Consider the following 112,327-nt stretch of genomic DNA (forward strand, 5'->3'; position numbering starts at 1 on the left):
CATCGGCGCGGAGAAGAACCACTTGTGGCCGCGCAGCCGGTATTCGCCGCCGCGTCCGCCCGCGCCGACGGCGCTCGCCAGCGTCGTGTTCGCGCGCACGTCGGAGCCGCCCTGTTTCTCGGTCATGCCCATGCCGAACCAGATCGAGCGCTTGTCGGCGACCGGCACGTCGCGCGCGTCGTAGTCATCGCTGTACAGCTTGTCGCGCAGCAGGTCCCACAACGCGGGTTCCTTCTGCAGCACCGGAATCGCGGCCTGCGTCATCGTCGCCGGGCACAGCGTACCGGCCTCGATCTGGCCGTGCAGGTAGAAGCCGGCCGCGGTCGCGGCCCAGCGGCCCGGGCGCGTATCGCGGAACGCGAGCGACACGAAGCCCTCGTTGCGGTACATGCCGAGCAGCGTGTGCCACGCCGGATGGAAGTCGACGCAGTCGATGCGCCGGCCGCGCCGGTCGAACGCGTTCAGCTCCGGCGGGTGGCGGTTTGCTTCGTCGGCGAGCCGCGCGGTGTCGGCGCTGCCGAGCCGCGCGCCGTACGCGTCGAGCTGCGGCACGGCCCAGCCGGCGCCCGCGCGGGCGAGTGCCTCGCGCAGCGCGACGTCGGTGGCGAAGAGGTTATAGTCGACCAGTTCGTCGAACTGGTTCGTGATGGCATGGGTCGATTCGGTCATCGGGCTGTCTCCGGTCTCGTGCTTCGCGGTCTGCCGGTCAAACGCGTTTCCGCTGAATTTCAGAGTAGCAAATATGCCGCCGCGACATGTTCAGGTTCCGGCGCCGCCCGGCCAGCCGGCGGCGCAACCCGCGCCCGCGTTGCGCCGCCGGCCGCGCCAGTCGCGCGCGCAGGCCACGTCCGAGGCGCTCCAGCAGGCCTTCGTTCAGCTTTTGCTCGAGCGCGGCTACGCGAAGGCGACGATCCGCGAGATCGCGGCCGTCGCGGGCGTGAGCGTCGGCACCTTCTACGAATACTTCGGCGACAAGCAGAGCCTCGCCGCGCTGTGCATCCACCGGCGCGTGCTGGCGCTGGCCGACCGGCTGCGCGAAGCGGCGCACGGGCTGCGCGGCGTGCCGCGCGCCGAGCTCGCGGCCGTGCTCGTCGACCTGCAGGTCGATGCGATTGCCGCCGACGCCGCGCCGTGGAGCGCGTTCTTCGCGCTGGAGCGGCAGGTGTCGCCGCTGCCCGCCTACCGCCGCCATTACGACGCGTATGTCGCGCTGTGGCGCGACGCGCTTGCGCAGTGCAGCGATCCGCCGCCGGCCGCGAGGCTCGACGGGGTCGCGCGAATGGCGCATGCAGTCTGCTACGGCGGCGTGTCGCAGGCGCTGCTCACGCTCGGGCCCGCGCTGGACTTCGCCGCGTTGCGCAGCGAGTTGCAGGCCGTCCTGGGCGCCTATCTGGCCGCCGCGGGCGCGTGATGCGCGGCGTGGCCGTGCATCCGCGCGGCCAGCGCAAGCCCGTCGTGAGTGTGGGCGGGCCCTGGGAGGAGATGCCTGATGCGCATGCATTGCCTGGCACACGGCCTTGGCATTGAGCCTTGCACATGGCCAATCATGAGAAAAATGCATGGCCGCCATGACGAACTTTCGGTTGTCCGCCCTTATTGGCTCGGGCTAAATCATGCGTCATGAGCCGGGCCGCGTTCGTCGCGCGGGCCGGCGCGAAGGACAATCGAAGGAGGAGTCATGCGAAGCGCCACCACGCCCCGCTCGAAACTGCCGGACGTCGGGACGACGATCTTCACGGTGATCGGCCAGCTCGCCGCGCAGCACGATGCGCTGAACCTGTCGCAGGGCGCGCCGAATTTCGCGCCCGATCCGGCGCTCGTCGAGAGCGTCGCGCGCGCGATGCGCGACGGCCACAACCAGTACGCGCCGATGGCCGGCATCGTGTCGCTGCGCGAACGCCTCGCGGAGAAGACGGAGGCGCTGTACGGCACGCGCTACGACCCGGACACCGAGATCACGGTGATCGCGAGCGCGAGCGAAGGGCTCTACGCGGCGATCAGCGCGCTCGTGCATCCGGGCGACGAAGTGATCTATTTCGAGCCGTCGTTCGACAGCTATGCGCCGATCGTGCGGTTGCAGGGCGCAACGCCGGTCGCGATCAAGTTGTCGCCCGAGCATTTCCGCGTGAACTGGGACGAAGTGGCCGCGGCGATTACGCCGCGCACGCGCATGATCATCGTCAACACGCCGCACAACCCGACCGCGACGGTGTTCTCCGCCGACGATCTCGAACGGCTCGCGCTGCTCACGCGCAATACCGACATCGTGGTCCTGTCGGACGAGGTCTACGAGCACGTGGTGTTCGACGGCGCGCAACATCAGAGCGTCGCGCGTCACCGTGAGCTCGCCGAGCGCAGCGTGATCGTGTCGTCGTTCGGCAAGTCGTTCCACGTGACGGGCTGGCGGGTCGGCCATTGCGTCGCGCCGGCCGAACTGATGGACGAGATCCGCAAGGTGCACCAGTTCATGGTGTTCTCGGCCGATACGCCGATGCAGGTCGCGTTCGCGGAGATCCTCGCGCGGCCGGAAAGCTATCTCGGCCTGTCGGCGTTCTACCAGGCCAAGCGCGACCTGCTCGCGCGCGAGCTGGCCGGTTCGCGCTTCGAGCTGCTGCCGAGCGAAGGCTCGTTCTTCATGCTCGCGCGGTTCCGGCACTTCTCGGACGAACGCGACAGCGACTTCGTGCTGCGCCTGATCCGCGATGCGCGCGTCGCGACGATTCCGCTGTCGGCGTTCTATACCGACGGCACCGATGCGGGCGTGATCCGGCTCAGTTTCTCGAAGGACGACGCGACGCTGATCGAAGGCGCGCGGCGGTTGCGTTCGCTGTAATCGCGGGCGCGGCCCGCACCCCAAGCAGGCGACGTGTACGTCGCACGGAAAGCCACCGACGGAACCGGAGCACGTGCGAACGCACGGCGCCGGCCGACAAGCCAGGAGATCACGATGAAGCATGCACACACACTCAAGCTCGCGTTCGCACTCGCGTGCGCGCTCGGTTCCGGCGCGGCGCTCGCGGACGGGCAGACGCTGCGTTTCGGCCTCGAGGCGCAATACCCGCCGTTCGAGTCGAAGGCGCCGAACGGCGACCTGCAGGGCTTCGACATCGACGTCGGCAACGCCGTCTGCCAGACCGCGAAGCTGTCGTGCAAGTGGGTCGAGACGTCGTTCGACGGGCTGATTCCGGCGCTGAAGGGCCGCAAGTTCGACGCGATCAACTCGGCGATGAACGCGACCGAGCAGCGGCGCCAGGCGATCGACTTCACGACGATCATCTACCGCGTGCCGACGCAGCTGATCGCGCGCACCGGCAGCGGCCTGCTGCCGACGCCGGAATCGCTGAAGGGCAAGCGCGTCGGCGTGCTGCAGGCATCGATCCAGGAAACCTACGCGAAGGCGCACTGGGAGCCGGCCGGCGTGGCGATCGTTGCATACCAGGATCAGAACCAGGTGTATGCGGATCTCGTGGCGGGCCGTCTCGACGCGACGCTGGTGCTCGCGCCGGCCGGCCAGCGCGGTTTCCTGTCGCGCCCGGACGGCAACGGTTTCGCGTTCGTCGGCCAGCCGGTGCGTGATGACCGGATTCTCGGCAGCGGGATCGCGTTCGGCCTGCGCAAGGGCGACGACGCGCTGAAGGCGAAACTCGATTCCGCGATCGACAAGCTGAAGGCGGACGGCACGGTGAAGTCGCTCGGCCAGAAATACTTCGGCGATATCGACATCTCCACCAAATAACGGACGCACACGATGCAGAGCCTGGATACGGGCGCAGAGGCCGGCGGCCACGGTGCGACGGTGCAGGCGGACGACGCGCTCGAGGCGGCGCTCGTCGCCGGCCTGGGCGACTCGCTGGTCACGCGGGCGGCCGAGATCGATCCGCGCTACTTCACCGCGTACAACGAGCCGGCCGGTGTGCGGCCGCGCGCGCTGGTGCGGCCGCGCAGCGTCGACGATGTGTCGCGCACGCTCGCGCTGTGCACGCGGCTCGGGCAGCCGGTCGTGCCGCAGGGCGGTCTCACCGGGCTCGCCCGCGGCGCGGTCGCGCTGGGCGGCGAGATCGTGCTGTCGATGGAGCGTTTCGCGGGCGTCGAGGCAATCGACGCGGCGGCGGGCACAATGACGGTGCGCGCCGGGACGCTGCTGCAGACGGTGCAGGAAGCCGCGGACGCGGCGGGCTTCACGTTCGGCGTCGATCTCGGCGCGCGCGGTTCGTGCCAGATCGGCGGCATGCTCGCGACCAACGCGGGCGGCACGCGCGCGATTCGCTATGGAATGATGCGCGAGCAGGTGCTCGGACTCGAGGCCGTGCTCGCCGACGGCACCATCGTGTCGTCGATGAACCGGATGCTGAAGAACAACGCGGGCTACGACCTGAAGCAGCTGTTCATCGGCAGCGAGGGCACGCTCGGCATCATCACGCGCGCCGTGCTGCGGCTGCATCCGAAGCTCGCGGCGCCGGCCACCGCGCTCTGCCGCGTGCATGGCTACGACGCCGTCGTCGGGTTGTGGAACCGCCTGCGCGCACTGCCCGAGATCGTCAGTTTCGAAGCGATGTGGCCGGCCTTCTACGACTACGTCGCGGGCCACACGCCCGGCGTCGTTGCGCCGTTCGCGGGCGACGGCGGCTTCGCGGTGCTGATCGAGTGCGCGACGAGCGCGCCGGGCGGCGATGCGCGCCAGGCGCTGGAAACCGGCCTGGCGGATGCGATCGACGCGGGGCTCGTCGACGATGCGGCGCTCGCGACGTCCGAGCGGCAGGCGCGCGACCTGTGGACGTTGCGCGAAGGCCTCGCGATCGATGCGCTGCCGCATCTGGTGAACTTCGACGTGAGCCTGCCGACGGGTGAGCTCGGCCTGTTCGCCTCGCGCTGCGAGGCGGCGTTGCGTGCGGTCTGGCCCGACATCGTTTGCCTGTTCTTCGGCCACGTCGGCGACGGCAACGTGCATATCGGCGTATCGCTCACCGGCATGCGCGACGCGGACGCCGAAGCGATCGATCGCTGCGTGTACGCGGTCGTTCGGGACATGGGCGGCTCGGTGTCGGCGGAGCACGGCATCGGCATGCTCAAGCGCGCCTATCTCGCACACACGCGCAGCGAAGCGGAAATCGGCTTGATGCGGCGCCTGAAGGCCGCGCTCGATCCCGCCGGCGTGCTCAATCCCGGCAAGGTGCTTTGATCGGCACCCGCCGATGGCGGCCGGTCAGCCGTCGACCCAGCGCAGCGCGCCGATTCTCAGATGTTCGACGACGCTGCGCGCCCAGTCGAGTTCCGCGTTGAGCAGCACGAGCGCATGCTCGTTCTGCAACAGGAACAGGCGCGGCACCCGGTCGTTCTGCGCGGCGTTGCGCAGCGACTCGAGACGTTCGCGTTCGGTCTCGAGCGCGGCGATGCGGCGCTCGAGTTGCTGGCGCGCATCGTCGGCGTCCAGCAGCGGCAGGAATGCGAGACCGGCGCCGAACGCTGGGAACTCGCGCGCGGGCTCCGCGAGCAGCATATGCAGCCACGCCTGCCCGGCCGTATGCCCGGCTTCGGTCAGCGTGTACAGCGTGCGTTCGGGAAACGCGCCGTCGCGCTCGGTGTCGTGCACGGCGATCAGCCCGTCGCGCAGCAGCCGGTCGATCGTCTGGTAAAGGCTCGTGCGCTGTCGCACGTTGATGACTTCGTCATAGCCGCGCGCCTTCAACTGCTGGAGCATTCCGTACGGATGCATCGGCGTTTCGGTGAGCGTCGCGAGGACCGCGAGCGCGAGCGGAGACGGGCGGCTTGTTGCCATGAATAGTTCGAATATGTCTAGTAAGAATATAACTAGTATCGACTAGACTATCATATTCCACAAGGGTTTCAGCCGAGATGTGAGCGCTTCGCGGCTGGCGCGACGGTCTCCATCGTCGTGAGACCGTGGACGATTCCGCAGTCCTCGACCGAATGGTCGCCGACGCACTGGCGGCGCAATTCGGTGAGCTGGTTGCGCAGATGCGTCAGTTCGGCGAGGCGCGCGTCGACGTGGCCGATGTGCTCGTCGAGCAGCGCGTTGACCGAATCGCACGGGTCGGCCGGCGTGTCGGTGAGCTGCAGCAGCGCGCGGATTTCGTCGTGCGCCATGTCGAGCGCGCGGCAGTTGCGAATGAAGCGCAGCCGCTCGACGTGCACGTCGGTGTAGTTGCGGTAGTTCGAATCGGTGCGCTCGGCGTCCGGCATCAGCCCTTCCTTCTCGTAGAAGCGGATCGTTTCGGGCGTGCAGCGGGCCGCCTTGGCCAGTTCGCCGATCTTCATGGCTTTCTCCTTTGTAAGGGTTGACCTTGTAGTGGCTTCAGGGTGTTAACTCTACACCGTCAAGCCATAGAGGAGGTTGTCATGACCGACGCCCAGCGTACCCCCGACCCACGACACCGTCATGCCGGCGGCGCCGATGTGTGCTGCGCCGACGCGCACGACACGCAGGTGGCGACCATTGCCGACACGGCGCCGGCGGCCGACGAGCACGCGCATGGCGGCGCGGTGGCGCACCGCGCGCAGCTGCATGTATGCGGTCACGATCATGTCTACGATCACCCATCCGCGTATGGCACGGGGCACGATCATGGCCCCGATGCCGGCCACGCGCACGGCGACGGGCATGAGCATGGAGCGGCGTGCTCGCACGACCACACGGCGCACGATCATGCCGGTCACGACCACAACCACGACCACGACCACGCGGCCGGCGCATGCTGCGCGCCGGCCGCGCTATCGCTTGCGCCGCTGCCGGTCGCGCGGGCGACCGCGTCGGGTCACGTCCGCTCCGCGTTTCGGATCATGCAGATGGACTGCCCGACCGAGGAGACCCTGCTTCGCAAGAAGCTCGGCGGAATGGAGCAGGTGTCCGCGCTCGAATTCAACCTGATGCAGCGGATGCTGACCGTCGAACACGTGCATGGTGCGCAGCCGGCGATCGAAAGCGCGATCCGCACGCTCGGGATGACGCCGGAGGCCGCGTCGGCCGACGCACCGGCAGCATCCGTCGCGCCGCCGCCCGCGAAGCCGTGGTGGCCGCTTGCGTTGGCCGCCGTCGCCGCGATCGCATCCGAGGCGGTGAGCTGGGCCGGCCTGCCGGCGTGGCTGTCGGCGGTGCTGGCGCTCGCGGCGGTGCTCGCATGCGGGCTGACCACGTACAAGAAGGGCTGGATCGCGATCCGCAACGGCAACCTGAACATCAACGCGCTGATGAGCATCGCGGTGACGGGCGCGATGGCGATCGGCCAGTGGCCGGAAGCCGCGATGGTGATGGTGCTGTTCACTATCGCCGAGCTGATCGAGGCGAAGTCGCTCGACCGTGCGCGCAACGCGATCCAGGGCCTGATGCAGCTCGCGCCGGACACCGCGACCGTGCAGGACGCCGACGGCACGTGGCGCACGATCGAGGCCGCGCAGGTCGCGCTCGGCGCGATCGTGCGCGTGAAGCCGGGCGAGCGGATCGGGCTGGACGGCGAGGTCGTCGCGGGCCGCTCGACGGTGAACCAGGCGCCGATCACCGGCGAGAGCCTGCCGGTCGACAAGACGGCAGGCGACGCGGTGTACGCGGGCACGATCAACGAAGCGGGCTCGTTCGACTATCGCGTGACGGCGGTTGCCGCCCACTCGACGCTCGCGCGGATCATCCACGCGGTCGAGCAAGCGCAGGGCGCGAAGGCGCCGACGCAGCGCTTCGTCGACCAGTTCGCGCGCGTCTATACGCCGATCGTGTTCGCGGTCGCGCTGCTGGTCGCGGTGGCGCCGCCGCTCGTCATGGGCGGCGCGTGGCACGACTGGATCTACCGCGCGCTGGTGCTGCTCGTGATCGCGTGCCCGTGCGCGCTGGTGATCTCGACGCCGGTGACGATCGTGTCGGGGCTCGCAGCCGCGGCACGGCGCGGGATCCTCGTGAAGGGCGGCGTCTATCTGGAAGAAGGCCGCAAGCTCGCGTGGCTCGCGCTCGACAAGACCGGCACGATCACGCACGGCAAGCCCGTGCAGACCGATTTCGACCTGCATGCGACGGACGTCGACGCGGCGCGCGTGCGTCACCTCGGCGCGAGCCTCGCGGCGCGCTCCGATCACCCGGTGTCGCAGGCGATCGCCGCCGCGGCCCGCGACACGCAGACGGCTGCGTTCGCCGATGTAGAGGACTTCGAAGCGCTCGTCGGGCGCGGCGTACGCGGCACGATCGACGGTACGCGCTACTGGCTCGGCAACCACCGGCTCGTCGAGGAGCTCGAACGCTGCTCGCCGGCGCTGGAGGCGAAGCTCGACGCGCTCGAGCGGCAGGGCAAGAGCGTCGTGATGCTGGTCGACGACACGCGCGTGCTCGGCATCTTCGCGGTGGCCGACACGATCAAGGACACCAGCCGCGCGGCGATCGCCGAGCTGCACGCGCTCGGCATCCGCACCGCGATGCTGACCGGCGACAACCCGCACACCGCGCAGGCGATTGCGCGTCAGGCCGGCATCGACGATGCGCGCGGCAACCAGTTGCCCGAGGACAAGCTCGCGGCGGTCGAGGAACTGTCGGCGGGCGGTGCGGGCGCGGTCGGGATGGTCGGCGACGGCATCAACGACGCACCGGCGCTCGCGCGCGCCGACATCGGCTTCGCGATGGGCGCGATGGGCACCGACACGGCGATCGAGACGGCCGACGTCGCGCTGATGGACGACGACCTGCGCAAGATCCCCGCGTTCGTGCGGCTGTCGCGCGCGACGCACCGCGTGCTGGTGCAGAACATCGGCTTCGCGCTCGGCGTGAAAATCGTATTCCTCGGCCTCACGGTCGCGGGGCTCGGCACGATGTGGATGGCGGTCTTCGCCGATGCGGGCGCGAGCCTGATCGTCGTCGGCAACGGGCTGCGGCTGCTGTCGAAGACGGGCGTGTTCGACGGCGCGACGGCGAAGCGATGAGGAGCGGGCGATGAGCTTTCTGAAACGCATCCTGGGCGGCCACGGTGGTGGCCACGGCGGAGGTGGCCACGGCAGCGGGCAGGCCGGCGGCCACGGTGGCAGCGGGCATCACGGCGGGCAGCAACGCGACGGTCACGGCGGCCACGATGCGCGCGGCCGCGATCGTTACGGATGGGGCTGGCAGGCGCCGGCCGACAGTCGAAGCGGGCAGGCCGGTGGCAACGTGCCGCTGCGCCAGCTCGCGTGCGCGGGCTGCGGCGCCCTCAATGCGTCGGATGCGCGTTTCTGCGCGCAGTGCGGTGCCGCGCAACGCGGCAAGTCCTGCAGCCGCTGCCATTCCGCGCTGGCGGCCGACGCCCGGTTCTGTCCCGGGTGCGGGACACAGGCTGCGTAAGTGTGTCGGCCATCCGCGCCGGCGACGTCTTAACGCTGGCCGGCGCGCTTCGGTTCAGGGCCGGCGCAGGCACATCCGTCTTTCGATCAGCGCAGCGGCAGGTAAATCTCGGTGCGCAGGTCGGCCGGCGCCGCATCCATCGGCGTGTTGAGGTACAGCTCGAATGGCGGCGCGTCGGCGGCTTCTCGGCCCGAGTGACGCAGCCAGTCGCCGTAGAGCCACTGGTAGGCCGTCTTCAGGTCCGCATACGGCCCCGTATGCAACAGCACCGCATATTCGCCGCCCGCCACTGTCACGCGCTCCACCGGCGGCACGGGGTCGACGTCCGGCGCGCCTTCGGCGGGCACGAAGCAGGCCTTCGCGCGCAACTGCGCTTCGGGCGTGGTGTCCGGATCGTCGTAAAAAATGCCGATCATCTTCGCGCCGGGGCCGATCAACCCGTGCTGCCCGACCCACGCGCCGATCCGCATGAACGCTTCGCTGACCTTCAAGTACGAACCGGTGTGCGCTACCGCATAGCCGTGCAATTCAGGCAGCTGCCGGATTTCGACTTCATGCTTGAACATGTCTTCTTCTCCTCGCTGTAACGGATAGATGGGCCGGTGGCTGCCCGTGCGCCGGTGCTGCACCGGCGGCACGCCGTAAGCGTCGCGAAACGCCCGCGTGAACGCGTGCGTCGAACCGTAGCCCGCGCGCCGTGCGATCTCGTCGATCGGCCGCGCCGTGCAGACGAGATCCTCGGACGCGCGCACGATCCGCATCCGCCGCACCGTCAGCACGATCGACTCGCCATACAGCGCGCGATAGACGCGCTGCCAGTGATACGGCGACAGGCACGCGACTTCGGCAAGCCGGTTCAGGTCGAGCGGGCCGTCGAGGTGCGCGCGAATGTACTCGTGGACGCGCGCCACGCTGGCCGCGTAACGGATCCAGGCGGGCTGGTCGGGTTTCGTTTCGACGGTCATCGGCGTGTCCGGGCGGGAACCGACGTCACGGTAGCACGGGCCGAATTGATAAATCTTGCGGAAATGCGTAGGAGGCCGACAAATCAGGCCCCTTTTTATTGTGACGAAATGGGGTCTTGCCCCCCTGCGATCTGCGACTAAAGTTAAAGACGGTGAAATCGGGTGATCGCGTCATTTTTCTCGGGTAAGTTGCTCGGACGGCAACGCACGGTTTTCGAAGTACGCAGGTAGTTCGTCGATGTTCAATCGCAACGCCACGTTTTTCGGGAGAAGAAGAAATGGATGCTTCCAGCTTCATCACGTCGCTGCAGACCACGCTAGGCGGATACCTGCCCAAGATCGCCGGCGCGATCGGCATCCTGGTGATCGGCTGGCTGATCGCCGTGGCGGTGCGTGCCGGCGCGCTCCGGCTGCTCAACGCGCTGAAGGTCGATCAGCGGATCAGCGAAAGCACCGGCCAGGGCGCGTACGTCGAGCGGATCATCGCCGGCGGCCTGTTCTGGCTCGTGCTGCTCGTCACCGCGGTGGGCATCTTCAACGTGCTCAACCTGTACGCGGTGTCCAATCCGTTTTCGCTGCTCGTCACGCACATCGTCAACTACCTGCCGAACCTGATCGGCGGCGCGGCGCTGACGCTGATCGCGTGGCTGATCGCATCGCTGCTGCGCAGCCTCGCGAACCGAGCGCTGAAGGCGAGCAAGGTCGACGACACGCTGTCCGAAAGCGCAGGCATGCAGCCGATGAGCGGCTATCTCGGCGACGTGCTGTTCTGGCTCGTGATCCTGATGTTCCTGCCTGCGATTCTCGCGTCGTTCGCGCTGTCCGGCCTGCTGTCGCCGGTGCAGGGGATGGTCGACAAGCTGCTCGCGATCGTGCCGAACCTGTTCGCTGCCGCGGCGATCGGCTTCGTCGGCTGGATCGTCGCGCGCGTGTTGCGCGGTCTGGTGACGAACCTGCTCGTCGCCGCCGGCGCCGATCGCCTGACGCAACGCCTCGACAGCCCGACGCCGGTGCGCGTATCGAGCCTGATCGGCACCATCGTCTACGTGTTCGTGTTCGTGCCGACGCTGATCTCCGCGCTCGACGCGCTGAAGATCGACGCGATCTCGATTCCGGCCACCAACATGCTGAACCAGTTCCTCGGCGCGGTGCCGGACATCGTCGCGGCGATCGTGATCGTGCTCGTCACGTTCTACTTCGCGCGCTTCGTCGCGGCGCTCGCGCAGAAGCTGCTGGAAGCCGCCGGCGTCGACGGGCTGCCGGCCGTGCTCGGCGTCGAGCGCGTGTTTTCGGGGATCCTGCAGCCGTCGGTGCTGGTCGCGCGGCTGATCGTGTTCTTCGCGATGCTGTTCGCGTCGGTCGAGGCCGCGAACCGGCTCGGCTTCACGCAGGTGCGCGACGTCGTCACGCTATTCATCGAATTCGGCGGCCACGTCCTGATGGGCGGCGTGATCCTCGTGATCGGCGTGTGGCTCGCGGGCCTCGCGCGCCGCGTGATCGAGCAGGCCGACCGCGAGCACAGCGTGCTGTTCGCGCGGATCGCGCAATTCGCGATCCTCGGCCTGGTATTCGCGATGGGACTGCGTGCGATGGGCATCGCCAACGAGATCGTGCAGCTCGCGTTCGGCCTCGTGCTCGGCGCGATCGCGGTGGCGGTCGCGCTGTCGTTCGGCCTCGGCGGCCGCGAAGCCGCCGGCAAGCTGCTCGACCGCTGGTTCAACCAGCGCAGCGGCGGGCAGTAAGCCTGCCGCGTGCCCGTCCGGCCGCTTCGCGCGGCCGGCGGTGCTGCCCGCAAGGGAGGGCGGTCGGGCGTGCGCGCCCGGCACATCGATGCGCGTCGCATGACCGGCCGGGCCGGCATTTCCGACAGCGAAATGTCAGCCGCGATCTTTGCCGAATTTCGATAACACGTCGTTTAATGACTCTCTAGCATCGATTCTCAGTCGCGCAGGCCGCCAGGCCCGGCGCCTTTGAGGAGAGAATCCGATGAAAGCAGAGTCGAATGGCCGGCCCGCCGCCGGCGCCAAGTCGTCCGGCCAGCCCGCGCTGCAGCAGACGCTCGGGACCTGGCAACTGTGGGGCATCGCGGTCGGCCTCGTGATTTCAGGCGAATACTTCGGCTGGAGCTACGGCTGGGCGAGTGCGGGCACGCTGGGTTTCGTCGTCACCGCGTTGTTCGTCGCGGCGATGTACACCACCTTCATCTTCAGCTTCACCGAACTGACGACGTCGATCCCGCACGCGGGCGGCCCGTTCGCGTATGCACGCCGCGCGTTCGGCCCGGCGGGTGGCTATCTCGCCGGCGCCGCGACGCTCGTCGAGTTCGTGTTCGCGCCGCCCGCGATCGCGCTCGCGATCGGCGCGTACCTGCACGTGCAGTTTCCGGGGCTCGAACCCAAACACGCGGCGATGGGCGCGTATCTCGTGTTCATGGCGCTGAACATCGTCGGCGTGCAGATTGCCGCGACGTTCGAGCTGGTCGTCACGCTGTTCGCGATCTTCGAGCTGCTGGTGTTCATGGGCGTCGTGTCGCCGGGCTTTGCGTGGAGCAATTTCATGAAGGGCGGCTGGTCGGGCGCCGATCATTTCAGCGTCGGCGCATTCCACGGCATGTTCGCGGCGATCCCGTTCGCGATCTGGTTCTTCCTCGCGATCGAAGGCGTCGCGATGGCCGCCGAGGAGGCGAAGAACCCGAAGCGCTCGATCCCGATCGCATACGTGGCCGGCATCCTGACGCTCGTCGCGCTGGCCATCGGCGTGATGGTGTTCGCCGGCGGCGCGGGCGACTGGACCAAGCTCGCGAACATCAACGACCCGCTGCCGCAGGCGATGAAATACATCGTCGGCGCGAACAGCGGCTGGATGCACATGCTCGTGTGGCTTGGGCTGTTCGGGCTCGTCGCGTCGTTCCACGGGATCATCCTCGGCTATTCGCGCCAGATCTTCGCGCTGGCCCGCGAAGGCTACCTGCCGGAGTGGCTCGGCAAGGTGCATCCGCGCTTCAAGACCCCGCATCGCGCGATCCTCGCGGGCGGCGTGGTCGGCATCGCCGCGATCTACAGCGACGAGTTGATCCAGTTCGGCGGCCAGACGCTCACCGCGAACATCGTGACGATGTCGGTGTTCGGCGCGATCGTGATGTATATCGTAAGCATGGCGGCGCTGTTCAAGCTGCGCCGTTCGCAGCCGAACATGGCGCGGCCGTTCCGCGCGCCGCTGTACCCGTTCTTCCCGGCGTTCGCGATCGTTGCGGCCCTGATTTGCCTCGCGACGATGGTGTATTTCAACGGGCTGGTGGCGATGGTGTTCGTCGCGTTCCTCGCGCTCGGCTACGCGTACTTCCTCGCGACCCGTTCGCAGCGTGAGAGCGCGCCGGCCGACGTGCTGCTGGAGGAATGAGGATGGTGGACCCGAACGGCCGTTGATGACGGCATCCGGCGCGCCCCGTCGAACGGGCGCGCCGTCGGCGTTATGCAAGGCAAGGACTGGCAAGGAGATTCGAACGATGTCCTACACGGAGACGATCGGCCCGCGCACATATCGCTTCGCGGACCTGAAGACGCTGCTCGCGAAGGCGAGCCCGCTGCGTTCCGGCGACCAGCTCGCCGGCGTCGCGGCGGCGAGCGAGGAGGAGCGCGTCGCCGCGAAGATCGTGCTCGCGGGCGTGCCGCTGAAGGCGTTCCTGAACGAAGCGGTGATTCCGTACGAAGACGACGAGGTCACGCGCCTGATCGTCGACGATCACGACGCTGCCGCGTTCGCGGAAATCTCTCACCTCACCGTCGGCGACTTCCGCAACTGGCTGCTGTCGCCCGCGGCCGACGGCGCCGCGCTCGAACGGATCGCGCCGGGCCTCACGCCCGAGATGGTCGCGGCCGTGTCGAAGCTGATGCGCAACCAGGACCTGATCGCGGCCGCGCGCAAGCGCCGCGTCGTCACGCGCTTTCGCAACACGGTCGGGCTGGCCGGCCGGATGTCGGTGCGGCTGCAGCCGAACCATCCGACCGACGACGTGAAGGGCATCGCCGCGTCGATGCTCGACGGGCTGATGTACGGCTGCGGCGACGCGATGATCGGCATCAACCCGGCGACCGACAGCCTCGCGGCGATCGTGAAGCTGCTCGCGATGATCGACGGGTTCCGCGAGCGCTACGGTGTGCCGACGCAGTCGTGCGTGCTCACCCACGTGACCAACACGATCGCGGCGATCGAGAAGGGCGCGCCGGTCGACCTGGTGTTCCAGTCGATCGCGGGCACCGAGAAGGCGAACGCGAGCTTCGGGATCTCGCTCGCGCTGCTCGGCGAGGCGCACGAGGCCGCGTTGTCGCTGAAGCGCGGCACCGTCGGCAACAACCTGATGTATTTCGAGACGGGCCAGGGCAGCGCGCTGTCGGCGAACGCGCACTTCGGCGTCGACCAGCAGACCTGCGAGGTGCGTGCCTATGCGGTCGCGCGCAAGTTCGATCCGTTCCTCGTGAACACGGTGGTCGGCTTCATCGGGCCCGAATACCTGTACGACGGCAAGCAGATCATCCGCGCGGGGCTCGAGGATCACTTCTGCGGCAAGCTGCTCGGCGTGCCGATGGGCTGCGACATCTGCTACACGAATCACGCGGAAGCCGACCAGGACGACATGGACACGCTGCTGACGCTGCTGGGCGCGGCCGGCATCAACTTCATCATGGGGATTCCCGGCGCGGACGACGTGATGCTGAACTACCAGAGCACGTCGTTTCACGACCAGCTCTACGTGCGCGAGGTGCTCGGCCTGCGCCGCGCGCCCGAGTTCGAGGAATGGCTGGAGACGATGGAGATCGCCGACGCGCGCGGCGCGCTGCGCGCCGCGAACGCGCGTGTGCCGCTGCTCGCGGGCGCGAACGACTGGATGGGGATTTCGGCATGAGCGACGCCGTCGAAAAGAACCCGTGGGCGCAGCTGAAGGCGTTCACGAACGCGCGGATCGCGCTCGGCCGCGCGGGCAGCAGCCTGCCGACCGCGCCGCTGCTCGCGTTCAACCTGTCGCACGCGCAGGCGCGCGACGCCGTGCACCAGCCGCTCGACGCGGACGCGCTGCGCCGCGAAATCGACGCGGCCGGCTTCGCGACGCTTGGCGTGCAGAGCGCGGCGCCGGACCGTCAGCATTACCTGCGCCGGCCCGATCTCGGCCGCAAGCTGTCCGACGACGGACGCGCGCTGCTGGCCGGCTACGGCGCGGCGCTCGACGATGCGCCGGACGTCGTGTTCGTGGTGGGCGACGGGCTGTCGGCGTTCGCGGCCGCGAAGCAGGCGCTGCCGTTGCTGCAGGCGGTGCGGCCGCGGCTCGACGCGGACGGCTGGCGGGTCGGCCCGGTGGTGGTCGCGACGCAGGCGCGCGTCGCGCTCGGCGACGAGATCGGCGAACTGCTGCGCGCGCAGGTCGTCGCGATGCTGATCGGCGAACGGCCGGGGCTCAGCTCGCCGGACAGCCTCGGCGTGTACCTGACCTGGGCGCCGAAGGTCGGCTGCCACGACGCGCTGCGCAACTGCATCTCGAACGTGCGGCCCGAAGGGCTGCCGCATGCCGCCGCCGCGCACAAGTTGCATTACCTGATGACGCATGCGCGCAGGCTCAAGCTGACGGGCGTCGGCCTGAAGGACGATAGCGATTCGTTGTTGCCGCAGGCGGAAGCGGAGCGGATCGGCGCGGCGTGATGGGGCCGACCGCCTATTTGAACAGCCGCTCGCACAGGAAGTCGACGAACACGCGCAGCTTCGGCGACAACTGCCGGCTCGACGGCCACACGATCGAGAACTGCCCGGGCGCGATCCGGTAGTCGTCGAGCACGGTGACGAGCGCGCCCGTGTCCAGCGCGTCGCGCGCGAGGAAGTCGGGCATGTAGCCGATGCCGAGCCCCGCCATCACCGCGCCGCGCAGCGCTTCCATGTTGTTGCAGGTCATCGCGGTGCGCAGCTTCAGCGGCGTGCCGTCGTCGGCCGCCAGCGCCCAGTCCTGCAGCTTGCCGGTGGTCGGGAAACAGTAGCGCACGCAATCGTGGGTTTCGAGATCGTGTAGCGCCCGCGGCGTGCCGGCCAGCGCGAGATACGCGGGCGTCGCGCACAGCACGAACGCGAACGGGCCGAGCCGCCGCGACATCAGGCTCGAATCCGACAGCGGGCCGCTGCGGATCACCGCGTCGAAGCCGCCTTCGACGACATCGACCATCCGGTCGTTGAAATCCAGATCGAGCTCGACGTCCGGATAGCGCAGCTTGAATTCGGGCAGCACCGGCAGCAGGAACCGGTAGCCGATCACGGGCAGGCTCACGCGCAGCTTGCCGCGCGGGCGCTGCGCGGAGGCCGTCACGGTCGCCTCCGCATCACGAAAATCCTCGAGGATCCGCTGGCAGCGTTCGTAGAAATGGCGCCCTTCGTCGGTCAGCGTGACGCGCCGCGTCGTGCGGTTGAACAGGCGCACGCCGAGCGACTGCTCGAGCCGCGCGATCGTCTTGCCGACGGCGGAGGCCGAGATGCCGAGCGCGCGGCCGGCCGCGACGAAGCTGAGTGCTTCGGCGGTGCGGACGAAGGCGGCGATGCCGTTCAGGTTTTCCATCGACGTTGACGGGCGTGCGGGGCGCGAAGCGTTGAATTGAAGAATTTTAGTCCGTTATATACGGAGCTTTGCATTGTTTTTCGACAATTGAATCGAAATTATCCTTGATCGCACCTGAGGCGCATCCGCGCCGGCTTTTCGAGGAGCGATGATGGATCACCCGTTTTCACCCGCTTCAGCCACGTCGGCGCGTCGGCGCGCGTGGGTGCTGGCCGCCGTCTGCATGGCCGCCGTCGCGCTGCCGCTGTCGTTTTCGGGCGGCGCGGTCGCGACACCCGCGATCGGCCGCGACCTGCACGGCGGCCCGGTCGCGATGAACTGGATCACCAACGCGTTCATGCTCGCGTTCGGCAATTTCCTGATGGCGGCGGGCGCGCTGGCCGACCAGTTCGGCCGCAAGCGCGTGTTCGCGATCGGCGTCGGCGGCTTCACGCTGATGTCGGTGGCGCTTGCGTTCGCGCCGTCGATGCTCGCGGTCGACCTGCTGCGCGCCGCGCAGGGGCTTGCGGCGGCCGCGGCGCTGGCGGGCGGCACGGCCGCGCTCGCGCAGGAGTTCGACGGCGCGGCGCGCACGCGCGCGTTCAGCCTGCTCGGCACGACGTTCGGGATCGGGCTTGCGTTCGGGCCCGTGCTCGCCGGCGGCCTGATCGCGCACTGCGGCTGGCGCGCGATCTTCGTCACGGGCGCGGCGGCAGGCGCGTTGTCGCTCGCGTTCGGGCTGCCGCGCATGCACGAGTCGCGCGATCCGCACGCGACGGGGCTCGACTGGCCCGGCACGGCCGCGTTCACCGCCGCCCTCACGCTGTTCACGTTCGGCGTGATCGAGGCGCCCGCGCGCGGCTGGGCGCATCCGCTCGTCGTCGCGCTGCTGGCGGCTGCGGCGCTCGGCGCGTGCGCGTTCGTCGCGATCGAGACGCGCGTCGCGCGGCCGATGCTCGACCTGTCGCTGTTCCGGATTCCGCGCTTCGTCGGCGTGCAGGTGCTGCCGGTGTCGACCTGCTGCTGCTACATCGTCCTGCTCGTCGTGCTGCCGCTGCGTTTCATCGGCATCGACGGCTTCAGCGAAATCGACGCAGGCTGGCTGATGCTCGCGATTTCCGCGCCGATGCTCGTCGTGCCGCTCGTCGCGGCGACGCTCACGCGCTGGCTGTCGGCCGGCGTGATCTCGGGGCTCGGCCTCCTGCTCGCGGCGGCGGGCCTCGTGTGGCTGGGCGTTGCGCTGCACGGCGGCGCGGGGCCGACGGCGATCGCGCCGATGCTTGCGATCGGCGTCGGGGCCGGCATGCCGTGGGGGCTGATGGACGGGCTGTCGGTCAGCGTCGTGCCGAAGGAGCGCGCGGGGATGGCGACCGGGATCTTCAGCACGACGCGCGTGGCGGGCGAGGGGATCGCGCTCGCGATCGCCGGCGCGGTGCTGGCGACGCTCGCGCATACCGATCTGCGGCGGGCGGCCGGCGCGTCCGACGCAACGTTGCGCGCGGCCGCGCGGCTCGCCACAGGCGATCTCGCCGGCGCGGCGGCCATATTGCCGGGCGTCGAGCGTACGACGCTGCTCGCGAGCTATACGCACGCGTTCGATCGGCTGCTGATCGGGCTCGCGATCGTCACGGTGCTGTGTGCGGTGGTGGTGTTTGCATTTCTCGGTGCGCGACCCGGCGTGACGGAAGCGCGCGGCGACGACGGTGAACACGCGCATCCGGGCGCGCCGGCGCACCGCCCAACCGAACCGGCTTGCGCGGAGGCAAGCGGGCGGTGAGCGGGGCGTCTCAGGGGGCGCGCAGGTCGACGATCGCGGGCAGCGTGCCCGCGCATTCAATGGTGCCGCGCATCACGCCAGCACGAGCGGCGGCAATCCCGCATCGGCCCGTGCCTGCGCGCTTTCCACATCGACGATCACATAACGCAGCGCATCGGGCCACAGATGCGCGCGACTTCCGGCGTCTTCATCGATCGCCGCGCGCCCTTGCACGAGCCACGTCGTCTGCCGGACGAAATCGACGAACAGCAGCGCGATCGCCGGATTCACGAGCAGGTTGCCGATCGTGTTGAACAGGTTGTTGCCCGCGAAATCGGGCAGCACGAGCGTACGACGATCGGGCAGGTCGACGAGCGGGGCGAACGAACCGTCCGCGCGCGGCTGCCGGCCGCGATACGAGCAGTCGCTGTCGCCCGCCGCGTTCGCGGTCGCGACGATCAGGAATGCCTGTTCATGGATGAACGCGACGGCTTCGTCGCCGAGGGGGCCCGGGTTCATGGTTCGGTCGGCGCGTGGCCGGTGCGTGCGGATCCGTGTTCCGCACGCAAGCGACATGCCACGCTGCGAGTGCGGTGCGCGGCGAAGCGCGCGCGGGTGCGCTGTGGAAAATCAGAACACCCGCCGTGCGGGCTGTGCCGTCGCGATGTTCAGAATCGGCACACCCGTTTTTCGTGCGCCGCCGCCGTCCGCGGCGGGCGGCCGGACGCACCGCTCCTGTTCGCTTTTCGGCCGGTTTGGCACGCATGTTGCGTAAACCGTGCAGCGCGATCCAACCGGCGCTGCATTCACACAAGCACGATGAACAGGAGACATGTATGAACCCGTTTGACCTGAAACAACTGGGCCTCGACGTCGAATATCCGTACCGTCAGCAGTACGACAACTACATCGGCGGCAAGTGGGTTCCGCCGGTGAAGGGCGAGTATTTCGAGAACGTGTCGCCGATCAACGGCAAGCCGTTCTGCCGCGTGCCGCGCTCGGGCGCCGACGACATCGAGGTCGCGCTCGATGCCGCGCACGCCGCGCGCCGCAAGTGGGGCAAGACCTCGGTCGCCGAGCGCGCGAACCTGCTGCTCGCCGCCGCCGACCGGATGGAAAAGAACCTGAAGCTGCTCGCTGTGGCCGAGACGATCGACAACGGCAAGCCGCTGCGCGAAACGATGGCGGCCGACCTGCCGCTCGCGATCGACCACTTCCGCTATTTCGCGGGCTGCATCCGCGCGCAGGAAGGCGGCATTTCCGAGATCGACGACAACACCGTCGCATATCACTTCCACGAGCCGCTCGGCGTCGTCGGCCAGATCATCCCGTGGAACTTCCCGCTGCTGATGGCCGCATGGAAGCTCGCGCCGGCGCTCGCGGCCGGTTGCTGCGTCGTGATGAAGCCGGCCGAGCAGACGCCCGCGTCGGTGCTGGTGCTGATGGAACTGATCGGCGACCTGTTCCCGGCCGGCACGATCAACATCGTCAACGGCTTCGGCAAGGAAGCGGGCGAGGCGCTCGCGACCAGCAAGCGGATCGCGAAGATCGCCTTCACGGGCTCGACGCCGGTCGGCAAGCACATCCTGCGCGCCGCGGCCGAAAGCCTGATCCCGTCGACGGTCGAGCTGGGCGGCAAGAGCCCGAACATCTTCTTCGCCGACGTGCTCGCCCAGGACGATGCGTTCCTCGACAAGGCGCTCGAAGGGCTCGCGATGTTCGCGCTGAACCAGGGCGAGGTGTGCACATGCCCGTCGCGGATCCTGATCCAGGAATCGATCTACGACCGCTTCATCGAGAAGGCCGTCGCGCGCGTGGAGCGCATCAAGGCCGGCCACCCGCTCGACCTGCAGACGATGATCGGCGCGCAGGCGTCGCAGCAGCAGCTCGACAAGATCCTGTCGTACATCGACATCGGCCGCGACGAAGGCGCGCAATGCCTGACGGGCGGCGAGCGCACGGCACCGGCCGCCGACCTCGGCACGGGCTACTACGTGAAGCCGACGATGCTGCTCGGCAACAACAAGATGCGCGTGTTCCAGGAAGAGATCTTCGGACCGGTCGCGTCGGTGATGACGTTCAAGGACGAGCAGGAAGCGATCGAACTCGCGAACGACACGTTCTACGGGCTCGGCGCCGGCGTGTGGACGCGCAACGGCACGCGCGCGTACCGGATGGGCCGCGAGATCGAGGCCGGCCGCGTGTGGACCAACTGCTACCACTTGTACCCCGCGCATGCGGCGTTCGGCGGCTACAAGCAGTCGGGCATCGGTCGCGAGACGCACAAGATGGCGCTGTCGAACTACCAGCAGACGAAGTGCCTGCTGGTCAGCTACCAGGCCGAGGCGCTCGGGTTCTTCTGATCGCCGCAGCAGGGGCGAAGTGCCGGGGCCGGCCGGGCGGCAGCGTGACGCTGCCCGGTACGGCAGCCGGTGCCGGACGGCGGCGTGTCCGAAACCGGATTGCCGGGCCGCGTTCGACGCTCGGGCGATGGCTGCCCGGCTGTCGGGCGGTGCGCGCGGCGCGGCAGCGCGCTGACGGCCGATCGTCCGGCACTTCGCCTGTTTTGCCTTTCGCCTTTCGACATTCGATACGCGGCGTCGGCTGCGCGTCGCCGGCGGCCCGCCTCGGCAACCGCATCGGCTGTCGCGTGTTCGCCCGCCTCGCGCACCGATAGCCTCGACGGAAACCAGCATGGCAGATCCGCCTCGATCCTGGCCGCGTCACCCCGTGTTTCACGCGGGCGAGCTCGACGCGCAGCACCGGTTCGGCGTCGCCGACGAAGCCGAGCGCATGAGCGACGTCATCACGACGCGGCTGAGCATCGGCGTGCGCCAGTTCGTCGAATCGCAGCCGTTCATGTTCGTCGGCACGACGCGCGGCGACCCCGCGCGCGTGACCTGCGACATCGTGCAGGGCATGCGCGACGCGAACGGCGACCTGTGGCCGGTCGTGCGCGTGATCGACACGAAGACGCTGCGCTTCGCGCTGCCGACGCACGGCGACGGCGACCGGATCGATGCGCTCGCGTGCGACGGCAGCGGCGTCGGGCTGTTGTTCATCGATTTCGTGCGCGGCATCCGCTATCGGATCAACGGCCGCGCGACGTTGCGCGCCGATCTGCCGGCAGCGGATGCCGCGCCGTGGCCGGCCGGCAGCCCGATCATCGAGCTGGCGCTCGCGCAGGCCTACGGCAATTGCGGCACGCGGGTCGTGCGGTTGCGGCCGGGCGCGTAGCGCGTCGCCGGGCTGCCCGCGGCGCGCAAGCCGCACCCGCGCGGTGCGTGGCATGCCGCCTCCGGGTGCGCCCTCATGGCGCGCGGCGGCCGCACGGCGTGCAATGACGGGCTTGTCGCCGGGCCGCTCGGTTCGGCACGGGACTTGCGTGTTGGACGCGGTTCCGGGCAGGTGAGGAGAACACGATGGGTCAACGATTGGAGTGCATGGCCGAGCCGACGGCCGAGGACACGCGGTGCAGCGCGCAGGGTGACGACGCGCTCGCCGGCCAGGCCGTGGTCAGCGTCGCGCACGACGCCGACGAGCAGGCGCGCAACCTGATCGGCTGGCGGCAGACTTACGACCAGCTCGCGGCCGGCCGCTTCGTCGGCACGCTGACCGAGCTGCCGCTCGACACGATGAAGCTGTTTCGCGAATCGACCAGCCACCTGCTGCGCCAGGCATGCGAGGTGCGCGGCGACGCGTACTGGTTCGGCATCCCCCTGGTCAGCGACGGCACCGCGCGCGTCGATGCGTGCCGCATCGGGCCCGGTGCGCTCGCGTTCCGGCCCGGCAACGTCGAATTCGAATTGCTGACGCCCGCGCAGTTCTCGATCTACGGCGTGGTTGTGCGCGGCGACGTGCTGCGCCGCTACGCGGAGGAAGTCGAACACCGCGCGCTCGACGAGCAGCTGTTCACGCAGCGCGTGATCCAGGTCGGCGATACGCGGCTCGCGCGCCTGTGCACGCTGCTCGGCCGCCGGCTCGACGGCGCGGCGGCCGTGGGCGGGCCGCTGCCCGACGCGCAGCGCGACGACCTGCAGGCCGAGGTGCTGGCCGCGTTGTTCGATGCGTGCGCGCAACCGGCGGACGATGGCGCCGGCGGCGCACCGTCGACACGGCGCTGGATCGTCGAGCAGGCGCGCGAGTACGTGCTCGCGCACCGCACGCGCCCGGTCGGCGTGCCCGAGCTGTGCGAGCAACTGCACGTGAGCCGGCGCACGCTGCAGTACTGCTTCCAGGACGTGCTCGGCATGGCGCCCGCGACCTACCTGCGGACGCTGCGGCTGAACGGCGCGCGGCGTGATCTGTGCGGGCGGGCGGCCGGTTCGGTGCAGGACGTCGCGGAGGCGTGGGGCTTCTGGCATCTGAGCCAGTTCGCGACCGACTACCGGCGGCTGTTCGGCAAACGGCCGTCGGAGACGCTGCGCGAGCGGGCGGTGACGGTGACGGCCGGATGAGCCGCGCGGCGGTGCGTGGCTGCCGCTTGCACGCTCGATCTTTCGGGCGCTTTTCGTTGTTCTATCCGGAGATGGCCGCCGCGTCGCGCGGTGCGGGCCACGGCACGGCATCCCAGTCGATCGCCCGGTAAGCGGCTTCGACCGCCGCGAGATCGCTCGGTCGCTCGCTGCGATGCAGCCCGTGCAATTCGTCCGGCACGTCGAGCGCGACCGGCACGCAGTGCGGATAGTCGCGCACCCGCAGCGCCGGCCCGATCGTCGTGAAGCAGGCGAGCGTCGGCACGTCGAAGCCGTCGGCGAGATGCAGCGCGGACGTATCGGGCGCGAACAGCATGCTCGCACCCTCGACCCAGGCAATGAAGCGCGCGGTATCGGCCGCGTCGCGGCTCACGTCGACGTAGGCGGGATGCGCGACCGGGCCGAAGCCGACCACCGGCAGCCCGTAACGCTGCGCGAGTCGCTCGACGAACGTCGCGTGCAGCGCCGGCGGCACGCTGCGCACCGCGGTGCTCGCGGTCGGGCAGAACAGCACGTATGGCCGCCGCCATTCGGCCGGCAGCGCGGGCAGCCGCAGCCGCGCGAGCCAGCGGTTGCGCTTCGCGGCGGCCGGCACCATGGCCGGATCTGCGCCGAGCGCGTCAAGGAAGAAGTCGATCATCGGCTGCCGCGCGAACGCGGGCCAGTACAGGTGATTGCCGAGATCGATGCACGGCGCGTGCGCGGGCAGTGCGTCGGCGGCGCACGGCAGCGCACGCGACGGCGCGACGACGTCGGCCGCGAGCGCATACAGCGCGTCGACGTAGCGCGGCGTGCGGGCCGGCCGGAACAGCGTGAAGCGCAGGCCGGGATGCATCGCGCGCAGCGCGGCGAGCGCGGTCAGCCCGATCACCGAGTCGCCGAGCGTGACGCCCATTCCGTTGATCACGTACACGTCCGTCATGCGGTCGTAGTTGAGCCGGAACGGCTGGCGGGCGGCGTGCAGCAGGCCGAGCGCCGGCGCGGCCGGCACATGGCCCTCCGCGGGGCCGCCGCCGTGTTCGAGGTCGTACGGCGCGACGAGCGTGCCGTCCGGCGCGAGCAGCGTGCCGGGGTGGGCGAGCGCGTCGTCGCGCGACAGCGCGAGGCCGGCCGGTGCGGTGCGCAGTTCCACGGTCATGCGCCGCGCGCGCGGCGGCCCTGTTCGCGGATCTGCTCGAGCGTCGCGGCCGGCGTGCTGGCGTCCTGCGGGATGCGGATCTCGATCAGCGCCGGCAGCCCGCAGGTCAGTGCGCGCTCCAGTGCCGGCGCGAAGTCGGCGGTGCGCTCGACCGTCTCGCCATGCGCGCCGAACGCGCGCGCATACGCGGCGAAATCGGGATTCGTGAGCCCGGTGCCGTGCACGCGCCCAGGATAGTTGCGCTCCTGATGCATGCGGATCGTGCCGAAATGCCCGTTGTTGACGACGATTGCGACGATGTTCAGCCCATACTGCATCGCGGTCGCCAGTTCGTTGCCGGCCATCATGAAGCAGCCGTCGCCGGCGAGCGCGACGACGGTTCGCGACGGATACAGCGACTTCGCGGCGAGCGCGGCGGGCAGCCCGTAGCCCATCGCGCCGCTGGTCGGCGCGAGCTGCGAGCGGAAGTGCCGGTACGCGAAGTGGCGATGCAGCCAGATCGCGTAGTTGCCGGCGCCGTTGGTCAGGATCGCGTCGTGCGGCAGGCGCTCGCGCAACTGCACCATCACGTCGCCGAGCTGGACGTCGCCGGGCATCGGCAGCGGTGCATGCCATTCTCGGTATGCGCGGTGCGCGTCGGCCGCCGTGCCGGCCCACGCGGGGTGCGCCGGCGGTTCGAGCGCGGCGAGCGGCGCCGCGATCTCAGGCATGCCCGACACGATCGGCAGGTCGGCCGCATACACGCGGCCGAGTTCGTCCGCGCCCTGGTGCACGTGGATCAGCGTCTGGCGCGTCTTCGGGATGTCGAGCAGCGTGTAGCCGCCGGTCGTTGCTTCGCCGAGGCGCGGCCCGATCACCAGCAGCAGGTCGGCGTCGCGGATGCGCTTCGCGAGCGCCGGGTTGATCCCGAGCCCGACGTCGCCCGCGTAGTTCGGGTGCGCGTTGTCGATCGTGTCCTGGTAGCGGAACGCGCATGCGACCGGCAGTTGCCACCGCTCGATGAAGGTGCGCAGGTTCGCGCATGCGTCGGGCGTCCAGCCGCTGCCGCCGACGATCGCGAACGGCCGCTCGGCGCGCGCGAGCCGTTCGCGCAGCTCGTCGACCTGCGCGGCCGACGGCGACGCCGCGATGCGCTTCGCGGCCGGCACGACGGGCTGCGGTGCGCATGCGTCGGACAGCACGTCCTCGGGCAGCGCGAGCACGACCGGGCCCGGACGGCCCGACATGGCGACGTGGAATGCATGGCTCAGGTATTCGGGAATGCGGCGCGGGTCGTCGATCTGGGCGACCCACTTCGCCATCTGGCCGAACATCCGGCGGTAGTCGATTTCCTGGAAGGCTTCGCGGTCGAGGTGCTCACGCGCGCACTGGCCGACGAACAGGATCATCGGCGTCGAATCCTGGAACGCGGTATGCACGCCGATCGACGCGTGGGTCGCGCCGGGCCCGCGCGTGACGAACGCGATGCCGGGATGGCCGGTCAGCTTGCCGACCGCCTCCGCCATGTTCGCGGCGGCCGCCTCGTGGCGGCAGACGACCGTCTGGATGCGCGCGGTGTCGTCCGCCAGCGCGTCAAGTACGGCGAGGAAGCTCTCGCCCGGCACGCAGAACACGCGTTCGACGTGATTGGCGAGCAACGCATCGACGAGCAGTCGCGCGCCGGTGGTGGCGCGCGGCTCGAGATCCTTGGAATGCGACATGGGCTGCCGTCTCCCTGGGTAGCGGGAGCTACAGCTTACGCCTGTCGGCGGGGCGCCGGTACGCCGGCCGGTGAAAAGTGCCGGAACGAGCGGGGCGGCGGCGCGCCTCGGCGCGTGCGCCCGCCCGCCGTCATCGCATCAGCATTCGACGATGTTCACCGCCAGCCCGCCGCGCGACGTTTCCTTGTACTTCGTCTTCATGTCGGCGCCGGTTTCGCGCATCGTCTTGATCACCGAGTCGAGCGACACGTAGTGCGAGCCGTCGCCGCGCAGCGCCATGCGCGCCGCGTTGACGGCCTTCACCGATGCCATCGCGTTGCGCTCGATGCACGGGATCTGCACCATCCCGCCGACCGGGTCGCAGGTGAGGCCGAGGTTGTGCTCCATCCCGATCTCTGCCGCGTTCTCGACCTGGCGCGGCGTGCCGCCGAGCACGGCCGCGAGCGCGCCGGCCGCCATCGAGCAGGCGACGCCCACTTCGCCCTGGCAACCCACTTCCGCACCCGAAATCGACGCGTTGAGTTTGTACAGAATGCCGATCGCGGCGGCGGTCAGCAGGAAGTCGATCACGCCCTGTTCGTTCGCACCCGGCGTGAAGCGCGTGTAGTAGTGCAGCACGGCCGGGATGATGCCGGCCGCGCCGTTGGTCGGCGCGGTGACGACGCGGCCGCCGGCCGCGTTTTCCTCGTTGACCGCGATCGCATACAGGTTGATCCAGTCGATCATCGACAGCGGATCCTGCAGCGCGCGTTCCGGGCTTCCCGTCAGCGTGCGGTACAGCTGCGGCGCGCGGCGCTTGACCTGGAACGGGCCGGGCAGGTTGCCGTCGGCGTCCGGGTTGCCGATCCCGCAGCCGCGCGACACGCACGACTGCATCACGGCCCAGATCTTCAGCAGCCCGTCGCGGGTCTCTTCCTCGGTGTGCCACGCGCGCTCGTTTTCCCACATCAGCTGCGCGATCGACTTTCCGGTCGACTCGGTCAGCGCGAGCAGCTCGGCGCCGGTGCGGAACGGATGCGTCATCTGCTCGGCCGCGCTCAACACCTTCGTGTTCGGCGCGCCGGCCGTCACGACGAAGCCGCCGCCGACCGACAGGTAGGTGCGCTCGACCAGCACCGCGCCGTTCGCGTCGGACGCGCGCAACTTCATGCCGTTCGGGTGCTCAGGCAGCGCCTGGCGGTAGAACGCGATGTTCTCCTTCAGCACGAACGGCACCGGATGCGTGCCGAGCAGCGCGAGCTTCTTCGACGTGCGGACGTCCTCCAGACGCGCGTCGATCGTGTCGGGATCGACGGTATCGGGCGCGTCGCCGAGCAGCCCGAGCATCACGCCGCGATCGGTGCCGTGGCCCTTGCCGGTGGCGCCGAGCGAGCCGTACAGCTCGACCTTCACGTTGGCCGTCGCGTCGAGCAACCCGTCGCGCTCCAGGCCCTGGACGAACATCAGCGCCGCGCGCATCGGTCCGACGGTATGCGAACTGGACGGGCCGATGCCGATCTTGAAGAGGTCAAACACGCTGACTGCCATTTCGATTCCTGCCTTGCTTTGAGAATAGTGCTAACGCGCCTGCAATGGCAGGCACGCGGCGAGCCATGCGGGCGGCATGGGGGAGAGCTGCCGCGCGACGCGGGCATAACGCCCGTCGAGCCGCGCGGCCAGATGAAAGAGTTCAGTGGCGTTTTTCGGGTCCCACTGCCCCGTGTAGCCCGGCAAGCCGGCTTCGCGGCGCTTCGCGTCGAACGGCACCGGCGAATTCACGAATTCCTCGTGCGTCTTCTCGCCGAGCGCGTACGGCACGAGCCAGTCGAGCGCGGCCGCGAGCGTCGCGCCGTTCGCGCCGCGCTCGCGCAGCCAGTTGCGGTTGAAGCGGCGCGCGGCGAGCGCGGCCGTCACCAGCGGCTGGAGGTCGTACACCGCGTAATGCAGCGCATCGCGTTCCTCGAAGTCCCACGTCTTGCCGTCCGGGCCGATGTTGTCGGCGAGATGCTCGACGAACAGCCGCTGCGCGGCGTTCATCATCTTGCGGTCGCCGAGCGTGAACGCGGACAGCGCGATCAGCTTGATCCGGTGGCTCTGCCAGTTGTTGCGCCAGGTGCCGGTGAGCGGGCGCTTCTGCGCGTCGATCTGCGCGACGTAACCGGCGCCGAGCTTCGCGATGAACGCCGCCGTCGCATTGCGGGTCTTCACCGGCAGTGCGCTCGCCGTCATGTCGTACGCGACGATCAGGCTTTCAAGGCGCGTCTCGTCGATCGGGTTGAAGCTCGGCTGGTAAGTCGCGACCCACGCGGACAGGAAGCGGTCGACGAGCTGCAGGTAACGCGGCGCATTGGTCACGCGCCACGCGAGCGCGGCGTCGCGCATCAGCTCCATGTCCTTCAGCGCGTCGGCGCTCTGGTCGTAGATGCCTTCGTGCGGCAGCGTGCCTTCGGTGTGCACGCGCGCCAACGCCTTCGGCTGCTCGCCGATACGCGCGTCGACGCTGCGGATCAGCGCCTGCACGCCCGGCTCGGCCTGCGTCGTCTCGCTCGCCTGCAACGCGGGCGCCGCGCAGAAATTCATCGCCGCGCGTGCGCTGCCCGCCGTGCCAAGGCCGGCGGCGGCAAACGACAGCGACGCGACGAGCAGCGGCACGAAGCGGCGCGTGCGCGGCCGCTCGTGCGCTGCACCATGGCCCGGAAACATCGGACGCACCATGCGGAACTCCTTGATTGGCTGGATCGCGTGTGATGTTAGCCGCATTGGGGGGCAAGCGTGAATCGATCGGGCTGGCGGCGAACGTAAAAACCGCACGCAACCGGAAGTTGCGTGCGGTGTGGTCACGGCCGGACTCTGGTGCGCGACGGGCGTTATGCGTATTCCGACATCGGCACGCACGAGCAGAACAGGTTGCGGTCGCCGTAGGCGTTGTCCGCACGGCCGACCGGCGGCCAGTACTTGTTCGTGCCGAGCGATGCGACCGGGTACGCAGCCTGCTCGCGCGAGTACGCGTGCGGCCATTCGTTCGCGGTGACGACAGCTGCCGTGTGCGGCGCGTGACGCAGCGGGTTGTCCTCGCGATCGGCGCGGCCTTCCTCGACCGCACGGATTTCATCGCGAATCGCGATCATCGCGGCGATGAAACGGTCGAGTTCTTCCTGCGATTCCGATTCCGTCGGCTCGACCATCAGCGTGCCCGGCACCGGGAAGCTCATCGTCGGTGCGTGGAAGCCGTAGTCCATCAGGCGCTTCGCGACGTCGTCGACGCTGATGCCGCTGGTTTCCTTGAGCGGACGCAGGTCGAGAATGCACTCGTGCGCGACCAGCCCGCCCGGGCCCGAATACAGCACCGGGTAGTGCGGCGCGAGGCGCTTCGCGATGTAGTTCGCGTTGAGGATCGCGGTTTCGGTGGCGGCGGTCAGGTTCTTCGCGCCCATCATCGCGATGTACATCCACGAGATCGGCAGGATCGACGCCGAGCCGTACGGTGCGGCCGACACCGCGCCGATGCCGTCTTCCGCGCGCGCGTAGCCGGTCGAACGCTGGTTCGGCAGGAACTTCGCGAGGTGCGCGCCGACCGCGACCGGGCCGACGCCCGGGCCGCCGCCGCCGTGGGGGATGCAGAAGGTCTTGTGCAGGTTCAGGTGCGACACGTCGCCGCCGAACTGGCCCGGCGCGGTCAGGCCGACCATCGCGTTCATGTTCGCGCCGTCGACGTACACCTGGCCGCCGTGCGCGTGCACGATCTCGCAGATCTCGCGGACGTTCTGCTCGAACACGCCGTGGGTCGACGGATACGTGATCATGATCGCCGCGAGGTCGTTCGCGTGCTGCTCGGCCTTCGCCTTCAGGTCGGCGATGTCGACGTTGCCCTGCGCGTCGCAGGCGACGACCACGACCTTCATGCCGGCCATGTGCGCGGACGCCGGGTTCGTGCCGTGCGCGGATGCCGGGATCAGGCACACGTCGCGATGCGCTTCGCCGCGCGAAGCGTGGTACGCGTGGATGATCAGCAGGCCCGCGTACTCGCCCTGCGAGCCGGCATTCGGCTGCAGCGACACGGCCGCGTAGCCGGTGGCCGCGACCAGCATCTGCTCGAGCTGGTCGATCATCTCGCGGTAGCCGACGGTCTGCTCGGCCGGCGCGAACGGGTGGATCCGGCCGAATTCGGGCCACGTGACCGGCAGCATTTCCGACGTCGCGTTCAGCTTCATCGTGCACGAGCCGAGCGGGATCATCGAGCGGTCGAGCGCGAGATCCTTGTCCGACAGGCTGCGCAGGTAGCGCAGCATTTCGGTTTCGGAATGGTGGCGGTTGAACACGTGGTGCGTCAGGTACGCGCTCGTGCGCTCGAGGCCGGCCGGCAGCGCGGCGACGCCGGCGAGGCCCGCGTCCAGTGCGTCGACGGCCGGCGCGGTGCCGCCCGCGGCTTGCGCGAACACGGCGAGGAGATCAGCGAGGTCGTCGCGGGTCGTCGTTTCGTCGACCGACACGCCGACTTGCGTGTCGCTCACGCGGCGCAGGTTGATGCGCTTCGCCTTCGCGAATTCGTGAACCTGCGCGGTGCGCGCGCCGGTGTCGATCGTCAGCGTGTCGAAGAACGTGTCGTTGACGGTCGCGAAGCCGAGCTGCTTCACGCCGGCGGCGACGAGCGCCGCGATGCGGTTCACGCGCAGCGCGATCGTCTTCAGGCCGTGCGGGCCGTGGTAGACCGCGTACATGCTGGCCATGATCGCGAGCAGCGCCTGCGCGGTACACACGTTCGACGTCGCCTTCTCGCGGCGGATGTGCTGTTCGCGGGTCTGCAGCGCGAGACGCAGCGCGGGCTTGCCCTGCGCGTCGACGGTCACGCCGACGAGGCGGCCCGGCATCTGGCGCTTGAATTCGTCACGCACGGCCATGTAGGCGGCGTGCGGGCCGCCGAAGCCCATCGGCACGCCGAAGCGCTGCGTGTTGCCGACCGCGACGTCCGCACCCCATTCGCCCGGCGGCGTCAGCACGGTCAGTGCGAGCAGGTCGGCCGCGACGACGACATGGCCGCCCGCCGCGTGGATCGCTTCGGTGAGCGCGCGGTAGTCACGCACGTCGCCGTTGACGCCCGGGTACTGGAGCAGCACGCCAAAGGCGTTGGCCTGCGCGGCGTCGGCCGCCGGGCCCGTCTTGACCTCGATGCCGATCGGCAGCGCGCGCGTGCGGATCACCTCGAGCGTCTGCGGCAGCACGTCGTCGGCGACGTAGAACACGTTCGACGCCGGCTTGCCGGTGCGCTGCAGCAGCGTCATCGCTTCGGCCGCGGCCGTTGCTTCATCGAGCAGCGATGCGTTCGAGATCGCGAGGCCCGTGAGGTCGGCGACCATCTGCTGGAAGTTCAGGAGCGCCTCGAGGCGACCCTGGGAAATTTCGGGCTGGTACGGCGTGTAGGCCGTGTACCACGCCGGGTTTTCGAGCACGTTGCGCAGGATCACGGCCGGCGTGTGCGTGTCGTAATAGCCCTGGCCGATAAATGAGCGGAACACCTGGTTCTTGTCCGCGAGGGCGCGCAGCGCGGCGAGGGCTTCGGCCTCGCTCTTCGGTTGCGCGAACGGGCCGAGCGGCAGCGTTTCGGCGCGGCGGATCGAGGCCGGGATCACGGCGTCGATCAGGGCGGCGCGCGACGCGAAGCCGAGCGTGTCGAGCATGGCCTGCTGGCTGGCGGCATCGGGGCCGATGTGGCGTTCGGCGAACGCGTCGTGCGTTTCGAGCGCGGCGAGCGAGAGGGGCGTGCGGTTCATCAGGCGGTCCGGGTGTTCGAGCTTCATGGCGTGACTCTGGTCCCGCGCGGCCCGGCTGGCCGGCCGCGCGGTTCGGGTAGGGAAAATTAGTCGATCAGCTTGCTGTAGGCGTCAGCGTCGATCAGCTTGTCGGTCGAGGCGCCGGCCGCGAGCTTGATCTTGAAGAGCCACGTGCCGTATGCGTCGCTGTTCACTTCTTCCGGCGAGTCGGCGGCTTCTTCGTTGATGGCGACGACTTCGCCGGACACCGGCGAGTAGATGTCGGATGCCGCCTTCACCGATTCGACGACGCCGACGGCGTCGCCCGCGTTCACCGACTTGCCGACTTGCGGCAGTTCGAGGAAGACGATGTCGCCGAGCGTGCTCTGCGCGTGATCGGTGATGCCGACCGTCAGCGTGCCGTCGGCTTCGGTGCGGATCCACTCGTGTTCGTCGGTGTATTTCAGATCGGCCGGGACGTTGCTCATCGGATGCTCCTGGATAAAAGGGTGTGTTCGTTATGCTGGCGCGCCGCCGGGGCGCGCCGGGTGTGGTTGCGCCGGGCGCCATTTCCCGGCTTCCCCGGGAGGCGGCCTCCCGGTCGCCTCTCGGTCGTTACGCAGCGAGGACCTTGCCGTTGCGCACGAACGGCAGTTTTACCACGCGCGCGGGAAGTTGCTTGTCTCGAATCTGCACATGAATGGTGTCGCCGACCTGGACGGCCGCCGGCACGCGCGCGAACGCGATCGATTCCTGCATCGACGGCGAGAACGTGCCGCTCGTGATTTCGCCTTCGCCGTGCGGCGTGACGACCTTCTGGTGCGCGCGCAGCACGCCGCCCGCCTTGCCGTTTTCCTTCTGCAGGATCAGGCCGACGAACGCAGCGCGCGAGCCGTCGCGCTCGAGCGCGGCGCGGCCGACGAAGTCGCGCGGCGCGGACAGGTCGACCGTCCACGCGAGGCCTGCGTCGAGCGGGGACACGGTGTCGTCCATGTCCTGGCCATACAGGTTCATGCCGGCCTCGAGGCGCAGCGTGTCGCGCGCGCCAAGCCCGCAGGGGCGCACGCCGTTTTGCTGCAGCGCGGCCCACAGCGCTTCGACGTGCACGGCCGGGACGATCACTTCGAAGCCGTCTTCGCCGGTGTAGCCGGTGCGCGCGACGGTGAGATCGCCGAACGGCGTGCCGGCGACCTGCGCGGCGTTGAACGGCTTCAGTTCGCTCGTCGCGGCACGCGCGGCGGGCACCGTCGTCCAGACCTTTTCACGGGCGTTCGGGCCCTGAACGGCGACGATCGCGAAATCGCGGCGCGGCGCGATGGTCAGGCCGTAGCCGCCTTGTTCGTTGAGCTGGTTGAACCACGCGATGTCCTTCTCGGCCGTGCCGGCGTTGACGACGACGCGGAAGAAGTCTTCGGTGAAGTAATAGACGATCAGGTCGTCGATGACGCCGCCCTGCGGATTGAGCAGGCACGAGTAGAGCGCCTTGCCGGGGGTCTTGAGTTTGCCGACGTTGTTCGCGATCGCGTGTTCGAAGAACGCGCGCACGCGGCTGCCGGTGAAATCGACGACGCACATGTGCGATACGTCGAACATGCCGGCGTCGGTGCGCACGGCTTCGTGTTCTTCGATCTGCGAGCCGTAGTTGACGGGCATGTCCCAGCCGCCGAAGTCGACCATGCGGGCATTGAGCGCGCGGTGCGCGGCGTTGAGCGGGGTGTGATTCAGTGCAGTCATCGAGGCCTCAGGCAAGGCGCTTGCGCGCGGGTCAGAACGGCCATGTGCCGACCGTCGCGGCCGTGGGCCTGCGAGCGATGCGATACATGCCCCTCTGTCCTCGATACCTGAGAGATTGCGCCGCGGGCAAAGCCGGCGAACGCGCGCCCCTTCGGTGGGCAGCCTGCCCGCGCTGCAATCGCGCAGCGGGCTACTGCCGCTCTCCAGAGTGCGGGGAGTGCGGCCCGCGCGAAGCGCGGACGGGATTCCCCGACGCGGTCGGTCCTTTTGCCTGAGAGTTTGCGGGTGTGCCCCTTCGGCGGCGCGACCGGCGTTGCAAGTTGCTACGCGGTCACACGCTCTCCCGACGCGTGCGGGCGACTGTACGCGAGCGGGTGGGCATTGTCAATTTGAGCAAAAGAATGTCGCTTCGCGACAAGCGGCGGCGTGAGGGGCGCCGCCGCTTTTGCCGGCACCGGCCTGTCACGGCTGGGCCGGTATTACTCGCCGATCGCGCGCGCGGCCGTGTCGAGTTCCTGGTTCAGCACGCGCTGCTCGTCGCCGGACAGGCCGCCGTTGTGCTGCGCCGACATGTCGTTCGCTTCCTGGCGGATCACGTCGAGCCGGTGGTGCAGCTGCGCGCCGTACGGCGGCGGGTAGTAGCCGCCGTTGACGCGTGAGTCGATCCGGCGGTGCAGGTTGTCGATCCGGCCCTGGACCTCCAGCAGGCGATCGTTCGCGACGACTTGCGGGTTCGGCCGCGGCGGGGGCGCCTGTCGGGCCGGCCGCTGCGGCTGCACGACACAGGCCGCGAGCGAGGAAACCAGGACGCAGCATGCCGCTGCGCGAATCAACCGTTGCATCACATTCTCCTGACGGTTTGGTGTCGGATCGACTTTTTGAGAAACGCTTCAGACCGGGCGACCGATGACTTTCGTTCCCGCACCATTTGTAACGGAATGTTCGGGACCGTGCCGTCGCGGCGGCTGACGCGTGGCCGCTGCCGGGGACGGCGCGGCGCGGGGTGGCGGCCGAGGCCGGGCCGGTGCCGACCCGGCCGGCGGTTAGACGATGCGGCGCACGAACGGTACCCGGCGGCCTTCGTGCTCGCTTTGCGCGGCGAGCTCGATGATCGTCATCACGTCGACGGCGTCCTGCGGCGTGACCGGGAACGGCGCGCCGTCGTGGACCGACGCGGCGAGCGCGCGGTAGAACTCCGCGTACTGGCCGTCGAGCGTCGGCACCGGCCGCTCGACCTCGACTTCGCCGTCGAGCACGCGCAGCACGCCGGGCGGGTTGCCGCCGCCGAACTCGACATGGTCCGGCGTGAGGCCTGCCTTCAACTGATCTTCCTGCGTGTCGAGCCCGAACTTCTGGTAGCTGCCGCGCGTGCCGTGCAGCGTGAAGCGCGCGGGCTCGATCGCCGACAGCGCGCTCGCGTGCAGCGCGACGTCCTTGTCCGGATAGCCGAGCAGCACGTGCACGAAATCGGGCGCCGTGCCGTTGTCGCGGCGCGTCTTGACCGTGGCGCTGACCGTTTCCGGCAGCCCGAACAGCGCGAGCGCCTGGTCGATCAGGTGCGGGCCGAGGTCGAGCAGCAGGCCGCCGCCGCGTGCGGGCTCCTCGCGCCAGCGCGTGCGCGGGGTCGGCCGGAAGCGGTCGAAGTGCGACGCGAAATACGTGAGCCGGCCGAGTTCACGGGATTCGACGATGCGCCGCACGGTGAGGAAGTCGCCGTCCCAGCGGCGGTTGTGGAACGGCGCGAACAGGCGGCTGCGCGCGTTCGCGAGCCGCGCGAGCGCGAGCGCTTCGTCGGCCGTGAGCGTGACGGGCTTGTCGACGACGACGTGGCGGCCGGCTTCGAGCACCTGGCGGGCGAGCGGGAAGTGCGTGTCGTTCGGCGTGGCGATCACCACGCAGTCGATGTCGTCGAGGCCGAGCAGCGTGTCGAGATCGGGGACGATGCGTGCGCCCGGGTATGCGGCGCGCGCGCGATCGGGCTGACCCGTCGCGATCGCGGCGATCTCGGTGCGGCCGCTCGTGGCAATCACGGGCGCGTGGAACGTCGCGCCGGCGAAACCGAAACCCATCAAACCAATCCTGAGCAATGACGACATGACAAATCCTTGGCTGCGTACGAAGGGGCAAAGCGCTGCGGCCACCGGCCGCGCGGACGGCTATTGTGGCACGGCGGCACGCGCGCGAGCTGGCGTTGGCCGAACGGACAAGGAACCGGTGCGCGTGCGCACGACCTCGGCCGAATGGCCGGTTCGCGCCCGCCGGCGCGCGAATCCGACACAATGGGGGCTGTTCCGGCGCGTGTTCCGCGTCGCCTGCTTGCCCCGTTACCGGATCGAAACCATGGGATATCCGCTCGCCACCGCCGCCCTCGGCCCGTTGCTGCTGCTGCAGGGGCGTCGTGTCCGCCGCGTCACGCCGCGGCTCGCCGAGGCGGCCGGCCCGCGTGACGGCACGGCCGGCGACGGGCCGCCACTGCGCGTGCTGGTGCTGGGCGATTCGGCTGCCGCGGGCGTCGGTGTCGCGTCGCAGCGCGACGCGCTGTCGGGGCAGCTCGCCCGCGCGCTTGCGGCATCGCACCGCGTGAGCTGGAAATTGTTGGCGCGCACGGGGCTGACCGCCGAGGAACTCGTCGACTGGCTTGCCGCCGAGCCGGCGCAGCCGTTCGATGTGGCAGTGACGTCGCTCGGCGTGAACGACGTGACGGGCGGCGTGTCGCCGGCGCGCTGGCGCGCCGCGCAGGCGGCGCTCGTCGACCTGCTCGCCGCGCGATTCGGGGTCGCGCACGTGATCCTGTCGGCGGTGCCGCCGATCGAGCGCTTCCCGGCGCTGCCGCAGCCGCTGGCGTGGTATCTCGGCCTGCGCGCGAAGCGGCTCAACGCGACGCTCGCCGAGTGGGCCGCGACGCAATCGCGCTGTACGTTCCTGCGCGTCGCGCTGCCGCTCGAGCCGCACCTGATGGCGGCGGACGGCTTTCATCCCGGCGCGGCCGCGTGCGCCGCCTGGGCCGCACAGGCCGCCGACGCGCTCAGGCAGCGCCTGCGCGCGTGACGTTGCGCCGGGGGCGAACCGTCAGCGGGTGCGGTTCATCCGGATCACGCCGTCGGCGCCCGTCTCGAAGCTGACCTGCCGCGCGAACGACGGATGCTGCGCGACGAGCTCGTCGCCCATCGCGAACCACGTGTAGCCGAGCGTCTTCAGGTAGTCGAGCAGCGCGGCGCGCTTTTCCGAGAACCATTCGAGGTTCCAGGCCTCGAGCAGCAGCGGCGGAAAGCCGTGCCGTTCGAGGAAGGCCGTGCCGCCTTTCAGCACGTCGAGTTCGAGCCCTTCGACGTCGATCTTGATCAGCGCCGGCGACTTCGGGAAGTTGAGGGTGTCGAGGGTGCAGGAAAAGGGTGCGGGAAAAGGGTGCGGGAAAAGGGGCGCGAAGCCCGCCGGTGTCGCGCGTCGCCGCCCGGCGGCATCGTCATCCGCCGGCCGCCGCCGACGTGTTAACATGCGCGTCCTGCCCCGCGTGTCCGCCTGCATTCCAGGCCTGCCGCGCGCGGCATCCTCCCGGCGTTCCGCCGTCAACCGCAACATCATCCGTCATCATGTCCGCAGGCCTCAACCCCGCTCAGAACGAAGCGGTGCGCTACCTCGACGGTCCCTGCCTCGTGCTCGCCGGCGCGGGCAGCGGCAAGACCCGCGTGATCACGCAGAAGATCGCGCACCTGATCGAAGCGAAAGGTTTCGAGCCGCGCCACATCGCGGCCGTCACGTTCACGAACAAGGCCGCGGCCGAAATGCGCGAGCGCGTGTCGAAGCTGCTGGAGGACAAGACGCTCACCACGCCCGGCAAGGAAGGCCGCAAGGTGCCCGTCAACCAGCTCACCGTGTGCACGTTCCACTCGCTCGGCGTGCAGATCCTGCGCCAGGAGGCCGAGCACGTCGGCCTGAAGCCGCAGTTTTCGATCATGGATTCGGACGACTGCTTCGGGATGATCCAGGAGCAGATCGGCACCACCGACAAGGGCCTGATCCGCAAGATCCAGAGCACGATCTCGCTGTGGAAGAACGGCCTGATCATGCCCGATGAGGCGATGGCGATCGCGGCCAACGAGGACGAGCACCAGGCCGCGCTGGTCTACCGCAACTACGTCGCGACGCTGCACGCGTATCAGGCGGTCGACTTCGACGACCTGATCCGCCTGCCGGCCGAGCTGTTCGCGAAGAACGAGCAGGTGCGCGACCGCTGGCAGAACAAGCTGCGCTACCTGCTGATCGACGAATACCAGGACACCAACGCGTGCCAGTACGAGCTGCTCAAGCTGCTCGCCGGCCCGCGCGCCGCGTTCACGGCGGTGGGCGACGACGACCAGGCGATCTACGGCTGGCGTGGCGCGACGCTCGAAAACCTCGCGCAGCTCGGCAAGGATTTCCCGAAGCTGCACGTGATCAAGCTCGAGCAGAACTACCGGTCGACGGTGCGGATCCTGACCGCCGCGAACAACGTGATCGCGAACAACCCGAAGCTGTTCGAGAAGAAGCTGTGGTCCGAGCACGGGATGGGCGACTCGATCACCGTCACGCCGTGCAACGACGAGGAACACGAAGCCGAATCGGTCGTGTTCCGGCTGTCCGCGCACAAGTTCGAGCGGCGCACGCAGTTCCGCGACTACGCGATCCTGTATCGCGGCAACTTCCAGGCGCGGATCTTCGAGCAGGTGCTGCGGCGTGAACGGATCCCGTACGTGCTGTCGGGCGGCCAGTCGTTCTTCGACAAGGCCGAGATCAAGGACCTGTGCGCGTACCTGCGCCTGATCGCGAACGCCGACGACGATCCCGCGTTCATCCGTGCGGTCACGACGCCGCGCCGCGGGATCGGCAACACGACGCTGGAAGCGCTCGGCTCGTTTGCGGGCCAGGCGAAGGTGTCGCTGTTCGAGGCCGTGTACATGGGCGGGATCGAGGCGCGGCTGTCCGCGCGGCAGATCGAGCCGCTCAGGATGTTCTGCGACTTCATCCAGCGCCTGACCGATCGCGCAGACAAGGAGCCCGCGACCGTCGTGCTCGACGACATGATGGAGGCCATCCACTACGAGGCCTATCTGTATGATGCGTTCGACGAGCGGCAGGCGCAGTCGAAGTGGCAGAACGTGCTCGAATTCCTCGAATGGCTGAAGCGCAAGGGCACCAAGCCCGAGACGGAAGCCGTCGACGGCGAGGCGGACGGGTTCCACAACGCCGACGGGCTGGCGGACACCGGCAAGAATCTGCTCGGCCTGATCCAGACCGTCGCGCTGATGTCGATGCTCGAAGGCAAGGACGAGGATCCGGACGCGGTGCGGCTGTCGACCGTCCATGCGTCGAAGGGGCTCGAGTATCCGCACGTGTTCCTGGTCGGCGTCGAGGAGGGGATCATGCCGCATCGCGGCGGCAGCGACGACGACGGCCCCATCGACAACGAGCGGATCGAGGAGGAGCGCCGGCTGATGTACGTCGCGATCACGCGCGCACAGCGCAGCCTGCACCTGAACTGGTGCAAGAAGCGCAAGCGGGCGCGCGAGACGGTCGTGTGCGAGCCGTCGCGCTTCATCCCCGAGATGGGCCTCGACGAAGCGCCGCCGCCGACGCCCGAGGAAGCCCCGATGACACCGAAGGACCGGCTCGCGAGCCTGAAGGCGCTGTTGCAGAAGTGACGTGCGAGAGGCGGCCGGCGCCGCCGTCCCCGCAAAAGAAAACCCCCGCGATGCGCGTGCATCGCGGGGGTTTTTTCTGGCCGGCGGACGTTACTTCGACGCGTTGACCATGTAATCGACGGCCGCCTTCACGTCGGCGTCGGACGCGCTCGACCCGCCCTTCGCCGGCATCGCGCCCTTGCCGTGCAGCGCGTAGTTGTAGACGGTATCCATCGAGTCCTTCAGGCGCGGCGCCCAGTCCTCCTTGCTGCCGAACTTCGGCGCGCCGAGCACGCCGGCCGCGTGACACGCCTGGCAGACCTGCGTGTACAGCGCCTTGCCGGCCGATGCGGCGTCGGCGCTGGTCGGCGCAGCCGCGGGCTTTTCGCCGGCTTTCGGAATCGCGGCGATCGCGGCCATTGCGGCAGCGGCCTGCGCGTTCGACGCATCGGCGCCCGACGCGCCTGCCGCACCCGCCGCGCCGCTCGCCGCCGGCGCCGCATTGGCGGCCGGGGCAGCCGGCTCGGGGAAGTTCGCGCCGTCGTTGTTCGCCATGTAGACGATCGCGCGCGCGATTTCATAGTCGCTGACGTCGTCGGGATTCGTGCCGCCGCGCGGCGGCATCGCGCCCTTGCCCGACAGCGCCGTCTTCAGCAGCGTGTCGAAGCCCTGCGAGATGCGCGGTGCCCAGTCGTCCTTGTTGCCGAACTTCGGTGCGCCGGCGGCGCCCGTGCCGTGACAGGTGACGCACACGGCCTTGTAGACTTCCTCGCCGGTCTTGTACGTGCGGGGCGCGTTGGCGTCCTTCACGTCGACTTTCGCGAGCGGTGCGATCCGGGCGGCGACCTGTTCGTCCGATAGCGCGTCCGTGCCGGCGCCCGAGCGGAACGCATGGTTGGCATAGGTGGCAAACAGGACGATCAGGGCGATCGGAATCGCGAATGATGCGATGATGACGGCGATCAGCTGCCCGGGTGTTTTGACGGGAGATTCGTGGGGTGCTTCGCTCATGCTTGCCTCGTCTCCGTGAATAGGAATTGTGAGCGCGGTGCAACGGCAAAATGGCAGTCCAATGAAGCACGGACGATTATAGACGGAACGTTTACATCACGGCGAGCGGCGCGAAGGCACGTGTTTACCCGCACGAATGGGGGCCCGACGGGGATTCTGCAGGCAAGGTGGACGCTTCATGGGAAACCGGGTATCCTTGCCGTCTTGCCAATGGTGGGCGGCCGGTTTATTGGGGTCGTTTCACTGTCACATGCGCCCGTAGCTCAATGGATAGAGTACTGCCCTCCGAAGGCAGGGGTTGCTGGTTCGATCCCAGCCGGGCGCGCCAAAATTCGAAGTGATGCTAGGTCGATAAAACCTAGAGAAATCAAGGCCCTGAGGCGAACGCCAAGGGCCTTTTTTCATTTCGGATGCCGCCGGGACCCCCCACCTTATGCGCCATTTGGCGGAAAAGTGGCGGAGTTGAGAATAGTCCAGACGCAACAAGAATTACTTAACGTCTGGAGCAGAAATGGCAGGAATCTGGAGGCGGGGCGACTACTGGCGAGCCGGGATTCGTCGCGTGGGCTTTCCGGCTCGTCGGCGCCGACGCTTGAGCCAGCACGTCGAGGTGCGCTGGCTCAAGCGTGTCGTCGTCGTCGAGAAGCATGACGTAGCGCGATTGAGCAAGCGAGCGTCAGATGTTGCGGCTTTCGGCTGGCCCGGGCGCGCCGCTGCGGATCACGTGGACGTAGCGCCCCCTGCAATGTGAACACGTCCTCGAATGGGGGCATGTATGTCGCGCTATCGGAGACGACGATGACAGTGAAGTCCTGCCACGTCTGGTCGAACAGTGACTGCAACGCCCGGCGCAGCAGCAGCGGCGGTTCCCGCCGGGCGATGACGCGAGGTCGTCAGGCGGGGCGGGCACCAGGGCGTTCGTTTAGAAACCCGCGATCCGCTGATATTGCAGCGCTGCTTCCGTACGGCCGATAGCCGCCTGAAACTCGGCCTGCAGTTCCTGTCGCGTCGTTTGTGCGTCTGCCATCACGGCCGCGTCGATCGCCTGGATGCGCTTCAGTATCGCCAGCGCGTCGGGCGATTGCGGGGCGGCCAGGGACATCAGCAGCGGCGAGCGCTGTTCGACGAGGCGCGCGGCGCCCGGCCAGTCGGCCATCGATGCCGCATGTTCGATTGCCTGCGTGAGCGACCACACGCGCTCGAGCAGAGTGGTCGAGTCCGTCGTCATGTTCTCTCCCATGTTGATTGATCCGGCCGCGGTACCGCCTGCCGCTATGCCTTGTTCGTGGCCAGCGCGCCAGCGCTGTTGGTGCCGCCGAACAGTTGCGTCAGGTACTGCGAATTGTTTTGCATCTTCGCCATCAGCGTATTGAGCGCGGTGAATTGCGTATTGTACTGATCGGTGAGCTGGCTCGCGTATGCCTGCAGCGCCGTGGCCTGCGTTTTCGCATCGGCGAGATCCTGGTTCAGCGCCGTGACGCGCGTGTCGATGATGCCGCCCGTCTGCAGGAATGTCGTGATGTTGCTGTTGAGCGTCGCGCCCACGCCGTTGGTCGCGTTGAACGCGGTTGCCACGGATGACGGATTGTTCGCGAGTGCCGACGACAGGGCCGCGCTGTCGACGCTGAGCGTGCCGTCCGGCTGAAGGTTGAGGCCGATCGCGCTCAGGCTGACCGTAGTGCCGCCGCTCGTTACGCCCTGAGCTACCTTGGTCGCCAGCGTGTTGACGATCGAATTCAGCATCGAGTCGCCGATGAGCGGGCCCCCCTGGCTACCGGCAGCTGCGCTGGAATTGAAGCTCGACAGCGACGATGCGGTGCTGACGAACGCGTTGTATGCGGAGACGAACGCGTTGATCGTATTTGCGGCGGTGGTGGTGTCCGGCGAGACCGAGAGCGTTTGGGTCGCCTTTGCCGATGAAGCTGACAGGTTGATCGTCACGCCCGTAATCGCGCCCGTGATGGTGTTGCTCGCGCTAACCACGTTGGTGCCGTCGATCGAGAGCTGCGCGTCCTGCGCGGTGACCGTCTCCTTGTAGTTGTTTGTCGCTGCGCCCGTGTTGTCGACGGTTGCCAGCGCAGCCAGCCCGTCCGTCGAATTGGTCGACACCTTGATGGTGTTCGCCCCGCCCGTGACGTTGGACGTCAGCACGAGGTGCGAGCCGTCCGTGCCCGTGACGACCGTGGCCGTTACCCCCGGATTGCCGCTTCCCGTGTTGATTGCATTTGCGATGTCGGCGAGCGTGTTGGTGCCGGAATTGATCGCGACGGTCATCGGCGTGCCGCTGCCGAGCTGGATCGTCAGATTGCCGGTGCCGACCTGGTTCGTCGATGGAATTCCCGTGATCGACGAGAGCTTTTGCGCCGTCGCGACCTGCGTCACTGCGATCGAATAGTTGCCCGCAACCGCCCCGGTCGACGTAGTGGCCGTGAGGCCGCTGCCGCTCGCGGATGCCGTGAACTTTGACAGCGCCGAGCCGTCCGTCAGGCCGGACAGTGCGCTTTGCAGCGACGACAGCGACGACTTGAGCGAGCCGATCGCGGACAGCGTCGTGTTGTCGAGCGTTTGCCGATTGGTGTTCTGGGTCGTTTGTGCGGATGTCTTCGCTGCGACCAGCGCGGACACGAGCGACGAGACGTCCGTGTTCGAATTCGTCACACCGCTGATGATCGATTGGGCGGCTGCCGCCAGTGCGCTGTTCGCCGATGTGGTGGTAGTCGTCGACATATAGGACTCCATTCAATGAGATTGATGCTGCGCAAAGGTCGGGCAGAGTGACGTAATGCCCGAAGCACGAAAAACAAAATGCTTACCCGACGTGATCGGATAAGCATTGGGAGACAGGGCGTTCCCGTTCCGATGGCGGCGCCGCGTCGTTCTCGATCCCCGCGGCGCGCGGTCCGGCGTGCTTAGCCCAGGAGCTTCAGCACTTGCTGCGGCATCGAGTTCGCTTGTGCGAGGACCGAAATGCCGGCTTGCTGCAGCACCTGTGCCTTCGACAGGTTGGCGGTCTCCTGCGCGAAGTTTGCGTCGGTGATCTGCGCGCTTGCTGCGTTCAGGTTCGTCGATTGCGACGTGGTTTGCGAGATCGCTGCCTGATAGATGTTGATGTCGGAACCGAGTTGAGCTTGCGCGGTGTTGATCGTGCCGAGCGCGGTGTCGATCGTGTCCATCATCGTTTGCGCGGCGCCGACGGTCTTCACGTTGCCGGTCAGGGCGAGCGTCGTCGTATCGTACTTGCCGCTCAGGTCAAGCGACAGGCTCTGGCCGGACTTTTCGCCGATCTGGAAGGTCAGCGGCGTGCCTGAGGCGTTCGCGGTGCCGTCGAGCAGGTTGATGCCGTTGAACGTCGTTTGGCTCGCGATACGGCCGATTTCGGTGATACGCGCTTGCACTTCGGTGTCGAGGTTGTTTGCAGCAGATGTGCCAATCGACGAATCGGATGCCTGAACAGCGAGCTGGCGGATACGCTGCAAGTTGGCGGTGATTGCCGACAGGCCGCTCGATGCGGTCTGAGCCATCGACACGGCGTTGTTCGCGTTCGACACACCCTGCGTGTATGCGTTGATCGACGCTTGCATCGTCGTCGAGATTGCGAGGCCTGCCGCATCGTCTGCTGCCGAGTTGATGCGCTTGCCCGACGACAGGCGGTTGATCGCCTGCGACAGCGCGTTCTGCGTCGACGAGAGGTTCGTTTGCGCGGTTTGCGAATAGATGTTGGTGTTGATGTTCAGCATTTGGATCCTCGTTTGGAAAACGCTGTTTGATTGACTGGATTCGGGTTCGGCGTCGCGCTTTCCGTGTCCCGCGCTGCCCGCCTTTCCTGGTTGACGGCGGCACCCGGCGAAAACTTTAGAGGGTTGTGTGAGGAAAATCGGGACGGAAGCTGGCGATCGCCGTGCAGGCCGCGCCTGGCTTGGATGACATCGATTTCGGCCGGGCTGCGCGACGGCCCCGTTGAATGGTGTATGCGGCCGCGCCGCACGGGGCGACGAACCGGAATCGACAAAAGGATAGTTTTGTCTGTGATTTCCTGATATGATGGCGGGCTGAATTGAGATTTTCTGTCAAGCCTGTGCCGTCTCGGCATTCTTGCTGGCAGTCAAACGCGGCGCTGCACGCGGCTTGTGAAGCGTACCCGCGGTGCTTTGTGCCTCTCTTTTCCGGCCTCCGAGGCCGTATTTCCGCTCGTTTCGCCTGTTGTGGGGACGCCCGGATGGCCGGTGCGTGGCGCTTGGCCGCTACGTTTTTGACCGTTTAAGCAATTTAGGAACGACATGACGACGATTCTTCTGAAAGAAAACGAGCCGTTCGAAGTGGCGATTCGCCGCTTTCGCCGTGCTATCGAAAAAAATGGCCTGATCGCTGAACTGCGCGAACGCCAGTCCTACGAAAAGCCGACCGCAGTCCGCAAGCGCAAGAAGGCAGCAGCCGTCAAGCGCCTGCACAAGCGCCTGCGCAGCCAGATGCTGCCGAAGAAGCTCCACTAAGAGCATCGACGGTTCGCCGCGAAACGGCGGAGCGTGCTTCGAAAGAAGCCGCTCCGCCGTTTTGCTTTTCCGGGCCGGAAAAAGGGCTTCGGTCTCGGGTTTCAAGCGTTGGCGGGGCGGTCGCCTGACGGCGACGCGGCGGATTCGACGGATTGCCGGCGGCTTCGGGCCGCCGCCGGGCGCGTTCCGAAGCCGTCATCGCGACGCTCAGCGTCGCCGTGACGGGGATCGGCATCTGATTGAAGAAGCGCAGCGCGTGCGCGTGGGGCCACGCGTGACGTTGTGACGTGCCGATGCACCAACCCCCGGCCCGCCGGGCGGGCTTCGTCGCCGTCAACCTGCCTTGCGGCTGCGCGCCGGCTGCTGCTTGCCCCCGAGCGCCGCGCATTTGGCGTGACACGGACAGCCGGTCTCGTGGTCGTTGACCATTCCGGTTGCCTGCATCAGCGCGTAGCAGATCGTCGAGCCGACGAACTTGCAGCCGTACGCCTTCAGCGCCTTGCTGAGCGCATCCGACTGGGCAGTCGACGCGGGCGCGTCGCGATACGACTGCCACGCGTTCTGCACCGGCGTGTGATCGACGAACGACCACAGGAATTGCGCGAGCGACCCGTGGTCGTCGCGAATGCGCTGCACGGCCCGAGCATTGGTCACCGCGGATTCCACCTTCGCGCGATTGCGCACGATGGCCGGATTTTCGAGCAGCTTCTCGATGCGCTTCGGCGTGAAGCGCGCGACCGCGTCGACATCGAACTCGGCAAACGCCTCGCGATAGCCGGCGCGCTTGTTCAGGATCGTCGACCACGACAGTCCCGCCTGCGCGCCTTCCAGAATCAGCATTTCGAACAGATGGCGATCGTCGTGCGACGGCACGCCCCACTCGGTATCGTGATAGTGAGCATCCGCTTCTGTCCTTACCCAGTTGCACCGCTGCGACATCGTCAGCCTCGTTCCAGTGTCGATTCGATCGTGCCAGCATAGCGGAAGGCCCATTCACGGCATAGCTGGCCGAACGGCAGATGGGCGCGCGGCGCCGATCCGGTTAAGCTTGGCGCCTGTTCGAATCAGCAGGATCAACGCATGACGGCACTACTTTTTGCGATCGGCGTCGACGGCGGCGGCACCGGCACCCGTGTGGTACTGGCCGACCGGCACGGGCGCGAACTCGCGCAGGGGCGCGGCGGCCCGTCGGGGCTCGGCCTCGGCATCGAGCGCGCGTGGGCATCGATCGGCGCTGCCTGTGCCGACGCCTTCACGCAGGCGGGGCTCGCGTTCGACTGGTCGCAATGTGCGCTCGGTTGCGGGCTCGCGGGCGTCAACAATGCCGCGTGGCTCGCCGCGTTCCGTGCGCAGGCGCCGCTCGACGCGTTCGCGATCGAGAGCGACGCGTATACGACCGTCGTCGGCGCGCACGGCGGCGCGCCAGGGCTCATCGTCGCGCTCGGCACGGGCAGCATCGCGGCGGCGCTCGACGCGGCGGGCGACTGCCGCATCGCGGGCGGCTTCGGTTTCCCGTCTGGCGACGAGGCAAGCGGCGCGTGGCTCGGCATGCGCGCGCTTGCATACGCGCAGCAGTCGCTCGACGGCCGCGTGCCGCGTGACGCATTCGCCGGCGCGCTGCTCGCGGAAACGGGCGCGCACGATCGCGACGCACTCGTCCAGTGGTCGTGCGATGCGAACCAGACGATCTACGCGCGTCTCGCGCCGATCGTGTTCGCGCACCGCGACCATCCTTGTGCGGCGGCGCTGATCGCGCAGGCCGGCGATGAGATCGGCAAGATGATCGACGCGCTCGATCCTCTGCAGGCGCTGCCGGTCGCGCTGTGCGGCGGGCTGGCCGACGCGTTGGCGCCGGCCGTGCCGGCGCGCCACGCGGCCCGGCTGCGCGCGCCGCTCGACGATTCCGCTCACGGTGCGTTGCGGCTTGCGCTGCAGGCGTTGAGGGCGACGGAAGCGGGGTGAGCGGTTCAAGTAGGCGGCGTGCGGTGAGTGGGCCGAGCCGGCCGAACGGCCCGAAACCCGCTCCATTCCCCAACCGCCCGGCGGCCCCGCGGGCACGACGTTAAAATGGCGGTTCCGCAGCGTCCCGCGCGCCATTCACCCGTCCCCATGTACAAAGTCATCGCCACCGATCTCGACGGCACCCTGCTGAACAGCGACCACCAGCTCGATCCGTACACGATCGAGACCGTCCGCCGGCTCGACCGCGACGGCCTGCAGTTCGTGATCGCGACGGGGCGCCACTACGCGGACGTCGCCGGCATCCGGGACGTGCTGGGCATTCGGCCGTACCTGATCACGTCGAACGGCGCGCGCGTGCATGCGCCGGACGACACGGCGATCCACGCGCAGGACATCGATCCCGCGATCGTCCGCGGCCTCGTGCAGCCGGGTGTGACCGGCGCGCACGGGCGCGTGATCGTCAACCTGTTTACCGACCGCGGCTGGCTGATCGACCGCGACGCGCCGCACCTGCTCGAATTCCACCAGGATTCGGGATTCCGGTACGACGTGATCGACATGTCCGCGCACGACGGCGCCGATATCGCGAAGGTGCTGTACATCGGCGAGCCGGCCGATCTGGCGGTGGTCGCCGAGCAGATGCGCGTGCGGTTCGGCGATGCGCTGTACGTCACGTACTCGCTGCCCGACTGTCTCGAAGTGATGGCCGCCAACGTGTCGAAGGGTCGCGCGCTGCGTGCGGTGCTCGCGCGGCTCGGCGTCGATACCGGTCACTGCATTGCGTTCGGCGACAACATGAATGACATCGATCTGCTCGAAACGGCCGGTCACGCGTTCATGATGAACAACGCGAACCCCGACCTGATCGCGCACCTGCCGCACATCCCGCGAATCGGCAACAACTTCGACGCGGGCGTCGCCCGTCACCTGCGCACGCTGTTCGCGCTCGAGGACACCCTCGACGGTGTCGCCGCTTCCTGAGCGGCCATGAAAAACGGGCGCCAGCGGCGCCCGTTCAAATTACCTGCCTCTATGTTGTTCGACAGCGTGAGGCTCGCTGCTCTGCTCGCGTGACCCCGTAGTGTTTTATTCGTTGGTGCGAGCGGATGCGGGCAGCAGGCCGACGGCATCGTCGCGCCCTGCGATCAGCGGATAGACGATCCCTGCGATTGCCGCACCGATGATCGGCGCGACCCAGAACAGCCACAGCTGGCCGATCGCCTCGCCGCCGACGAACAGCGCCGGGCCGGTCGAGCGGGCCGGGTTGACTGACGTATTGGTGACCGGGATCGAGATCAGGTGGATCAACGTCAGGCACAGGCCGATCGCGATCGGCGCGAAGCCGGCAGGCGCGCGCTTGTCGGTGGCGCCGAGAATCACGAACAGGAAGAAGCCCGTCATCACGACTTCGCAAATGAATGCCGCGCCGAGCGAGTAGTGGCCGGGCGAGCGCTCGCCGAAGCCGTTCGTCGCAAAGCCGCTGCCGACGACGTCGAAGCCCGGCTTGCCGGTCGCGATCAGGTACAGCACGAATGCACCCAGCGTGGCACCGACCACCTGCGCAACGATGTACGGCGCGAGATCGCGCGCCGGGAAGCGGCCGGCGACCGTCAGGCCGACGCTCACCGCCGGATTCAGGTGGCAGCCCGAAATATGGCCGATCGCGAATGCCATCGTCAGCACGGTCAGGCCGAAGGCGAGTGCGACGCCGGCAAAGCCGATGCCGAGGCCCGGAAAGGCGGCGGCCAGCACGGCGCTTCCGCACCCGCCGAGCACCAGCCAGAACGTGCCGAATACCTCTGCAGCCAGACGCTGAGAAAGATTCATGTAAGGACCTCGTTCAAGTGGGTTGAAGACAAACGGACGACCGGATGAGTTATTCCGACGCCCGGAATTGGTCTGGATTATAGGAAATGAATCGGGTTCGAGAGGGTCAACGATTGTTAAATCCGAATGGCTGGCGAATGGCTTTTATTAGAATAAGTCCGCATTCTCGATATCGACGAATCGGTTAAAGATGACAGCATTAATTTCGAAGAGCAGGGCGGCGGTACGATGACGTAACGGATGTTGGCGTTCCGGTCGAGCTCGCCGGAGCTGCATCATGGAAAAGGGGAGTCGAAAAATGTCTCAATACGCGAAAATCAAGGCGCAAATCGCCGAGTTGCAAGCCCAGGCGGAGGACGTGCGTCGCCAGGAAGTGGCGGCGGTGATTGCCGACGTCCAGCGAATGATTGCCGAATATGGCCTGACGGCCGAGGACCTGGGCTTCGCGGAGCGAGCGCGGCGCGGCCGTCCGCCTAAAAAGACGCCGCTGCCCCCGAAATACCGCGATCCGAAGTCGGGGGCAACCTGGAGCGGGCGCGGCAAGCCGCCGAATTGGATCGTCGGGAAAAACCGCGATCGTTTCCTGATCGAATGACCGCGCAAAAACAAAGAGCCGCATCGACGATGCGGCTCTTTGGCGTTTTCGGAATTCTCACGCCGATTTCGGCGCGAATTTTACCGATTATTTCCTGACGAATTTCGGCATCAGGCGCCCGCGACTTGGCGTAAGGCCGGCCGTTTTGCCGCCGTGCAAAGCGATTCGTAAGTTTCGACATAACGCTGCGCCATCGCTTTCGAGCTGAAGCGCGTATCGAAACGTGCGCGGATCGCGTCGCGCGACAGGCTGTCGATCCGGTGCAGCGCACCGACGGCGCCCTGTACGTCCTCGACGATGAAGCCGGTCACGCCGTCCTCGATCACTTCCGGCACCGAGCCGCGGTTGAACGCGACGACCGGCGTGCCGCAGGCCATCGCCTCGATCATCACCAGGCCGAACGGCTCCGGCCAGTCGATCGGGAACAGCAGCGCCTTAGCGCCGGACAGGAACGCCGGCTTCTGCGCCTCGTTGATCTCGCCGATGAATTCGACGTGCGCCTCGCCGAGCAGCGGTTCGATCACTTCCTTGAAGTAGTCGGCGTCGGCCTTGTCGACCTTCGCGGCGATCTTCAGCGGCAGCCCGCTTTGCGCGGCGATCCGGATCGCGGTGTCGACTCGCTTTTCGGGGCAGATCCGGCCGAGGAACGCGAGGTATTCGGGCTTCACGTCCGGTTGCGGCGTGAGCAGCGTGTCGGGCAGCCCGTGATACACGGTCCCGGCCCAGGCGGCCTGCGGCAGCGGCTTGCGCTGGTTGTTCGAGATCGACACGACCGGCGCGTCCGGGAATGCGTCGAACACCGGCTTCAGCTCCGGCAGGTCGAGGCGGCCGTGCAGCGTCGTCACATAAGGCGTATCGAGGCGCGACATCAGCGAGAACGGCAGGTAGTCGAGGTGGAAGTGCAGCACGTCGAATTCGTGCGCGACTCGGGCGACCTGCTCGATCAGGCGCATATGGGGCGCCATCGAATCGCGGATCGACGGGTCGAGCCGCAGTGCGCGCGGCCATGCCGCCTCGAGACGGGCGGACGTGACGGAGTCGCCGCTCGCGAACAGCGTCACGTCGTGGTCGAGCTCGACGAGCGCCTCGGTGAGGTAGGACACGACACGCTCGGTGCCGCCATAGAGTTTCGGCGGGACGGCTTCGTAAAGGGGCGCGATCTGGGCAATACGCATGGGCGTTCTCCGATGTCGACCAGCGAGGGGCGCTCGAGTGCGCATGCTGGTCCGATGCAGGGTTGCGGAACTCGCCGACGCACGCGCTCGGCGGTACGTGGCCCGGTCCGGGGCGCGGTGCGCGGGAGGCCGGGCGGCAAGCTGCGGGGCGGGCCGGCGCGGCTCCCGCCGCCGCCCATTGGAGTCCATTATCGATATCGCCTTCAGGGGTTCGAGTGTTTTTTCAAACACTTAAGGCTTGTTACACCGTGAAATACGCGAAAACCCCGAAAAAAAGGGTGCGGAATCATAAAGCGATACGGCAACGAGAATTGTTGCGCTATCGTGAAAAACCACTATAATTTTTCGGATTCACTTCCCGGCAGCCTTGCCGGAAGGCCTTCAGCCGGATTCGTCCCATGTCGGACCGCATCGTCGACGAATTCGCGCGTCATTCGCCCCCCGTTTGTTTCCTTTCAATTCGCCTTGTCGGAAAAATTCCTACACGGTTTACAGACAAATCCTGCGCGGCACACGCCACTTCGCTGATACCGGCATAAATGCCGTTTGGCCAAAATTCGCCCTGTAAGAATATAAACGTGCCGACGGTGTGCCCAGTGGGGCCTGATCGAGCAAACGTTTTCATAACATGAAAGGCCAAAGCAAAGCTCTTAACGGGGGAATCATGAGCGCTAACAGCGATATGCTCAGTGAGATCAAAGAGGTGAACCTGTCGTACCTCCTCCTCGCGCAGCGCCTGCTGCGGGAAGACAAAGCGATGGGCATGTTCCGCATGGGAGTTTCCGAGGAACTGGCCGATGTGCTCGCGAACCTCACGCTCGCCCAGACCGTGAAGCTCGCTGCATCGAACCAGATGTTGTGCCGCTTCCGCTTCGACGATCACGCGTTGTTGTCGTCGCTCGCCGACAAGGGGCGCAGCGACGTCGTCACGCACGCGCATTCGGCCATCCTGATGGCCGGCCAGCCGGTCGAAAGCGTCCGCTGATCCCTCCCCGCCTTGCGTTTGTCTCGGCGCGCCGCGCCGGCAGGCAGCGTCTTGGCCACTCATCCGAACAACGTCAAGCGGACGGTTATTCACCATGGCAAGCAAAAGCGTCGTGATCGAGGTGAAGGAAATCACCCTCGCCATCGAACTGATCGAACTGGGCGCCCGGCTGCAACTGCTGGAGGCGGAGACGAGCCTGTCGCGCGATCGCCTGATCAAGCTGTACAAGGAGCTGAAGGGCGCGTCGCCGCCGAAGGGGATGCTGCCGTTCTCGACCGACTGGTTCATGACGTGGCAGCCGAACATTCACTCGTCGCTGTTCTACAACATCTACCGGTTCATGCAGGACCACGGCCGCTGCGAGCCGATCCAGTCGATCGTGAAGGCGTACCGGCTCTATCAGGAGCACGTGAAGCTGTCCGGCGACGAGGCCGCGCTGAGCCTCACGCGCGCATGGACGCTGGTGCGCTTCTTCGACTCGGGGATGCTGCAGATGACCCCGTGCACGCGCTGCGGCGGCCACTTTGTCGCGCATGCGCATGATCCGCATCAAGGTTTCGTGTGCGGCCTGTGCCAGCCGCCGTCGCGCGCGGGCAAGACCCGCAAGGCTGCCGCCGCACGCGCCGAGCTGTCCGCCGCCGCGGCCTGAGCGCCGGGCCGGGCAGGGCTGGGCGGGGCGCGAGCGGCCGCCGCACGGCTGCCGCTCGCCGCGCGAACCGGGCGCGGCTTGCTGGTAAACACCGCCGCGCGGCCACGGCGCGGCCGCGAAAGTTTTCCTGCCGACTGCCGTAAACCTGATTAACGGCGGTCTCCCCGCCGGTCATTCGTGAGGGACAGGCAGTGCTGATTATCGTGGGAACACTCGTGACGCTGTTGTCCGTCTTCGGCGGTTACGCGCTGGCAGGCGGGCATCTGGGCGCATTGATCCAGCCGGTCGAGATCCTGATGATCGCGGGCGCGGGCGTCGGCGCGTTCATCCTCGGCAACGGCATGAAGACCATCAAGGGGACGCTGCGTGTGCTGCCGACGCTCTTCAAGGGCTCGAAGTACACCAAGGACGTCTATATGGAGCTGATGGCGCTCCTGTACGTGCTGCTCGCGAAGGCGCGCAAGGAAGGCACGCTGACGCTCGAGGCCGACATCGACGATCCGGACAAGAGCCCGATCTTCACGCAATACCCGAAGATCCTCGCCGATCGCCACATCGTCGAATTCCTGACCGACTACCTGCGCCTGATGGTGGGCGGCAACATGAACGCGTTCGAGATCGAGAGCCTGATGGACGAGGAGATCGAGACGCACCACGCCGAAGGCGAGGGCCCCGCGCACGCGCTGATGCGCGTCGGCGACGCGATGCCGGCGTTCGGGATCGTCGCGGCGGTGATGGGCGTCGTGCATACGATGGCATCCGCCGACAAGCCGCCCGCGGTGCTCGGCGCGATGATCGCGCAGGCGCTGGTCGGCACGTTCCTCGGCATCCTGCTGTCGTACGGGCTGATCGGGCCGCTCGCGAGCCTCGCGGAGCAGCGCGTGGCCGAGTCGACCAAGATGTTCCAGTGCATCAAGGTGACGATTCTCGCGAGCCTGAACGGCTATGCGCCGGCGATCGCGGTGGAGTTCGGCCGCAAGGTGCTGTTCTCGACCGAGCGGCCGTCGTTTACCGAGCTCGAAGAGCACGTGCGCCGCGTGAAGGCGAAGTGACGCGGAGCGTTCTATGAGCAAGAGCAAGGATCGCGCAATCGTCGTGAAACGGGTGGCCCCGCAGAAGAAGGGCCACCACGGCGGCGCATGGAAGCTCGCCTATGCGGACTTCATGACCGCGATGATGGCGTTCTTCCTGCTGATGTGGCTGCTGAGCTCGGTCACGCCGGTGCAGCTGAAGGGGATCGCCGAGTACTTCAACACGCCGCTGAAGGCCGCGCTGTTCGGCAGCGGCGATCGCAGCTCGCAGGACTCGAGCATCATCAACGGCGGCGGCCGCGACCTGTCGAGCGTCGACGCCGGCACGCTGCGCCGCACCGACGGCACGACGTCGCTCGCCGACCGCGTCGCGAAGGCCGGCGACGACAAGACGCGCTCGCAGGCGCAGGGCGCGCAGGACCGGCTCGAGCAGGCGCGCCTGCACGACCTGCAGATCAAGTTGATGGCGGCGATCGAGGCGAACCCGACGCTGCGCCAGTTCAAGCAGCAGATCCGTATCGATTCGACGCTGATGGGGCTGCGCATCGAAATCGTCGATACGCAGAAGCGGCCGATGTTCGCGATGTCGAGCGATCATGTCGAGCCGTACATGCGCGACATCCTGCGCGAGATCGGCAAGACGCTGAACGACGTGCCGAACCGGATCATCGTCCAGGGCCACACCGACGCGGTGCCGTACGCGGGCGGCGAGGGCGGCTACAGCAACTGGGAGCTGTCGGCCGACCGCGCGAACGCGTCGCGCCGCGAACTGATCGCGGGCGGCATGGACGAGGCGAAGGTGCTGCGCGTGCTCGGTCTCGCGTCGACGCAGAACCTGAACAAGGCCGATCCGCTCGATCCGGAAAACCGCCGGATCAGCGTGATCGTGCTGAACCGCAAATCCGAAGACGCGCTGATGCGCGACGACGCGACGACCACGACGCTGTCGGCCGACGCGGCGGGCTCGAAGCTGCTGGCCCAGCAGCTCGGCAGCCCGGCGCAGGCCGCGCGACCGGCGCTGGCGAGCGCCGTCGCCGTGGCACCGAAACCCTGACGTTTCCAAGATTTCGAGACAGACATGATCCGAACCATTCTCGCCATCGACGACTCGGCGACCATGCGTGCGCTGCTGCAGGCGACGCTGGCGCAGGCCGGCTACGACGTGACGGTGGCGCCGGACGGCGAAGCCGGCTTCGACATGGCGGCCACCGTGCCGTACGACCTGGTGCTGACCGACCAGAACATGCCGCGCAAGAGCGGGCTCGAGGTGATCGCCGCGCTGCGCAAGCTGACGGCCTACGCGGACACGCCGATCCTCGTGCTGACCACCGAAGGCAGCGATGCCTTCAAGGACGCCGCGCGCGACGCGGGCGCGACCGGCTGGATCGAGAAGCCGATCGACCCGGCCGTACTGATCGACCTGGTCGCGACGCTGTCCGAACAGACCGCCTCCTGACATGAACGCGACGAATCCAACCGGTGACCGGGCATGACTCTCGACATCACGCAGTTCTACCAGACCTTTTTCGACGAAGCGGACGAGTTGCTCGCGCAGATGGAGCAACTGCTGCTCAACCTCGACGTCGGCTCGCCCGACCCCGAGGACCTGGCCGCGATCTTCCGCGCCGCGCATTCGATCAAGGGCGGCGCGGCGACCTTCGGCTTTTCCGCGCTGACCGAGACGACCCACATCCTCGAGTCGCTGCTCGACCGCGCGCGCAACCATGAGCTGACGCTGACCAAGGAAATGGTCGACGCATTCCTCGAGACCAAGGACGTGCTGTCCGCCCAGCTGGTCGACTATCGCGCGAGCGCGGAACCGGACGCGGCGGCTGCCGCGACGATCTGCGCGAAGCTCGAACGCCTGAAGGCCGAGAGCGGCGCGGATGGACCCGCGGCCGTCGTACCGGCCGAAGCGGCCGCACCGGCGCCGGCGCCTTCCGCCGACGACCGCGTGCCCGATCACGTGGTCGAACAGGCCGTCGCGGCCGCGCATCCGGCGGACGATGCCGGCGCGGGCGGCCCGCACCTGAAGATCACGCTCGTCGGCGTCGACGCGAAGGACCAGGCGCTGCTCACCGAGGAACTCGGCAATCTCGGCCGGATCGTCGGCCGCGAGGAAGCGGGCGCGAACCTGACGCTGTGGCTCGAATCGGACGTGCCGTCCGACGACATCGTCGCCGTGTGCTGTTTCGTGATCGACGACAGCCAGATCCGCATCGCGCGCGGCACCGCGCCGGCCGCACCGGCGGCGCCTGCCGTCGCGCCGGCCGCGCTCGAAACGGCCGCGGCGCCGGAGCCGGCCGCACGCGTCGAGGTATTCGCGCAAGCCCCCGGTGCCGCACCGGCCGCCGCACCGCAAGCGCCGGCGCAGCCGAGCGCCGCCGCGCAACCGGCGCCGCAACCGCAGGCCGAACCCGCCGCGCCCGCTGCCCACGCTGCCGCGCACCACGACGACAAGCGTCCGCGCCCGGCCGCCGCCGCATCGGGCGCCGAAGGCAGCTCGATCCGCGTCGGCGTCGAGAAGGTCGACCAGCTGATCAACCTGGTCGGCGAACTCGTGATCACGCAGGCGATGCTCGCGGAAACGGCGAGCGCGTTCGATCCGGCACTGCACGACCGCCTGTTCAACGGGATGGCGCAACTGGAACGCAACGCGCGCGATCTGCAGGAAGCGGTGATGTCGATCCGCATGATGCCGATGGACTACGTGTTCAGCCGTTTCCCGCGCCTCGTGCGCGACCTGGCCGGCAAGCTCGGCAAGCAGGTCGAGCTCGTCACGTTCGGCCAGGCGACCGAGCTCGACAAGAGCCTGATCGAGCGGATCATCGACCCGCTCACGCACCTCGTGCGCAACAGCCTCGACCACGGGATTGAGACCGTCGACAAACGCATCGCCGCGGGCAAGGACGCGGTCGGCCAGCTCGTGCTGTCGGCCGCGCATCACGGCGGCAACATCGTGATCGAGGTCAGCGACGACGGCGGCGGCCTGAACCGCGAGCGGATTCTCGCGAAGGCCGCGAAGCAGGGGATGCAGGTATCCGACAACATCAGCGACGACGAAGTCTGGCAACTGATCTTCGCGCCGGGCTTTTCGACCGCCGAGACGGTGACCGACGTGTCGGGCCGCGGCGTCGGGATGGACGTCGTGAAGCGCAACATCCAGTCGATGGGCGGCCACGTCGAGATCTCGTCGCAGGCCGGCCGCGGCACGACCACGCGGATCGTGCTGCCGCTCACGCTCGCGATTCTCGACGGGATGTCGGTGAAGGTCGGCAGCGAGATCTTCATCCTGCCGCTGAACTTCGTGATGGAGTCGCTGCAGCCGTCGAACGACGACATCTACACGGTCGGCAACGGCGAGCGCGTGGTGCGCGTGCGCGGTGAATACCTGCCGCTCGTCGCGCTGCACGAGGTGTTCTCGGTCGAGGACGCGCGTACCGATCCGACCCAGGGGATCGTCACGATCATGGAAACCGAGGGGCGCCGCTTCGCGATGCTGATCGACGAGCTGGTCGGCCAGCAGCAGGTGGTCGTGAAAAACCTCGAAACGAACTACCGCAAGGTGCACGGCATCTCGGCGGCGACCATCCTCGGCGACGGCAGCGTCGCGTTGATCGTCGACGTCGCGGCGCTGAACCGTGAAACCCGTGCGACGCACGGCGCCCGAGCCGGCGCCGAGCTCGCAATCTTCTGACTCTCGCCATTCAACCGATTGGGGGCAAACGTGTCTGCTGAAGTCCAAATGATCAATACGGCCGCTGCGAACGCGGCGACCAGCCGCCGCGACGCGGAGCAGGGCGATGCGACGGGCCAGGAGTTCCTCGTCTTCACGCTCGGCGACGAGGAATACGGGATCGACATCCTGAAGGTGCAGGAAATCCGCGGCTACGACAGCGTCACGCGCATCGCGAACGCGCCCGAATTCATCAAGGGCGTGATCAACCTGCGCGGGATCATCGTGCCGATCGTCGACATGCGGATCAAGTTCCATCTCGGCCGCGTGGAGTACGACCACCAGACCGTCGTGATCATCCTGAACGTGTCGAACCGCGTGGTCGGGATGGTGGTCGACGGCGTGTCGGACGTGCTGACGCTGCAGACCGACCAGATCATGCCGGCGCCGGAATTCGGCGCGACGCTGACGACCGAGTACCTGACGGGCCTCGGCACGGTCGACGGCCGGATGCTGATCCTGATGGACATCGAGAAGCTGATGTCGAGCCGTGAAATGGCGCTGATCGAGACGCTCGGCGGGTAAGCACGCCGGGCAGGAATTTCGGGAGAATCTGCAATGTTGCATAACTGGTCGATCCGCACGACGCTGACGGCGGTCGGACTCATCCTCGTGTGCCTGGCCGCCGCGGTCGGCGGGCTCGGCCTCTACGCGCTCAATCACGCGAGCCGTTCGCTCGACGAGATCGCGCACGTCGACCTGCCGGCGATCCATACGCTCGACGACACGTCGTCTTACCTGCTGCGCGCGCGCGTGTCGCTCGATCGCTTCCGCTCGCTGACCGAAGCCGGCAACACGGCCGACGCCGGCAAGGTGCTCGACCGCGCGCAGGAGCTGTACGCGAAGTCGAACCAGAACTGGCAGGCGTTCCAGTCGACGCCGAAGCTCGGGGTCGAGCAGGCGCTCATCGACGAGCTCACCGCCCGCTACACGACGATCGTGAAGGAAGGCGTCGAGCCCGAATTCGCGGCCGCGCGCGCGGGCGACATGGCCGCGTACCACGCGGTCGCAGACACGAAGATCAGCCCGATGTTCGTCGCGTACGACCAGGCCGCGTCGGCCGTGGTCGCATCGCTGCAGAAGCGCGCGGAAGAGCGCCAGGCCGCGACGCAGTCGCAGATCTCGCTGATGATCGGCCTGATCGCGGCCGGCATCGCGATCGCGTTCGCCGTCGTGATCGCGATCCGCTTCGCGCTGCGCGGCCTGATCGTGAAGCCGCTCGAAGACGCGATCGCGCACTTCGAGCGCATCGCAGGCGGCGACCTCACGCAGCCGGTGAACGTGTTCAGCACGAACGAGATCGGCCGCCTGTTCGGCGGCATCAAGCGGATGCAGGACGCCGTGACGACGATGGTGCAGGCCGTGCATCGCGGCACGGAGTCGATCGACGTCGGCGCGCGCGAAATCTCGACCGGCAACACCGACCTGTCGCAGCGCACCGAAGAGCAGGCCGCGTCGCTGCAGGAAACCGCATCGAGCATGGAGCAGCTGACCGGCACCGTGCGGCAGAACGCGGAGAACGCGCGGCAGGCGAGCCAGCTCGCGGTGAACGCGTCCGACATCGCGACGCAGGGCGGCGAGGTGGTCGGCCAGGTCGTGTCGACGATGCAGGACATCGCGGCGAGCTCGGGCAAGGTCGTCGACATCATCGGCACGATCGAGGGCATCGCGTTCCAGACCAACATTCTCGCGTTGAACGCGGCGGTCGAAGCCGCGCGCGCGGGCGAGCAGGGCCGCGGCTTCGCGGTGGTCGCGGGCGAAGTGCGCTCGCTGGCGCAGCGCAGCGCGAGCGCCGCGAAGGAAATCAAGCAGCTGATCGGCGACTCGGCCGAGAAGGTCGAAAGCGGGTCGGCGCTCGTCGCGCGGGCCGGCTCGACGATGGACGAGATCGTGCAGGCCGTGCGCCGCGTGACCGACATCATGGGCGAGATCAGCGCCGCGTCGGAAGAGCAGTCGACCGGCATCGAGCAGGTCAACCGCGCGGTCGGCCAGATGGATTCGGTCACGCAGCAGAACGCGGCGCTCGTCGAGCAGGCAGCGGCCGCGGCCGCATCGCTCGAGGAGCAGACGCGCCAGATGAAGGCGATCGTGTCGGAGTGGCGCGTCGCGGGCGGCATCGCGCTCGCGCCGGCGCGCAATGCTGCACGCCCGGCCGCGCACGCACCGGCGTTGCCGACGGCGCAGCGTCACGAAGCCTCGCCGGCCGCACTGCCGGCACCGCAGGCTGCGGTGCAGCCGGCCCGTCGCGCCGCACCGGCGCCGCATGCCGCGGCACCGGCCGCGAGCCACGACACGAAGCGCGCGCCGGACGCCGCTGCCGCACGCGCATCGAAGGAAGCGCCGGCCGCGGGCGGCTATGGCCCGCGTCTCGCGAAGGCGGCCGCCGCACCGGCGCAGAAGCCTGCCGAGAAGCCCGCACTGATGCGCCCCGCGCTGAACGGCGAGAAGCCGGCGATGGCGGCGGCCGGCACGTCCGACGACGACTGGGAGACTTTCTAAGCCATGCCGTCCGCGCGCGCACCGTTTCGACCTGATGCACCGGATGCCTCGCCCCGCGCGGGCGAGCCGGGGCGCGACTTCGCGTTCACCGGCGCGGATTTCGCACGCATCCGCGCGCTGATCCATCAACGCGCGGGCATTTCGCTGTCCGAGCACAAGCGTGACATGGCGTACAGCCGGCTCGCACGCCGGCTGCGCGCACGCGGCCTCGACACGTTCCGCGACTACCTCGACCTGCTCGAGCAGGAGGACGATCCGCTCGAGTGGGAAGCGTTCACCAACGCGCTGACGACGAACCTGACCGCGTTCTTCCGTGAGGCGCACCATTTCCCGATCCTGGCCGACTTCGTGAAGGGTCGCGCGGCGCCCGTGTCGGTGTGGTGCTCGGCGGCGTCGACCGGCGAGGAGCCTTACTCGATCGCGATCACGCTGATCGAGGCGCTCGGCGAATCGGCCGCACGCGGCGCATCGATCCTCGCGACCGATCTCGACACGCAGGTGCTCGCGAAGGCCGAGGCCGGCATCTATACGTACGACCAGGTCAAGCACCTGAGCCCGGAGCGGCTCAAGCGCTTCTTCCTGAAAGGCACGGGCGCGCAGGCCGGCCGCGTGAAGGTGCGCCCGGAACTGCGCGCGATGATCCGCTTCGAGCAGCTGAACCTGACCGATGCCGACTACGGGATCGCGAAGCCGTTCGACGCGATCTTCTGCCGCAACGTGATGATCTATTTCGACAAGCCGACGCAGGGGCAGGTGCTGTCGCGCTTCGAGCCGCTCGTGAAGCCGGGCGGCCTGCTGTTCGCCGGGCATTCGGAGAATTTCACGTACGTCTCGCAGGCGTTCCGGCTGCGCGGGCAGACGGTGTACGAACTGACGCGCGATGCCGCGCCGGGCCTGCGCCCGCGCGGCGCCGCGCCGGCCGCGCCGGTGCCGCCGCGCGCCCATGCGCGTGCCGCGCTCGCCGCGCCCGCTTACGGAGAACGCGGATGAGCGCCCTGCCGATCGCGACCAATCGCTACTTCGACAACCACTTCGAACGCCCGGGCGTGAAGCTGCTTCCGAACGAGTTCTACACGACGTCCGAGGACATGGTGCTGATGACCGTGCTCGGCTCGTGCGTCGCCGCGTGCCTGCACGACCCGTTGGCGGGCATCGGCGGGATGAATCACTTCATGCTGCCCGACGACGGCGCCGATGCCGGCGCGGCCGCGTCGGAGTCGATGCGCTACGGCGCGTACGCGATGGAAGTGCTGATCAACGAACTGATCAAGGCCGGCGGGCGCCGCGAGCGCTTCGAGGCGAAGGTGTTCGGCGGCGCGGCCGTGCTGGCCGGCATGACGACCATCAACATCGGCGACCGCAACGCGGATTTCGTGCGCCGCTATCTGGCGCTCGAACGCATCCGCATCACCGCCGAGGACTTGCAGGGCGTGCACCCGCGCAAGGTCGCGTTCATGCCGCGCACCGGCCGCGCGATGGTGAAGAAGCTGCGGCTGCAGGTGCCGGGCGTGACCGAGCGCGAAGCCGCGCTGGCGCGCGAGGCCGACCGCGTGCGCGCCGACCGGCAGCGCGCGCACGTCGAGCTGTTCGCGGCGAAGCGGCCGGCCGCGCCGCCGCCGGCACGCCCGCGCATCGAGCTGTTCGGCGCACGCGGCGGCACGGGCGCGCAGACGACGAACACGAAGGCCGGCAGCCCGTATGCGGCCAACCTTTCGAGAAAGCAGGAGGCATGACCGCAGTGCAGAAGATCAAAGTGTTGTGCGTCGACGACTCGGCGCTGATCCGCAGCCTGATGACGGAGATCATCAACAGCCAGCCCGACATGGAAGTGTGCGCGACCGCGCCCGATCCGCTCGTCGCGCGCGAGCTCATCAAGCAGCACAACCCGGACGTCCTGACGCTGGACGTCGAAATGCCGCGCATGGACGGGCTCGACTTCCTCGAGAAGCTGATGCGCCTGCGGCCGATGCCGGTCGTGATGGTGTCGTCGCTGACCGAGCGCGGCTCCGAGATCACGCTGCGCGCGCTCGAACTCGGCGCGGTGGATTTCGTCACGAAGCCGCGCGTCGGGATTCGCGACGGCATGCTCGACTACGCGGAAAAGCTCGCGGACAAGATCCGCGCGGCATCGCGCGCGCGCGTGCGCCAGGCGCCGCAGCCGCAGGCCGCCGCGCGCACGGCGAGCGGCCAGCCGGCCGCGCCGATGGTCAACAACCCGCTCGTCAGTACCGAGAAGCTGATCATCATCGGCGCGTCCACGGGCGGCACCGAGGCGATCCGCGAGGTGCTGACGCCGCTGCCGCCGGATGCGCCGGCGGTGCTGATCGCCCAGCACATGCCGCCCGGCTTCACGAAGTCCTTCGCGCAGCGGCTGAACGGCCTGTGCCGGATCGCGGTGAAGGAAGCCGAACACGGCGAGCGCGTGCTGCCGGGCCATGCGTACATCGCGCCGGGCCACGCGCACCTGCTGCTCGCGCGCAGCGGCGCGAACTACATCGCGCAGCTGTCCGACGAGCCGCCGGTGAACCGGCACCGCCCGTCGGTCGACGTGCTGTTCCGCTCGGCGGCGCAGCACGCGGGCAAGAACGCGATCGGCGTGATCCTCACGGGGATGGGCCGCGACGGCGCGGCCGGCCTGCTGGACATGAAGCGCGCGGGCGCCCACACGTTCGCGCAGGACGAGGCGAGCTGCATCGTGTTCGGGATGCCGCGCGAGGCGATCGCGCTCGGCGGCGCGGACGAGGTCGCGCCGCTTTCCGAGATGAGCCGGCGCGTGATGGCGCGACTGGCGACGATGGGCGACCGCGTACAGCGCGTCTGAATGAAATGTCACGGGGCAGGTGCGATGCTGCGGGCCCCGACGGTAACGAATCTGCAAAGGAACGACGATGGACAAGAGCATGAAAATCCTGGTGGTGGACGATTTCCCGACGATGCGCCGGATCGTCCGCAACCTGCTCAAGGAACTGGGCTACACGAACGTCGACGAAGCCGAGGACGGCGCGGCCGGCCTCGCGCGGCTGCGCGGCGGCGGCTTCGACTTCGTGATCTCCGACTGGAACATGCCGAACCTCGACGGCCTCGCGATGCTGAAGGAAATCCGCGCGGACGCGACCCTCACGCACCTGCCGGTGCTGATGGTCACGGCGGAGTCGAAGAAGGAGAACATCATCGCGGCCGCGCAGGCAGGCGCGAGCGGCTACGTCGTGAAGCCGTTCACGGCCGCGACGCTCGACGAGAAGCTGAACAAGATCATCGACAAGATGGCCAAGGCCGGGAGCTGACGTGAACGAGCCGATCCATGCGGCGCTCGCCGGCGCGGCAATCAACGCCGACGGCCACGCCGAAGGCGCCGATTACGCGAGCGACCGGATCCTCGCGCGCATCGGCCACGTCACGCGCACGCTGCGCGATTCGATGCGCGAGCTCGGGCTCGACAAGCATGTCGAGCGCGCGGCGGAAGCCGTGCCCGATGCGCGCGACCGGCTGCGCTACGTCGCGACGATGACCGAGCAGGCGGCCGAGCGCGTGCTGAACGCGATCGAGGTCGCCAAGCCGATGCAGGAGCGCATCCAGAACGAGGCCGAGGCGCTCGATGCGCGCTGGGCGCAGTGGTATGCGGCACCGATCGAGCACGCGGAAGTGCGCGAGCTGATGGACGACACGCGCACGTTCCTGCGCGCGCTGCCGGAGGCGGCGTCGGCGACCAGCGCGCAGCTGCTCGAGATCATGCTCGCGCAGGATTTCCAGGACCTGACCGGGCAGGTGATCAAGAAGATCATGGACATGGTCTACCTGATCGAGCAGCAGCTGCTCACCGTGCTCGTTGAGAACATCGCACCCGAGCGGCGCGAGCAGTTCGCGGCGACCGCGGCCGCGCTCGCGGCCGAGCAGATCAGCGCGACCGGCAGCCCCGAGTCGCTGCTGAACGGGCCGCAGATCGCGCCGGAAGGCAAGTCCGACGTCGTGCAGGATCAGGCGCAGGTCGACGACCTGCTGGCGAGTCTCGGCTTCTGATCCTGCCGCATCGCATCGGCGCCGCGCCCGATCGCGGAGCGGCCCGGTGCGCATGGCTTTCCCGATGCTTGTCACACGAGCCCCCACGTGCGGGTCGTGCCGCATGGCATGTTGCGTTGCGTCATGCCACGTTGATTTGACACTGCGGCACACTCCGCAGGCATACTACGCGTCAGCAGCAATGAAGCGTCATTGTTAAGACTTTCATTTGTTGACTGGCGGCGCCCGATCTGACGGCGGCGCGCCGGCAACGAAGCCAGTCCCTTGGGGGGGAACGTGAAGCTGAAACGCTTGGGCTGGGCCGCCGCGCACGCGACGGCCGCAATGGGTGTGCTGTGGACCGTCCACGCACAGGCCGAACTGGGCGGCGCGCCGATGTCGCCTCCCGCGGACGATCACGCTGCCACGGTGCGCGCGCTGCAGCGCGCGATGCGCTCCGCCGACGGCGCGCAGGCGAACGCGGCCGCCTACACCGTCCGCGAGATCACGCTCGGATCGGGCACCGTCATCCACGAATACACGACCGCGGCCGGCACCGTGTTCGGCCTCGCCTGGCGCGGGCCGAGCATGCCGGACCTCGAGTCGCTGCTCGGCAGCTATTTCCCGCAGTACACCGCCGGCGTCCAGGTCGCGCATGCGGCGCGCGGCTGGCGCGCGCCCGTGTCCGTCGATACGAGCGGCCTCGTGATCCGCACGGGCGGCCACATGGGCGCCTTCGCGGGCCAGGCGTGGCTGCCGACGGCGCTGCCTGCCGGGCTGACCGGCAACGACATCCAGTGACAGCGGGAGAGCGATCTTGCGAATTCCTCGTACCTTCAAGCGCTGGCTCGGCCTGCTGAGCGTCGCGGCCGCGACGGCCATGCTCGTGACCGCCTGCGGCGGCGGCGATGACAACAACGGCGGGAGCGGCAATGGCGGCGGCTCCAGCGTATCCGACGGCAATACGGCGAACACGGCCGTGATCACGGTCGGCACCGGCGTCGCGCATGTGATCAACATCCCGACCGTCAACGTGAAGATCTGCGTGCCGGGCACGACGAACTGCCAGGTGGTCAACAACGTGCTCGTCGATACGGCGTCGTACGGGCTGCGGCTGGTCAGCAGCGCGCTGTCGTCGGGTGTGTTGAACAACCTGCCGCAGACGACGAGCGGCGGCGCACCCGTGGCCGAGTGCGGCAAGTTCGTGTCGAGCTTCACGTGGGGCTCGGTGCGCACCGTCGACCTGTCGATCGGCTCCGAGCAGGCGGGCTCCCTGCCGGTGCAGATCATCGGCGATCTCGGCACCAGCAACGTGCCGAGTTCCTGCTCGAACAACGGCGCCCGAACGTCGGCCAACACGGCCAGCGATCTCGGTGCAAACGGCATCCTCGGCATCGGGCCGGCGCCGGTCGACTGCGGCACGAGCTGCGCGACGTCGACGTCGGCGACCTCCAACAACTACTACGCGTGCCCGAACGGCAATTCGAGCTGCGCGGTGGCGCTGGTGCCGGTTGCGCAGCAGGTGGCCAACCCGGTCCAGCGCTTCGCGACCGACAACAACGGCGTGATCGTGCAGATGCCGAGCATCTCGAGCAGCGGGCAGAGCAGTGCGACGGGCCTGCTGACGTTCGGGATCAATACGCAGAGCAACAACGCGCTCGGGGCGTCGACGGTGCTGACGTCGACGACGGCGGGCGACGTCGATGCGACGTTCCTCGGCGGCAGCGTGACCGCGTTCTTCGATACGGGTTCGAACGCGTACTTCTTCAACGATTCGTCGCAGAAGACCTGCTCGACCAATACGCAGTTCTATTGCCCGTCGTCGACGACCACCTATACGGCGACGCTGACCGGCAAGAACGGGACATCGGGCGGCGTGTCGATGCCCGTCGCGAACGCTGATGCGCTGTTCTCGAATTCGTCGACGTTCGCGTTCAACGACATCGCCGGCCCGTTCGGCCCAGCCGGGTGGCTCGATCTCGGCATGCCGCACTTCTACGGCAAGACGATCTACATCGGGATGGACCGGACCGGCAGCGGCGGCGCGCAGCCTTACGTCGCGTTCTGACCGCGCACGAACGGCGAGCAAAAAGGGGGCGAGCGATCGCCCCTTTTTTTTCGCCTTCGTCGGCGGCGACGCACGACGCGCCGGGCAGCCGCGCCGTGCCGGCACAGCGCCTACGATATAAGTCCGGCACCGGTGCCGGCACGACATCGAGGAGACAGCGCCATGAGCCAGCGTATTCAACGCATCACGCCGTTTCTGTGGTTCGACCACGACGCCGAGGCGGCCGCGAACTTCTACGTGTCGGTGTTCGACAACGCGCGCATCCTGCACGTCGCCCGCTACGGCAAGTCCGGCGCGCAGGCGTCCGGGCAGGCGGAGGGCGCGGTGATGACGGTGTCGTTCGAACTGGACGGGCAGGCGTTTCTCGCGCTGAACGGCGGCCCGGCGTTTCCGCTCACGCCGGCCGTGTCGTTCGTCGTCAACTGCCGCGACCAGCAGGAGATCGACCGCTACTGGACGGCCCTGGCCGAAGGCGGCGACGAGCGCGCGCAGCAGTGCGGCTGGCTGCGCGACCGCTTCGGCGTGTCGTGGCAAGTGGTGCCCGTGCAGATGCCCGAACTGATGGCGGGCGATCCGGCACGTGCCGAGCGCGTGATGGCGCAGGTGATGAAGATGAAGAAGCTCGATCTCCACATGCTCGAGCAGGCGGCGGCAGGCTAGCGCGAACGCCGGCCGGCACGCACCGTTTTCGGCGTGCGCACGCGACGCACGGCGATATTCCCGGCCGGCCGGTAAATGCGCGCAGAACGATCGATTCGATTATCGATCGCAGTGCGTTTCATGCGGGTGTAATCAAATCATGGATTATCTGACGGTTGTTTTCGTCCGGACGTCGCGATTATAAAAATGACGTGACACGCCCGCAGGCGATACGGCATGGCGCCGCTGAAGCCGCGCCAGTTATGCCAGAGCGCGCGTGAGAGCCTGTCGGCACGCGAAAAGAGATGCAGGGCTCGGAAATTCAAACTTATAATGCCCGCGATGTTGACGGGATCGCCGATATAAAACATGAGGGCAATAAAATGAATTTCACCGAGGCCGTTCGTTCCGCACTCAATCAATACGCGAAATTCGAGGGCCGCGCGCGCCGTGCCGAATACTGGTATTTCGCGTTGCTGACCAGCGTCGTGTCGATCATCTGCCAGGCGATCACCATGGTGGGGCGCGACGCGAGCGCGCTCTCGCTGCTGCTGATGATCGTCGCGGCCGTCGTGTCGCTTGCGCTGGTGCTGCCGAGCCTCGCGGTCACCGTCCGCCGCCTGCACGATACGGGCCGCTCCGGCTGGTTCCTGCTGATCGCGTTCATTCCAATCGTCGGCGGAATCATGCTGCTCGTGTGGATGTGCTCGCGCGGCACCAACGGACCGAACCGTTTCGGCTTGGATCCGATTCCGGCGATCTGAGCGCCGCCCGCCTCGACGCGCGACGCCGTCGCGTCGGGGCGGCCCGACGATCGCGCCACGGCCGCCTCGATCTCCCGATTCCCCGCTTTACCCCTTCATCCGCGTCACCGCGTCCGCCCGCGAACGCGGTTTCCACCGCCTCCCGGCCTCCCGCGCCTGCCCGCGACCTCCCGCTGCACCGGCTCGCCCGATTCTCCGAAATACCCCCCTTTCCCGGCTTTGCTCGACCGATCGGCGTTTGACGTGCGCATGAATAATCGGTGTCACTGGAAAGCGGCATTTCGCCGTACCCGACTGGAGGCACCGTGGCAGACGAGAGCGATCTCGACAGAACCGAAGCCGCCACTCCGAGGCGCCGCGAGAAGGCGCGCGAGGAGGGGCAGGTCGCGCGTTCGCGCGAACTGGCTTCGTTCGCGCTGCTCGCGGCCGGGTTTTACGGTGCGTGGCTGCTCGCGGGTCCGTCGGGCGCCCATCTCCAGACGATGCTGCGCGGCGCGTTCGCGTTCGATCGCGCGACCGCGTTCGACACGCACCGGATGCTGTCGGCGGCCGGCAGCGCGAGCGTCGAAGGCCTCGCCGCGCTGCTGCCGATCCTCGCGCTCACCGGCCTCGCCGCGCTGCTCGCGCCGATGGCGCTCGGCGGCTGGCTGATCTCGCAGAAGACCTTCGAACTCAAGTTCGACCGCCTGAACCCGATCGCCGGCCTCGGCCGGATGTTCTCGATCCAGGGGCCGATCCAGCTCGGGATGTCGCTCGCGAAGACGCTCGTCGTCGGCGGGATCGGCGGGATCGCGATCTGGCGCAGCAAGGACGAACTGCTCGGCCTCGCGACCCAGCCGCTCGGCTCGGCGCTCGCGGACGCGCTGCATCTGGTCGCCGTGTGTTGCGGCACGACGGTCGCCGGGATGCTGGTGGTCGCCGCGCTCGATGTGCCTTACCAACTCTGGCAGTACAACAAGAAGTTGCGCATGACGAAGGAAGAAGTGAAGCGCGAGCATCGCGAGAACGAAGGCGATCCGCACGTGAAGGGCCGCATCCGCCAGCAGCAGCGCGCGATCGCGCGGCGCCGGATGATGGCCGCCGTGCCGAAGGCCGACGTGGTCGTCACGAACCCGACGCACTTCGCCGTCGCACTGCAGTACACGGACGGCGAAATGCGCGCGCCGAAGGTCGTCGCGAAGGGCGTGAACCTCGTCGCCGCGCGCATCCGCGAACTCGCGGCCGAGCACAACGTGCCGCTGCTCGAAGCGCCGCCGCTCGCGCGTGCGCTGTATCACAACGTCGAACTCGAACGCGAGATTCCCGGCTCGCTGTACTCGGCCGTCGCCGAGGTGCTCGCGTGGGTCTACCAGCTGCGGCGCTTCCGCTCGGAAGGCGGCGCCTTCCCGGCCGCGCCGGTCGATCTCGACGTGCCGGCCGACCTCGACAAGGGGTCGTCGGTAGCGGCCGACGACGAGCGTGAGGAAGCCGAAGACACGGTCGGCAAGCAAGGAAACGCAGCATGAGCACCCCGACCACCGGCTTCTTCGCCAAACGCCAGAATCCGTTCGCCGGCACCAACCTGCGCGCGCTCGCGGGCCCGATCCTCATCTGCATGATCCTGGGGATGATGATCCTGCCGCTGCCGCCGCTGCTGCTGGATCTGCTGTTCACGTTCAACATCGCGCTGTCGGTGATGGTGCTGCTCGTCAGCATGTACACGATGAAGCCGCTCGACTTCGCGGCGTTCCCGAGCGTGCTGCTGTTCTCGACCCTGCTGCGCCTGTCGCTGAACGTCGCGTCGACGCGCGTCGTGCTGCTCGAGGGCCACACCGGCCCGGACGCGGCCGGCCAGGTGATCGAGGCGTTCGGCCACTTCCTCGTCGGCGGCAACTTCGCGGTCGGCATCATCGTGTTCGTGATCCTGATGATCATCAACTTCATGGTGATCACCAAGGGCGCGGGGCGGATCGCCGAAGTGTCCGCGCGCTTCACGCTCGACGCGATGCCGGGCAAGCAGATGGCGATCGACGCCGACCTGAACGCGGGCCTCATCAACGAAGAGCAGGCGCGCAAGCGGCGCCTCGCCGTGTCGCAGGAAGCCGAGTTCTACGGGTCGATGGACGGCGCGTCGAAGTTCGTGCGCGGCGACGCGATCGCGGGCCTGATCATCATGGCGATCAACGTGATCGGCGGGCTGATCGTCGGGATGGTGCAGCACGACATGTCGTTCGCCGCGGCCGGCACCAACTACACGCTGCTGACGATCGGCGACGGCCTCGTCGCACAGATCCCGTCGCTCGTGATTTCGACGGCGGCCGGCGTGATCGTGTCGCGCGTCGCGACCGACGAGGACATCGGCACGCAGATCACCGGCCAGCTGTTCACCAACCCGCGCGTGCTGACGATCACCGGCGCGATCATCGGGCTGATGGGGCTGATCCCGGGCATGCCGCACTTCGCGTTCCTCGCGCTCGGCGGCGGCGCGATCTGGCTGGCCCGCACGCAGGTCCGCCGCGCGGCGGCCCGCGTGGCGGCCGGCGACGTGACCGAGATCGCACCGCCCGCCGCGCTGCCGGGCGACAGCCACGAGGCGACCTGGGACGACGTGCAGCTGATCGATCCGCTCGGCCTCGAGGTCGGCTACCGGCTGATTCCGCTCGTCGACAAGAACAGCGACGGCGAACTGCTCAAGCGCATCAAGAGCATCCGCAAGAAATTCGCGCAGGAGATCGGCTTCCTGCCGCCGGTGATCCACATCCGCGACAACCTCGAACTGCGGCCGAACGCTTACCGGATCGCGCTGAAGGGCGTCGAGATCGGCGCGGGCGAAGTGTTCCCGGGCCAGTGGCTCGCCATCAACCCGGGCCAGGTGACGGCCGCGCTGCCGGGCGCCGTGACGCAGGACCCGGCATTCGGGCTGCCCGCCGTGTGGATCGACGTCGCGATGCGCGAGCAGGCTCAGGTGTACGGCTACACGGTCGTCGATGCGAGCACGGTCGTCGCGACGCACCTGAACCATCTGGTCGTCCAGCACGCGGCCGAACTGCTCGGCCGCCAGGAAGTGCAGGCGCTGGTCGAGCGCACCGGCAAGGACGCGCCGTCGCTCGTCGAGGACCTCGTGCCGAAGACGATCTCGCTGACGACGCTGCAGAAAGTGCTGCAGAACCTGCTCGAGGAAGGCGTGCCGATCCGCGACATGCGCACGATCCTCGAGGCCGTGTCCGAACACGCGGGCCGCGGCGACGCGTTCGAGATCACCGCCGCGGTGCGGCTGTCGCTCGGCCGTGCGATCACGCAGCAGTGGTATCCGGGCTCGGGCGAGATGCAGGTGATGGGCCTCGATTCGAATCTCGAGCGCGTGCTGTCGCAGGCGCTCGCCACCGGCGCGAACCCGGGCCTCGAGCCCGGCCTCGCGCACAACCTTCTGACCGGCACGCAACAGGCGATGCTGCGTCAACAGAATCTCGGGCTGCCGCCGGTGCTGCTGGTGCAGCACGCGCTGCGCGCGATGCTCGCGCGTTTCCTGCGCCGCAGCCTGCCGCAACTGAAAGTGCTGTCGTATGCCGAAGTGCCGGACACACGCACGATCAAAGTCGTTAACGTCATCGGGGGTTCCGCTTGAACATTCGCAAATTCACCGGCGCGACCAGCCGCGACGCGCTTCGCCTCGTGCGCGAGGCACTCGGCGCCGACGCCGTCGTGCTGTCGAACCGCACGCTCGATGACGGCAGCGTCGAAATCGTCGCACTCGCCGACTCGGATCTCGCCGCGGTCACGCCGCCGGCCGCCGTCCGGCCGCGCACCTTCGCGCCGCGCGTGCCGGAATCCGTGCCGGCAGCGGCCGTTCCGGGCATCGTGTCGCGCCCGGGTGCCGCGCTCGCGCGCCCGGCCGTCAATCCGTATGCGACAGGTGAAGGCGGCCTCCCGGACGTGTTCTCGTCGGTGTTCGGCGCGAGCGCCGAAGCGACGGAACCGGCCGCCTTCGACGCCGCCACGGACGCGGCATCGCCGGCGCTGGCCACGCCTGCGCCCGCTGCCGGCACGCCGGCGGCAGCGTCCGAACCCGCGCCGTGGCTCGTCGAGCACGCGAAGCGCCTGACCCAGCAGCGCGAAGCGCTGATCGCCCGCGCGCAGGCCGCACCGGCCGCACCGCAGGCACCGGCCCGCGCGCAGCAGGACGCCGCGCCCGCGACGCCGGCCGGCTGGGCGCGCGACATCGTGCGCGACGCCGACCGCCGGATGCCGTCGGCCGGTGCTGCTGCCAACACGGCCCGCCCGAGCGAAACGAGCGCCGCGAAGCCGGCCGAACGCACGCGCCTGTCCGCGGAAGCAGCGGCCGCGGTGGCGGATGCGGTGAAGACGCGCATCGAGAGCATCGTCAACGACACCGTGATGCACGAGCTCGGCGCGATGCGCGGGATGATGGAAGAGCAGTTCGACAGCCTGATGTGGCACGACCGCCAGCGCCGCAGCCCGGTGCACGGCGCGCTCACCAAGCACTTGTTCTCGGCCGGCTTCTCCGCGCAGTTGGTGCGCATGCTCGTCGACAACCTGCCGTCCGGCGGCGACGCGCAAACCTTCGAGCAGGCCGCCGAATGGGCGCAGTCGGTGCTCGCGGCGAACCTGCCGGTGCTCGAGAGCGAAGACGCGCTGATGGAGCGCGGCGGCGTGTTCGCGCTGATGGGGCCGACCGGCGTCGGCAAGACCACCACCACCGCGAAGCTCGCCGCGCGCTGCGTGATGCGCTTCGGCGCGAGCAAGGTTGCGCTCCTGACCACCGACAGCTACCGGATCGGCGGCCACGAGCAGCTGCGCATCTTCGGCAAGATCCTCGGCGTGCCCGTGCACGCGGTGAAGGACGCGGGCGATCTCGAGCTCGCGCTGTCCGAGCTGCGCAACAAGCACATCGTGCTGATCGACACGATCGGCATGAGCCAGCGCGACCGCGCGCTGTCCGACCAGATCGCGATGCTGCACGGCGCGAACGCGCCGGTGCAGCGCCTGCTGCTGCTCAACGCGACGAGTCACGGCGACACGCTCAACGAGGTCGTCCAGGCCTACCGCAGCGCGGCCGAGTATCCCGATCTCGCCGGCTGCATCCTGACCAAGCTCGACGAAGCGACCCACCTCGGCGGCGTGCTCGACACGGTGATCCGCTACAAGCTGCCCGTCCACTACGTGTCGACCGGCCAGAAAGTGCCGGAAAACCTGTACGTCGCATCGACCCGGTTCCTGCTGAAGAGCGCGTTCTGCGTGCCGCGCGACGGCTCGCCCTTCGTGCCGCAAGACGAGGACATGCCGACGCTGCTTTCCGCCCTGACCGCACGTTCCACCGCCGAGCTGCACGAGGTGCGATTTGGATAAACGAATCATCGATCAGGCCGAAGGGCTGCGGCGCCTGCTGGCCGGGCGCGCGTCGCGCATCGTCGCGGTGACGGGCGGGCCGGCGGGCGTCGGCTGCACGACGACCGTCGTGAACGTCGCGGCCGCGCTGGCCGCGCTCGGCAAGGACGTGCTCGTCGTCGACGAGCGCGCCGACGTGCATTCGGCCGCGGCGACGCTCGCGGGCGCCTGGCTGCGCGACGGCGAACGCACCCGCGTTGCCGCCGGGTTCGGCCTGTGCGCGGCCGCGCGGGACGGCTACAGCGATTCGCAACTGAGCGACTTCATCGACGGCCAGGCCGACATCGTGCTGGTCGACGCGCAGCTCGGTGCCGACGGCACGCTCTCCCCGCTCGCGCGCGAGGCGCACGACGTGCTGATCGTCACGCGCGTCGCCGCGCAGGCGATCACCGAGGCGTACGCGTGCATGAAGCGCCTGCATTTCGCGCACGCGGTCGCGCAGTTCCGCGTGCTGACCAATCACGTCGGCAGCCACGCCGACGCCCGGACCGCATTCGACAACCTCGCGGGCGTCGCGAGCCGCTACCTGACGGTGTCGATCGCCGACGCCGGCTGCGTGAGCGCCGATCCGCTCGTCGAGCATGCGCGCGACCTGATGCATACCGCGGTCGACGCGTTCCCGTCGTCGGCCGCCGCGCGCGATTACCGGCAGATTGCCGCCGACCTGCTGTACTGGCCGATGCGCCCGCGTTCGGGCGCCGGCCGGGCCGTGCATGCGGGCGGCAAGCCGTCGTACGAGGCGGGTGCGGCACACGCCGCGTGAGCGCCACAGGAAGGAGAGAGAGAGCCATGATGTACAACGCTCAAGGAAAGATGACCCAGGCCGACGTGCTCGCGCAATACGCGCCGCTCGTGCGGCGCCTGGGGCTGCAGCTCGTCGCGAAGATGCCGGCGAGCGTCGATCTCGACGACCTGATCCAGGCCGGCATGATCGGCCTGATGGACGCGGCCGGCCGCTACAAGGAAGACCAGGGCGCGCAGTTCGAGACCTACGCGACCCAGCGCATCCGTGGCGCGATGCTCGACGAGCTGCGCAGCAACGACTGGCTGCCGCGCAGCCTGCGCAAGACGTCGCGCGAGGTCGAGTACGCGGTGCACCAGGTCGAGCAGCAACTCGGCCGGTCGGCGAGCGAGACCGAGATCGCGCAGCACCTGAAGATGCCGCTCGACGAATACCAGGGGATGCTGCAGGACCTGCACGGCAGCCAGCTCATCTATTACGAGGATTTCGATCGCGCGGCCGACGACGAGCCGTTCCTCGACCGCTATCGCGTCGATCACGCCGATCCGTTGTCGTCGCTGCTCGACGAACACCTGCGCGAGGCGCTCGTCGAGGCGATCGAGCGGCTGCCCGAGCGCGAGAAGCTGCTGATGTCGCTGTATTACGAGCGCGGGCTGAACCTGCGCGAGATCGGTGCGGTGCTCGAGGTGAGCGAATCGCGCGTGTGTCAGCTGCACAGCCAGGCCGTCGCGCGCCTGCGCGCGCGGTTGCGCGAACAGGCATGGGTCGGCGCCGAGAACTGACCCTTTCATGACGCCCGCGCGCGCCGACGCCGCGCGCGGTGCGCGGCGCGCATTTCCCGCCACGATTTGCTACAATCCCTCCCGTTTTCCGAGGAGCGTTGCGACGGACCATCCTGCGTCCGCCAGGCTCGGAAAGCTTCACCAAGCAGCCGTGCGGCACGATTTGCGCCGGCCCCGCTTCCTGAACGGCGCTCACGTCACCAATTTCTAGAACTTTTTTAGAAAGGAGGGCGTGATGAACGCCATTATCGATTCCCAGGTTTCCAAGGATTACGTCGTCGCCGACATGGCGCTTGCCGGCTGGGGCCGCAAGGAACTGAACATCGCCGAGACCGAAATGCCGGGCCTCGTGCAGATCCGCGACGAATACAAGGCGCAGCAGCCGCTGAAGGGCGCGCGCATCGCAGGTTCGCTGCACATGACGATCCAGACCGGCGTGCTGATCGAGACGCTGAAGGCGCTCGGCGCCGATGTCCGCTGGGCGTCGTGCAACATCTTCTCGACGCAGGACCACGCCGCTGCCGCGATCGTCGAAGCCGGCACGCCGGTGTTCGCGTTCAAGGGCGAGTCGCTCGACGAATACTGGGAGTTCTCGCACCGCATCTTCGAATGGCCGAACGGCGAATTCGCGAACATGATCCTGGACGACGGCGGTGACGCAACGCTGCTGCTGATCCTCGGCTCGAAGGCCGAGAAGGACCGTTCGGTGATCGCGAAGCCGACCAACGAGGAAGAAGTCGCGCTCTTCAAGTCGATCGCGAAGCACCTCGACGCCGATCCGGCCTGGTACTCGACGCGCCTCGCGCACATCAAGGGCGTGACCGAAGAAACCACGACCGGCGTGCATCGCCTGTACCAGATGGAAAAGGACGGCCGCCTGCCGTTCCCGGCGTTCAACGTGAACGACTCGGTCACGAAGTCGAAGTTCGACAACCTGTACGGCTGCCGTGAATCGCTCGTCGACGGCATCAAGCGCGCGACCGACGTGATGATCGCGGGCAAGGTCGCGGTCGTCGCGGGCTACGGCGACGTGGGCAAGGGCTGCGCGCAATCGCTGCGCGGCCTGGGCGCGACCGTGTGGATCACGGAAATCGATCCGATCTGCGCGTTGCAGGCGGCGATGGAAGGCTACCGCGTCGTGACGATGGAATACGCGGCCGACAAGGCCGACATCTTCGTGACGGCGACCGGCAACTACCACGTGATCAACCACGATCACATGAAGGCGATGCGCCACAACGCGATCGTCTGCAACATCGGCCACTTCGACTCGGAAATCGACGTCGCGTCGACCCGCCAGTATCAGTGGGAAAACATCAAGCCGCAGGTCGACCACATCATCTTCCCGGACGGCAAGCGCGTGATCCTGCTGGCCGAAGGCCGCCTCGTGAACCTCGGCTGCGCGACCGGCCACCCGTCGTTCGTGATGTCGAACTCGTTCGCGAACCAGACGCTCGCGCAGATCGAACTCTTCACGCGCGGCGAACAGTACGAGAACAAGGTGTACGTGCTGCCGAAGCATCTCGATGAAAAGGTCGCGCGCCTGCACCTCGCGCGCATCGGCGCGAACCTGTCCGTGCTGTCGGACGAGCAGGCTGCGTACATCGGCGTGCAGAAGGACGGCCCGTTCAAGCCGAACCACTACCGCTACTGATGCACCGCCGCCGCCGTGCCGCACGCGCCCCGCAGCGGGCGTGCGCGGTGCGGCGGCCGGCGGCGGTCACCGACCGACCAGATCGACAACCGAACCGGAGCCCTCCATGAGCGTCATCCTCACCTGGGTCATCAACGCCCTCGCGCTGCTGATCATCACGTACCTCGTGCCGTCGATCCACATCAAGAGCTTCGGCACCGCGCTGATCATCGCGGTCGTGCTCGGCCTGATCAACACGGTGATCCGTCCGGTGTTGATCCTGCTGACGCTGCCGGTCACGATCGTCACGCTCGGGGTGTTCATCCTCGTCGTGAACGCGTTGTGCTTCTGGTTCGCGTCGTCACTGCTGAAGGGTTTCGAGGTGTCGGGTTTCTGGTCGGCGTTCTTCGGTTCGATCCTGTACAGCATCGTGTCGTGGCTGCTGTCCGCGCTGATCTTCGGGCAGCGCGACATCGGCTGACGGCCGCGCCCATTCTTGCGAATCATGAAATCGATCGAACTCTCGTTTGAATTCTTCCCGCCGAAGACGGCGGACGGCGTCGAGAAGTTGCGCGCGACGCGTGCGCAGTTGCTGCCGCTGAAGCCGAAATTCGTCTCCGTGACGTTCGGCGCCGGCGGCTCGACGCAACAGGGCACGCTCGATACCGTGCTCGACATGCAGAAGGACGGCCTCGAGGCCGCGCCGCACCTGTCGTGCATCGGCTCGTCGCGCGACAGCCTGCGCGCGATCCTCGACCAGTACCGCTCGCACGGCATCCGCCATATCGTCGCGCTGCGCGGCGACTTGCCGTCGGGGATGGGCGAGGTCGGCGAGCTGCGCTATGCGTCCGAGCTCGTCAGCTTCATCCGCGCCGAGCATGGCGACTGGTTCCACATCGAAGTCGCCGGCTATCCGGAATACCACCCGCAATCGCGCTCGCCGAAGGCCGATCTCGAAAACTTCGCGCGCAAGGTGAAAGCCGGCGCGAATTCCGCGATCACGCAGTACTTCTTCAACGCCGACGCGTATTTCCGCTTCGTCGACGATGCGCGCAAGCTGGGTGTGGACGTGCCGATCGTGCCGGGCATCATGCCGATCACGAACTTCTCGCAGCTGATGCGTTTCTCGGAAATGTGCGGCGCGGAAGTGCCGCGCTGGGTCGCGCGCCGGCTCGAAAGCTTCGGCGACGATCGCGACGCGATCCGTGCGTTCGGCGCGGACGTCGTCACGAGCCTGTGCCAGCGCCTGATCGACGCGGGCGTGCCGGGGCTGCACTTCTATACGCTGAACGCGGCGACCGCGACGCGGACGATCTGCGAACGGCTCGCGATGTAAGCGCCATCACGCGGTTGCACGCGTAAAAGCCCCGCCGGCCAGAACCGGCGGGGCTTTTTTTCGCTGGCGTCAGCGCTGCGCCTGCATCAGCGGCGGACGCCGGTCGAACCACGGCCGCGCCTGTTCGAGCTGACGCGCGAGTTTCAGCAGCAACGCCTCGTCGGCGTGCCGCGCGACGAACTGCACGCCGATCGGCAGGCCGCGCGCATTCCAGTAGAGCGGCACCGACATCGCCGGCTGGCCCGTCAGGTTGAACAGCTCGGTGCAGCCGGCCCACGCGAACGCCTTCTCCGAGGCTTTCGCGAGCATTTCCCGCAGCAGCGGTTTGACCGGCAGCGCGCCGAGCAGCTTCATCTGCGCGGCTTCGAGCGGCGTCGGCTGCAGCTCGCCGATCTTGACCGGCGGCCCCGCGAGCGTCGCGCACAGGATTGCGTCGTAGCGCGACACGAGGCCCGCGACCTGCACGGTGAGCTGGCGCTGCCATTCGAGCACGTCCGGCAGGCGCGCGCGGGCGATGCGCCTGCCGACGACGGCCATCGCCCATGTCGCCGGCTCGAACTCCGCGCGCTTCGGCGTGCGCCCGGTCAGCGCGCGCGCACCCAGCACCATCTCCTCGGCGATCGTCGCCCACAGCGTGAGAAAGGTTTCGGCCGCGCGGGCGTAGTCGATGTTCAGCGTCGCCGGCTCGACGTGATGACCGAGCGATTCGACGAGCGCGGCGGCGTCGTCGAGCGCCGCGCGCGTGTCGTCGGAGAGCGCCGGCGCGAGCATCGGGTCGACGACGAGGCCGATCCGCAGCGAGCCGGGCGGTGTGTCGAGCGCCCCCAGAAAGGTGCCGGGCGCGCCGGGCGGCAGCGTCTGGCCGGTCGTCACGTCGAGCAGCAGCGCGCTGTCGCGCACGCTGCGCGAAACCGCATGCTGGACGACCAGCTCGCCGTTCGACGGTAAGTCGACCAGCACCGGATTGCGGCTCGGTTTCAGGCCGAACAGCCCGCAGCACGACGCCGGAATCCGGATCGAGCCGCCGCCGTCGGACGCATGCGCGAGCGGCACGATGCCTGCCGCGACGGCTGCGGCCGCGCCGCCGCTCGAGCCGCCGGGCGTGTGATCGAGGTTCCACGGATTGCGGCACGCGCCGAACAGTTCGGGTTCGGTGTACGGCATCTGGCCGATTTCCGACGTGTTGGTCTTGCCGAACACGTTGAGTCCCGCCGCGCGGCTGCGCGCGATCACCGGTGAGTCGTCGGCAGGGACGAAGAAGCGATAGTGGCGGCTGCCCATCGACAACGGCAGCCCCGCGACCGCCGCGCCGAGATCCTTGACGAGGTACGGGACACCCGCGAACGGCGCATCGGTGCTGGTAGCGACGGCCGATTCCGCCCGCTTGCGCGCATCGTCGTAGTCCTGCAGCACGATCGCGTTGATCGCGCCGTTCACCGCTTCGGCCTGGCCGATCGCAGCGTCCAGCAGTTCGCGCGGGCTCGCCTTGCGCTCGCGCACGAGTGCGGCAAGCCCGATCGCGTCATGCGCGAGATAGTCCGAGTGCATCGCAGTCACCCCCGTTGTGACCCGTGGCGCTGAAAGGAGGATAACGCGGGCCCGACGCGCCGGGCCCGCTGCCGCCGTTACACGTGCTCGGCGAGGAACGTCAGCGTGCGGCCGTGCGCGAGCGCCGACGCGCGCTGGTTGTAAGACGCGCGATCGGTGCAGTTGAAGCCGTGTTCGGCGCCCGGATACAAGTGGAACGATGCGTTGTGGCGGCCCGCGAACGCGGCCTTCACCTGCTCGACCGCGTCGAGGGGGATGCCGTGGTCGTTCTCCGCGTAGTGGAACAGGATCGGCTGCGTGACCTTGGCTGCAAGGTCGAGCGCATTCTGGATACCGCCGCCGTAATAGGCGACCGCCGCATCGACCTTGCCGGCCGCGGCCGCTCGGTACGCGAGCTGGCCGCCGAAGCAGTAGCCGATCGCGGCGACCTTGCCGTCGACTTCGGGGCGCGCGCGCAACGCGTCGGCGGCCGCGCCGATATCCGCGACCGCGAGACCGACATCGGTCTTCTTCATCAGCTCGATGCCCTTGTCGCGATCGGCGCCTTCGTAGGTCAGTTCGACGCGCGGCTGCGTGCGCCAGAAGACGTCCGGCGCGAGCGCGACGAAGCCGTCGGCCGCGTACTGGTCGGCGACTGCGCGGATGTGTGTGTTAACGCCGAAGATCTCCTGGATGATGATGACGGCGGGGCCCTTGCCGCGCTTGGGCAGCGCGAGATAGCCACCGAAGCTGTCGTTACCGGTCGGGATGTCGATCCATTGGGCAGTCACGTTGGAACTCCTGGCGAACGGGTGCGCGGCATGCGCACCGTGGATGGAAAAAAGGGCGGCTTAGTGTGCCACCAATCCGGTGGCGCTGCAGAGCGCAAGCGGCGCGCCCGCCGGGTGTGTGCGCGATCACGGGCCGCCATGCGCGCGGATTGCGCAATGCGCTGATGATGCGCCTCGGCGAACGCGTGGCCGACGCCGCGCCGTATCCGGTGCAGAACGCGCTGACCCAGCCGCTGCGTCAGGCCGCCGCGCGCGCGAACGACGGCGACTACCTGTCGCTGTGGGCCGGGCAGGGCGTTCCGCTCGCGCGACGGCGCGCCGCCGCGCTGACGACGTCGCAACTCATCGACGCGCTCGACGCCGAATGGCGCGCAACGGCCGCCTGACCGCCTGGTGTCGAAGCGGGAAAAGCGCGTGTTGTCACGCGCGTTTCATTCAATGATCCCGCGCACAAAATACGGAATCGAAATGACGCGGGAATGCGTTGAATCAACCTTTCATCCGGCCGTCAGAAATTAGCGGAAACCCTTATCTGGTGGGGCTCGCAGCGATGTTCGAGCATTCATTCCAAAGCGCCCGTATCGGTAGTGTTACCACTACCCCAAAAAAGTCCCACAAATTAATTTGATCACCTACACTTGCGCGCAAGTACGGGTGGGCGGCCGCTACAAGCGGCTGATTCCCTACGTGCTTGAGGCCAAGTGCATGAACGATGCAACCGGCGAATCGTCCAGTGAATGCAAACACAGGGATGGCAGCGGGGCACCGGGCGATGGCGTTTTTTGGGACCGAAACTGGAGACTTACATGAATATCAAGATGCAAAAGCTGTTGCCGATCACCGCAGCTGCGATGCTGTGTGCTGCAGCTGCAGGCAACGCAGCCGCCGATCAAGTCGTCAAGATCGGCCACGTCGCGCCGTTGACGGGCGGCATTGCACACCTGGGCAAGGACAACGAAAACGGTGCACGTCTCGCAGTCGAGGAGATCAACGCCAAGGGTCTCACGATCGGCGGCCAGAAAATCACGCTGCAACTCGACCCGCAGGATGACGCGGCCGACCCGCGCCAAGCCACGCAGGTTGCGCAGAAGCTCGTCGACGACAAGGTCGTCGCGGTGGTTGGCCACCTGAACTCGGGCACGTCGATCCCGGCCTCGAAGATCTACAGCGATGCGGGCATCGTGCAGATCTCGCCGTCGGCGACCAACCCGGCTTACACGCAGCAAGGCTTCAAGACCACGTATCGCGTGGTGGCGACCGATGCGCAGCAAGGCCCGGCACTCGCGAACTACGCGCACTCGAAGGGCATCAAGAGCGTTGCGGTCGTCGACGATTCGACCGCATACGGCCAGGGTCTCGCGAACGAGTTCGAGAAGAAGGCGAAGGCGCTCGGCCTGAAGGTGATGTCGCATGACGCGACCAACGACAAGGCGGTCGACTTCCGCGCGATTCTGACCAAGATCAAGGGCGAGAATCCGGACGCGATCATGTACGGCGGCATGGACGCCACCGGCGGCCCGTTCGCGAAACAGGCGAAGCAGCTCGGCCTGCGCGCGAAGATCCTGGCGGGCGACGGCGTGTGCACGGAAAAGCTGGCCGACCTGGCCGGCGACGCGACCGACAACGTCGTGTGCTCGGAAGCCGGTGCTTCGCTCGAGAAGATGGCGGGCGGCGCGGCGTTCAAGGCGAAGTACGAGAAGCGCTTCGGCCAGCCGATCCAGATCTACGCACCGTTCACGTACGACGCCGTGTACATCATCGTCGATGCGATGAAGCGCGCGAACTCGACGGACCCGGCGAAGATCCTCGCGGCGATGCCGGCGACGAACTACTCGGGCGTGATCGGCACGACGACCTTCGACTCGAAGGGCGACCTGCAGCACGGCGTGATCTCGCTGTACAACTACAAGAACGGCAAGAAGTCGCTGCTCGACGAAGTGAAGATGTAAGCTGAAAAGCGGTCGACAGAAGGGGTGAAGGCGCGCCTGCGGCAACGCAGGCGCGCTTTCTTTTTGGCGATCTCGCAGCGGGTGGCCGGGCCGCCGCGCGGTCAGATCTTCAGGTGCGCGAGCACCTTCGGCGCGACGGCCGCGACGAGCGCCGCGCATAGCGCGACGACCGACAGGCCGACGGTCAGGTTCACGGCCTGCGCGACCGCGCCAATCACGACCGGGCCGAACAGCAACCCGAAATACGCGAGTCCGGCCACGTGCGCGAGCCCTTCGGCCGCGTGGATGCCTTTCACGCGCGCGGCGGCGGCGAACAGCACGGGCATCATGTTCGCGAGGCCGAGGCCCATCAGCGTGAAGCCCGTCAGCACGGCGATCGGGTTCGGCAGCAGCAGCGCGCCGATCATCCCGGCGCACGCGAGCGACGCGCTCGCGAACACGAGCTGCGGCGCGCCGAAACGCGCGCGCACCGCGTCGCCCGCGAATCGCGCAATCGCCATCCCGCCGGAGAATGCTGCATAGGCCGCGCTCGCGAGCGCGGGGCTCGCCGCGACGACGTCGCGCATGTAGACCGTCGCCCAGTCGTACATCGCACCTTCGGCGATCAGCGCGATCAGCGCGATGCCGCCGAGCATCCACAGCGCGGGCGAGCGCCAGCGGTTGCCGCCGCCGTGCGCGTGTTCGTGATGCGGCACGTGCGGCAGCACGGCCGGGCTCGCGACGAGCAGCACCGCCGCGCTGACGGCCGCCGCGAGCGCGAGATGCACGGCCGGCGCCATACCGGCCGACAGCAGCGCGCCGCCGGCCGCCGCCCCCGACATCCCGCCGATGCTGAACATCCCGTGCAGCGACGACATGATCGGCTTGCCGAGCGCGATCTCGACCGCGCTCGCCTCCGCGTTCATCGCGACGTCGAGCGTCGCCATCGAGAAGCCGAACAGCGCGAGCACGACGAGCAGCATCCAGTAATCGGGCACGGCGAGGATCAGCGCCGCGCACGCGGCCATCACGAGCCCGCCCGCGAGGCACGCGGTGCGCGAGCCGACGCGCGCGATCCAGCGCGCGATCGTCAGCATCGCGGCGATCGAGCCGCCCGCGACCGCGAACAGCGCGATCGACAGCAGCCCCGGGCTCAATGCGAACTTGTCGCGCACGGTCGGCACGTGCACGCCCCACGACGCGTACATCATGCCGGCGATGAAGAACAGTGCCATCGTGGCCGTGCGTGCGCGCTGGCGGACCGGCAAGGCCAGCAGGCGATGCGCGTCGGGCGGCGCGGCGAAGTCGGACGAGGATCGGGAGGAGGTTTCGGACACGGAGCGCTCTTGATTGGACGATGCGCGGGCGCGTCGCGCCCGTCGGATGGGTCCGATTCTATCGAACCGCTTACGGTCTTGCCGGCGTGCTGGCCGTTGGGCCGATCAGGCTTCGGCGCGCACGCCGCTTGCGCGGTCCGCGTCGGTCATCCGGCCGATGCCCGGCGGGCCGCCGCCGCGAGTAACATCGGTGCGCAGGCGGCGTGCCCGAAGCGTTCCAGTGCGGCGCGTCATCGCCACCGTTGCCGCTCAGGCTTTCCGACCGCAGGAGTCACCGTGAACATCGATCCCACCCTTGCCCTGCACCTGCTGCACCGTTGCGCGCTCGGCACGCTCGCGACCCACGCGCGCGACCCGCAAGGCTTTCCGTATCCGACGGTCGTGCCGTTCGCGCCCGATGCGAATCATCGACCCGTGATTCTCGTGAGCGCCCTGGCCGAGCACACGCGCAACCTTGCCGCCGATCCGCGCGCGGGATTCCTCGTCGTCGACGCGCCGGACGGCGACGTGCTGAACGCCGAGCGCGCGACACTGCTCGGCCGCTTCATGCCGCTCGGCGACGATCCGCATGTCGCCGCGCGCTACACGCGCTACGAACCCGATGCCGCACGCTACCTCGCGCTCGGCGATTTCACGTTCTGGGCACTCGACATCGAGCGGCTGCGCTATATCGGCGGATTCGGCCGGATGGGCTGGGTGGACGGCACCGGCCTCGATGCGCTGCCGCCGCTTGGATTCGACGACGAACAGGCGTTGTGGGATGCGTACGACTCGAGCGACGCGCGCCGCGACGGGCTCGACCTGCTCGGCGTCGATCGCCACGGAGCCGACTGGCGCTGCGACAACCGCCGCGTGCGCACGCCCTTCGATTCAGTGCCGGGCGACGCCGGTGCGTTGCGCGAACGGTTGATTGCCTGCGCTCGGGATGTGACGTGACGCCACGGATACAGATATGTCTGAATAGCGCCTCGCGCCGCTCGATTTTTCCGAACTTGTCGCCGGATGAAAGCTTTGATTTTTCCGCATGCAGGGTAATTGCGTATGCTGATAGGCCGATTACCGGATCGATAATGTCCTAATCTCTATGCAAGTGTGTAAAAACTTGAGAAAAGGCCGCAGCCGGTCAAAATGACGCGCGTGAATTGCAATTGGCCCCGGGATTTTCATGAATCTCGCTTCTCTCAAATCTTTTTTGTGCTAATCTCTGCCTTCAAAAATCCGAGGCACATATATTTCATGAATGGTGAGCTGGCAACAGACCGGCCCCATTGGTCAGATAGAAAGGGAAACTATGTCTTCTTACAAGGACCTGCTGGCCCAGCGGGAGAAGCTGGAGAAGCAAATCGAAGAAGCGAAGTCGCGTGAATACGCTGAAGTGCTGAATGACGTGAAGCAGAAAATTGCCGACTACGGCTTTTCGCTCGCCGAACTCGGTCTCAGCCGCGCGAAGGCAGGTAAGGTGGGCCGTCCGCGCGCAGGCGTGGCCGCGAAATACCGTGATCCGGAAACGGGCGCGACGTGGTCGGGCCGCGGCAAGCCGCCGCGCTGGATCGCTGGCAAGAACCGCGAACAGTTTGCGATTTAAGCGATCGTTTAAGTCGACGTTTAAAAAAAAGCCGCGCATCCGTCGAGGAGCGCGGCTTTTTGCATTCTGGCATCGGGCTGTATGCGTTTTGTCATGAAAATGTCAGGTGCCGGCGTGAATGAAAATGCAACCCGTTCGCATAAGCGATTGATTTGAATGGAAAATTTTGGGCTATCGGAATGCTGGGCGGACTTCGTTTGATAGAATTCCGTATCACAACCGATATCTAGCATTTCATGTCCACGTTTTCCGACGACGCGCATAGCGCAGATAAGCACGCGGTCGCACGCAAGAGCACCCTCGTTAGTATTGTGCTGAATGTGGTGCTTGCGACGTTTCAGATCGTCGTCGGCGTGGTTGCGCATTCGCAGGCATTGATTGCCGATGGCATCCATTCGATTTCCGATCTGATCTCGGATTTTGTCGTACTGGTGGCCAATCGCCATAGCGGTGCATCGCCGGATGCCGATCACAATTACGGACACAGCCGCTATGAGACCGTCGCGTCGCTGTTTCTCGGCGCGATCCTGATCGCCGTCGGCATCGGCATGCTCTGGCGCGCCGGCGACCGTCTCGTGAATCTCGAAAACATCCCGGCCGTCCATTTTTTCGCGTTGATCGTCGCGCTGACCGTGCTCGTGTCGAAAGAGGCGCTGTTCCGCTACATGCTGCGCGAGGCACGGCGTGTGCGTTCGGCGATGCTCGTCGCGAACGCGTGGCATGCGCGCTCGGACGCCGCTTCGTCGCTCGTCGTCGCGATCGGCATCGTCGGCAGTCTCGCCGGCGTGCGGCTGCTCGACCCGATCGCCGCGGCGATCGTCGGTTTCATGGTCGCGCGCATGGGCTGGACGTTCGGCTATGACGCGCTTCAGGACCTGTCGGATCGTGCACTCGACACCACCGACACGGCCGAGATCCGCGCGCTGCTCGAGGCGACGCCGGGCGTGCGCGACGTGCACGACCTGCGCACGCGCAAGATGGGCGATGCGGCGCTCGTCGACGCGCACATCCTTGTCGATCCGATGATCTCGGTCTCGGAAGGCCATTACATCGCGGAAACCGCACGTGCGCGCGTGCTGCGCGACCCGCGCGTGCTCGACGCGCTGATCCACGTCGATCCGGAGAACGACACGGCGCGCCGTCCGGCGCTCGCGCTGCCGCCGCGCGCCGAGATCGCGGCACGGCTCGAGGCCGCGCTCGCGCAACGCGGGCTGCATCCGGCCGCGATCAACCTGCACTATCTGAGCACGGGGCTCGAGATCGACGTGACGCTCGACGCCGGCGCAGGCGATACCGACGCGTCGCTGGCCGGCCGGCTCGACGTCGACGCGCTGAAGCGGCAGTTCGGCGCGCGTCGGATCGGCTTCACGCGCGGATTGCCCGCGCAGGCCTGAGCGGCGCCGGCGATCGTGGGCCCGCGCGTTACAGCGGCAGTTGCGTGTCGAACTTGATTTCGCGCAGCACGACGCTCGTGCGCACCTGCGACACGGCCGGAATCTTGAAGATCCGTTCGTGCAGGAAGACGTCGTAGGCCTTGATGTCGGGGGCAACGATCTTGAGGATGTAATCGGCCTCGCCGGTCGTGCTGTAACACTCGGTGACTTCCGGGCAGGTCGCGATCTCGCGCTCGAACTGCTCGACGCCGCCTTCGTTGTGGCGGGTCAGATGCACGTGCGCGAGCGCGCACACGTGCAGGCCGAGCTTCTCGCGATCGAGCAGCGCCGTGTAGCGCTGGATCACGCCCGACTGTTCCATGTCCTTGATGCGGCGCCAGCACGGCGTGCTCGACAGGCCGACCTGGTCGGAGATTTCCTGCACGGAACGGCGCGCGTCGAGTTGCAACAGGCGAAGGATTTTTTGCGAAAAGGAATCGAGCGTCACCTGCGCCTCCATGCGGCAGCCACAACACGCTGAATGTTAGAGGGCCGGGAAAGGAAAGGCAATCTGACGCGGCGCTGTTGAGCGAGATTCGCTAATTTGCTCGCGGATCCGTGGGATTTTGTCCCGCCCCCGCGTTTTCCGACCGATCGGTGTCCGACACGGCGAGGCCCGCGAGCGCGGCCTGCTGACGGCGCAGGTCGGCGAGCATGTTGCAGAACAGCGCGCCCTGCTCGATCGCGTCGTCGAGCGCGACGTGCGTGTGCGGGTGATCGTCGAACCAGTGCTTCGGAAAGCGCGGCTTGATCGCCTTGCGGTACGGCAGGCCCGTCATCGCGAACGCGAGCGTCTTGATGTCGAGCGCCGACCACGAGAACGGGCAGCGTCCCGCGAAGCGCATCATGTACCAGAACATGAACGTGAAGTCGAAACCGGCCGGCATCGCGACGAACACCGGCTTGCCGGGCAGCGCCTCGACCCACTCGACGTACGCGACCAGCGCCGCCTCGGGCGCCTGCAGGTCGCGCCGGCACGCGGCCCACGCTTCGGGCTCCGTCTTCCACCACGCTTCCTGCACCGGGTGGGCCTGCGCGCCGGGCAGCGTCTCGAGGTTCGCCGAGAACGTCGCGATCAACTGCTTGTCCTCGGTATAGGCGGCCGACGCGAAGCTCAGCATCGAGTGCGGGCCGGGAATCGGGCCGTCGGCCTCGACGTCGGTGCTGACGTAGATTTCGGGGATGGCGGTCTGGTTCATCCGAACACCTTGTCGGACACGAACGGATTCGTGCGGCGCTCGTCGCCGAAGGTCGACACGGGGCCGTGGCCCGGCACGAACGTCACGTCGTCGCCGAGCGGCCACAGCTTCTCCTTGATCGAACGCACGAGGTCCGCGTGGTTGCCACGCGGGAAATCGGTGCGCCCGATCGAGCCGGCGAACAGCACGTCGCCGACGATCGCGACGCGATGCGCGCGGCTGAAGAACACGACGTGGCCGGGCGTGTGGCCCGGGCAGTGATAGACCTCGAGCGTCTCGTCGCCGAACTGCACGGTGTCGCCGTCGTTCAGCCAGTGGTCCGGCTCGAACGCCTCGGCGGCCGGGAAGCCGAAGCGCTGGCTCTGCATCGGCAGTTGCTCGATCCAGAAGCGCTCGTCTTCCTGCGGTCCCACGATCGGCACGCCGTAGTGCGTCGCGAGCGCCTTCGCGCCCGCGCAGTGATCGACGTGCCCGTGCGTGAGCAGCACCTTCTCGACCTGCACGTTCTGCCGCGCGATCTCCTGTTCGATCCGTTCGATGTCGCCGCCGGGATCGACGACGGCGGCGCGGCCCGTCTTCTCGCAGACGAGCAGCGAGCAGTTCTGCTGGAACGGCGTGACCGGAATGAGCGTGACTTTCATGGAGACACCGGCGGCTAAAAGGAGCGATTGTACCGGTCGCGCGCGCTGCCCGCCCGCCCTGCGGTGCGGCGTCGGGTGCGCTGCTCCGGGCAATCCCGGAGCATGCCGATTGTTACAGCCATAGTGAGAATCAATGGTCCGGGAGGGGCGCTTTTCGAGCCGGGCTTTTGGTTTATGTATAATGCCGCCCATTGCGCGTGAATTTCACGCAATTCGCTGGTGTTTCGGCCCCGTTAAAAAAGGGGTGTCGGATTCACCGTCAAGCATCGACCGCCGGGGAGTCCGGCGGTGTATCCAGCACCGAGCATTCGGTGCTCACGTCTTGTCCGGCCGGGTGCTGCGCGCCCGTTCTGCGGCCCTGCTGCCGCGCCGCCGGATGAGGCCTGTGCCGCCGTTCCTGTGCGTTGGCCTTAGTCGACGCGCGCGAACGTGATAGCCATGTTCGATGGCGGCATGTGGGGTCTGGTCAGGCTGCCGGGGACAGGTTGCGCCAGACGTGAAAACTAATCAGGACGGTTGCGGCACAGACGAAAGCCGCGCCCATGCTAGCCGCCTGCTCGCTTGGCCGAGCGGGGCGTGCACGCATTTGCCGTCCGGGCCGCATATCTGCGTTGTTGAGCAGCGTTGTATCGGTGCGGCCCGAACCAGAAGGCGACACGTCGATGAACTTTCGTTTTCCGACTCGATTCGGGACCATTGCATTATTTTTTGCGCTGACGGGCTGTGCGGTGCCATCCAGCCAGACCACCGGCAGCGCTGACCAGAAGAACGCGGTCAACAAGACGGCCGCTGCCGCGAAAGCGGATGACGACAAGCAGCAACTGAATTTCGATTCCGCGCTGGCATCGATGCCGGCTGCCGACAGCAAGGACGCGAAGAAGTCGTCGCTGGCGGACGCCGAGCCGATCGACGGCAAGGACGTATCCGACTTCCGCCAGACGGGCCGGGCATCGTGGTATGGCCGGGATTTCCATGGCCGCCGCACCGCGAACGGCGAGCGTTTCAACATGAACGCGCTGACCGCCGCGCACCGCACGCTGCCGCTGTCGTCGTACATCAAGGTGACGAACGCGTCGAGCGGCAAGTGGGTCGTCGTGAAGGTCAACGATCGCGGGCCGTACAAGCGCGGCCGCGTGCTCGACCTGTCTTACGCGGCCGCCAAGATGATCGGCCTCGTGCATGCCGGCACTGGCCGGGTGAAGATCGAAGGGCTGTCGCCGCAGGAAGCGCGCGAGGCGCGCGACGAAATGCTCGCGTCGCTGTCGTCGAAGTAACGCGGCGGTTCGTCCGCACATGCAAAAGGGCTGCCTTCGGGCAGCCCTTTTTCGTTTCCGCGTGCCGGGCGGCGGGTGCCGCCCGCGCTCGCGCGTCAGCCTTCCTTCAGCGCCAGCGCGCGCGCATACAGCGCGTTGCGCGATGCGCCCGTCAGCGCGGCGGCGAGCTTCGCCGCGCTCTTCACCGGCACTTCTTCCAGCAGCAGCTTGAGCAGCGCGTCGTGCGCGGTGTCGTCGGCTTCGCCGACGTCGGCCGGCGCGCCTTCGACGACCAGGACGAACTCGCCGCGCTGCCGGTTCGCATCGCCGGCGAGCCAGCTCTGTCCTTCGGCCAGGGTGCCCTGGAACAGCTGCTCGTGTAGTTTGGTGAGCTCGCGTGCGATCAGCAGCCGGCGCGCCGGGCCGAATGCGTCGACGAGGGCGGCGACGGTGTCCGCGATCCGGTGCGGCGCTTCGTAGAACACCAGCGCGTACGGATGCCGCACGAGCGCCTGCAGCGCGCTCGCACGCTGCTTGGGCTTCGGCGGCAGGAAGCCCGCGAACGTGAACGCGCCGGCCCAGTCGCCCGCCACGCTCAGCGCGGTGACGGCCGCGCTCGCGCCCGGCAGCGGAATCACCGGGAAGCCCGCCGCGCGCACGGCGTCGACGAGCCGCGCGCCGGGGTCTGAAATACCGGGCGTGCCGGCGTCCGACACGTACGCGACGCGTTCGCCCGCGCGCAGCAGCTCGATCACGCGCAGCGCGGCTTCGCGCTCGTTGTGCTCGTGCACGGCGACGAGCGGTTTCGAGATGCCGTAGCGGGCCAGCAGCTGGCCCGTGTTGCGGGTGTCTTCGGCCGCGATGCGGTCGGCAAGGCCGAGCACGTGCAGCGCGCGCAGCGTGATGTCGGCGGTGTTGCCGATCGGCGTCGCGACCACGTAGAGCGCGGCGTCCGGGTAGTGCTGCGTGTGCGCGAGTTCGAGGAGGGCAGTCATGGCAGGCAATGCGCGCAATCGCGGCGCAGGCGGAACAAGGACGGCATTGTGCCACGCGGCGCCGGCCGCGCCCGGCAACACGCGCGGTTTGCCGACCGGCGGCGGCAACTTTTCCGGCACGGCGCGATCAAGATCGATTGGCGCGACGTTCGAGCAGCGTGCGCGGCAGTTCCTGGAGCGTCGCGGTCTCGCGTTCGTCGCGGCGAACGTGACCATGCGCGGCGGCGAACTCGACCTCGTGATGCGCACGCCCGACGGCACGCTCGTGTTCGTCGAGGTGCGCGCGCGGCGCAGCGCCCGGCATGGCGGCGCGGCCGCGAGCGTCGGCTTGCGCAAGCGGCGGCGTCTGGTCGCGGCCGCGCTCCATTTCTGGGCGCGGTACGGCGCGGGTGCCGCATGCCGTTTCGACGTCGTCGCGTTCGAGGCCGGGCGGCTCGAGTGGCTGCGCGATGCATTTCGTGCCGACGATGCGTAGCCGCGAGCTGTGACGAGATGTAAAGAGTTCTTGCCATACCCCCGGAGAGGGTGCCGGAGTGCGGTAAACTCGCCGCACCCATGACGTTGCGCGCTGCGTGCCATGCGCGCCCAGTTCACCAGGAATCGATGTCAGTCGAACGTATTCAGCAACATTTCCGCGACAGCGCCGCGCTTCACGCCGATGCGGCCGATGCGCTGTCGTTGCCGATCGCAGCCGCGGTCGACGCAATGTTCGCCGCGCTGGCGAACGGCAACAAGATCGTCGCATGCGGAGATGGCCCGTCGGCCGCCGCAGCGCACTACCTCGCCGTGTCGCTCGTCGGCGGTTTCGAGCGCGAGCGTCCGGGCCTTCCCGCGATTGCGCTGGCCACCGATGCGTCACAGGGCGGTCTCACGGGGGCAGTCGCCGCCGATCAGCTGTTCGCGCAGCAGGTGCGCGTGCTCGGGCAGACCGGCGACATCCTGCTGGTGCTCGACGCGAGCGGCGCATCGCCGCGCGTGCTGGCCGCGATCGACGAGGCGCACGAGCGCGAGATGACCGTCGTCGCGCTGACGGGCGGCGACGGCCATGCCGTCGCCGCCGCGCTGTCCGACACCGATATTCCGATCAGCGTGCCCGCCTCGCGTGCGGCACGCGTCCACGAAGTCCATCTGCTGACCATCCACTGCCTGTGCGACGGCATCGACGCGATGCTGCTGGGTGAGGATTGAACGAAGGAGAGCCGTCGATGAATCAAAGCCGCGTCAAACAGACGCTCGTCAGAACCACGTTGCTCGCCGCGCTGACGGCGGGCCTCGCGATGTCGCTGCAGGGCTGCGTGCTCGGCGTGCTTGGGGCGGCGGCCGGCGGCGGCGCGCTGATCGCGACCGATCGCCGTACGCTCGGCGCGCAGACGGAGGATCGCGAGATCCAGGTCAAGTCGCTCTCGCAAATCAACAACGGGCTGCCGGATCAGTCGCACGTGAACGTGACGGTGTTCAACCGCCGCGTGCTGCTGACGGGCGAAGTGCCGAACAACGCGTCGAAGCAGCGTGCGGAGGAAATCGTACGCGGCATCAACAACGTGAACGGCATCGTCAACGAGCTGTCGGTCGAGCCGTCGTCGTCGCTGTCGTCGCGCGCGAACGACTCGTACCTCGAAGGGCGCGTGAAGTCCCAGCTGATCGCGACGAAGGGGCTGTCGGCGAATTACTACAAGGTCGTCAGCGAGCGCGGCAACGTCTACCTGATGGGGCTCGTGACGGTCGACGAAGGCAATCGCGGCGCCGATGCAGCCAGCCAGGTGCCGGGCGTCGAGAAGGTCGTGAAGGTGTTCCAGTACATCCAGCCGCAGGACGCGCAGGCATTGCAGGCCGCGTCGCCGAGCGTGGCGTCCGGCACGCAGGCCGCTGCCGCGCCTGCGGATGCCGCGACGGTCGGTGCGGTGCCCGATGCGTCGGTCCAGTCCACGCCGCTGCAACCGCCGGCCCCGATCTCGAATTCGTCGAGCGTGCACCCGGGCAACCCGAAGGCAACGCCGCAATGAAGTCGACGCAAATGAAGATCAGGCAATGGATGGTGCAGGGCGCCGCAGCCGCGGCGCTCGCAGCCGGTGCGCTCGGCACGGCGCAGGCGGACGTCGGCGACGGCCTCAAGGTCGCGCGCGGCAACGCGTGCATGGGTTGCCACGCAGTGGACCGCAAGCTCGTCGGTCCGTCGTTCAAGGACATCGCCGCCCGCTACAAGTCCGATCCGCAGGCCGTCGCGAAGCTGTCGAAGAAGGTGAAGGACGGTGGCTCCGGCGTCTGGGGCGCGATTCCGATGCCGGCGCATCCGCGCATGAGCGACGCGGAGGTGCGTTCCGTGGTCGAATGGGTGCTGGCCGGCGCGCCGTCAAAGTGACGCGCCTGGGTGACGGAACCCCTATTGCCAAGCGCGGAAATGCGTGTGTATGATGGTGTGCTGTTGGGGCGGTAGCTCAGCTGGGAGAGCGTCGCGTTCGCAATGCGAAGGTCGGGAGTTCGATCCTCCTCCGCTCCACCAACGGAATTCGAAGGGTTCGGTCGCAAGACCGAACCCTTTTTGTTTTTTCGCGTGCCCGCCCCGCCGCCGTCACCCGCGCCCGAAACTCGGCCGCTTCGGATCGTACGTCCACCCCGGCACCAGATACCGCATCGCCACCGCATCGTCACGGGCCGTGCCGCCGACTTGCGTGTACAGCGCATGCGCAGCCTCGACCTGCGCCATGTCGAGTTCGATCCCGAGCCCAGGCCGCTCGGGCACGGCCACCTGGCCGCCGACGATCTCGAGCGGCTCGCGCGTGAGCCGCGCGTCGCCTTCCTGCCAGATCCAGTGCGTGTCGATCGCGGTGATCGTGCCGGGCGCCGCCGCGGCCGCATGCGTGAACATCGCCAGCGAAACGTCGAAGTGGTTGTTCGAGTGCGAACCCCACGTGAGTCCCCAGTCGCGGCACAGCTGCGCGAGCCGCACCGAACCCTGCATCGTCCAGAAGTGCGGATCGGCGAGCGGAATGTCGACCGCCTGCAGCCGCACCGCGTGATCCATCTGCCGCCAGTCCGTCGCGATCATGTTGGTCGCGGTCGGGATGCCGGTGGCGCGCCGGAATTCGGCCATCACCTCGCGGCCCGAGTAGCCGGCTTCCGGCCCGCACGGGTCCTCCGCATACGCGAGCAGATGACCTTGTCCGCGGCACAGCGCGACGGCTTCGTCGAGTGACCACGCGCCGTTCGGGTCGAGCGTCGCGCGCGCGTCGGGAAAGCGCGCCTTGATCGCCGCGATCGCCTCCATCTCGTCCGCGCCGGCCATCACACCGCCCTTCAGCTTGAAATCGACGAAGCCGTAGCGCTCGACCGCGGCCTCGGCCTGCCGCGCGATCGCGGCCGGCGTGAGCGCGGCTTCGTTGCGCAGACGGAACCACGGATCGGCCGCGTGCATCTCGTCGCGATACGGCAGGTCGGTGCGGCGCCGCTCGCCGATGTAGAACAGGTACGCGAGCATCGGCACCGCGTCGCGCTGCTGGCCATCGCCGAGCAGCGCGGCGACGGGCACGTCGAGATGCTGGCCGAGCAGGTCCAGCAGCGCGGCCTCGATCGCGGTGATCACGTTGTCGAGCCGCAGGTTGATCTCGTGCGGTTGGCGCAGCACGGCCGCCTCGCCGGCCGACGTCACCTCGTGCCGGATCGTGCGTCCCGCCCCCGCGCCGGTGCCGGACAGCGCCGCGCGCACCGCATTGAGCGTCGCCTGGTAACGCCCGATCGACTGGCCGACCACGAGATCGGTCATCCGTTCGAGCGCCTGGCGGATGCCTTCGCCGCCGGGCACTTCGCCCACACCAGTATGGCCGCTGCTGTCGTCGAGGATCACGAGGTTGCGCGTGAAATATGGCGCGTGCGCGCCGCACAGGTTCAGCAGCATGCTGTCGCGGCCGGCGACGGGGATCACCTGCATGCGCGTGACGCGCGGGGTGCCGGCACGGCTGGGTTCGGACATCGGTTCGCTCCTGGTTCCGGTGGCGTGCGGGCCGCTGGGCGCACCGGCGCAGCCCGCGCCGTTCATCATTGAAGCTCGACGCGGCGAATTTCGCCGACGACGAACAGGTAGCAGATCACGGCAACGAGCGCGTGCGCGACGACATACACGAGCGCGCCGTTGAACGAGCCGCTGCGGTCGACGATGTAGCCGATCGCGATCGGCGTCGTAATGCTGGAAAGATTGCCGCACGTATTGAGCAGCGCGCCGCTCAGGCCGGCGATCTGGCGCGGCGCGGTATCGGCGTTGACGGCCCAGCCGAGCGCGCCGAGCCCTTTGCCGAAGAACGACAGCGCCATGAACAGCACGACGAGCACGTGCGAATCGGTGTAGTTGCAGACGATCATCGACATCGACAGCAGCATGCCGATCACGATCGGCACCTTGCGCGCGACCGACAGCGACTGCCCCTGTTTGAGCAGCGCGTCGGACACGATGCCGCCGAGAATCCCGCCGAGGAACCCGCACACGGCCGGGATCGACGCGACGAGCCCCGCGTTGAGGATCGACATCCCGCGCGCCTGCACGAGATAGACGGGAAACCACGTGATGAAGAAGTAGGTGAGGGCGTTGATGCAATACTGCGCGACGTACACGCCGACGAGCATCCGGTTCCTCAGCAGCGCCTTCACGTGACGCATCGACGGGCCGCCGTCGCGCGCGCCGGTCGCCTGGTCGATGTTGACGAGCGCACCGCCTTCGGTGAGGTAGTCGAGCTCCGCGCCGTTGATGCGCGGGTGCGCCTTCGGGTCGTACATCGTGCGGTTCCACACCAGCACGAACGCGAAGCCGAGCACGCCCATCACCGCGAACACCGACTGCCAGCCGTACGCGTGCACGAGCCAGCCCATCAGCGGCGCGAACACGACGGTCGCCGCGTACTGAGCGGCGTTGAAGATCGCCGACGCGGTGCCGCGCTCCGCGGCCGGAAACCACGTGGACACGATCCGGCTGTTGGCCGGGAACGACGGCGCCTCGGCCGCGCCGACCAGGAAGCGCAATCCGAACAGCAGCGCGAACGCGGCCGCGCCGCCGACGAAGCCGATGCCGCCCTGAAGCAGCGTGAACAGCGACCAGAAGAAGATGCTGAACGCATAGACGATGCGCGAGCCGAAGCGGTCGAGCAGCCAGCCGCCCGGCAGTTGCGCGATCACGTACGACCAGCCGAACGCCGAGAAGATGAAGCCCATCTGCACATGGCTCAGGTGCATCGTGCGGGCAAGCGCCGGGCCCGCGATCGCGATCGCCGCGCGATCCGCGTAGTTGATCGTCGTGACCGCAAACAGCACGGTCAGCACGAGCCAGCGCACGCGGGTGCGCCGGGCCGTTGCCGACGCGGACGCCGGCAATGCGTGAAGCGGATTCATGACTGTCTCCTCCGAAGGGCGGAAGGTGCCGTCGTGCGGCTGCGCGTCGATGCGCGCGTTTTTTGTGGTGGCTTGCCGGCCGGAGGCCGGACGCCGATGCCCGGAGGCGGGGCGTCCGGATCATTCTGTCATGGCGAAAATTGCGCTTTCATGCCAATTGCTGACTTGATCGATTCAGGAATTGGATCGATCCGTGGCGTCGGCATGCCTATTTTTACCCGGGTGATATTGACAGCAAATTATACCCGGATAAAAATGGCGTCATTCCGATTCCTGCTCACGGGCAACCACGATGACTTTCTCCATGCTTCTCCCTTCCTACACGGCGTTCGACGGCCACCGGCGCGTCGCGTCGGGCCCGCTCGCGACGGTGGCGGTCGCGGTCCGTCAGGCGGCCGGCGATGCGATGTCCGGCACCATCGTGATCTTCGACGACGCGACCGGCCGCTCGATCGACCTCGACCTGCGCGGCACGGCGGACGATATTCGTGCGCGTTACGCGCCAGTGCCGGGCGAGGCATCCGCGCCCGCCGAGCCCGCCGGCGCGGCCGAACAACGCGGCCGCGGCCGTCCGAAGCTGGGCGTCGTCTCGCGCGAGGTCACGTTGCTGCCGCGTCACTGGGACTGGCTCGCCGCGCAGCCGGGCGGCGCGTCCGTCGCGCTGCGCAAGCTGGTCGAGGACGCGCGGCGCACGCACGCGGCGGCCGACCGGCGCCGCGACGCGCAGACGCGCGCGTACCACTTCATGTCCGCGATCGCGGGCGACCTGCCCGGATTCGAGGAGGCCGCGCGTGCGCTGTATGCGAACGACCTCGAGCGCATGACCGAACTGATTGCCGGCTGGCCGGACGACGTGCGCGACCATGCGCTCGCGCTGGCGCGCGGCGATTTGCCGCCGTCGACCGAAGACTGCTGACGGAGCAGACGACGCGATGACGACGTTCGATCTGAACCGCGGCGCGATCGCGCCGGTCGCCGACGAAGTCGACCTCGTCGACCTGCGCGTGACCGGCACGATCCCGCCCGAACTCGACGGCACGCTGCTGCGCAACGGCCCGAATCCGCCGGGCGGCCGTTTCGAGGGCAACGACGTGCTGTCGTGGTGGCCGGAAGCGGCGATGCTGCACGCGATCGCGTTCGAACGCGGCCGCGCGGCCGGCTACCGGAACCGCTGGGCGCGCACGCGCCGCTGGGCCGATGTGCACGCGCCGGAGCAGGCGCCGCACCTGCCCGACACGAATCCGAACGTGAACGTGCTGCAGCACGCCGGCGAATTGCTCGCGCTGGCGGAAGGCGGCGCGCCGCTCGCGATCACGACCTCGCTCGATACGCTCGGTGCGCCCGCGCGGCACACGGCGTTCGGCGGCGCGATGACCGCGCATCCGAAAGTCGATCCGGTGACGGGCGAACTGATCCTGTTTCGCGCAGACTGGCGCGCGCCGTGGCTGCGCTACGGTGTCGCGGATGCGCAGGGCGTGCAGCGCGTCGACCTCGCCGTCGACGTGCGTGCGCCGTCGATGATGCACGACCTCGCGATCACCGAAACCCGCAGCCTGCTGCTCGACCTGAACGTCGGCTACGACTTCGCGATGCTGAAGCAGGGGCACCGGATGCCGCTGCGCTGGCACGACGACCGCGACGCGCGGATCGGCGTGATGCCGCGCCACGGCGGCGACGTGCGCTGGTTCGGCATCGAGCCGTGCTTCATCCAGCACGTCGTGAATGCGTACGACTGCGATGCGTCGTGCATCGTGCTCGATGCGGTGCGCTATCCGTGGTTCCTGCGGCTCGACGCGCGCACGGCCCGTTTCGCCGACAACCCGGTCGGCGAGCTGTGGCGTTACGTGATCGATACCGCGAACGGGCTGATCGACGAAGGGCCGCTGGCCGACGGCGGCATCGAGCTGCCGCGCATCAACGAAAGCCGGACGGGGCGCCGCTACCGCTACCTGTATGCGGTCGAGCAGCCGAACAACGCCGAGATGCGCGGCGTGATGCGCTTCGACCACGTGCGCGGCACGACGACCCGCTACGCGGTGCCGGCCGGCGACCAGAACGGTGAGCCGGTGTTCGTGCCGCGCCCGGGCGGCACCGAGGAGGACGACGGCTGGCTGCTGGTGGTGGTCTACCGCGCGGCGACGGATACGAGCGACGTCGTGATCCTCGATGCGCGCGCGATCGACGCGGCGCCGGTCGCGACCGTGCACCTGCCGCGCCGCGTGCCGGCCGGGTTCCACGGCGCGTGGGTGCCGCGCGAGCGTCGGGCGTGAGCGGCCGCGCGCGTCACTGCGCGCGCAATGCGTCGACGATGTTCAGCCGCGCGGCACGCATCGCCGGCAGGAAGCCGCCGACGAGCCCCATCACGAGTGAGAACAGCAGCGTCTTCACGACGATCGCGGGCGTCAGCACGAAACGAAACGACAGGTCCGCGAAGGTCTGGAAGTTGGTCGTCGAGAACGACGCGAACTCCATCAGCGACGCGCACGCGAGCCCCGCGACGCCGCCGACGAAGCCGAGCAGCAGCGCCTCCAGCAGGAACGCGGCGAGCACGTTCATGCGCTTGAAGCCGAGCGCGCGCAGCGTGCCGATTTCGGCGGTGCGGTTCGCGACCGACGCATACATCGTGATCATCGCGCCGATCATCGCGGCGATCGAGAAGATCGTCGACAGCGTGATGCCCAGGATGTTGATGAAGGTCGACAACGCCTTCGACTGGTCGCCGTAAAACGTCTGCTCGCGTTTCGCTTCATCCGTCAGGCGCGGGTCGACGTCGATGTCGGCCTTGAAGCGCGCGAAGCCTTCGGCGCTCGGGATGCGCAGCACCATCGACGAATAGCTGGTGCGCCGGAACGACTGCATCAGCTGGTCGACGTCGCCCCAGATCTCCGAGTCGAAGCCGCTGCCGCCCGCGTCGAAGATGCCGACGATGGTCCAGTCGCGCTGCGCGAAATGCAGGCTGTCGCCGAGCTGCGTGCCGCTGAAGCCCTTCGCGATCGCGCTGCCGACGATGATCTCCGACGAGCCGGGCGTGAACATGCGGCCGGCGACGAGCTTCACGTGCGGGCGCAGCGCGAGGCCGGCCGGCGACACGCCGCGGATCACGACGTTCGACGGCTTGCCGGACGACGTCTTCACCAGCGAAATCAGCACGACCGCTTCCTTCGACACGAGCGGCCGGCCGTCGGGGCCGAGCGCGACGGCCGGGTGCATCTCGAGCGCGTTGGCCTGCTGGTGGTCGATCGCACTCTGAATCTCGGTTTCCGCGCCCTTGCGGATCACCACCGCGTTGTCCGGTTCGCCGGTCGACACGAGCGTCTGCGTGAGCCCCGCGTCGAGCATCTGCACCGTCGCGAACACGAAGATCACCAGCGCCATCCCGCCCGCGGTGAGCGCGGTGGTGAGCCGGCGGGTCCACAGGTTGCGCGCGATGTAGGTGAGTGGAATGGCCATGCGCTTATCCGATCGCCCGCAGGCCTTCGACCACGCGCACGCGCGCCGCCTGCCACGCGGGCACGAGCGCGGCCGCGAGGCCGACCGCGACCGAGCATGCGGCCTGCAGCGCCATCGTTTCGGCCGACACCTTGAATACCGGGAAGATGCCGCCCGCGGCCTGCTTGAAGAGGCTCGCGGCCGGCGGTGTCGCGAGCATCGCGAGCCCGCCGCCGACCACCGCGATCACGACCGATTCGCCGAACACGATCAGCGCGAGAAAGCCGGGGCCGAAGCCGAGCGCCTTCAGCGTCGCGTATTCGGCGGTGCGTTCGCGCGCGCTCATCGCCATCGCGTTGGCCATCACGGCCATGATGATCAGGATCACCACGTACGACACGACGCGGATCGCCGCGATGATCTGGTTCGACATCGCGACGAAGCCGAGCTGGAACGCCTGCTCGGTCTCGGTCAGCGTTTCGGCGAGCGAATTCTTGAACACCGCGTCGACGTTGCGCGCGATCGCGGCGCCGTCGTCCGGGTTCGCGACCCCGAGCACGAACACGCCGACCTGGTCGGCCTGCTTCGGCGTTCGCTTGCGCACCGTCTCGTTCAGGTAATCCCAGTGGAACACCAGCTGGCGCGTGATCGTCGAATCGTCGCGGCCGTCGAGAATGCCGCGCACGACGAAGTCCCACGTGCCCGGATAGATCGTGCCTTTCAGCGGAATCACGTCGCCGACCTTGAAGCCGAACTGCGTCGCGAGCTGGCGCCCGACGAGGCAGCCGCGGCGGTCGCGGTCGTAGTCGGCGCGCTGCTGCGCCGGGAGGATGAATTCCGGATACAGGTCGAGATAGTTCTCCGATACCGCGAAGCTCGCGAAGAAGTTCTTCGGGTCGCGGTAGATGCCGCCGAACCAGTTCGAGCGGACCACGGCCGTCACGCCGTCGACGCCGCGGATCCGGTTCTCGTAGCTGACCGGCAGCGGGAATACGAGCGAGATCGCGTTGCGCGTGACGAGCCGGCCGCTGGACGCGGCGGCCGCGCCTGCGTACCACGCGTCGACGACGGTGTGCAGCAGCCCGAACGCCAGCACCGCGATGGTCAATCCGAGCACGGTCAGCAGCGTGCGCAGCCGGTGCCGCAGCGCATTGCGCCCGATCAGCTTCAGCAGGTACATCGCGCGCGCTCCCGTCCGTCAGACGGCGTGCCCATCGATCAGCTCCCCTTTTTCCAGATGCACGAGCGAGCGCGCGGCGGCGGCGGCGTGCGCATCGTGGGTCACCATGATGATCGTCTTGCCGAGCTCGGCGTTCATCCGCTGCAGCATCGCGAGCACGTCGGTGGCCGATGCGCGGTCGAGGTCGCCGGTCGGCTCGTCGGCGACGATCAGCACCGGATCGGTGATCAACGCGCGCGCGATCGCGACGCGCTGCTGCTGGCCGCCCGACAGCTCGGACGGGTAATGGGTCGTCCGGTCGCCGAGATTCACCATGTCGAGCACCATCTCGACGCGCTCGCGCCGTTCGCGGCGCGACAGGTGCGTGAGCATCAGCGGCAGCTCGACGTTCTCGAATGCGGTGAGCACGGGCATCAGGTTGTAGAACTGGAAGATGAAGCCGACGTTCGCCGCACGCCATTCGGCCAGTTGCGCCTCCTCGAGCCGCGAGATGTCGAGGCCGCCCACGCGCAGCTCGCCGCTGTCGGGCCGGTCGATGCCGGCGACGAGATTGAGCAGCGTGCTCTTGCCGGAACCCGACGGCCCCATCAGCGCGACGAAGTCGCCTTCGCCGATGTCGAGCGTGATGTCGGTCAGCACCGGCACGACCTGGTTGCCGCGCCGGTACGACTTCGCGACGTGGCTGATCTCGACGAGCGGCGGCGAGGCGTCGTTCACGCGCGCCACGTTACTTCTTCGCGACGGCCACTTTCGCGCCGTCCTTCAGCTTCGCGCCCGGCGCGAGCACGACCGTGTCGCCCGGCTTCACGCCGCCGATCGCGACGAGTTCGCCGATCCGCGCGCCCTTGGTCACCGCCGTTGCATGCACGGTGTCGTCCTTCACGACGAACACGACCGGCCGGCCGTCGCGCTCGACCACCGCGCTCGCCTGCACGGCCGTCACCGGCTGCCGGTCCTGCGGCGACGCGGGCTTCGACAGGAACGCGATCTTCGCGCTCATGTCGGGCAGCACGCGCTCGTCGCGGTCGACGAAACGCACCTTCACGAGCACCGTCGCCTTCGACCGGTCGACGGTCGGCACGATGCGCGACACGCGCCCCGCGAAGCGCATGTCGGGCAGCGCGTCGAGCTGGATCTCGCACGGCTGCTCCGCGCGGATCTTCGCGATGTTCGATTCGGCGACGTCGGCCTCGACTTCGAGCGTGTCCATGTCGGCGATCGTCACGACCGCGCCCTTGCTGTCCGACGCGGACGAGAACGGCGTGATGTTGTCGCCGACGTTCGCGTGCTTTGCCAGCACGATGCCGTCGAATGGCGCGCGGATCACCGTCTGATCGACCGCGACCTGCGCGGCCTGCGCATTGGCCTCGGCGGACGCGATCGCGGCCTCGTCGCTGTTGAGCGATGCGCGCGCCTTGTTCACGCGGGCCGTGTCGATGTCGAGCTGTGCGGCCGGCACCGCGCCCTTCGGCGCGAGCGCGGCGGTGCGGCGCAGCGCGATCTCCGCGTCCTTCAGCTCCGCCTGAGCGACGCCGAGGTTGGCACGGGAGACTTGCGCCTGGGCGCGTGCCTGCGCCAGCGACGCTTCTACGTCGCTGCTTTCGAGCCGCGCGATGATCTCGTCCTTTTTCACGCGCGTGCCTTCGAGCACGCCGAGCCATTCGACGCGCCCCTGGCCTTTCGACGCGACCGCGGCCTTGCGCTGCGGCACGACGTAGCCGGTCGCGTTGAGCTGGGTGTCGTTCTGGTACGGGTAGGCGGACGTGACGGCGGTCGTGTCGACCGTCGGGCGGCCGGTGAGCGCCAGCACGGCAACGATCGCGACGATGACGAGCGCGGCGGCGACCGCATAGCGGACCCACCGGCGCCGGCGTGGCGCGGTTGCGACAGGACGCCGGTCGATTTTCAGTTTGTCCAGATTGTGATCGGGCAATTTGGGCGCCTCGCGACGGCGGCGGTCCGTGACCGGCCGCGTCCGGTTGGGACGGAAGGAGGCCAGTATAGCGTCGCCGCGGCGGGCGCGAGAGACGGTTTGTCGGACGATTGATACACGTCCCGCGGCGCATCGCGCGGGCCCGAAACCGGCGCCCCCGGGGAAACCCGAGGGATGCACGCCGCATGTCAACTCGTCGCGCGGGCGATGCGTTATGGACCCAGTGCGTCAGTATTTGTCGAGGCGAAAAGGCATGAGCCGACCCGCCCGGCGGCGACCGGCGATCCGGCGCGACTGATGTTCCGATGCGGATGCCTCGCATCTCTTACCGGTACGTTTGACTTTTTCTCCGCTAAAGGAAGAACAATGAAGAAGACGCTCGCTTCGATCATGACCGCAGCAATTGCTCTCGCATCGGTTTCGGCATTCGCACAGGAGTCGGCGTCGGCTCCGGCAGGCGCGATGGCACCTGCTTCCGCACCGATGAAGAAGGATCACACCAAGCCGAAGCACATGCTGAAGCACCACGGTTCGGCAAAGGGCAAGGCGAAGGCCGCAGCCGCTTCGGCCGCCGGCACGAACGACGCGGGCGCAGCGAACTAAGCGCGCTTCGTCGGCGCTGGCGCTGCCAGCGATCCGTCGCGAAACCCCGCACGCTTCGGCATGCGGGGTTTTGTTTTTTCAGGCGTCCGCCACGTCCGGAACGTCGGGGGCACCGGCCGGCGGCGCGCGCATCGCGTCGACCACGGCGCGCATCCGGCGCCAGTGCGATCCTTCCCAGAACACCCGCTGGCACACGTCGCACGCGGCAAAGCGCCGGTGCCGCTGCCGGACGCCGGCCGGCACGCGCGGCGCGGCGTCCGCCGCATCGAGCGCGTGCAGCGGCGCGTTGCAGCGCAGGCACAGCCGGAACGGCCACATGTGCGGCGCGAGGTCGAGCCGTGCGAACAGCTCGCGCAACTGCGCGTCCGGCTGCTGCGCGTGCAGGTAGCAGCCGCGTGCGACCGCGCGGCGCTTCAGCAGCTCGCGGTCGCGTGTCAGCACGATCCGGCCTTCGCGCGAGGCGAGCGCGACGAGTTCGTCGTCGCGGTAGTGGTTGTCGTAGCAGGTGTCGAAGCCGGCGAGGCGCAGCAGCTGCGCAAGGCCGCCGAGGTGCGCGTCGGCGACGAAGCGCCAGCGATCCGGTTGCGGCAGCGGGGATGCGGCCGACGGCTGCGCGCGCTCCGGATGGATGTCGACGCGGTCGCCGTCGCCGAGCGGCCGGTCGAGGGCGGACGGTGCGCCGTTCACGCAGAGCCGGCCGATTTCCGTATGCGGGACGCCGAGCGCCTCGATCGCATGTTTGACCGTCGCGTCGCGGGAAAAAGCGTGCGCGAACGCGCGCTCGCGCTGGGCGCGAGCGAGAAATGCGTTCAGTTCACCGTGGAAGCGGAAGATCGCGGTCGCCATCCGGGCAGTATCGCACCGCGTGCAGCCGGTCGCGGGGGCTGCAGGTCACCGCCATCTGTGTTTAACTCGACGCTTCACGAGTCGAAGGAGCGGGGAAATGGATCTCGGATTTATCGGGCTGGGCGAAATGGGGCAGGCGATCGCGACGAACCTGCTGAAGGCGGGGCATGCCGTGCGGGTCTGGAATCGGTCGCGCGAGCGCGCCGAGCCGCTCGCCGCGCTCGGCGCACAGATCGTCGCGACGCCTGCCGACGCGTTTCGCGGCGATGCCGTTTTCTCGATGCTCGCCGACGATGCCGCGGCGCGCGAAGTATTCGACGACGCGCTGCTCGCGCAGGCGCCGCGCGGCCTGATCCACGTGAACATGGCCACGGTGTCGGTCGCGCTCGCCGAGTCGCTCGCGCACGCGCATGCGTCGCGCGGCCTCGCGTACGTCGCCGCGCCCGTGATGGGGCGTCCGGACGTCGCGGCCGCCGCGCGCCTGACGATCATGGCCGGCGGCCCGGCCGAGGCAATCGACCGCGTGCAGCCGCTGTTCGACGCGATCGGCCAGAAGACCTGGCGCTTCGGCTCGCTGCCGCAGCACGCGAACGTCGCGAAGATCGCCGCGAATTTCACGCTCGCGTCGGCGATCGAGACGCTTGGCGAGGCGTCCGCGCTGCTCGGCGCGCACGGCGTCGCGATGCGCGACTTCCTCGACGTCATCACGAACAGCGTGTTTCCGGGGCCCGTCTACGAAGGCTATGGCGGGATGATCGCCGAGCGCAGCTACGAGCCCGCGCGTTTCAAGGCGCGCCTCGGGCTGAAGGACGTGCGGCTCGCGCTGCAGGCCGGCGACGCCGCGTCGGTCCCGCTGCCGGTGGCGAGCGTCGTGCGCGACAGCCTGCTCGATGCGCTCGCGCACGGCGGCGGCGAACAGGACTTCGCGGTGCTCGGCGAAGTTGCGCTGCGCCGCGCGGGCCGCTGAGCCGGCGCGGGACAGACACGCCGCGCGCGCGGCATAATCGACATTTCGTTTCTCTTTCGTTCGGGGTGGTCATGAACCTGCATACGTGGTGGCTTTTCGTGGCGACGGTGTTCGTCGTGTCGGCGATTCCGGGTCCGAACATGCTGCTCGTGATGACCCACGGCGCGCGGCACGGGCTGCGGCGTTCGGCGTGGACGATGGCCGGCTGTCTCACCGCGCTGGTGCTGATGCTGTCGGTGTCGGCGGCGGGCCTCGGTGCCGTGCTCGAGGCCTGGCCGGCGATGTTCAACACGTTGCGCTTTGCGGGCGCGGCCTACCTGATCTATCTCGGCGTGAAGGCGTGGCGCGCGCGCGTCGACGACGAACAGCCTGCCGCCGACGTCGAAACCGTGTCGCGCCAGGTCGCGTCGGCATCGCGCTCGGCGCTGTTCCGCAACGGTTTCCTGGTCGCGGGCAGCAACCCGAAGGCGATCCTGTTCGCGGCCGCGCTGCTGCCGCAGTTCATCAACGCATCCGAGTCGACGCTGCCGCAGTTCGGCATCCTCGTCGTCACGTTCGCGGTGATCGAGGTCAGCTGGTATCTCGTCTACGCGTCGTTCGGCACGCGCATCGGCGCGACGCTGAAGAGCCAGAGCGTCGCGAAGGTCTTCAACCGGCTGACGGGCGGCATCTTCGTCGGTTTCGGTGCGATGATGGCGCTGGTCCGTCACTGAATTAAGCCCGCGCGGTCCGCCGGACGCCCCGCACCTCGTCAGAGGGCGGGGCGTTTTCCTGTCCGGGCCCGCGTCACGCGCGCGGCCAGGCGGCGGCGGAGGCCCGGCGGCTCGCCGACAAGCTGAACGCCGCTGCCGCGCCTGCGAACGCGAAGCCGACGCCGCACACGGCGCTCCACCCGCCCCACGCCCATGCGCTGCCCGCGAGCGCCGCGCCGAGCGCCCCGCCGACGAAGAACAACCCGACGAACAGCCCGTTCAGACGCCCGCGCGCGGCCGGATTCAGCAGGTTGATTTCCCGGCGGCCGATCGTCTGGTCGACGATCACGCCCGCGTCGAGCAGCGCCGCGCCGCTGGCCAGCAGCGCCAGCGCGAGCCCGCGGTGCGCGTGCGCATCGAAGCCGAACCAGCCGGCGCCGGCGATGCCGAGCACGGTGAGCGCGGCGAGCATCGTCACGTGCGCGATGCGCTGCGCGGCCGGGCCGTGGCCGCGATCGCCGGCGAGGCCGGCCAACGGTGTGACGATCGCACCGCTTGCGCCGGCGAATGCGAACAGCGCGATTCCGTGCAGGTCGAGGCCGAACGGCGGCTGCGCGAGCCGCAGCCCGACGGCGGTCCAGAACGCGCTGAACGTGGCCATCGCGAGCGCGGCCGACAGCGCATGTCGGCGCAGCACCGGCTCGTCGGCCAGCAGGCGGCCCATCGACGCGAGCAGCGCGCGATAGCCGGCCGTCACCGGCGGTACGCGCGGCGGCAGGCGCCGCGCGAGCACCGCCGCGATCGACGCGTTCGCGAGCGCGGCCAGCGCGTAGAACGCACGCCAGCCGGCCGTGCCCGCGATCAGGCTGGCGAGTGGCCGCGACAGCAGGATGCCGAGCATCAATCCGCTCATCACGTTGCCGACTGCCCGCCCGCGCTGCGCTTCGGGCGCCATCGACGCGGCCATCGGCACCAGCATCTGGATCACGCTCGACGCGGCGCCCGCGGCCAGCGTCGCGAGCAGGAAGACGGTGCCGGACCGCGTGAACGCCGGCAGCGCGAGCGCGGTCGCGCACGCGACGAGCGTCGCCACGATCAGACGGCGGTTCTCGAGCAGGTCGACGAGCGGCACCAGCAGCACGAGGCCCGCTGCGTACCCGAGCTGCGGCAGCATCGCGACGAGGCCCGTGAGGCCGGGCGGCAGCTGCAGGTCAGCGCTGATCGTGCCGGTCAGCGGCTGCGCCGCGAACAGGTCCATCACGATCACGCCGACCGTCGCGGCGAAGAAGAGCGTCATGCCTGCACTGAGCACGGGCGGTGCGCCGCGCGCGGGGTGACCGGCGGGCGGGCAGGAATCGACAGGGCAGTTCATCGGAGGCCTCGGGTCTTGAGCGAAGGAAGTCCCATCGTAGGTGCCCGATGTTTATGCGACAATTGAAATATGTCTAACATGATTATGCGAGTTTGCTTTGAATACGCGTGATCTCCAGGCGTTCGTCGCGGTAGTCGACAGCGGGTCGATGGTCGCCGCCGCCGCGAAGCTCCATCTGACGCAACCGGGCCTCACGCGACGCGTGCAGAACCTCGAGACGCTGCTGGGCATGCCGCTGCTCGAGCGGCAGAGCAAGCCGCTGAAGCCCACGGCCGCCGGCCGCGACGTCTATGCGCTCGCGCGCAACGTGCTGGGTGCGGTCGACGAATTGATGGCGGCTGGCGCACCCGACAGCGAGCCGTCCGGCGAACTGCGCATCGGCGTGCCGCCGTTCCTGTCCGAGCTGGCACTCGAGCGGCCGATCGACCAGCTGCGCGACACGTTTCCGCGACTGACGCTGCGCGTGACGGCAGGCTGGTCGCCGGCGCTGGTGCAGGGCATCGAGCGCGGCACGCTCGATGTCGCGACGGTCATGGTGCCGACCAGCGCGGCGCTACCCGACACGCTGACGGCCACGCTGCTCGGCACGCAGCCGACCGTGCTCGTCGCCGCGCGCGACTTCCCGCTGCCGGACGGCCCTCTGTCGCTCGATGTGCTGTCGGGTTTTCCGTGGGTGCTGAGCCAGGACGGCTGCGGGATGCGTTCGGCGCTGAGCCGTGCGCTCGGCGCGGCCGGGCTGCCGTTCGACGTCGCGGTCGAGGCGTTCGGTTCGGAGTTGCAGTTGTCGCTCGTCGCGCGCGGTGCGGGCATCGGGATCGCGTCGCCGAATGCGCTGGCGCGCAGTGCGCATCGCGATGCACTGAGGGTGGTGGAAACGGCAGGGTTGGAGACGCGGATCAACGTGTGGATCGTGCACGGTGCGTTGCCGGGCCGCCTGACACGGCCGGTCGCGCTGCTGCGCGATGCGCTGGGAGCGGTGCTCGACCGGGAGAATGAGAAGGGGTCGGATGCGAACTAACGCGCTAGAGTACGCATTCGAGGGAAAATCCTGATTTTCTCTACGGAAATGTTGCAATGCGGAAATCAATTCGCTATAGTTACACCTGTCTCCTCCATGTCTCCTCTGATATGGATTCAGCCCGCCTCTTAGGCGGGCTTTTTTTTGCCCGCGTTTTTTGCACGGGCCATCCATTCGTCCTCTGTCCGTCCTCCGTTGTCGGCGTCAGAACTTGTAGGTCATCCCGACATAGCTGATGATCGGGTCGGCCTTCAGGTCCGATTTCGACTCGGCGAGCACCGTGCCGTCGGCCGCCTTGATCGTCACCGTCGACGTCGTCTTCAGCGGGATGTAGGTCACCGACGCGATCAGCCCGAAATGCTCCGTCATGTTGTACTGCAGGCCCGCGTTGAACACCGGCTGCCACGACGACGACGCCTTCGCCTCCACCGATGTCGTACCCGGCTTGCCCGCGCCCGCCGCGAGAATCGCGCCGAGGTTGTCCTGCGTCTGCTTGATGAAGTTCGTGTTGAGCTGCAGGTCGCTGAACCAGTTGTACGACACGCCGAGGCCGAGGAACGGCCGGAACTTCGCGGTCGCCTGCCCGAAGTAGTACTGCAGCAGCACGGCCGGGCTCCACTGCCGCACGCTCTTCACGATCGGGTTCACCGACGCCAGCCCGATGTTCTGCGTGCCGAGCGCGCCGGCCGGGCCGGGCGGCTTGATCGTGCCCTGGCCCGACACCTTGAACACCGGCGGCACGCCGGCCACCGACGTGACCGCGATGTGGTCGGTCAGGAAGTGGCTGACCGTCAGGCCGACGGTGTCGGCACCGCTCGTGCGCAGCCCGGTGCCCGGCGACGTGAACGACGGCGGCAGCCGCAGCGGCGTGTTGATCGGCGTCGGCGCGACGTTGGTCGTCATCGGCGTGCTGCTTTGCTGCGGCATCACGTGGAACCAGCCCAGCGTGACGACGTTGCTGCCGGCGCTCTGCGCGTGCGCCGCGAGCGGCGCCAGGGTGGCGGCGCCGGCCGCCGCGCAAAGAAGGGTCCTCTTCATCACGGCTTGCCTCCGCTTACTGGACGAACGCGCCGATCGTGAAATACGGCGTCGAACCCGCGTTGTCGAGGAAACCGAACACGCCACCCGTGAAGATGAACTTGCCGGTCGGCGACGTGCTGCCCGAACCCGTGTGGATCGTCGTGACCGTGCCCGGCACCGTCTGCGTGTAGTCCAGGTCGAGCGCGGTCGCGAGCGATGCCTGCGACGGCTGGAACGGATCGAGCAGCGTGGCCTGGTTGTTGATCAGCGCGGTGGTCCGGTAGTCGAACTGGCTGTCGACGCCGATGTATTCGCCGTTCTGCGAGCCGGCCGCGATCGCGGTCTGCGGCGAGAGGATCGAGATGCTCGATTCGTCGTCGGCGGTCAGGCCCGGCACGCCGTTGTTGTCGGGCGTCGGGTTCGGGTTCGCGACGCCCGTGCGCACGAGGATCGGCACCAGCTGGTTGCGCAGCTTGCCGACGATCATGAAGCCCTTGCCCTGCGGCGTCGCCGACAGCGTCGGCTTCAGCTGGCTCTGGTAGTTGTTGCTCTGGAACGCGCCGCTGCCGTCGGCCGACTGCACGAAGTTCGTGCCCTGCTGCATGCACGCGCCGCCGGCGAACTGGCCGGTCGTGTCGCACTTGGTCCACGTGCCGTCCGCGTTGATCGTTACCTTGGCGTCGATCGACGCCGGCGCGAATTTCTGCGACGGCACTTCGCCGAAGCCGATGTGGCTGTAAGTGCCCGCGACCTTCGTGATGTCGGTTTCGATCGACGAGAAGCCGATGAACGGGTAGTACGGGAATTTCGTGTCGGGCACCGCGGCCTGGCCGAGCACGCCGTCGAACTGGATTTCCTTGCCTGGAATCGTGCCGCCCGCCACGCCGAAGCCGACGAAGATGCGCGCCGGGCGCGACGCATCGAGGCTCGCGCCATTCAGCCGGAACGCGCACTGGTTCAGCTTGTTGGTCGGCAGCAGCGTTTCCTGCGTGAGCGTGCCGCTGTCGACGGTGCCCGCGCGGGTCGGCGTGACGGTGCCGGTCTTTTGCGGAACCGCCGATTCGACATAGGTGACCTGCCAGGTCATCTTGGTCGTATCGAGCTGGACCTTGGCCAGTTCGCCGCTGCCCGCGCCGCCGGTAAACACGGTGCTGTAGTCGAGCGTCGCGGGGCAGAGCCGGTCTTCGACGAGCGGGGGCGGATTGTCGCTGCCGCCACCACATGCGGAAAGAAGGGGGGCGGCAAGGGCCGCCGCCAGAACGAGGTTGCGCTTCATGTTGCTCCTCCAGATTTGTCTTGTCAGGCGGCCGGCTCCCTGTCGACCGCTTCTGTTGCTTGTGCTTGTGCTCGTGCTGCCTGCGCCGTGCCGGGGCGCCGTCTTTCGTGCCTTCCCTGCATCCCGCGGCGGCCTATCGAGCGCCGCCGCGTCCCCGATCGTTACTTGCTGATCTGTGCGCCCACGCCGAAGTACGGTGTCGACGACGTGCTCGAGTTCGCCGACGTCGACGTGACGCCGCCGTTCACCGTGCCCTGGATGAGCGCCGCGTACAGGCCGCCCGTCGCGATCACCACGCCCGATGCGGACGGATAGGTCGCACCGCTTGCCGGCGTCGTCGTCGCGTTGAGCAGGCCCGGCGTTCCCTGGCCGTAGTCGAGCGTGAAGGCGTCTTCCTCTGCCTGCGTGGTCGGGTTGATGAACGACGCGTTGCTGCCGCGGATCAGTGCGGCCGTGTACTTGAAGTTCGAATCGGCGCCCGCGTAGCCGCCGTCGATCGCGCCCGACTGGATCGCGGTCGCCGCGCCGAGCACCGCGATGCCCGATTCGTCGTCGACCTGCGCGTCGGTATGCAGCGGCGGCGTGCCGAGGTTCACGTTGCCCGTGCGCACGACCACCGGCACGGTCGCGCCGTTGAGCTGGCCGATCACCATGTGCGCGGTGGCCGACTTGCCGGTTGCGCCGATCAGCGGCAGCTTCGTCTGCGGCAGGATCTGCGGCGCCTTCGCGCTGTTGAGGTAGCCGCCGGTCGCGTTCACTGTCCATGGATCGCCGGTCGTCTGGCAGCCGCCGGCATTCGTCGACGTGCATGCGCCGTTCGCGTCGAACGTCTCGCTCGAATTCGTGCCCTTCGTCGCGTAGTTACCCGACGGCACAAGGTGGTAAATCAGCGCGTTGTACGTGCCCGGCAGCTTCGTGAGGTCGGTCGTCGTGTTCGCGAAGCCGAGGAACGGATAGAAGTCGAAGTGGCGATTGGGCACCTGCCCGACGTTCTGGATCACGCCCGGGATGATCGTCAGCCCGTCGTACTGAACCGTCGCGCCGGGGATGCCGCCGCCCGCCACGCCCATGCCGACCAGCAGCATCGGCGGGTTCGCCTGGTTGAAGTCGGCGGCCGTCGAATAGGTCGAGCCGTTCGGTGCCGTGCCCGAACCCGGCGTGAGCACGAACGCGCAGCGCGTCTGTTCCGCGGTCGGCAGCGTGCCGGTCGGCGGGTGGACGACCTTGCCGGTGATCGTCGTGCCAGCGCGGCTCGGCGTGACCGTGCCGGTCGCGAGCGGAATCGGCGACTCGAGCCACTTGAGCGTGTACGTCATCGCGACCGCGTCGATGTTGACGCTGACGATCTCGCCGCTACCGGCGCCGCCGAGGTACGTGCTCTTGACGATGTCGGCGTCGGCCGGGCACAGCGCGCCGTTTATCGGCTGCGACGGCGGCGGCCCTTGCGTGCCGCAACTCGATCCGGAACATTGGGGTGCTTCGATGGGCGCGGGCGAGCCGCCGTCCCCTCCACCACAGGCGATCAGGAAAGGGGCGATGGCAAAGGCCGTTGCCACCCCCTTCGATAAGGCGTGCGACATGCCGCTGTCTCCAATCGTTTAATTGTGCGAGCTAATGTCGCTGCCTGGATTTTTGCTGTCAATTGATGAACTCGTCTAAAAAAGACGATTGAAACAGCGTGCACGCGATGAATCCTCGCAGGATCGGGATTTCAGTAAGAATTAAAACGCGTGAAGGGTGCTGGAGTGCTGCCGGAGTGGGGTGGCTGCCACGCTCGGACGGCTCTCGAGGCCCTCACGCGTATAACGGCAGCGTTTAAAGCGGCGGTATCCGGTTTATCCCTATTCGGGATTGACTGGAGAGAATTCGGGTAATTAATTCATCGGTAATCGCGCAATGGAAAGCTTGTAAATATTTGTAAATGTGCGAACCGGATTTTATTGATTGCCTGATGCGGGAAAATAAAAAGCCGGCCAGCGGCCGGCTTTGCATCGCATGCAAGCGCAATCAGCGTTTGAGGCCTGCATCCTCGGCGGCGCCGATGTTGAGGTTCATGCACTGGATCGCGGCGCCCGATGCGCCCTTGCCCAGGTTGTCGAGGCGCGCGACCGTGACGAAGCGCTCTTCGTTGCCGAACACGAACAGGTCGACGCGGTTCGTGTCGTTGTTCGCCTGCACGTCGAAGAAGCCGCTGTCGAGGTTCGCATCCGCGTTGAACGGCGCGACGCGCACGAATGGTTCGTCCGCGTAGTACTCGGCGAACACGCGCTGCACGTCCTGCGGCGTCGCGCGCTTCGCGAGCTGTTCGGGCGAGAAGTAGGTCGTCACGGCCAGGCCCTTCAGGAACGGGCCGACGATCGGCGTGAAGATCGGCGCGTGCGCGAGGCCCGTGTGCGCGGCCATTTCCGGCAGGTGCTTGTGCGCAAGCGCGAGCGCGTACGGACGCGGGCTCGCGAGCTTGCCGCCCGGGGCCGCGTTTTCGTATTCGGCGATCATCGACTTGCCGCCGCCGCTGTAGCCGGTGATCGAGTAGCTGTGCGCGGCGAAGGTCGGCGCGACGATGCCGGCATCCACGAGCGGGCGCATCGCGAGCACGAACGCCGATGCATGGCAGCCCGGCACGGCGATGCGCTTCGACGTGCGAATCTTCTCGCGCTGCGCGCGCGTCAGTTCCGGCAGGCCGTACGCCCAGTCGGCGTTCGTGCGGAACGCGGTGCTCGCGTCGATCAGCGTCGTGTTCGGGTTCTCGACCAGCGATGCCGATTCGCGCGACGCGACGTCCGGCAGGCACAGGAACGTGACGTCCGATGCGTTGATCAGGCGGCGGCGCTCGTCGACGTCCTTGCGCTTCGCTTCATCGATGCGCAGGATCTCGATGTCGTTGCGCGCCGACAGGTATTCGAAGATCTTCAGGCCGGTCGTACCTTCCTGGCCGTCGACAAAAACTTTGGTGCTCATTTCGTTCTCGCTGAATGAAACGGGAGCCGCGGCGCCCTGAAACCGCCATTTTAAGACCTCATCCGGCGGGCCTGCACCGCACGGGGCGAAAAAAAGACGGCCCGCGGGCCGTCTCGTACCGCGCTCGCGCGCCTGCGCGGCATGGCCGCGTCACCGGCGGCGCGACCGGGCGCGCGTGCCGCCGCGTTCAGCGGCCGCCGGCCAGCCAGCGGGCGGTCGCCTCTGCGACGCGCCGGCCGAACGCCTTCGCGGTCTCGAGGTCGCCCGGCAGCGGGCCCTCGTCGGGCGTCGCGTCCGCCGGCGACTGCGCGAGCAGGCCCGTGAAGCCGCCGACGTAGTTGATGTCGTTGCGGGTGGCCGCCTTCGAGTTGGCCGGCATCATGCCCGTGCCGACCCACACCATCCCATGCTGCATCGCCAGTGTGACGAAATACTGAATGGTCGAGAACTTGTCGCCGTTCATCGTCGCGGAGTTCGTGAAGCCCGCGGCGATCTTGTCCTTCCATTTCTGCGTGAACCACGGCTTCGACGTGGCATCGGCGAACTGCTTGAACTGCGCGGACGGGCCGCCCATGTAGGTCGGCGCGCCGAAGACGATCGCGTCCGCCGCGTCGAGCGCGGCCCAGCCCGCGTCGTCGAG

104 protein-coding genes, 2 tRNA genes, 1 pseudogene and 3 riboswitches (2 of these 110 only partly in view) are annotated in these 112,327 nt (G+C 68.0%); of the genes and pseudogenes, 63 read left to right on the plus strand and 44 right to left on the minus strand.

The window, feature by feature from the left end; all coding sequences use genetic code 11:
- Nucleotides 1–669: the 5' portion of an acyl-CoA dehydrogenase family protein gene (locus WS75_RS20820; RefSeq protein WP_059682692.1), read on the minus strand. The gene continues 984 nt to the left of window position 1, outside the view; 669 of the gene's 1,653 nt are visible here — the first part of the coding sequence; the start codon lies at nucleotides 667–669; the stop codon falls past the left edge of the window.
- A gap of 73 nt (nucleotides 670–742) precedes the next feature.
- Between WS75_RS20820 and WS75_RS20825 the strand changes: the two genes are divergently transcribed.
- The 4 genes from WS75_RS20825 to WS75_RS20840 all read left to right on the plus strand — a co-directional run bounded on the left by WS75_RS20825 (nucleotide 743) and on the right by WS75_RS20840 (nucleotide 5,179).
- A complete protein-coding gene (locus WS75_RS20825; RefSeq protein WP_059682694.1) occupies nucleotides 743–1,411 on the plus strand; it encodes a TetR/AcrR family transcriptional regulator in 669 nt (222 codons plus the stop codon).
- 267 nt (nucleotides 1,412–1,678) lie between these two features.
- Nucleotides 1,679–2,833, plus strand: a complete 1,155-nt coding sequence (locus WS75_RS20830) for a pyridoxal phosphate-dependent aminotransferase (RefSeq protein ID WP_059682697.1) — start codon at nucleotides 1,679–1,681, stop codon at nucleotides 2,831–2,833.
- Between the two features lie 114 nt (nucleotides 2,834–2,947).
- Complete coding sequence (locus WS75_RS20835) at nucleotides 2,948–3,736, plus strand: ABC transporter substrate-binding protein (RefSeq protein WP_059682914.1); 789 nt, start codon at nucleotides 2,948–2,950, stop codon at nucleotides 3,734–3,736.
- 12 nt (nucleotides 3,737–3,748) lie between these two features.
- Nucleotides 3,749–5,179 (plus strand): FAD-binding oxidoreductase, encoded by a 1,431-nt coding sequence (locus WS75_RS20840; protein ID WP_059682700.1) that lies wholly within the window; start codon nucleotides 3,749–3,751, stop codon nucleotides 5,177–5,179.
- A 24-nt stretch (nucleotides 5,180–5,203) separates the two neighbouring features.
- On the opposite strand, the gene WS75_RS20845 is transcribed toward WS75_RS20840, so the two are convergent.
- The 3 genes from WS75_RS20845 to WS75_RS34675 form a co-directional block, all read right to left on the minus strand.
- A complete protein-coding gene (locus WS75_RS20845) occupies nucleotides 5,204–5,776 on the minus strand; it encodes a PadR family transcriptional regulator (RefSeq protein WP_059682703.1) in 573 nt (190 codons plus the stop codon).
- Between the two features lie 68 nt (nucleotides 5,777–5,844).
- Nucleotides 5,845–6,276: a Cd(II)/Pb(II)-responsive transcriptional regulator gene (cadR, locus tag WS75_RS20850; RefSeq protein WP_059682705.1), complete on the minus strand. Its 432-nt coding sequence runs from the start codon at nucleotides 6,274–6,276 to the stop codon at nucleotides 5,845–5,847.
- 51 nt (nucleotides 6,277–6,327) lie between these two features.
- The gene (locus WS75_RS34675) at nucleotides 6,328–6,666 is read right to left on the minus strand and encodes a hypothetical protein (RefSeq protein ID WP_257129430.1); all 339 of its coding nucleotides are present in this window, start codon (nucleotides 6,664–6,666) and stop codon (nucleotides 6,328–6,330) included.
- A 138-nt stretch (nucleotides 6,667–6,804) separates the two neighbouring features.
- On the opposite strand from WS75_RS34675, the gene WS75_RS20855 reads away from it, so the two are divergent.
- Complete coding sequence (locus WS75_RS20855; RefSeq protein ID WP_257129424.1) at nucleotides 6,805–8,913, plus strand: heavy metal translocating P-type ATPase; 2,109 nt, start codon at nucleotides 6,805–6,807, stop codon at nucleotides 8,911–8,913.
- A gap of 10 nt (nucleotides 8,914–8,923) precedes the next feature.
- Nucleotides 8,924–9,307, plus strand: a complete 384-nt coding sequence (locus WS75_RS20860; RefSeq protein WP_059682710.1) for a zinc ribbon domain-containing protein — start codon at nucleotides 8,924–8,926, stop codon at nucleotides 9,305–9,307.
- Between the two features lie 86 nt (nucleotides 9,308–9,393).
- Here WS75_RS20860 and WS75_RS20865 read toward each other — a convergent pair whose 3' ends face one another.
- Nucleotides 9,394–10,272, minus strand: coding sequence for an AraC family transcriptional regulator (locus WS75_RS20865; protein ID WP_059682713.1), 879 nt, complete (start codon nucleotides 10,270–10,272; stop codon nucleotides 9,394–9,396).
- A gap of 278 nt (nucleotides 10,273–10,550) precedes the next feature.
- Here WS75_RS20865 and WS75_RS20870 point away from each other — a divergent pair, with 278 nt between their 5' ends.
- The 4 genes from WS75_RS20870 to eutC all read left to right on the plus strand — a co-directional run bounded on the left by WS75_RS20870 (nucleotide 10,551) and on the right by eutC (nucleotide 15,963).
- Nucleotides 10,551–12,014, plus strand: a complete 1,464-nt coding sequence (locus WS75_RS20870) for a mechanosensitive ion channel (protein ID WP_059682715.1) — start codon at nucleotides 10,551–10,553, stop codon at nucleotides 12,012–12,014.
- 244 nt (nucleotides 12,015–12,258) lie between these two features.
- Nucleotides 12,259–13,671 (plus strand): ethanolamine permease, encoded by a 1,413-nt coding sequence (gene eat / locus WS75_RS20875; protein WP_059682717.1) that lies wholly within the window; start codon nucleotides 12,259–12,261, stop codon nucleotides 13,669–13,671.
- Nucleotides 13,672–13,777: 106 nt separating this feature from the next.
- Complete coding sequence (locus WS75_RS20880; RefSeq protein ID WP_059682719.1) at nucleotides 13,778–15,175, plus strand: ethanolamine ammonia-lyase subunit EutB; 1,398 nt, start codon at nucleotides 13,778–13,780, stop codon at nucleotides 15,173–15,175.
- Nucleotides 15,172–15,963 carry an ethanolamine ammonia-lyase subunit EutC gene (eutC, locus tag WS75_RS20885; RefSeq protein WP_059682722.1) on the plus strand — a complete coding sequence of 264 codons (792 nt, stop codon included), beginning with the start codon at nucleotides 15,172–15,174 and terminating at the stop codon, nucleotides 15,961–15,963. Before WS75_RS20880 ends, eutC begins: the two co-directional genes overlap by 4 nt.
- Nucleotides 15,964–15,976: 13 nt before the next feature.
- Here the strand turns inward: eutC and WS75_RS20890 are convergent, their stop codons facing one another.
- A complete protein-coding gene (locus tag WS75_RS20890; RefSeq protein ID WP_059682725.1) occupies nucleotides 15,977–16,861 on the minus strand; it encodes a LysR family transcriptional regulator in 885 nt (294 codons plus the stop codon).
- A 151-nt stretch (nucleotides 16,862–17,012) separates the two neighbouring features.
- On the opposite strand from WS75_RS20890, the gene WS75_RS20895 reads away from it, so the two are divergent.
- Nucleotides 17,013–18,617, plus strand: coding sequence for an MFS transporter (locus WS75_RS20895; protein ID WP_059682728.1), 1,605 nt, complete (start codon nucleotides 17,013–17,015; stop codon nucleotides 18,615–18,617).
- A 72-nt stretch (nucleotides 18,618–18,689) separates the two neighbouring features.
- Here the strand turns inward: WS75_RS20895 and WS75_RS20900 are convergent, their stop codons facing one another.
- Complete coding sequence (locus tag WS75_RS20900; protein ID WP_059682730.1) at nucleotides 18,690–19,115, minus strand: pyridoxamine 5'-phosphate oxidase family protein; 426 nt, start codon at nucleotides 19,113–19,115, stop codon at nucleotides 18,690–18,692.
- A 317-nt stretch (nucleotides 19,116–19,432) separates the two neighbouring features.
- Between WS75_RS20900 and exaC the strand changes: the two genes are divergently transcribed.
- The 3 genes from exaC (at nucleotide 19,433) to WS75_RS20915 (ending at nucleotide 23,053) form a co-directional block, all read left to right on the plus strand.
- The gene (gene exaC / locus WS75_RS20905) at nucleotides 19,433–20,959 is read left to right on the plus strand and encodes an acetaldehyde dehydrogenase ExaC (protein ID WP_059682732.1); all 1,527 of its coding nucleotides are present in this window, start codon (nucleotides 19,433–19,435) and stop codon (nucleotides 20,957–20,959) included.
- Nucleotides 20,960–21,290: 331 nt separating this feature from the next.
- A complete protein-coding gene (locus WS75_RS20910) occupies nucleotides 21,291–21,833 on the plus strand; it encodes a pyridoxamine 5'-phosphate oxidase family protein (protein WP_059682735.1) in 543 nt (180 codons plus the stop codon).
- A 185-nt stretch (nucleotides 21,834–22,018) separates the two neighbouring features.
- Nucleotides 22,019–23,053, plus strand: a complete 1,035-nt coding sequence (locus WS75_RS20915; RefSeq protein ID WP_059682737.1) for a helix-turn-helix domain-containing protein — start codon at nucleotides 22,019–22,021, stop codon at nucleotides 23,051–23,053.
- Between the two features lie 61 nt (nucleotides 23,054–23,114).
- On the opposite strand, the gene WS75_RS20920 is transcribed toward WS75_RS20915, so the two are convergent.
- The 9 genes from WS75_RS20920 to WS75_RS20960 form a co-directional block, all read right to left on the minus strand.
- Nucleotides 23,115–24,209: a glycosyltransferase family 9 protein gene (locus tag WS75_RS20920; protein ID WP_059682739.1), complete on the minus strand. Its 1,095-nt coding sequence runs from the start codon at nucleotides 24,207–24,209 to the stop codon at nucleotides 23,115–23,117.
- Entirely contained in the window at nucleotides 24,206–25,909 is a 1,704-nt protein-coding gene (locus tag WS75_RS20925; protein ID WP_059682742.1) for a thiamine pyrophosphate-binding protein, read from the minus strand. Before WS75_RS20925 ends, WS75_RS20920 begins: the two co-directional genes overlap by 4 nt.
- A 138-nt stretch (nucleotides 25,910–26,047) precedes the next feature.
- Nucleotides 26,048–27,436: an L-serine ammonia-lyase gene (locus WS75_RS20930; RefSeq protein WP_059682744.1), complete on the minus strand. Its 1,389-nt coding sequence runs from the start codon at nucleotides 27,434–27,436 to the stop codon at nucleotides 26,048–26,050.
- 30 nt (nucleotides 27,437–27,466) lie between these two features.
- Nucleotides 27,467–28,603, minus strand: coding sequence for an alginate lyase family protein (locus tag WS75_RS20935; protein ID WP_059682746.1), 1,137 nt, complete (start codon nucleotides 28,601–28,603; stop codon nucleotides 27,467–27,469).
- 152 nt (nucleotides 28,604–28,755) lie between these two features.
- The gene (gcvP, locus tag WS75_RS20940) at nucleotides 28,756–31,683 is read right to left on the minus strand and encodes an aminomethyl-transferring glycine dehydrogenase (RefSeq protein ID WP_059682749.1); all 2,928 of its coding nucleotides are present in this window, start codon (nucleotides 31,681–31,683) and stop codon (nucleotides 28,756–28,758) included.
- Between the two features lie 59 nt (nucleotides 31,684–31,742).
- Nucleotides 31,743–32,123 (minus strand): glycine cleavage system protein GcvH, encoded by a 381-nt coding sequence (gene gcvH / locus WS75_RS20945; RefSeq protein WP_057926424.1) that lies wholly within the window; start codon nucleotides 32,121–32,123, stop codon nucleotides 31,743–31,745.
- Between the two features lie 127 nt (nucleotides 32,124–32,250).
- Nucleotides 32,251–33,369, minus strand: coding sequence for a glycine cleavage system aminomethyltransferase GcvT (gene gcvT, locus WS75_RS20950; protein WP_059682753.1), 1,119 nt, complete (start codon nucleotides 33,367–33,369; stop codon nucleotides 32,251–32,253).
- 84 nt (nucleotides 33,370–33,453) lie between these two features.
- A riboswitch (glycine riboswitch) is annotated at nucleotides 33,454–33,586 on the minus strand.
- 32 nt (nucleotides 33,587–33,618) lie between these two features.
- Nucleotides 33,619–33,725: riboswitch (glycine riboswitch) on the minus strand.
- A 123-nt stretch (nucleotides 33,726–33,848) separates the two neighbouring features.
- Nucleotides 33,849–34,211 carry a hypothetical protein gene (locus WS75_RS20955; protein WP_059682755.1) on the minus strand — a complete coding sequence of 121 codons (363 nt, stop codon included), beginning with the start codon at nucleotides 34,209–34,211 and terminating at the stop codon, nucleotides 33,849–33,851.
- A 201-nt stretch (nucleotides 34,212–34,412) separates the two neighbouring features.
- Nucleotides 34,413–35,465, minus strand: a complete 1,053-nt coding sequence (locus WS75_RS20960; RefSeq protein WP_059682758.1) for an oxidoreductase — start codon at nucleotides 35,463–35,465, stop codon at nucleotides 34,413–34,415.
- A gap of 244 nt (nucleotides 35,466–35,709) precedes the next feature.
- Between WS75_RS20960 and WS75_RS20965 the strand changes: the two genes are divergently transcribed.
- Nucleotides 35,710–36,417, plus strand: a complete 708-nt coding sequence (locus WS75_RS20965; protein ID WP_059682761.1) for an SGNH/GDSL hydrolase family protein — start codon at nucleotides 35,710–35,712, stop codon at nucleotides 36,415–36,417.
- A gap of 21 nt (nucleotides 36,418–36,438) precedes the next feature.
- On the opposite strand, the gene WS75_RS20970 is transcribed toward WS75_RS20965, so the two are convergent.
- A complete protein-coding gene (locus WS75_RS20970; RefSeq protein ID WP_218919278.1) occupies nucleotides 36,439–36,864 on the minus strand; it encodes an FkbM family methyltransferase in 426 nt (141 codons plus the stop codon).
- Between the two features lie 95 nt (nucleotides 36,865–36,959).
- Between WS75_RS20970 and WS75_RS20975 the strand changes: the two genes are divergently transcribed.
- Complete coding sequence (locus WS75_RS20975; protein WP_059682766.1) at nucleotides 36,960–39,047, plus strand: UvrD-helicase domain-containing protein; 2,088 nt, start codon at nucleotides 36,960–36,962, stop codon at nucleotides 39,045–39,047.
- Nucleotides 39,048–39,137: 90 nt separating this feature from the next.
- On the opposite strand, the gene WS75_RS20980 is transcribed toward WS75_RS20975, so the two are convergent.
- Nucleotides 39,138–40,037 (minus strand): c-type cytochrome, encoded by a 900-nt coding sequence (locus WS75_RS20980; RefSeq protein WP_059682769.1) that lies wholly within the window; start codon nucleotides 40,035–40,037, stop codon nucleotides 39,138–39,140.
- Between the two features lie 252 nt (nucleotides 40,038–40,289).
- Between WS75_RS20980 and WS75_RS20985 the strand changes: the two genes are divergently transcribed.
- Nucleotides 40,290–40,365, plus strand: a tRNA-Arg gene (locus WS75_RS20985).
- 594 nt (nucleotides 40,366–40,959) lie between these two features.
- Here WS75_RS20985 and WS75_RS20990 read toward each other — a convergent pair.
- From WS75_RS20990 to WS75_RS21000, 3 genes are all read right to left on the minus strand, one after another.
- Complete coding sequence (locus WS75_RS20990) at nucleotides 40,960–41,265, minus strand: flagellar protein FliT (protein ID WP_059682772.1); 306 nt, start codon at nucleotides 41,263–41,265, stop codon at nucleotides 40,960–40,962.
- A 44-nt stretch (nucleotides 41,266–41,309) separates the two neighbouring features.
- Nucleotides 41,310–42,776, minus strand: coding sequence for a flagellar filament capping protein FliD (gene fliD / locus WS75_RS20995; RefSeq protein WP_059682774.1), 1,467 nt, complete (start codon nucleotides 42,774–42,776; stop codon nucleotides 41,310–41,312).
- Between the two features lie 170 nt (nucleotides 42,777–42,946).
- Nucleotides 42,947–43,774: a flagellin N-terminal helical domain-containing protein gene (locus WS75_RS21000; protein WP_059682777.1), complete on the minus strand. Its 828-nt coding sequence runs from the start codon at nucleotides 43,772–43,774 to the stop codon at nucleotides 42,947–42,949.
- Between the two features lie 540 nt (nucleotides 43,775–44,314).
- On the opposite strand from WS75_RS21000, the gene rpsU reads away from it, so the two are divergent.
- Complete coding sequence (gene rpsU / locus WS75_RS21005; RefSeq protein WP_006401410.1) at nucleotides 44,315–44,527, plus strand: 30S ribosomal protein S21; 213 nt, start codon at nucleotides 44,315–44,317, stop codon at nucleotides 44,525–44,527.
- Between the two features lie 333 nt (nucleotides 44,528–44,860).
- On the opposite strand, the gene WS75_RS21010 is transcribed toward rpsU, so the two are convergent.
- Nucleotides 44,861–45,466 carry a DNA-3-methyladenine glycosylase I gene (locus WS75_RS21010; RefSeq protein WP_059682780.1) on the minus strand — a complete coding sequence of 202 codons (606 nt, stop codon included), beginning with the start codon at nucleotides 45,464–45,466 and terminating at the stop codon, nucleotides 44,861–44,863.
- A 141-nt stretch (nucleotides 45,467–45,607) separates the two neighbouring features.
- Here WS75_RS21010 and WS75_RS21015 point away from each other — a divergent pair, with 141 nt between their 5' ends.
- Both WS75_RS21015 and WS75_RS21020 read left to right on the plus strand, forming a co-directional pair.
- On the plus strand, nucleotides 45,608–46,489 hold the full coding sequence (locus WS75_RS21015) for a BadF/BadG/BcrA/BcrD ATPase family protein (RefSeq protein ID WP_059682784.1): 882 nt from the start codon (nucleotides 45,608–45,610) through the stop codon (nucleotides 46,487–46,489).
- Nucleotides 46,490–46,636: 147 nt separating this feature from the next.
- The gene (locus WS75_RS21020; RefSeq protein ID WP_059682787.1) at nucleotides 46,637–47,470 is read left to right on the plus strand and encodes a Cof-type HAD-IIB family hydrolase; all 834 of its coding nucleotides are present in this window, start codon (nucleotides 46,637–46,639) and stop codon (nucleotides 47,468–47,470) included.
- Between the two features lie 105 nt (nucleotides 47,471–47,575).
- Here WS75_RS21020 and aqpZ read toward each other — a convergent pair whose 3' ends face one another.
- Nucleotides 47,576–48,316 (minus strand): aquaporin Z, encoded by a 741-nt coding sequence (gene aqpZ / locus WS75_RS21025; protein WP_059601946.1) that lies wholly within the window; start codon nucleotides 48,314–48,316, stop codon nucleotides 47,576–47,578.
- Nucleotides 48,317–48,614: 298 nt separating this feature from the next.
- Between aqpZ and WS75_RS21030 the strand changes: the two genes are divergently transcribed.
- Nucleotides 48,615–48,911 carry an H-NS histone family protein gene (locus tag WS75_RS21030; RefSeq protein WP_059682789.1) on the plus strand — a complete coding sequence of 99 codons (297 nt, stop codon included), beginning with the start codon at nucleotides 48,615–48,617 and terminating at the stop codon, nucleotides 48,909–48,911.
- A 110-nt stretch (nucleotides 48,912–49,021) separates the two neighbouring features.
- Here the strand turns inward: WS75_RS21030 and WS75_RS21035 are convergent, their stop codons facing one another.
- On the minus strand, nucleotides 49,022–50,086 hold the full coding sequence (locus tag WS75_RS21035) for a glycosyltransferase family 4 protein (RefSeq protein WP_059682792.1): 1,065 nt from the start codon (nucleotides 50,084–50,086) through the stop codon (nucleotides 49,022–49,024).
- Between the two features lie 664 nt (nucleotides 50,087–50,750).
- Between WS75_RS21035 and flhD the strand changes: the two genes are divergently transcribed.
- The 25 genes from flhD to metF all read left to right on the plus strand — a co-directional run bounded on the left by flhD (nucleotide 50,751) and on the right by metF (nucleotide 76,331).
- Nucleotides 50,751–51,071 (plus strand): flagellar transcriptional regulator FlhD, encoded by a 321-nt coding sequence (gene flhD, locus WS75_RS21040; RefSeq protein WP_059682795.1) that lies wholly within the window; start codon nucleotides 50,751–50,753, stop codon nucleotides 51,069–51,071.
- A 94-nt stretch (nucleotides 51,072–51,165) separates the two neighbouring features.
- The gene (flhC, locus tag WS75_RS21045) at nucleotides 51,166–51,720 is read left to right on the plus strand and encodes a flagellar transcriptional regulator FlhC (RefSeq protein ID WP_059601940.1); all 555 of its coding nucleotides are present in this window, start codon (nucleotides 51,166–51,168) and stop codon (nucleotides 51,718–51,720) included.
- A gap of 191 nt (nucleotides 51,721–51,911) precedes the next feature.
- Nucleotides 51,912–52,772: a flagellar motor stator protein MotA gene (motA, locus tag WS75_RS21050; protein WP_059452624.1), complete on the plus strand. Its 861-nt coding sequence runs from the start codon at nucleotides 51,912–51,914 to the stop codon at nucleotides 52,770–52,772.
- Nucleotides 52,773–52,785: 13 nt separating this feature from the next.
- Nucleotides 52,786–53,805: a flagellar motor protein MotB gene (motB, locus tag WS75_RS21055; protein ID WP_059682796.1), complete on the plus strand. Its 1,020-nt coding sequence runs from the start codon at nucleotides 52,786–52,788 to the stop codon at nucleotides 53,803–53,805.
- Between the two features lie 24 nt (nucleotides 53,806–53,829).
- Nucleotides 53,830–54,207, plus strand: coding sequence for a response regulator (locus WS75_RS21060; protein WP_059682798.1), 378 nt, complete (start codon nucleotides 53,830–53,832; stop codon nucleotides 54,205–54,207).
- 33 nt (nucleotides 54,208–54,240) lie between these two features.
- Nucleotides 54,241–56,448 carry a chemotaxis protein CheA gene (gene cheA, locus WS75_RS21065; RefSeq protein WP_059682799.1) on the plus strand — a complete coding sequence of 736 codons (2,208 nt, stop codon included), beginning with the start codon at nucleotides 54,241–54,243 and terminating at the stop codon, nucleotides 56,446–56,448.
- A gap of 48 nt (nucleotides 56,449–56,496) precedes the next feature.
- Nucleotides 56,497–57,012: a chemotaxis protein CheW gene (cheW, locus tag WS75_RS21070; RefSeq protein WP_059601930.1), complete on the plus strand. Its 516-nt coding sequence runs from the start codon at nucleotides 56,497–56,499 to the stop codon at nucleotides 57,010–57,012.
- Between the two features lie 33 nt (nucleotides 57,013–57,045).
- Complete coding sequence (locus WS75_RS21075) at nucleotides 57,046–58,986, plus strand: methyl-accepting chemotaxis protein (RefSeq protein WP_059682801.1); 1,941 nt, start codon at nucleotides 57,046–57,048, stop codon at nucleotides 58,984–58,986.
- Nucleotides 58,987–58,989: 3 nt separating this feature from the next.
- A complete protein-coding gene (locus tag WS75_RS21080) occupies nucleotides 58,990–59,976 on the plus strand; it encodes a CheR family methyltransferase (RefSeq protein WP_059682803.1) in 987 nt (328 codons plus the stop codon).
- Nucleotides 59,973–60,719: a chemoreceptor glutamine deamidase CheD gene (gene cheD, locus WS75_RS21085; RefSeq protein ID WP_059601924.1), complete on the plus strand. Its 747-nt coding sequence runs from the start codon at nucleotides 59,973–59,975 to the stop codon at nucleotides 60,717–60,719. Before WS75_RS21080 ends, cheD begins: the two co-directional genes overlap by 4 nt.
- The gene (locus WS75_RS21090; RefSeq protein ID WP_059682805.1) at nucleotides 60,716–61,807 is read left to right on the plus strand and encodes a protein-glutamate methylesterase/protein-glutamine glutaminase; all 1,092 of its coding nucleotides are present in this window, start codon (nucleotides 60,716–60,718) and stop codon (nucleotides 61,805–61,807) included. Before cheD ends, WS75_RS21090 begins: the two co-directional genes overlap by 4 nt.
- Nucleotides 61,808–61,874: 67 nt before the next feature.
- Nucleotides 61,875–62,270 carry a chemotaxis response regulator CheY gene (gene cheY / locus WS75_RS21095; protein WP_006754880.1) on the plus strand — a complete coding sequence of 132 codons (396 nt, stop codon included), beginning with the start codon at nucleotides 61,875–61,877 and terminating at the stop codon, nucleotides 62,268–62,270.
- Nucleotide 62,271: 1 nt separating this feature from the next.
- A complete protein-coding gene (cheZ, locus tag WS75_RS21100) occupies nucleotides 62,272–63,003 on the plus strand; it encodes a protein phosphatase CheZ (RefSeq protein ID WP_059601920.1) in 732 nt (243 codons plus the stop codon).
- A gap of 276 nt (nucleotides 63,004–63,279) precedes the next feature.
- Nucleotides 63,280–63,783 carry a DUF2844 domain-containing protein gene (locus tag WS75_RS21105; protein ID WP_059682806.1) on the plus strand — a complete coding sequence of 168 codons (504 nt, stop codon included), beginning with the start codon at nucleotides 63,280–63,282 and terminating at the stop codon, nucleotides 63,781–63,783.
- Nucleotides 63,784–63,799: 16 nt separating this feature from the next.
- Nucleotides 63,800–65,050: a DUF3443 domain-containing protein gene (locus WS75_RS21110; protein ID WP_059682808.1), complete on the plus strand. Its 1,251-nt coding sequence runs from the start codon at nucleotides 63,800–63,802 to the stop codon at nucleotides 65,048–65,050.
- A 162-nt stretch (nucleotides 65,051–65,212) separates the two neighbouring features.
- Nucleotides 65,213–65,710: a VOC family protein gene (locus WS75_RS21115; protein WP_059682810.1), complete on the plus strand. Its 498-nt coding sequence runs from the start codon at nucleotides 65,213–65,215 to the stop codon at nucleotides 65,708–65,710.
- 362 nt (nucleotides 65,711–66,072) lie between these two features.
- Entirely contained in the window at nucleotides 66,073–66,453 is a 381-nt protein-coding gene (locus WS75_RS21120) for a DUF805 domain-containing protein (protein WP_059682812.1), read from the plus strand.
- Between the two features lie 305 nt (nucleotides 66,454–66,758).
- Nucleotides 66,759–67,958 carry a flagellar biosynthesis protein FlhB gene (gene flhB, locus WS75_RS21125; RefSeq protein WP_059682814.1) on the plus strand — a complete coding sequence of 400 codons (1,200 nt, stop codon included), beginning with the start codon at nucleotides 66,759–66,761 and terminating at the stop codon, nucleotides 67,956–67,958.
- The gene (flhA, locus tag WS75_RS21130) at nucleotides 67,955–70,057 is read left to right on the plus strand and encodes a flagellar biosynthesis protein FlhA (protein WP_059682816.1); all 2,103 of its coding nucleotides are present in this window, start codon (nucleotides 67,955–67,957) and stop codon (nucleotides 70,055–70,057) included. The genes flhB and flhA overlap by 4 nt, the downstream gene beginning before the upstream one ends.
- On the plus strand, nucleotides 70,054–71,799 hold the full coding sequence (gene flhF, locus WS75_RS21135; protein ID WP_059682818.1) for a flagellar biosynthesis protein FlhF: 1,746 nt from the start codon (nucleotides 70,054–70,056) through the stop codon (nucleotides 71,797–71,799). The genes flhA and flhF overlap by 4 nt, the downstream gene beginning before the upstream one ends.
- Nucleotides 71,792–72,601, plus strand: coding sequence for a MinD/ParA family ATP-binding protein (locus tag WS75_RS21140; RefSeq protein ID WP_059682821.1), 810 nt, complete (start codon nucleotides 71,792–71,794; stop codon nucleotides 72,599–72,601). The genes flhF and WS75_RS21140 overlap by 8 nt, the downstream gene beginning before the upstream one ends.
- Before the next feature lie 26 nt (nucleotides 72,602–72,627).
- Complete coding sequence (locus WS75_RS21145) at nucleotides 72,628–73,362, plus strand: RNA polymerase sigma factor FliA (protein WP_059452641.1); 735 nt, start codon at nucleotides 72,628–72,630, stop codon at nucleotides 73,360–73,362.
- An 84-nt stretch (nucleotides 73,363–73,446) separates the two neighbouring features.
- A riboswitch (S-adenosyl-L-homocysteine riboswitch) is annotated at nucleotides 73,447–73,563 on the plus strand.
- Between the two features lie 34 nt (nucleotides 73,564–73,597).
- Nucleotides 73,598–75,016, plus strand: coding sequence for an adenosylhomocysteinase (gene ahcY, locus WS75_RS21150; RefSeq protein ID WP_059682823.1), 1,419 nt, complete (start codon nucleotides 73,598–73,600; stop codon nucleotides 75,014–75,016).
- 106 nt (nucleotides 75,017–75,122) lie between these two features.
- Nucleotides 75,123–75,476, plus strand: coding sequence for a phage holin family protein (locus tag WS75_RS21155; RefSeq protein ID WP_006477367.1), 354 nt, complete (start codon nucleotides 75,123–75,125; stop codon nucleotides 75,474–75,476).
- Between the two features lie 24 nt (nucleotides 75,477–75,500).
- Nucleotides 75,501–76,331: a methylenetetrahydrofolate reductase [NAD(P)H] gene (metF, locus tag WS75_RS21160; RefSeq protein WP_059601901.1), complete on the plus strand. Its 831-nt coding sequence runs from the start codon at nucleotides 75,501–75,503 to the stop codon at nucleotides 76,329–76,331.
- A 69-nt stretch (nucleotides 76,332–76,400) separates the two neighbouring features.
- Here the strand turns inward: metF and WS75_RS21165 are convergent, their stop codons facing one another.
- Nucleotides 76,401–77,879, minus strand: a complete 1,479-nt coding sequence (locus tag WS75_RS21165) for an amidase (protein ID WP_059682826.1) — start codon at nucleotides 77,877–77,879, stop codon at nucleotides 76,401–76,403.
- A gap of 77 nt (nucleotides 77,880–77,956) precedes the next feature.
- Complete coding sequence (locus WS75_RS21170) at nucleotides 77,957–78,649, minus strand: dienelactone hydrolase family protein (protein WP_059682828.1); 693 nt, start codon at nucleotides 78,647–78,649, stop codon at nucleotides 77,957–77,959.
- A gap of 122 nt (nucleotides 78,650–78,771) precedes the next feature.
- Here WS75_RS21170 and WS75_RS21175 point away from each other — a divergent pair.
- Together WS75_RS21175 and WS75_RS21180 are read left to right on the plus strand one after the other, a co-directional pair.
- Nucleotides 78,772–79,035 (plus strand): annotated as a pseudogene (locus tag WS75_RS21175) (nitronate monooxygenase); the annotation flags it as partial.
- Nucleotides 79,036–79,455: 420 nt separating this feature from the next.
- Nucleotides 79,456–80,598 (plus strand): branched-chain amino acid ABC transporter substrate-binding protein, encoded by a 1,143-nt coding sequence (locus tag WS75_RS21180; protein WP_059682832.1) that lies wholly within the window; start codon nucleotides 79,456–79,458, stop codon nucleotides 80,596–80,598.
- 101 nt (nucleotides 80,599–80,699) lie between these two features.
- Here WS75_RS21180 and WS75_RS21185 read toward each other — a convergent pair whose 3' ends face one another.
- Nucleotides 80,700–81,914, minus strand: coding sequence for an MFS transporter (locus WS75_RS21185; protein ID WP_059682833.1), 1,215 nt, complete (start codon nucleotides 81,912–81,914; stop codon nucleotides 80,700–80,702).
- A 276-nt stretch (nucleotides 81,915–82,190) separates the two neighbouring features.
- Between WS75_RS21185 and WS75_RS21190 the strand changes: the two genes are divergently transcribed.
- The 3 genes from WS75_RS21190 to WS75_RS21200 all read left to right on the plus strand — a co-directional run bounded on the left by WS75_RS21190 (nucleotide 82,191) and on the right by WS75_RS21200 (nucleotide 84,893).
- Nucleotides 82,191–82,850, plus strand: coding sequence for a HugZ family pyridoxamine 5'-phosphate oxidase (locus WS75_RS21190; protein ID WP_059682836.1), 660 nt, complete (start codon nucleotides 82,191–82,193; stop codon nucleotides 82,848–82,850).
- 355 nt (nucleotides 82,851–83,205) lie between these two features.
- A complete protein-coding gene (locus tag WS75_RS21195; protein WP_006491875.1) occupies nucleotides 83,206–83,499 on the plus strand; it encodes an H-NS histone family protein in 294 nt (97 codons plus the stop codon).
- A 236-nt stretch (nucleotides 83,500–83,735) separates the two neighbouring features.
- Nucleotides 83,736–84,893 carry a cation diffusion facilitator family transporter gene (locus WS75_RS21200; RefSeq protein ID WP_059682837.1) on the plus strand — a complete coding sequence of 386 codons (1,158 nt, stop codon included), beginning with the start codon at nucleotides 83,736–83,738 and terminating at the stop codon, nucleotides 84,891–84,893.
- A 28-nt stretch (nucleotides 84,894–84,921) separates the two neighbouring features.
- Here the strand turns inward: WS75_RS21200 and WS75_RS21205 are convergent, their stop codons facing one another.
- From WS75_RS21205 to WS75_RS21215, 3 genes are all read right to left on the minus strand, one after another.
- Entirely contained in the window at nucleotides 84,922–85,392 is a 471-nt protein-coding gene (locus tag WS75_RS21205) for an Lrp/AsnC family transcriptional regulator (RefSeq protein WP_006477376.1), read from the minus strand.
- Between the two features lie 79 nt (nucleotides 85,393–85,471).
- Nucleotides 85,472–86,131 carry a hypothetical protein gene (locus tag WS75_RS21210; protein ID WP_059601885.1) on the minus strand — a complete coding sequence of 220 codons (660 nt, stop codon included), beginning with the start codon at nucleotides 86,129–86,131 and terminating at the stop codon, nucleotides 85,472–85,474.
- The gene (locus tag WS75_RS21215) at nucleotides 86,128–86,772 is read right to left on the minus strand and encodes an MBL fold metallo-hydrolase (protein ID WP_059452652.1); all 645 of its coding nucleotides are present in this window, start codon (nucleotides 86,770–86,772) and stop codon (nucleotides 86,128–86,130) included. Before WS75_RS21215 ends, WS75_RS21210 begins: the two co-directional genes overlap by 4 nt.
- A 662-nt stretch (nucleotides 86,773–87,434) precedes the next feature.
- Here WS75_RS21215 and WS75_RS21220 point away from each other — a divergent pair.
- Nucleotides 87,435–88,046, plus strand: a complete 612-nt coding sequence (locus tag WS75_RS21220) for a septal ring lytic transglycosylase RlpA family protein (protein WP_059682839.1) — start codon at nucleotides 87,435–87,437, stop codon at nucleotides 88,044–88,046.
- A gap of 95 nt (nucleotides 88,047–88,141) precedes the next feature.
- On the opposite strand, the gene rsmI is transcribed toward WS75_RS21220, so the two are convergent.
- On the minus strand, nucleotides 88,142–89,020 hold the full coding sequence (gene rsmI / locus WS75_RS21225) for a 16S rRNA (cytidine(1402)-2'-O)-methyltransferase (RefSeq protein WP_059682841.1): 879 nt from the start codon (nucleotides 89,018–89,020) through the stop codon (nucleotides 88,142–88,144).
- A 46-nt stretch (nucleotides 89,021–89,066) separates the two neighbouring features.
- Between rsmI and WS75_RS21230 the strand changes: the two genes are divergently transcribed.
- From WS75_RS21230 to WS75_RS21250, 5 genes are all read left to right on the plus strand, one after another.
- On the plus strand, nucleotides 89,067–89,495 hold the full coding sequence (locus tag WS75_RS21230; protein ID WP_179948934.1) for a YraN family protein: 429 nt from the start codon (nucleotides 89,067–89,069) through the stop codon (nucleotides 89,493–89,495).
- A 128-nt stretch (nucleotides 89,496–89,623) separates the two neighbouring features.
- Entirely contained in the window at nucleotides 89,624–90,208 is a 585-nt protein-coding gene (locus WS75_RS21235) for an SIS domain-containing protein (RefSeq protein WP_059682845.1), read from the plus strand.
- Nucleotides 90,209–90,225: 17 nt separating this feature from the next.
- On the plus strand, nucleotides 90,226–91,023 hold the full coding sequence (locus WS75_RS21240; RefSeq protein ID WP_059682917.1) for a BON domain-containing protein: 798 nt from the start codon (nucleotides 90,226–90,228) through the stop codon (nucleotides 91,021–91,023).
- Nucleotides 91,020–91,379 carry a c-type cytochrome gene (locus WS75_RS21245; protein ID WP_059682847.1) on the plus strand — a complete coding sequence of 120 codons (360 nt, stop codon included), beginning with the start codon at nucleotides 91,020–91,022 and terminating at the stop codon, nucleotides 91,377–91,379. The genes WS75_RS21240 and WS75_RS21245 overlap by 4 nt, the downstream gene beginning before the upstream one ends.
- Nucleotides 91,380–91,444: 65 nt before the next feature.
- Nucleotides 91,445–91,520: transfer RNA gene (locus WS75_RS21250), tRNA-Ala, on the plus strand.
- Nucleotides 91,521–91,589: 69 nt separating this feature from the next.
- Here the strand turns inward: WS75_RS21250 and WS75_RS21255 are convergent.
- Together WS75_RS21255 and WS75_RS21260 are read right to left on the minus strand one after the other, a co-directional pair.
- The gene (locus WS75_RS21255) at nucleotides 91,590–92,987 is read right to left on the minus strand and encodes an enolase C-terminal domain-like protein (RefSeq protein ID WP_059682919.1); all 1,398 of its coding nucleotides are present in this window, start codon (nucleotides 92,985–92,987) and stop codon (nucleotides 91,590–91,592) included.
- Between the two features lie 65 nt (nucleotides 92,988–93,052).
- Entirely contained in the window at nucleotides 93,053–94,393 is a 1,341-nt protein-coding gene (locus tag WS75_RS21260; RefSeq protein WP_059682849.1) for an MFS transporter, read from the minus strand.
- A gap of 292 nt (nucleotides 94,394–94,685) precedes the next feature.
- On the opposite strand from WS75_RS21260, the gene WS75_RS21265 reads away from it, so the two are divergent.
- Together WS75_RS21265 and WS75_RS21270 are read left to right on the plus strand one after the other, a co-directional pair.
- Complete coding sequence (locus tag WS75_RS21265) at nucleotides 94,686–95,309, plus strand: DUF2239 family protein (protein ID WP_059682851.1); 624 nt, start codon at nucleotides 94,686–94,688, stop codon at nucleotides 95,307–95,309.
- A gap of 16 nt (nucleotides 95,310–95,325) precedes the next feature.
- A complete protein-coding gene (locus WS75_RS21270) occupies nucleotides 95,326–96,663 on the plus strand; it encodes a carotenoid oxygenase family protein (protein WP_059682854.1) in 1,338 nt (445 codons plus the stop codon).
- Nucleotides 96,664–96,676: 13 nt separating this feature from the next.
- Here the strand turns inward: WS75_RS21270 and WS75_RS21275 are convergent, their stop codons facing one another.
- The 4 genes from WS75_RS21275 to WS75_RS21290 are packed head-to-tail and all read right to left on the minus strand — an operon-like array spanning nucleotide 96,677 to nucleotide 100,935.
- Nucleotides 96,677–97,843 (minus strand): ABC transporter permease, encoded by a 1,167-nt coding sequence (locus WS75_RS21275; RefSeq protein ID WP_059682857.1) that lies wholly within the window; start codon nucleotides 97,841–97,843, stop codon nucleotides 96,677–96,679.
- A gap of 4 nt (nucleotides 97,844–97,847) precedes the next feature.
- On the minus strand, nucleotides 97,848–99,002 hold the full coding sequence (locus WS75_RS21280) for an ABC transporter permease (protein WP_059682859.1): 1,155 nt from the start codon (nucleotides 99,000–99,002) through the stop codon (nucleotides 97,848–97,850).
- Between the two features lie 18 nt (nucleotides 99,003–99,020).
- Nucleotides 99,021–99,719, minus strand: coding sequence for an ABC transporter ATP-binding protein (locus WS75_RS21285; protein ID WP_059682921.1), 699 nt, complete (start codon nucleotides 99,717–99,719; stop codon nucleotides 99,021–99,023).
- Between the two features lie 10 nt (nucleotides 99,720–99,729).
- Nucleotides 99,730–100,935, minus strand: coding sequence for an efflux RND transporter periplasmic adaptor subunit (locus tag WS75_RS21290; protein ID WP_059682861.1), 1,206 nt, complete (start codon nucleotides 100,933–100,935; stop codon nucleotides 99,730–99,732).
- 207 nt (nucleotides 100,936–101,142) lie between these two features.
- Between WS75_RS21290 and WS75_RS34680 the strand changes: the two genes are divergently transcribed.
- Entirely contained in the window at nucleotides 101,143–101,538 is a 396-nt protein-coding gene (locus WS75_RS34680) for a hypothetical protein (RefSeq protein ID WP_257129427.1), read from the plus strand.
- Between the two features lie 78 nt (nucleotides 101,539–101,616).
- Here the strand turns inward: WS75_RS34680 and WS75_RS21300 are convergent, their stop codons facing one another.
- Nucleotides 101,617–102,384 (minus strand): Mut7-C RNAse domain-containing protein, encoded by a 768-nt coding sequence (locus tag WS75_RS21300; RefSeq protein ID WP_059682867.1) that lies wholly within the window; start codon nucleotides 102,382–102,384, stop codon nucleotides 101,617–101,619.
- Nucleotides 102,385–102,403: 19 nt separating this feature from the next.
- Here WS75_RS21300 and WS75_RS21305 point away from each other — a divergent pair, with 19 nt between their 5' ends.
- A complete protein-coding gene (locus WS75_RS21305; protein ID WP_257129428.1) occupies nucleotides 102,404–103,351 on the plus strand; it encodes an NAD(P)-dependent oxidoreductase in 948 nt (315 codons plus the stop codon).
- 71 nt (nucleotides 103,352–103,422) lie between these two features.
- Nucleotides 103,423–104,064 carry a LysE family translocator gene (locus WS75_RS21310; protein ID WP_059682871.1) on the plus strand — a complete coding sequence of 214 codons (642 nt, stop codon included), beginning with the start codon at nucleotides 103,423–103,425 and terminating at the stop codon, nucleotides 104,062–104,064.
- A gap of 73 nt (nucleotides 104,065–104,137) precedes the next feature.
- Here the strand turns inward: WS75_RS21310 and WS75_RS21315 are convergent, their stop codons facing one another.
- Entirely contained in the window at nucleotides 104,138–105,415 is a 1,278-nt protein-coding gene (locus WS75_RS21315; RefSeq protein WP_059682873.1) for an MFS transporter, read from the minus strand.
- A 97-nt stretch (nucleotides 105,416–105,512) separates the two neighbouring features.
- Between WS75_RS21315 and WS75_RS21320 the strand changes: the two genes are divergently transcribed.
- A complete protein-coding gene (locus WS75_RS21320; RefSeq protein WP_059607769.1) occupies nucleotides 105,513–106,433 on the plus strand; it encodes a LysR family transcriptional regulator in 921 nt (306 codons plus the stop codon).
- Nucleotides 106,434–106,637: 204 nt separating this feature from the next.
- Here WS75_RS21320 and WS75_RS21325 read toward each other — a convergent pair whose 3' ends face one another.
- The 5 genes from WS75_RS21325 to WS75_RS21345 all read right to left on the minus strand — a co-directional run.
- Nucleotides 106,638–107,471 carry an OmpW/AlkL family protein gene (locus WS75_RS21325; RefSeq protein ID WP_059682875.1) on the minus strand — a complete coding sequence of 278 codons (834 nt, stop codon included), beginning with the start codon at nucleotides 107,469–107,471 and terminating at the stop codon, nucleotides 106,638–106,640.
- Between the two features lie 16 nt (nucleotides 107,472–107,487).
- Nucleotides 107,488–108,729 carry a DUF2957 domain-containing protein gene (locus WS75_RS21330; RefSeq protein WP_059682877.1) on the minus strand — a complete coding sequence of 414 codons (1,242 nt, stop codon included), beginning with the start codon at nucleotides 108,727–108,729 and terminating at the stop codon, nucleotides 107,488–107,490.
- Nucleotides 108,730–108,890: 161 nt separating this feature from the next.
- Nucleotides 108,891–110,309: a DUF2957 domain-containing protein gene (locus WS75_RS21335; protein WP_059682879.1), complete on the minus strand. Its 1,419-nt coding sequence runs from the start codon at nucleotides 110,307–110,309 to the stop codon at nucleotides 108,891–108,893.
- A 427-nt stretch (nucleotides 110,310–110,736) separates the two neighbouring features.
- Nucleotides 110,737–111,687 carry an N-acetyl-gamma-glutamyl-phosphate reductase gene (argC, locus tag WS75_RS21340; RefSeq protein ID WP_059682880.1) on the minus strand — a complete coding sequence of 317 codons (951 nt, stop codon included), beginning with the start codon at nucleotides 111,685–111,687 and terminating at the stop codon, nucleotides 110,737–110,739.
- A 187-nt stretch (nucleotides 111,688–111,874) separates the two neighbouring features.
- Nucleotides 111,875–112,327 carry the 3' portion of a flavodoxin family protein gene (locus WS75_RS21345; protein WP_044846329.1) on the minus strand. The gene runs 120 nt beyond the window's last position, so the window shows 453 of its 573 coding nt (coding positions 121–573); its start codon lies beyond the right edge, outside the window — the gene reads right to left on this strand; the stop codon is at nucleotides 111,875–111,877.

Origin of the sequence: Burkholderia sp. FL-7-2-10-S1-D7, from assembly GCF_001524185.1 — a bacterium.
Taxonomy (GTDB): domain Bacteria; phylum Pseudomonadota; class Gammaproteobacteria; order Burkholderiales; family Burkholderiaceae; genus Burkholderia; species Burkholderia diffusa.

Excerpts from the sequence above, each read along its gene's own strand:
- WS75_RS20825 (WP_059682694.1), top strand. The coding sequence starts at position 743 with ATGCCGCCGCGACATGTTCAGGTTCCGGCGCCGCCCGGCCAGCCGGCG.
- WS75_RS20830 (WP_059682697.1), top strand. The coding sequence starts at position 1,679 with ATGCGAAGCGCCACCACGCCCCGCTCGAAACTGCCGGACGTCGGGACG.
- WS75_RS20835 (WP_059682914.1), top strand. The coding sequence starts at position 2,948 with ATGAAGCATGCACACACACTCAAGCTCGCGTTCGCACTCGCGTGCGCG.
- WS75_RS20840 (WP_059682700.1), top strand. The coding sequence starts at position 3,749 with ATGCAGAGCCTGGATACGGGCGCAGAGGCCGGCGGCCACGGTGCGACG.
- WS75_RS20845 (WP_059682703.1), bottom strand. The coding sequence starts at position 5,776 with ATGGCAACAAGCCGCCCGTCTCCGCTCGCGCTCGCGGTCCTCGCGACG.
- cadR (WP_059682705.1), bottom strand. The coding sequence starts at position 6,276 with ATGAAGATCGGCGAACTGGCCAAGGCGGCCCGCTGCACGCCCGAAACG.
- WS75_RS34675 (WP_257129430.1), bottom strand. The coding sequence starts at position 6,666 with ATGATCGTGCGCCGTGTGGTCGTGCGAGCACGCCGCTCCATGCTCATG.
- WS75_RS20855 (WP_257129424.1), top strand. The coding sequence starts at position 6,805 with ATGGACTGCCCGACCGAGGAGACCCTGCTTCGCAAGAAGCTCGGCGGA.
- WS75_RS20860 (WP_059682710.1), top strand. The coding sequence starts at position 8,924 with ATGAGCTTTCTGAAACGCATCCTGGGCGGCCACGGTGGTGGCCACGGC.
- WS75_RS20865 (WP_059682713.1), bottom strand. The coding sequence starts at position 10,272 with ATGACCGTCGAAACGAAACCCGACCAGCCCGCCTGGATCCGTTACGCG.
- WS75_RS20870 (WP_059682715.1), top strand. The coding sequence starts at position 10,551 with ATGGATGCTTCCAGCTTCATCACGTCGCTGCAGACCACGCTAGGCGGA.
- eat (WP_059682717.1), top strand. The coding sequence starts at position 12,259 with ATGAAAGCAGAGTCGAATGGCCGGCCCGCCGCCGGCGCCAAGTCGTCC.
- WS75_RS20880 (WP_059682719.1), top strand. The coding sequence starts at position 13,778 with ATGTCCTACACGGAGACGATCGGCCCGCGCACATATCGCTTCGCGGAC.
- eutC (WP_059682722.1), top strand. The coding sequence starts at position 15,172 with ATGAGCGACGCCGTCGAAAAGAACCCGTGGGCGCAGCTGAAGGCGTTC.
- WS75_RS20890 (WP_059682725.1), bottom strand. The coding sequence starts at position 16,861 with ATGGAAAACCTGAACGGCATCGCCGCCTTCGTCCGCACCGCCGAAGCA.
- WS75_RS20895 (WP_059682728.1), top strand. The coding sequence starts at position 17,013 with ATGGATCACCCGTTTTCACCCGCTTCAGCCACGTCGGCGCGTCGGCGC.
- WS75_RS20900 (WP_059682730.1), bottom strand. The coding sequence starts at position 19,115 with ATGAACCCGGGCCCCCTCGGCGACGAAGCCGTCGCGTTCATCCATGAA.
- exaC (WP_059682732.1), top strand. The coding sequence starts at position 19,433 with ATGAACCCGTTTGACCTGAAACAACTGGGCCTCGACGTCGAATATCCG.
- WS75_RS20910 (WP_059682735.1), top strand. The coding sequence starts at position 21,291 with ATGGCAGATCCGCCTCGATCCTGGCCGCGTCACCCCGTGTTTCACGCG.
- WS75_RS20915 (WP_059682737.1), top strand. The coding sequence starts at position 22,019 with ATGGGTCAACGATTGGAGTGCATGGCCGAGCCGACGGCCGAGGACACG.
- WS75_RS20920 (WP_059682739.1), bottom strand. The coding sequence starts at position 24,209 with ATGACCGTGGAACTGCGCACCGCACCGGCCGGCCTCGCGCTGTCGCGC.
- WS75_RS20925 (WP_059682742.1), bottom strand. The coding sequence starts at position 25,909 with ATGTCGCATTCCAAGGATCTCGAGCCGCGCGCCACCACCGGCGCGCGA.
- WS75_RS20930 (WP_059682744.1), bottom strand. The coding sequence starts at position 27,436 with ATGGCAGTCAGCGTGTTTGACCTCTTCAAGATCGGCATCGGCCCGTCC.
- WS75_RS20935 (WP_059682746.1), bottom strand. The coding sequence starts at position 28,603 with ATGGTGCGTCCGATGTTTCCGGGCCATGGTGCAGCGCACGAGCGGCCG.
- gcvP (WP_059682749.1), bottom strand. The coding sequence starts at position 31,683 with ATGAAGCTCGAACACCCGGACCGCCTGATGAACCGCACGCCCCTCTCG.
- gcvH (WP_057926424.1), bottom strand. The coding sequence starts at position 32,123 with ATGAGCAACGTCCCGGCCGATCTGAAATACACCGACGAACACGAGTGG.
- gcvT (WP_059682753.1), bottom strand. The coding sequence starts at position 33,369 with ATGACTGCACTGAATCACACCCCGCTCAACGCCGCGCACCGCGCGCTC.
- WS75_RS20955 (WP_059682755.1), bottom strand. The coding sequence starts at position 34,211 with ATGCAACGGTTGATTCGCGCAGCGGCATGCTGCGTCCTGGTTTCCTCG.
- WS75_RS20960 (WP_059682758.1), bottom strand. The coding sequence starts at position 35,465 with ATGTCGTCATTGCTCAGGATTGGTTTGATGGGTTTCGGTTTCGCCGGC.
- WS75_RS20965 (WP_059682761.1), top strand. The coding sequence starts at position 35,710 with ATGGGATATCCGCTCGCCACCGCCGCCCTCGGCCCGTTGCTGCTGCTG.
- WS75_RS20970 (WP_218919278.1), bottom strand. The coding sequence starts at position 36,864 with ATGTTAACACGTCGGCGGCGGCCGGCGGATGACGATGCCGCCGGGCGG.
- WS75_RS20975 (WP_059682766.1), top strand. The coding sequence starts at position 36,960 with ATGTCCGCAGGCCTCAACCCCGCTCAGAACGAAGCGGTGCGCTACCTC.
- WS75_RS20980 (WP_059682769.1), bottom strand. The coding sequence starts at position 40,037 with ATGAGCGAAGCACCCCACGAATCTCCCGTCAAAACACCCGGGCAGCTG.
- WS75_RS20990 (WP_059682772.1), bottom strand. The coding sequence starts at position 41,265 with ATGACGACGGACTCGACCACTCTGCTCGAGCGCGTGTGGTCGCTCACG.
- fliD (WP_059682774.1), bottom strand. The coding sequence starts at position 42,776 with ATGGAGTCCTATATGTCGACGACTACCACCACATCGGCGAACAGCGCA.
- WS75_RS21000 (WP_059682777.1), bottom strand. The coding sequence starts at position 43,774 with ATGCTGAACATCAACACCAACATCTATTCGCAAACCGCGCAAACGAAC.
- rpsU (WP_006401410.1), top strand. The coding sequence starts at position 44,315 with ATGACGACGATTCTTCTGAAAGAAAACGAGCCGTTCGAAGTGGCGATT.
- WS75_RS21010 (WP_059682780.1), bottom strand. The coding sequence starts at position 45,466 with ATGTCGCAGCGGTGCAACTGGGTAAGGACAGAAGCGGATGCTCACTAT.
- WS75_RS21015 (WP_059682784.1), top strand. The coding sequence starts at position 45,608 with ATGACGGCACTACTTTTTGCGATCGGCGTCGACGGCGGCGGCACCGGC.
- WS75_RS21020 (WP_059682787.1), top strand. The coding sequence starts at position 46,637 with ATGTACAAAGTCATCGCCACCGATCTCGACGGCACCCTGCTGAACAGC.
- aqpZ (WP_059601946.1), bottom strand. The coding sequence starts at position 48,316 with ATGAATCTTTCTCAGCGTCTGGCTGCAGAGGTATTCGGCACGTTCTGG.
- WS75_RS21030 (WP_059682789.1), top strand. The coding sequence starts at position 48,615 with ATGTCTCAATACGCGAAAATCAAGGCGCAAATCGCCGAGTTGCAAGCC.
- WS75_RS21035 (WP_059682792.1), bottom strand. The coding sequence starts at position 50,086 with ATGCGTATTGCCCAGATCGCGCCCCTTTACGAAGCCGTCCCGCCGAAA.
- flhD (WP_059682795.1), top strand. The coding sequence starts at position 50,751 with ATGAGCGCTAACAGCGATATGCTCAGTGAGATCAAAGAGGTGAACCTG.
- flhC (WP_059601940.1), top strand. The coding sequence starts at position 51,166 with ATGGCAAGCAAAAGCGTCGTGATCGAGGTGAAGGAAATCACCCTCGCC.
- motB (WP_059682796.1), top strand. The coding sequence starts at position 52,786 with ATGAGCAAGAGCAAGGATCGCGCAATCGTCGTGAAACGGGTGGCCCCG.
- WS75_RS21060 (WP_059682798.1), top strand. The coding sequence starts at position 53,830 with ATGATCCGAACCATTCTCGCCATCGACGACTCGGCGACCATGCGTGCG.
- cheA (WP_059682799.1), top strand. The coding sequence starts at position 54,241 with ATGACTCTCGACATCACGCAGTTCTACCAGACCTTTTTCGACGAAGCG.
- cheW (WP_059601930.1), top strand. The coding sequence starts at position 56,497 with ATGATCAATACGGCCGCTGCGAACGCGGCGACCAGCCGCCGCGACGCG.
- WS75_RS21075 (WP_059682801.1), top strand. The coding sequence starts at position 57,046 with ATGTTGCATAACTGGTCGATCCGCACGACGCTGACGGCGGTCGGACTC.
- WS75_RS21080 (WP_059682803.1), top strand. The coding sequence starts at position 58,990 with ATGCCGTCCGCGCGCGCACCGTTTCGACCTGATGCACCGGATGCCTCG.
- cheD (WP_059601924.1), top strand. The coding sequence starts at position 59,973 with ATGAGCGCCCTGCCGATCGCGACCAATCGCTACTTCGACAACCACTTC.
- WS75_RS21090 (WP_059682805.1), top strand. The coding sequence starts at position 60,716 with ATGACCGCAGTGCAGAAGATCAAAGTGTTGTGCGTCGACGACTCGGCG.
- cheY (WP_006754880.1), top strand. The coding sequence starts at position 61,875 with ATGGACAAGAGCATGAAAATCCTGGTGGTGGACGATTTCCCGACGATG.
- WS75_RS21115 (WP_059682810.1), top strand. The coding sequence starts at position 65,213 with ATGAGCCAGCGTATTCAACGCATCACGCCGTTTCTGTGGTTCGACCAC.
- WS75_RS21120 (WP_059682812.1), top strand. The coding sequence starts at position 66,073 with ATGAATTTCACCGAGGCCGTTCGTTCCGCACTCAATCAATACGCGAAA.
- flhA (WP_059682816.1), top strand. The coding sequence starts at position 67,955 with ATGAGCACCCCGACCACCGGCTTCTTCGCCAAACGCCAGAATCCGTTC.
- WS75_RS21145 (WP_059452641.1), top strand. The coding sequence starts at position 72,628 with ATGATGTACAACGCTCAAGGAAAGATGACCCAGGCCGACGTGCTCGCG.
- ahcY (WP_059682823.1), top strand. The coding sequence starts at position 73,598 with ATGAACGCCATTATCGATTCCCAGGTTTCCAAGGATTACGTCGTCGCC.
- WS75_RS21155 (WP_006477367.1), top strand. The coding sequence starts at position 75,123 with ATGAGCGTCATCCTCACCTGGGTCATCAACGCCCTCGCGCTGCTGATC.
- metF (WP_059601901.1), top strand. The coding sequence starts at position 75,501 with ATGAAATCGATCGAACTCTCGTTTGAATTCTTCCCGCCGAAGACGGCG.
- WS75_RS21165 (WP_059682826.1), bottom strand. The coding sequence starts at position 77,879 with ATGCACTCGGACTATCTCGCGCATGACGCGATCGGGCTTGCCGCACTC.
- WS75_RS21180 (WP_059682832.1), top strand. The coding sequence starts at position 79,456 with ATGAATATCAAGATGCAAAAGCTGTTGCCGATCACCGCAGCTGCGATG.
- WS75_RS21195 (WP_006491875.1), top strand. The coding sequence starts at position 83,206 with ATGTCTTCTTACAAGGACCTGCTGGCCCAGCGGGAGAAGCTGGAGAAG.
- WS75_RS21200 (WP_059682837.1), top strand. The coding sequence starts at position 83,736 with ATGTCCACGTTTTCCGACGACGCGCATAGCGCAGATAAGCACGCGGTC.
- WS75_RS21205 (WP_006477376.1), bottom strand. The coding sequence starts at position 85,392 with ATGGAGGCGCAGGTGACGCTCGATTCCTTTTCGCAAAAAATCCTTCGC.
- WS75_RS21210 (WP_059601885.1), bottom strand. The coding sequence starts at position 86,131 with ATGAACCAGACCGCCATCCCCGAAATCTACGTCAGCACCGACGTCGAG.
- WS75_RS21215 (WP_059452652.1), bottom strand. The coding sequence starts at position 86,772 with ATGAAAGTCACGCTCATTCCGGTCACGCCGTTCCAGCAGAACTGCTCG.
- WS75_RS21220 (WP_059682839.1), top strand. The coding sequence starts at position 87,435 with ATGAACTTTCGTTTTCCGACTCGATTCGGGACCATTGCATTATTTTTT.
- rsmI (WP_059682841.1), bottom strand. The coding sequence starts at position 89,020 with ATGACTGCCCTCCTCGAACTCGCGCACACGCAGCACTACCCGGACGCC.
- WS75_RS21235 (WP_059682845.1), top strand. The coding sequence starts at position 89,624 with ATGTCAGTCGAACGTATTCAGCAACATTTCCGCGACAGCGCCGCGCTT.
- WS75_RS21240 (WP_059682917.1), top strand. The coding sequence starts at position 90,226 with ATGAATCAAAGCCGCGTCAAACAGACGCTCGTCAGAACCACGTTGCTC.
- WS75_RS21245 (WP_059682847.1), top strand. The coding sequence starts at position 91,020 with ATGAAGTCGACGCAAATGAAGATCAGGCAATGGATGGTGCAGGGCGCC.
- WS75_RS21255 (WP_059682919.1), bottom strand. The coding sequence starts at position 92,987 with ATGTCCGAACCCAGCCGTGCCGGCACCCCGCGCGTCACGCGCATGCAG.
- WS75_RS21260 (WP_059682849.1), bottom strand. The coding sequence starts at position 94,393 with ATGAATCCGCTTCACGCATTGCCGGCGTCCGCGTCGGCAACGGCCCGG.
- WS75_RS21265 (WP_059682851.1), top strand. The coding sequence starts at position 94,686 with ATGACTTTCTCCATGCTTCTCCCTTCCTACACGGCGTTCGACGGCCAC.
- WS75_RS21270 (WP_059682854.1), top strand. The coding sequence starts at position 95,326 with ATGACGACGTTCGATCTGAACCGCGGCGCGATCGCGCCGGTCGCCGAC.
- WS75_RS21275 (WP_059682857.1), bottom strand. The coding sequence starts at position 97,843 with ATGGCCATTCCACTCACCTACATCGCGCGCAACCTGTGGACCCGCCGG.
- WS75_RS21280 (WP_059682859.1), bottom strand. The coding sequence starts at position 99,002 with ATGTACCTGCTGAAGCTGATCGGGCGCAATGCGCTGCGGCACCGGCTG.
- WS75_RS34680 (WP_257129427.1), top strand. The coding sequence starts at position 101,143 with ATGCGTTATGGACCCAGTGCGTCAGTATTTGTCGAGGCGAAAAGGCAT.
- WS75_RS21300 (WP_059682867.1), bottom strand. The coding sequence starts at position 102,384 with ATGGCGACCGCGATCTTCCGCTTCCACGGTGAACTGAACGCATTTCTC.
- WS75_RS21310 (WP_059682871.1), top strand. The coding sequence starts at position 103,423 with ATGAACCTGCATACGTGGTGGCTTTTCGTGGCGACGGTGTTCGTCGTG.
- WS75_RS21315 (WP_059682873.1), bottom strand. The coding sequence starts at position 105,415 with ATGAACTGCCCTGTCGATTCCTGCCCGCCCGCCGGTCACCCCGCGCGC.
- WS75_RS21325 (WP_059682875.1), bottom strand. The coding sequence starts at position 107,471 with ATGAAGAGGACCCTTCTTTGCGCGGCGGCCGGCGCCGCCACCCTGGCG.
- WS75_RS21330 (WP_059682877.1), bottom strand. The coding sequence starts at position 108,729 with ATGAAGCGCAACCTCGTTCTGGCGGCGGCCCTTGCCGCCCCCCTTCTT.
- WS75_RS21335 (WP_059682879.1), bottom strand. The coding sequence starts at position 110,309 with ATGTCGCACGCCTTATCGAAGGGGGTGGCAACGGCCTTTGCCATCGCC.
- argC (WP_059682880.1), bottom strand. The coding sequence starts at position 111,687 with ATGAGCACCAAAGTTTTTGTCGACGGCCAGGAAGGTACGACCGGCCTG.